The organism is Methylibium rhizosphaerae, assembly GCF_006386545.1.
GTDB lineage: Bacteria > Pseudomonadota > Gammaproteobacteria > Burkholderiales > Burkholderiaceae_C > Pseudorivibacter > Pseudorivibacter rhizosphaerae.
This window is the reverse complement of record NZ_SWAR01000004.1, coordinates 56,971-171,011: the sequence shown is the minus strand read 5'-3', so window position 1 is coordinate 171,011 and position 114,041 is coordinate 56,971. Positions and strand designations below refer to the sequence as shown.

Annotated in this window: 99 protein-coding genes (2 of these 99 only partly in view); 55 read left to right on the top strand and 44 right to left on the bottom strand. The window is 69.1% G+C overall.

The window, feature by feature from the left end:
• Positions 1-370: the 5' portion of a taurine ABC transporter substrate-binding protein gene (gene tauA, locus E8D38_RS04390; protein ID WP_140626520.1), read on the bottom strand. It extends 650 nt beyond the left edge of the window; 370 of the gene's 1,020 nt are visible here — the first part of the coding sequence; it begins with the start codon at positions 368-370; the stop codon falls past the left edge of the window.
• Positions 371-528: 158 nt separating this feature from the next.
• Here tauA and E8D38_RS04385 point away from each other — a divergent pair, with 158 nt between their 5' ends.
• A complete protein-coding gene (locus E8D38_RS04385) occupies positions 529-1,836 on the top strand; it encodes an O-acetylhomoserine aminocarboxypropyltransferase/cysteine synthase family protein (RefSeq protein ID WP_140626519.1) in 1,308 nt (435 codons plus the stop codon).
• Positions 1,837-1,881: 45 nt separating this feature from the next.
• Here E8D38_RS04385 and E8D38_RS04380 read toward each other — a convergent pair whose 3' ends face one another.
• The 3 genes from E8D38_RS04380 to prpR form a co-directional block, all read right to left on the bottom strand.
• On the bottom strand, positions 1,882-2,517 hold the full coding sequence (locus E8D38_RS04380; protein WP_140626518.1) for a response regulator transcription factor: 636 nt from the start codon (positions 2,515-2,517) through the stop codon (positions 1,882-1,884).
• Positions 2,518-2,531: 14 nt separating this feature from the next.
• Positions 2,532-3,452 (bottom strand): S1C family serine protease, encoded by a 921-nt coding sequence (locus E8D38_RS04375; RefSeq protein WP_140626517.1) that lies wholly within the window; start codon positions 3,450-3,452, stop codon positions 2,532-2,534.
• Between the two features lie 159 nt (positions 3,453-3,611).
• Positions 3,612-5,591, bottom strand: a complete 1,980-nt coding sequence (gene prpR / locus E8D38_RS04370; protein ID WP_140626516.1) for a propionate catabolism operon regulatory protein PrpR — start codon at positions 5,589-5,591, stop codon at positions 3,612-3,614.
• Positions 5,592-5,794: 203 nt separating this feature from the next.
• Between prpR and prpB the strand changes: the two genes are divergently transcribed.
• The 5 genes from prpB (at position 5,795) to E8D38_RS04345 (ending at position 12,406) form a co-directional block, all read left to right on the top strand.
• Positions 5,795-6,685, top strand: coding sequence for a methylisocitrate lyase (prpB, locus tag E8D38_RS04365; RefSeq protein ID WP_140626515.1), 891 nt, complete (start codon positions 5,795-5,797; stop codon positions 6,683-6,685).
• Positions 6,686-6,702: 17 nt separating this feature from the next.
• Positions 6,703-7,863, top strand: a complete 1,161-nt coding sequence (gene prpC / locus E8D38_RS04360; RefSeq protein ID WP_140626514.1) for a bifunctional 2-methylcitrate synthase/citrate synthase — start codon at positions 6,703-6,705, stop codon at positions 7,861-7,863.
• 24 nt (positions 7,864-7,887) lie between these two features.
• On the top strand, positions 7,888-10,485 hold the full coding sequence (gene acnD / locus E8D38_RS04355; RefSeq protein ID WP_140626513.1) for a Fe/S-dependent 2-methylisocitrate dehydratase AcnD: 2,598 nt from the start codon (positions 7,888-7,890) through the stop codon (positions 10,483-10,485).
• A gap of 2 nt (positions 10,486-10,487) precedes the next feature.
• Positions 10,488-11,678 carry a 2-methylaconitate cis-trans isomerase PrpF gene (gene prpF / locus E8D38_RS04350; protein ID WP_140626512.1) on the top strand — a complete coding sequence of 397 codons (1,191 nt, stop codon included), beginning with the start codon at positions 10,488-10,490 and terminating at the stop codon, positions 11,676-11,678.
• Between the two features lie 146 nt (positions 11,679-11,824).
• Positions 11,825-12,406: a PEP-CTERM sorting domain-containing protein gene (locus tag E8D38_RS04345; RefSeq protein WP_181178921.1), complete on the top strand. Its 582-nt coding sequence runs from the start codon at positions 11,825-11,827 to the stop codon at positions 12,404-12,406.
• An 80-nt stretch (positions 12,407-12,486) separates the two neighbouring features.
• Here E8D38_RS04345 and E8D38_RS04340 read toward each other — a convergent pair whose 3' ends face one another.
• On the bottom strand, positions 12,487-14,589 hold the full coding sequence (locus tag E8D38_RS04340; RefSeq protein ID WP_181178920.1) for a YncE family protein: 2,103 nt from the start codon (positions 14,587-14,589) through the stop codon (positions 12,487-12,489).
• A gap of 498 nt (positions 14,590-15,087) precedes the next feature.
• Here E8D38_RS04340 and E8D38_RS04330 point away from each other — a divergent pair, with 498 nt between their 5' ends.
• Positions 15,088-16,377 carry an ATP citrate lyase citrate-binding domain-containing protein gene (locus E8D38_RS04330; protein WP_140626508.1) on the top strand — a complete coding sequence of 430 codons (1,290 nt, stop codon included), beginning with the start codon at positions 15,088-15,090 and terminating at the stop codon, positions 16,375-16,377.
• Positions 16,378-16,395: 18 nt separating this feature from the next.
• The gene (locus E8D38_RS04325; RefSeq protein ID WP_140626507.1) at positions 16,396-19,092 is read left to right on the top strand and encodes a CoA-binding protein; all 2,697 of its coding nucleotides are present in this window, start codon (positions 16,396-16,398) and stop codon (positions 19,090-19,092) included.
• A 4-nt stretch (positions 19,093-19,096) separates the two neighbouring features.
• Here the strand turns inward: E8D38_RS04325 and E8D38_RS04320 are convergent, their stop codons facing one another.
• On the bottom strand, positions 19,097-19,336 hold the full coding sequence (locus tag E8D38_RS04320; RefSeq protein ID WP_140626506.1) for a hypothetical protein: 240 nt from the start codon (positions 19,334-19,336) through the stop codon (positions 19,097-19,099).
• Between the two features lie 182 nt (positions 19,337-19,518).
• Between E8D38_RS04320 and E8D38_RS04315 the strand changes: the two genes are divergently transcribed.
• Complete coding sequence (locus E8D38_RS04315; protein WP_140626505.1) at positions 19,519-19,740, top strand: hypothetical protein; 222 nt, start codon at positions 19,519-19,521, stop codon at positions 19,738-19,740.
• A gap of 73 nt (positions 19,741-19,813) precedes the next feature.
• Positions 19,814-20,710 (top strand): SDR family oxidoreductase, encoded by an 897-nt coding sequence (locus E8D38_RS04310; RefSeq protein ID WP_140626504.1) that lies wholly within the window; start codon positions 19,814-19,816, stop codon positions 20,708-20,710.
• A 14-nt stretch (positions 20,711-20,724) separates the two neighbouring features.
• On the opposite strand, the gene E8D38_RS04305 is transcribed toward E8D38_RS04310, so the two are convergent.
• Positions 20,725-21,198 carry a cyanophycin metabolism-associated DUF1854 family protein gene (locus E8D38_RS04305; RefSeq protein WP_140626503.1) on the bottom strand — a complete coding sequence of 158 codons (474 nt, stop codon included), beginning with the start codon at positions 21,196-21,198 and terminating at the stop codon, positions 20,725-20,727.
• Positions 21,195-23,501 carry a cyanophycin metabolism-associated ABC transporter gene (locus E8D38_RS04300; protein ID WP_140626502.1) on the bottom strand — a complete coding sequence of 769 codons (2,307 nt, stop codon included), beginning with the start codon at positions 23,499-23,501 and terminating at the stop codon, positions 21,195-21,197. Before E8D38_RS04300 ends, E8D38_RS04305 begins: the two co-directional genes overlap by 4 nt.
• Positions 23,502-23,641: 140 nt before the next feature.
• Here E8D38_RS04300 and E8D38_RS04295 point away from each other — a divergent pair, with 140 nt between their 5' ends.
• From E8D38_RS04295 to E8D38_RS04275, 5 genes are all read left to right on the top strand, one after another.
• On the top strand, positions 23,642-25,807 hold the full coding sequence (locus E8D38_RS04295; protein WP_140626501.1) for a cyanophycin synthetase: 2,166 nt from the start codon (positions 23,642-23,644) through the stop codon (positions 25,805-25,807).
• A complete protein-coding gene (cphA, locus tag E8D38_RS04290; RefSeq protein WP_140626500.1) occupies positions 25,807-28,407 on the top strand; it encodes a cyanophycin synthetase in 2,601 nt (866 codons plus the stop codon). The genes E8D38_RS04295 and cphA overlap by 1 nt, the downstream gene beginning before the upstream one ends.
• Before the next feature lie 70 nt (positions 28,408-28,477).
• The gene (locus E8D38_RS04285) at positions 28,478-28,708 is read left to right on the top strand and encodes a hypothetical protein (protein ID WP_140626499.1); all 231 of its coding nucleotides are present in this window, start codon (positions 28,478-28,480) and stop codon (positions 28,706-28,708) included.
• Positions 28,709-28,950: 242 nt separating this feature from the next.
• On the top strand, positions 28,951-29,259 hold the full coding sequence (locus E8D38_RS04280; RefSeq protein WP_140626498.1) for a hypothetical protein: 309 nt from the start codon (positions 28,951-28,953) through the stop codon (positions 29,257-29,259).
• A gap of 20 nt (positions 29,260-29,279) precedes the next feature.
• Positions 29,280-30,293 (top strand): ATP-binding protein, encoded by a 1,014-nt coding sequence (locus E8D38_RS04275; RefSeq protein ID WP_219851643.1) that lies wholly within the window; start codon positions 29,280-29,282, stop codon positions 30,291-30,293.
• 316 nt (positions 30,294-30,609) lie between these two features.
• Here the strand turns inward: E8D38_RS04275 and E8D38_RS04270 are convergent, their stop codons facing one another.
• Positions 30,610-31,659: a LacI family DNA-binding transcriptional regulator gene (locus tag E8D38_RS04270; RefSeq protein ID WP_246099353.1), complete on the bottom strand. Its 1,050-nt coding sequence runs from the start codon at positions 31,657-31,659 to the stop codon at positions 30,610-30,612.
• Positions 31,660-32,015: 356 nt separating this feature from the next.
• Here E8D38_RS04270 and E8D38_RS04265 point away from each other — a divergent pair, with 356 nt between their 5' ends.
• From E8D38_RS04265 to E8D38_RS04240, 6 genes are all read left to right on the top strand, one after another.
• Positions 32,016-33,260, top strand: a complete 1,245-nt coding sequence (locus E8D38_RS04265) for an extracellular solute-binding protein (RefSeq protein WP_140626496.1) — start codon at positions 32,016-32,018, stop codon at positions 33,258-33,260.
• Positions 33,261-33,344: 84 nt separating this feature from the next.
• Entirely contained in the window at positions 33,345-34,319 is a 975-nt protein-coding gene (locus E8D38_RS04260) for a carbohydrate ABC transporter permease (protein ID WP_140626495.1), read from the top strand.
• 8 nt (positions 34,320-34,327) lie between these two features.
• Entirely contained in the window at positions 34,328-35,161 is an 834-nt protein-coding gene (locus tag E8D38_RS04255) for a carbohydrate ABC transporter permease (protein ID WP_219851640.1), read from the top strand.
• Positions 35,162-35,195: 34 nt separating this feature from the next.
• Positions 35,196-36,551: a GH1 family beta-glucosidase gene (locus E8D38_RS04250; RefSeq protein WP_140626493.1), complete on the top strand. Its 1,356-nt coding sequence runs from the start codon at positions 35,196-35,198 to the stop codon at positions 36,549-36,551.
• A gap of 1 nt (position 36,552) precedes the next feature.
• Entirely contained in the window at positions 36,553-37,671 is a 1,119-nt protein-coding gene (locus E8D38_RS04245) for an ABC transporter ATP-binding protein (RefSeq protein WP_140626492.1), read from the top strand.
• Between the two features lie 73 nt (positions 37,672-37,744).
• Positions 37,745-38,971 (top strand): carbohydrate porin, encoded by a 1,227-nt coding sequence (locus E8D38_RS04240; RefSeq protein ID WP_140626491.1) that lies wholly within the window; start codon positions 37,745-37,747, stop codon positions 38,969-38,971.
• Positions 38,972-39,091: 120 nt separating this feature from the next.
• Here E8D38_RS04240 and wrbA read toward each other — a convergent pair whose 3' ends face one another.
• Genes wrbA through E8D38_RS04225 form a run of 3 tightly spaced genes read right to left on the bottom strand, consistent with a single transcriptional unit; the run spans position 39,092 to position 40,818 of the window.
• Positions 39,092-39,694 carry an NAD(P)H:quinone oxidoreductase gene (wrbA, locus tag E8D38_RS04235; RefSeq protein WP_140626490.1) on the bottom strand — a complete coding sequence of 201 codons (603 nt, stop codon included), beginning with the start codon at positions 39,692-39,694 and terminating at the stop codon, positions 39,092-39,094.
• Between the two features lie 39 nt (positions 39,695-39,733).
• Positions 39,734-40,231: a DUF421 domain-containing protein gene (locus tag E8D38_RS04230; RefSeq protein WP_140626489.1), complete on the bottom strand. Its 498-nt coding sequence runs from the start codon at positions 40,229-40,231 to the stop codon at positions 39,734-39,736.
• Positions 40,232-40,251: 20 nt separating this feature from the next.
• On the bottom strand, positions 40,252-40,818 hold the full coding sequence (locus E8D38_RS04225) for a hypothetical protein (protein ID WP_140626488.1): 567 nt from the start codon (positions 40,816-40,818) through the stop codon (positions 40,252-40,254).
• Positions 40,819-40,927: 109 nt separating this feature from the next.
• On the opposite strand from E8D38_RS04225, the gene E8D38_RS04220 reads away from it, so the two are divergent.
• From E8D38_RS04220 to E8D38_RS04175, 10 genes are all read left to right on the top strand, one after another.
• Positions 40,928-41,368 carry a response regulator gene (locus E8D38_RS04220; protein WP_140626487.1) on the top strand — a complete coding sequence of 147 codons (441 nt, stop codon included), beginning with the start codon at positions 40,928-40,930 and terminating at the stop codon, positions 41,366-41,368.
• A 140-nt stretch (positions 41,369-41,508) separates the two neighbouring features.
• Entirely contained in the window at positions 41,509-41,706 is a 198-nt protein-coding gene (locus tag E8D38_RS04215; protein WP_140626486.1) for a hypothetical protein, read from the top strand.
• 157 nt (positions 41,707-41,863) lie between these two features.
• A complete protein-coding gene (locus E8D38_RS04210) occupies positions 41,864-43,198 on the top strand; it encodes a glycosyltransferase family 4 protein (RefSeq protein ID WP_425462746.1) in 1,335 nt (444 codons plus the stop codon).
• Positions 43,195-43,932, top strand: a complete 738-nt coding sequence (locus tag E8D38_RS04205) for an SDR family oxidoreductase (protein ID WP_140626485.1) — start codon at positions 43,195-43,197, stop codon at positions 43,930-43,932. Before E8D38_RS04210 ends, E8D38_RS04205 begins: the two co-directional genes overlap by 4 nt.
• Positions 43,929-44,528, top strand: a complete 600-nt coding sequence (locus E8D38_RS04200; protein ID WP_140626484.1) for a D-glycero-alpha-D-manno-heptose-1,7-bisphosphate 7-phosphatase — start codon at positions 43,929-43,931, stop codon at positions 44,526-44,528. Before E8D38_RS04205 ends, E8D38_RS04200 begins: the two co-directional genes overlap by 4 nt.
• On the top strand, positions 44,518-45,747 hold the full coding sequence (locus E8D38_RS04195; RefSeq protein ID WP_140626483.1) for a glycosyltransferase family 9 protein: 1,230 nt from the start codon (positions 44,518-44,520) through the stop codon (positions 45,745-45,747). The genes E8D38_RS04200 and E8D38_RS04195 overlap by 11 nt, the downstream gene beginning before the upstream one ends.
• A complete protein-coding gene (locus E8D38_RS04190; RefSeq protein ID WP_140626482.1) occupies positions 45,744-47,495 on the top strand; it encodes a carbamoyltransferase family protein in 1,752 nt (583 codons plus the stop codon). The genes E8D38_RS04195 and E8D38_RS04190 overlap by 4 nt, the downstream gene beginning before the upstream one ends.
• Positions 47,489-48,469: a glycosyltransferase family 2 protein gene (locus E8D38_RS04185; protein ID WP_140626481.1), complete on the top strand. Its 981-nt coding sequence runs from the start codon at positions 47,489-47,491 to the stop codon at positions 48,467-48,469. Before E8D38_RS04190 ends, E8D38_RS04185 begins: the two co-directional genes overlap by 7 nt.
• Before the next feature lie 6 nt (positions 48,470-48,475).
• Positions 48,476-49,597, top strand: a complete 1,122-nt coding sequence (locus tag E8D38_RS04180) for a glycosyltransferase family 9 protein (RefSeq protein ID WP_246099352.1) — start codon at positions 48,476-48,478, stop codon at positions 49,595-49,597.
• Positions 49,587-50,549 (top strand): glycosyltransferase family 4 protein, encoded by a 963-nt coding sequence (locus E8D38_RS04175; protein WP_140626480.1) that lies wholly within the window; start codon positions 49,587-49,589, stop codon positions 50,547-50,549. The genes E8D38_RS04180 and E8D38_RS04175 overlap by 11 nt, the downstream gene beginning before the upstream one ends.
• 25 nt (positions 50,550-50,574) lie before the next feature.
• On the opposite strand, the gene E8D38_RS04170 is transcribed toward E8D38_RS04175, so the two are convergent.
• Complete coding sequence (locus tag E8D38_RS04170) at positions 50,575-51,375, bottom strand: DUF4142 domain-containing protein (protein WP_181178918.1); 801 nt, start codon at positions 51,373-51,375, stop codon at positions 50,575-50,577.
• Positions 51,376-51,472: 97 nt separating this feature from the next.
• Here E8D38_RS04170 and E8D38_RS04165 point away from each other — a divergent pair, with 97 nt between their 5' ends.
• The 3 genes from E8D38_RS04165 to E8D38_RS04155 are packed head-to-tail and all read left to right on the top strand — an operon-like array spanning position 51,473 to position 54,667.
• Positions 51,473-52,291, top strand: coding sequence for a mechanosensitive ion channel family protein (locus E8D38_RS04165; protein WP_181178917.1), 819 nt, complete (start codon positions 51,473-51,475; stop codon positions 52,289-52,291).
• Between the two features lie 55 nt (positions 52,292-52,346).
• A complete protein-coding gene (locus tag E8D38_RS04160) occupies positions 52,347-53,282 on the top strand; it encodes a UDP-glucuronic acid decarboxylase family protein (protein ID WP_140626478.1) in 936 nt (311 codons plus the stop codon).
• An 11-nt stretch (positions 53,283-53,293) separates the two neighbouring features.
• Entirely contained in the window at positions 53,294-54,667 is a 1,374-nt protein-coding gene (locus E8D38_RS04155; protein ID WP_140626477.1) for a UDP-glucose dehydrogenase family protein, read from the top strand.
• Between the two features lie 72 nt (positions 54,668-54,739).
• On the opposite strand, the gene E8D38_RS28175 is transcribed toward E8D38_RS04155, so the two are convergent.
• Entirely contained in the window at positions 54,740-55,771 is a 1,032-nt protein-coding gene (locus tag E8D38_RS28175; RefSeq protein ID WP_181178916.1) for a hypothetical protein, read from the bottom strand.
• Positions 55,772-55,798: 27 nt separating this feature from the next.
• Here E8D38_RS28175 and E8D38_RS29260 point away from each other — a divergent pair, with 27 nt between their 5' ends.
• Complete coding sequence (locus tag E8D38_RS29260) at positions 55,799-55,924, top strand: hypothetical protein (RefSeq protein ID WP_281286080.1); 126 nt, start codon at positions 55,799-55,801, stop codon at positions 55,922-55,924.
• Here E8D38_RS29260 and E8D38_RS04145 read toward each other — a convergent pair.
• Positions 55,900-56,721 (bottom strand): metal-dependent hydrolase, encoded by an 822-nt coding sequence (locus tag E8D38_RS04145; RefSeq protein ID WP_140626476.1) that lies wholly within the window; start codon positions 56,719-56,721, stop codon positions 55,900-55,902. The genes E8D38_RS29260 and E8D38_RS04145 overlap by 25 nt on opposite strands.
• A 91-nt stretch (positions 56,722-56,812) precedes the next feature.
• On the opposite strand from E8D38_RS04145, the gene E8D38_RS04140 reads away from it, so the two are divergent.
• Entirely contained in the window at positions 56,813-57,427 is a 615-nt protein-coding gene (locus E8D38_RS04140) for a TetR/AcrR family transcriptional regulator (protein WP_181178915.1), read from the top strand.
• On the opposite strand, the gene E8D38_RS04135 is transcribed toward E8D38_RS04140, so the two are convergent.
• Both E8D38_RS04135 and E8D38_RS04130 read right to left on the bottom strand, forming a co-directional pair.
• Positions 57,424-58,683, bottom strand: a complete 1,260-nt coding sequence (locus tag E8D38_RS04135) for a CaiB/BaiF CoA transferase family protein (protein ID WP_140626475.1) — start codon at positions 58,681-58,683, stop codon at positions 57,424-57,426. The two genes, E8D38_RS04140 and E8D38_RS04135, sit on opposite strands and share 4 nt — an antisense overlap.
• Positions 58,680-59,651 (bottom strand): hydroxymethylglutaryl-CoA lyase, encoded by a 972-nt coding sequence (locus E8D38_RS04130; protein ID WP_140626474.1) that lies wholly within the window; start codon positions 59,649-59,651, stop codon positions 58,680-58,682. Before E8D38_RS04130 ends, E8D38_RS04135 begins: the two co-directional genes overlap by 4 nt.
• Positions 59,652-59,755: 104 nt before the next feature.
• Between E8D38_RS04130 and E8D38_RS04125 the strand changes: the two genes are divergently transcribed.
• The 3 genes from E8D38_RS04125 (at position 59,756) to E8D38_RS28775 (ending at position 62,825) form a co-directional block, all read left to right on the top strand.
• Positions 59,756-60,487 carry an IclR family transcriptional regulator gene (locus tag E8D38_RS04125; RefSeq protein ID WP_140626473.1) on the top strand — a complete coding sequence of 244 codons (732 nt, stop codon included), beginning with the start codon at positions 59,756-59,758 and terminating at the stop codon, positions 60,485-60,487.
• Between the two features lie 106 nt (positions 60,488-60,593).
• Positions 60,594-62,627 carry a molybdopterin-dependent oxidoreductase gene (locus tag E8D38_RS04120; RefSeq protein WP_246099351.1) on the top strand — a complete coding sequence of 678 codons (2,034 nt, stop codon included), beginning with the start codon at positions 60,594-60,596 and terminating at the stop codon, positions 62,625-62,627.
• A 12-nt stretch (positions 62,628-62,639) separates the two neighbouring features.
• Positions 62,640-62,825, top strand: coding sequence for a hypothetical protein (locus E8D38_RS28775; protein ID WP_246099350.1), 186 nt, complete (start codon positions 62,640-62,642; stop codon positions 62,823-62,825).
• A 341-nt stretch (positions 62,826-63,166) separates the two neighbouring features.
• Here the strand turns inward: E8D38_RS28775 and E8D38_RS04115 are convergent, their stop codons facing one another.
• From E8D38_RS04115 to E8D38_RS04105, 3 genes are all read right to left on the bottom strand, one after another.
• Positions 63,167-64,777, bottom strand: coding sequence for an alpha-amylase family glycosyl hydrolase (locus E8D38_RS04115; RefSeq protein WP_246099349.1), 1,611 nt, complete (start codon positions 64,775-64,777; stop codon positions 63,167-63,169).
• A 143-nt stretch (positions 64,778-64,920) separates the two neighbouring features.
• On the bottom strand, positions 64,921-66,033 hold the full coding sequence (locus E8D38_RS04110) for a YbdK family carboxylate-amine ligase (RefSeq protein WP_140626471.1): 1,113 nt from the start codon (positions 66,031-66,033) through the stop codon (positions 64,921-64,923).
• A gap of 33 nt (positions 66,034-66,066) precedes the next feature.
• Positions 66,067-67,341 carry a cation:proton antiporter gene (locus E8D38_RS04105; protein WP_246099348.1) on the bottom strand — a complete coding sequence of 425 codons (1,275 nt, stop codon included), beginning with the start codon at positions 67,339-67,341 and terminating at the stop codon, positions 66,067-66,069.
• A 373-nt stretch (positions 67,342-67,714) separates the two neighbouring features.
• Here E8D38_RS04105 and E8D38_RS04100 point away from each other — a divergent pair, with 373 nt between their 5' ends.
• Together E8D38_RS04100 and htpG are read left to right on the top strand one after the other, a co-directional pair.
• Positions 67,715-71,254, top strand: coding sequence for an alpha-1,6-glucosidase domain-containing protein (locus tag E8D38_RS04100; protein WP_246099347.1), 3,540 nt, complete (start codon positions 67,715-67,717; stop codon positions 71,252-71,254).
• Positions 71,255-71,338: 84 nt separating this feature from the next.
• A complete protein-coding gene (gene htpG / locus E8D38_RS04095) occupies positions 71,339-73,207 on the top strand; it encodes a molecular chaperone HtpG (protein WP_140626470.1) in 1,869 nt (622 codons plus the stop codon).
• Here the strand turns inward: htpG and E8D38_RS04090 are convergent.
• From E8D38_RS04090 to E8D38_RS04080, 3 genes are all read right to left on the bottom strand, one after another.
• Positions 73,204-74,235: a serine/threonine protein kinase gene (locus E8D38_RS04090; RefSeq protein ID WP_140626469.1), complete on the bottom strand. Its 1,032-nt coding sequence runs from the start codon at positions 74,233-74,235 to the stop codon at positions 73,204-73,206. The genes htpG and E8D38_RS04090 overlap by 4 nt on opposite strands.
• Before the next feature lie 41 nt (positions 74,236-74,276).
• Complete coding sequence (locus E8D38_RS04085; RefSeq protein WP_140626468.1) at positions 74,277-75,098, bottom strand: DUF2726 domain-containing protein; 822 nt, start codon at positions 75,096-75,098, stop codon at positions 74,277-74,279.
• A 144-nt stretch (positions 75,099-75,242) separates the two neighbouring features.
• On the bottom strand, positions 75,243-75,974 hold the full coding sequence (locus E8D38_RS04080; protein WP_140626467.1) for a GNAT family N-acetyltransferase: 732 nt from the start codon (positions 75,972-75,974) through the stop codon (positions 75,243-75,245).
• A 233-nt stretch (positions 75,975-76,207) separates the two neighbouring features.
• Here E8D38_RS04080 and rplM point away from each other — a divergent pair, with 233 nt between their 5' ends.
• From rplM to erpA, 6 genes are all read left to right on the top strand, one after another.
• Positions 76,208-76,636 (top strand): 50S ribosomal protein L13, encoded by a 429-nt coding sequence (rplM, locus tag E8D38_RS04075; protein ID WP_140626466.1) that lies wholly within the window; start codon positions 76,208-76,210, stop codon positions 76,634-76,636.
• Between the two features lie 9 nt (positions 76,637-76,645).
• Positions 76,646-77,038: a 30S ribosomal protein S9 gene (rpsI, locus tag E8D38_RS04070; protein ID WP_140626465.1), complete on the top strand. Its 393-nt coding sequence runs from the start codon at positions 76,646-76,648 to the stop codon at positions 77,036-77,038.
• 139 nt (positions 77,039-77,177) lie between these two features.
• A complete protein-coding gene (argC, locus tag E8D38_RS04065) occupies positions 77,178-78,215 on the top strand; it encodes an N-acetyl-gamma-glutamyl-phosphate reductase (protein WP_140626464.1) in 1,038 nt (345 codons plus the stop codon).
• A 19-nt stretch (positions 78,216-78,234) separates the two neighbouring features.
• Positions 78,235-78,945: a DUF6776 family protein gene (locus E8D38_RS04060; RefSeq protein ID WP_140626463.1), complete on the top strand. Its 711-nt coding sequence runs from the start codon at positions 78,235-78,237 to the stop codon at positions 78,943-78,945.
• A gap of 81 nt (positions 78,946-79,026) precedes the next feature.
• Entirely contained in the window at positions 79,027-79,428 is a 402-nt protein-coding gene (locus E8D38_RS04055; protein ID WP_140626462.1) for a bactofilin family protein, read from the top strand.
• A 34-nt stretch (positions 79,429-79,462) separates the two neighbouring features.
• Positions 79,463-79,834 carry an iron-sulfur cluster insertion protein ErpA gene (gene erpA, locus E8D38_RS04050; protein ID WP_140626461.1) on the top strand — a complete coding sequence of 124 codons (372 nt, stop codon included), beginning with the start codon at positions 79,463-79,465 and terminating at the stop codon, positions 79,832-79,834.
• Between the two features lie 49 nt (positions 79,835-79,883).
• On the opposite strand, the gene E8D38_RS04045 is transcribed toward erpA, so the two are convergent.
• Positions 79,884-81,008: an anhydro-N-acetylmuramic acid kinase gene (locus E8D38_RS04045; protein WP_140626460.1), complete on the bottom strand. Its 1,125-nt coding sequence runs from the start codon at positions 81,006-81,008 to the stop codon at positions 79,884-79,886.
• A gap of 76 nt (positions 81,009-81,084) precedes the next feature.
• The gene (locus E8D38_RS04040; protein WP_140626459.1) at positions 81,085-82,452 is read right to left on the bottom strand and encodes a M23 family metallopeptidase; all 1,368 of its coding nucleotides are present in this window, start codon (positions 82,450-82,452) and stop codon (positions 81,085-81,087) included.
• Between the two features lie 286 nt (positions 82,453-82,738).
• Here E8D38_RS04040 and tyrS point away from each other — a divergent pair, with 286 nt between their 5' ends.
• From tyrS to dtd, 3 genes are read left to right on the top strand one after another with little or no spacing between them, the layout of a single operon-like run.
• On the top strand, positions 82,739-83,929 hold the full coding sequence (gene tyrS / locus E8D38_RS04035; RefSeq protein WP_484208162.1) for a tyrosine--tRNA ligase: 1,191 nt from the start codon (positions 82,739-82,741) through the stop codon (positions 83,927-83,929).
• Between the two features lie 14 nt (positions 83,930-83,943).
• Positions 83,944-84,861 (top strand): cation diffusion facilitator family transporter, encoded by a 918-nt coding sequence (locus E8D38_RS04030; protein WP_140626457.1) that lies wholly within the window; start codon positions 83,944-83,946, stop codon positions 84,859-84,861.
• Positions 84,861-85,298, top strand: a complete 438-nt coding sequence (gene dtd, locus E8D38_RS04025) for a D-aminoacyl-tRNA deacylase (protein ID WP_140626456.1) — start codon at positions 84,861-84,863, stop codon at positions 85,296-85,298. Before E8D38_RS04030 ends, dtd begins: the two co-directional genes overlap by 1 nt.
• Positions 85,299-85,359: 61 nt before the next feature.
• On the opposite strand, the gene E8D38_RS04020 is transcribed toward dtd, so the two are convergent.
• The 4 genes from E8D38_RS04020 to E8D38_RS04005 form a co-directional block, all read right to left on the bottom strand.
• Entirely contained in the window at positions 85,360-86,334 is a 975-nt protein-coding gene (locus E8D38_RS04020; RefSeq protein WP_140626455.1) for a tripartite tricarboxylate transporter substrate-binding protein, read from the bottom strand.
• Between the two features lie 151 nt (positions 86,335-86,485).
• On the bottom strand, positions 86,486-87,481 hold the full coding sequence (locus E8D38_RS04015; RefSeq protein ID WP_140626454.1) for a hypothetical protein: 996 nt from the start codon (positions 87,479-87,481) through the stop codon (positions 86,486-86,488).
• Positions 87,478-88,008: a (2Fe-2S)-binding protein gene (locus tag E8D38_RS04010; protein ID WP_140626453.1), complete on the bottom strand. Its 531-nt coding sequence runs from the start codon at positions 88,006-88,008 to the stop codon at positions 87,478-87,480. Before E8D38_RS04010 ends, E8D38_RS04015 begins: the two co-directional genes overlap by 4 nt.
• Positions 88,005-90,710: a xanthine dehydrogenase family protein molybdopterin-binding subunit gene (locus E8D38_RS04005; protein ID WP_181178914.1), complete on the bottom strand. Its 2,706-nt coding sequence runs from the start codon at positions 90,708-90,710 to the stop codon at positions 88,005-88,007. Before E8D38_RS04005 ends, E8D38_RS04010 begins: the two co-directional genes overlap by 4 nt.
• Positions 90,711-90,889: 179 nt before the next feature.
• Here E8D38_RS04005 and E8D38_RS04000 point away from each other — a divergent pair, with 179 nt between their 5' ends.
• Complete coding sequence (locus tag E8D38_RS04000) at positions 90,890-92,323, top strand: sensor domain-containing diguanylate cyclase (RefSeq protein WP_140626451.1); 1,434 nt, start codon at positions 90,890-90,892, stop codon at positions 92,321-92,323.
• A 27-nt stretch (positions 92,324-92,350) separates the two neighbouring features.
• On the opposite strand, the gene E8D38_RS03995 is transcribed toward E8D38_RS04000, so the two are convergent.
• From E8D38_RS03995 to E8D38_RS03960, 8 genes are all read right to left on the bottom strand, one after another.
• On the bottom strand, positions 92,351-93,625 hold the full coding sequence (locus tag E8D38_RS03995) for a phenylacetate--CoA ligase family protein (RefSeq protein WP_140626450.1): 1,275 nt from the start codon (positions 93,623-93,625) through the stop codon (positions 92,351-92,353).
• Entirely contained in the window at positions 93,622-93,912 is a 291-nt protein-coding gene (locus E8D38_RS03990; protein WP_140626449.1) for a hypothetical protein, read from the bottom strand. The genes E8D38_RS03995 and E8D38_RS03990 overlap by 4 nt, the downstream gene beginning before the upstream one ends.
• A 24-nt stretch (positions 93,913-93,936) precedes the next feature.
• On the bottom strand, positions 93,937-94,743 hold the full coding sequence (locus E8D38_RS03985; RefSeq protein WP_140626448.1) for an ABC transporter ATP-binding protein: 807 nt from the start codon (positions 94,741-94,743) through the stop codon (positions 93,937-93,939).
• Between the two features lie 95 nt (positions 94,744-94,838).
• Positions 94,839-96,176 (bottom strand): ABC transporter substrate-binding protein, encoded by a 1,338-nt coding sequence (locus E8D38_RS03980; RefSeq protein ID WP_140626447.1) that lies wholly within the window; start codon positions 96,174-96,176, stop codon positions 94,839-94,841.
• Between the two features lie 63 nt (positions 96,177-96,239).
• On the bottom strand, positions 96,240-97,316 hold the full coding sequence (locus E8D38_RS03975) for a branched-chain amino acid ABC transporter permease (RefSeq protein WP_140626446.1): 1,077 nt from the start codon (positions 97,314-97,316) through the stop codon (positions 96,240-96,242).
• 13 nt (positions 97,317-97,329) lie between these two features.
• On the bottom strand, positions 97,330-98,259 hold the full coding sequence (locus E8D38_RS03970) for a branched-chain amino acid ABC transporter permease (protein ID WP_140626445.1): 930 nt from the start codon (positions 98,257-98,259) through the stop codon (positions 97,330-97,332).
• A 20-nt stretch (positions 98,260-98,279) separates the two neighbouring features.
• Complete coding sequence (locus tag E8D38_RS03965) at positions 98,280-99,110, bottom strand: ABC transporter ATP-binding protein (protein ID WP_140626712.1); 831 nt, start codon at positions 99,108-99,110, stop codon at positions 98,280-98,282.
• A 38-nt stretch (positions 99,111-99,148) separates the two neighbouring features.
• A complete protein-coding gene (locus E8D38_RS03960) occupies positions 99,149-101,095 on the bottom strand; it encodes an AMP-dependent synthetase/ligase (protein ID WP_140626444.1) in 1,947 nt (648 codons plus the stop codon).
• 190 nt (positions 101,096-101,285) lie between these two features.
• Between E8D38_RS03960 and E8D38_RS03955 the strand changes: the two genes are divergently transcribed.
• Complete coding sequence (locus E8D38_RS03955; protein ID WP_140626443.1) at positions 101,286-102,041, top strand: Crp/Fnr family transcriptional regulator; 756 nt, start codon at positions 101,286-101,288, stop codon at positions 102,039-102,041.
• 24 nt (positions 102,042-102,065) lie between these two features.
• On the opposite strand, the gene E8D38_RS03950 is transcribed toward E8D38_RS03955, so the two are convergent.
• The 3 genes from E8D38_RS03950 to E8D38_RS03940 all read right to left on the bottom strand — a co-directional run bounded on the left by E8D38_RS03950 (position 102,066) and on the right by E8D38_RS03940 (position 105,705).
• A complete protein-coding gene (locus E8D38_RS03950; protein ID WP_140626442.1) occupies positions 102,066-103,007 on the bottom strand; it encodes a 5'-nucleotidase in 942 nt (313 codons plus the stop codon).
• Positions 103,008-103,030: 23 nt separating this feature from the next.
• The gene (locus E8D38_RS03945; protein ID WP_140626441.1) at positions 103,031-104,593 is read right to left on the bottom strand and encodes a methyl-accepting chemotaxis protein; all 1,563 of its coding nucleotides are present in this window, start codon (positions 104,591-104,593) and stop codon (positions 103,031-103,033) included.
• Positions 104,594-104,703: 110 nt separating this feature from the next.
• Positions 104,704-105,705 (bottom strand): AAA family ATPase, encoded by a 1,002-nt coding sequence (locus tag E8D38_RS03940; RefSeq protein WP_140626440.1) that lies wholly within the window; start codon positions 105,703-105,705, stop codon positions 104,704-104,706.
• Positions 105,706-105,978: 273 nt separating this feature from the next.
• Between E8D38_RS03940 and E8D38_RS03935 the strand changes: the two genes are divergently transcribed.
• From E8D38_RS03935 to E8D38_RS03925, 3 genes are read left to right on the top strand one after another with little or no spacing between them, the layout of a single operon-like run.
• The gene (locus tag E8D38_RS03935) at positions 105,979-106,197 is read left to right on the top strand and encodes a hypothetical protein (protein ID WP_140626439.1); all 219 of its coding nucleotides are present in this window, start codon (positions 105,979-105,981) and stop codon (positions 106,195-106,197) included.
• Positions 106,197-107,009, top strand: a complete 813-nt coding sequence (locus E8D38_RS03930) for a response regulator (protein WP_246099346.1) — start codon at positions 106,197-106,199, stop codon at positions 107,007-107,009. The genes E8D38_RS03935 and E8D38_RS03930 overlap by 1 nt, the downstream gene beginning before the upstream one ends.
• Positions 107,006-109,039, top strand: a complete 2,034-nt coding sequence (locus tag E8D38_RS03925; protein ID WP_140626438.1) for a hybrid sensor histidine kinase/response regulator — start codon at positions 107,006-107,008, stop codon at positions 109,037-109,039. Before E8D38_RS03930 ends, E8D38_RS03925 begins: the two co-directional genes overlap by 4 nt.
• 13 nt (positions 109,040-109,052) lie before the next feature.
• On the opposite strand, the gene E8D38_RS03920 is transcribed toward E8D38_RS03925, so the two are convergent.
• The 4 genes from E8D38_RS03920 to gspD all read right to left on the bottom strand — a co-directional run.
• Positions 109,053-109,496: a globin family protein gene (locus E8D38_RS03920; RefSeq protein ID WP_246099345.1), complete on the bottom strand. Its 444-nt coding sequence runs from the start codon at positions 109,494-109,496 to the stop codon at positions 109,053-109,055.
• Between the two features lie 239 nt (positions 109,497-109,735).
• A complete protein-coding gene (gene gspF / locus E8D38_RS03915; RefSeq protein WP_140626437.1) occupies positions 109,736-110,953 on the bottom strand; it encodes a type II secretion system inner membrane protein GspF in 1,218 nt (405 codons plus the stop codon).
• Positions 110,954-111,039: 86 nt separating this feature from the next.
• Complete coding sequence (gene gspE / locus E8D38_RS03910) at positions 111,040-112,464, bottom strand: type II secretion system ATPase GspE (RefSeq protein ID WP_140626436.1); 1,425 nt, start codon at positions 112,462-112,464, stop codon at positions 111,040-111,042.
• A 20-nt stretch (positions 112,465-112,484) separates the two neighbouring features.
• Positions 112,485-114,041, bottom strand: the 3' portion of a protein-coding gene (gene gspD / locus E8D38_RS03905) for a type II secretion system secretin GspD (protein ID WP_425462745.1). Its footprint extends 675 nt past the window's final position; only the last 1,557 of its 2,232 coding nucleotides appear in the window; the start codon falls outside the window, past its right edge; the stop codon is at positions 112,485-112,487.

Here is a 114,041-nt window from a genome sequence, read left to right as displayed (position 1 = left end):
CGGCCGCCTTCGCGATGTTCGCGCCGTTGCGCACCACCAGCGCCTCGGCACTCCCGATCTGGGCGGCGATGAAGAAGGTCTCGACCGGCAGCTCGCGGCTTGCCGCGGCGGCCAGCGGGCTCGAGCCGACGTAGCCGATCTGGATGTCGCCCGACGCGACTGCCGTGATCACCTCGGCGCCGCTTTCGAACTTGCGCCACTCGATCGCCTTGCCGGTGGCCTTCTCATAGGCGCCGTCGGCCTGCGCGACCTTGGCCGGCTCGACGACGGTCTGGTAGGCGATGCGCACCGTCTCCTGTGCGAACGTGCCGCCGGTCGCGAACGCGCCGAGTGCGAGGGAGAGGGTGGTGATGAACTGCGATCGACGCATGGCCGGCCTCCTGTGGGATGCGAGGGGACGGACGGTATCGGCCAGGCGCGGCGGCGTGAACGATCGAATTCAGATGAACTCATGCCGATCGCGCAGTTCGCGGCGCAGCGCCGGCTGCGTAGCCTTCGCGTCTCCATTTCATTGCTTCGGAGCACACCATGGCGAAAGGCGGCCGCGAAAGCTGGCGATTCGAAACCCTGTCGGTGCACGGCGGCTATTCGCCCGACCCGACCACCAAGGCTGTCGCGGTGCCGATCTACCAGACGGTCGCCTATGCCTTCGACAGCGCCCAGCACGGCGCCGACCTGTTCGACCTGAAGGTGCAGGGCAACATCTACACGCGGATCATGAATCCGACGCAGGGCGTGCTCGAGCAGCGACTGGCCGCACTCGAAGGCGGTGTGGCGGCGCTCGCGCTGGCCTCGGGCCAGGCGGCGGTGACCTATTCGATCCTCACGATCGCCGAGGCGGGCGACAACATCGTTGCCTCGAGCGCGCTGTACGGCGGTACCTACAACCTGTTCGCGCACACGCTGCCGCAGTACGGCATCCAGACACGCTTCGCCGACTACCTCCACCCCGAGAGCTTCGAGGCGCTGATCGACGCGAAGACCAAGGCGGTGTTCGTGGAGTCGCTCGGCAACCCGCAGGGCAACGTGACCGACATCGAGAAGACCGCCGCGATCGCGCACAAGCACGGCGTGCCGCTGATCGTCGACAACACGGTGCCCACGCCCTACCTCAGCCGCCCGTTCGAGCACGGCGCCGACATCGTCGTGCACTCGCTGACCAAGTACCTCGGCGGCCACGGCACCAGCATCGGCGGCGCGATCGTCGACTCGGGCAAGTTCCCCTGGGCCCGGCACAAGGAACGCTTCAAGCGGCTGAACGAACCCGACGTCAGCTACCACGGCGTGGTCTACACCGAGGCGCTCGGCCCTGCGGCCTACATCGGCCGCGCGCGCGTCGTGCCGCTGCGCAACACCGGTGCGGCGCTGTCGCCGTTCAACGCCTTCCTGATCCTGCAGGGCATCGAGACGCTGGCACTGCGTGTTGACCGCATCAGCGACAACGCGCTGAAGCTGGCGCAGCATCTGAAGGGCCACGCCAAGGTCGGCTGGGTCAACTATGCCGCGCTCGAAGACCACCCTGACCATGCGCTGGTCAAGAAATACCTCTCCGGCAAGGCCTCGGGCGTGCTGACCTTCGGGTTGAAGGGCGGCACCGGCGGCGGCCGCGAGCGCGGCGCGCGTTTCCTCGATGCGCTGCAGCTGTTCACGCGGCTGGTCAACATCGGCGACGTGCGCTCGCTCGCGACACACCCGGCCTCGACCACACATCGCCAGCTCTCGCCCGCCGAGCTCGACAAGGCCGGCGTCTCCGAGGACACGGTGCGGTTGTCGATCGGCATCGAGCACATCGACGACCTCATCGCCGACCTGGACCAGGCGCTCGCGGCGGTGTAGGGGAAAGCTCCGCACAGCACTTTGGGCGGCAGCCTGCGATCGAGATCACCCGCCCTCCAGCAACCCCGCCCTCAACGCTTTCGCCACCGCATGCGCCCGCGAGCTCGCATCGAGCTTCGCGATGATCTGCGCCACATGGAACTTCGCGGTGTGGGTCGAGATGTGCAGGGCCTCGGCGATGGCCTTGTTGCCCAGGCCTTGCGCCAGCTGCGCGAGCACTTCGGTTTCGCGGGCGGTGAGCGGTTCGTGAGGTTCGCCGGCTCGCCCGGGTGCTGAAAGCTGCGTCACGCGCAGCGACTGCGTCATCAGCTCGCGCGAGGTGGCCACCAGCCCGGCCGCTGCGGCCTGTGCGGCGGCGGCGATCTGCGCGGCGGGTGCGTGACGCGGCAGCAGCGTCGCACCTTCGGCGAGCCACTGCGCCACCAGCGCCTCGTCGTTGTCGCCCACCAGCAGCACCGCCGGCGGCCAGCCCTCGTGGCCTTCGTGCGCCTGCATGTCGAGGCCGCCGACGTCGAGCACCACCACGTCGATGGCGGTTTCCTGCGAGGCGGCAAACGCCAGCTCGGCTTGCGTGGCCGCTGCGGCGGTGACCTCGAAACCTGCCCGCTGCAGCGCTGCCCGCACGCCGGCGCGCACCAGCGGCGACACGGCGACGACCGCCACGCGCAGCGGAGCCGGCACCGCAGCCTCCGCGGCTAGCAGTGGTGGCGCTTCTCGGTCGGCCATTGGGCCACCGTGAGTGTCAGCTCGGTGGGCACGCCGCCGCGGTGCACCGTGGCCTTCACGGCCTCGCCCACCTTGTCGGCCAGCGCCTGCCGCAGCGCCTGCAGGCTGCTCGCCGGCTGGCCGTCCACCCGCACGAGGATGTCGCCCACCAGCATGCCCGCCGCCTGCGCGGGCCCGCCGGGCACCAGGCCGGTGATGAGCAGGCCGCCTTGCTCTTCGCCCGGCACATCGACCGGCTGGGCGCCGATGCCGAGGAAGGCGCGCGAGACGTGGCCCTTGGTGAGCAGCGCATCCACCACGCGGTTCACCGTGGAAGCCGGCACCACCATGCCGTAGCTGCGCGACAGCGCCGAGGTCGCGATGCCGACCACCGTGCCGAGTGCATCGGCCACCGGCGCGCCCGACAGGCCTTCGTACAGGCCGCCGTCGAGCCGGATCAGGCGGTCGAGCTGCCCGCCGAGCCAGGTCTCCCAGGGACCGGCGCTGCGGTTCACGATGCCGTGGCTGGCCGTCACGTCACCGCCCGACGAGCGGCCCACCGCGATCACCAGGCTGCCGGCCTGCAGCGTTGCGGCATCACCCGCCGTGACCGCAGGCGCGGCCGCTTCGGCGATGCGAAACACCGCCAGGTCGGTCGACGAGTCGATGCCAGCCAGCGTGGCCTCCACCACGGCGCCCTCGGGGCCGATGAACGACAGCGCCGCCGGCGTGCGCCGGAACACGTGGGCCACGGTGACGGCGATGCCGGGCCGCCAGGCCACTGCGGTGGCGAGCGCGCGGCCGTGGCGGCCGGGGATGCAGAAGGTGCTGGCGCCCACCGTGGCGGCCAGCGACGACAGCGCCTCGGAAAAGGCGGCCAGCGGGTTGCCGGAAGCGGTTGCGTTGGTCATGGTCGGACTCCTGGCTGTTCAACGAGATGCCAGCACGGTACGCATCCGCCTGCCCGGGCGAATCCGCCAGGTGGGCAGGTCCGGATCCTGGCCAGTTGGGGAGGCCCGGTTCGGAATGCAAGGCGGGCGCCCCGAAGAAAGAGGCGCGCTGCCGGCGGCTCAGCCGGCGTTCAGCTTGCGCCAGAGGGTCGCGCGGCTGATGCCGAGCTGCCGGCAGGCCTGCGCCCGGTTGCCGTTGCAGGCTTCCAGCACGTCGAGCACGCGCTGCCGCTCGGCTGCCTTGCGGGTGGCCTGCAACGAGGCCGGCGCTCCCACAGGGGCGGCTGCGGCCACGTTGGCCGCCGGCGCGCGTTCGAACACTTCGGGCGCGATGTCGCCCAGCATCTGCAGCAGCGTCTGCGGCGTGTGCGGCGTGTGCGGGGCCGCATGGCTGCCGCTGTACACCACTACCCGTTCGATCAGGTTCTCGAGCTCGCGCACGTTGCCCGGCCATGCGTAGTGCCCGGTGTGCTCGAGCAGCGCCTGCACCAGGGGTGCGGCATGCCGGGTGTCGGCCTGCAGCCGCCGTGCGATCTTGTCGAGCAGCTGCGCGGCCAGCAGCGGCACGTCGTCGCGGCGCTCGCGCAGCGGCGGCAGCGCCAGACGCAGGATGTTGAGCCGGTAGTAGAGGTCGCGCCGGAACGCGCCGCACGCCACCTGCGCCTGCAGGTCGCGGTGCGTGGCTGCGATCACGCGCACGTCCACCGGCGTCGGTTCGGTCGAGCCGATGCGCAGGATCTCGCGCTCCTGCAGCACCCGCAGCAGCCGAGTCTGCAGGGGCACCGGCATCTCGCCCACCTCGTCAAGAAAGAGGGTGCCGGTGTGGGCCGCTTCGAAGAGGCCGGCCTTGCCGCCGCGGCGCGAGCCGGTGAAGGCGCCTTCCTCGTAGCCGAACAGCTCGCTTTCGAGCAGCGCCTCGGGAAAGGCCGCGCAGTTCACCGCCACGAAGGGCTGGCGGCGGCGCCGGCTCGCGTTGTGGATGCCCTGCGCCAGCAGCTCCTTGCCGGTGCCGCTTTCGCCGCTGATGAGCACGGTGGCGTCGCTCGCGGCACTGGCTGCTGCCAGCGCCTTGGTGCGCCGGATGGCGTCCGAGGCGCCGACGATCTGCTCGAGCGTGTAGCGCGTGGGTCCGCCGGCGCCGCCGCGGGGCGTGCGGCTGGCGCGCAGGTTGCGGTCCACCCGGTGGATGGTGACCGGGTCCTGGCAGGTGAGCACCGCGCCGGTCTGGCGGCCCTGCTCGACGATCGGCATGCGGCTGGCCACCAGCGTGCGCAGGCCCAGCTGCTGCACCCGCTCGAGCTCGGCGCGCGCGTCGGCCAGGGTGCCGGCGAGGCTGAGCTCGGGCGCAACCTCCGACAGCCGTCGCCCGAGCAGCGAGCCGGGCGCGGCGCCGAGCAGCTGTTCCATCGCGGGGTTCAGCGTCTCGATGCGCTCCTGCAGGTCCACCGCCACCACGCCGTCCTTCAGTTGCGCCAGGATGGTGTTGAGCCGCTCGCGCTTGGCCTGCTCGATGCGCCCCACGCGCGCGATCTCCACCGCATCGTCCAGCGCTTCGCGCACCGCGTCCTGCGAATAGAGGAACACGCCGGTCATGCCGGCTTCCTCGGCCAGGTCGGCCACCAGGCCGGGCGCCACCACCACCTCGATGTGGAGCGCGCGCAGCTCGCGCACGCAGTCGCGCGCTTCTTCCTCGGTGCGGTAGGCGCGCTGCACGACGCCGAGGCCGAATCGTTCGTTGAACTGCTGCACCTCGGGCGAGGGCTCGCCGTAGGCCACCATCGCAATGCGCGGCGAGATCGCGCGGGCGCGGCCGAGCGCGCGCATCACGTCGTAGCCGCCCACCTTCACCAGCACCACCGGCAGCTCCAGGTGCTGGCGCAGGAAGGCACCGTTGGAGCCGGCGGACACCAGCACGTCGATCGGCTCGACCGCCTGGCGTGCCCGCACCTCCGCGACCGCTTCCTCGAAGCCCTTGTCGAGCACCTCGACCTGCGCCTGGTCGTGAAACGCCGGGGCCAGCTCCAGCAGCAGGCTGCGCAGCCGGTGGAAGCCGACGGCCACGATGCGCGGCTGGCGCTGGGCGGGGAAGGCGGGTTTCATGGTGGTTTCGTCGCGTTTCTCGAGCGAGGCAGCATTGAATCATGAACGTTTCAATATTGGAATCTCACTGCGGGAAAGGTCTCGTGCCAAATCGATGATTTCTGCTTTCAAATCAACGGCTTGCAATCGATCTCCCAGCCGCCGCACGCCGTGGCACGCGCATTGCGCTTCAGGCCCATCCGTTTCACGTCGAAGGACTCCGCATGACCTCCCGTTCCTCGTCTCCCGGCGCCCGCTTCCGCGCCGCGCTGCGTGAAGAGCAGCCGCTGCAAGTCATCGGCGCCATCAACGCCAACCATGCGCTGCTGGCGCAACGCGCGGGCTACCGCTCGATCTACCTGTCGGGCGGCGGCGTGGCGGCCGGGTCGCTGGGCATGCCCGACCTCGGGATCAACAACCTCGACGACGTGCTCACCGACATCCGGCGCATCACCGACGTCTGCGACCTGCCGCTGATGGTGGACATCGACACCGGCTTCGGGCCGAGCGCCTTCAACATCGAACGCACGGTCAAGAGCCTCATCAAGTTCGGCGCGGCGGCCTGCCACATCGAAGACCAGGTGGGTGCCAAGCGCTGCGGCCACCGCCCCGGCAAGGAAATCGTGTCGCAGCAGGAAATGGCCGACCGGGTGAAGGCCGCCGCCGATGCCAGGACCGATGCCGAGTTCTTCCTCATCGCGCGCACCGATGCGATCCAGATGGAAGGCGTCGACGCCGCCATCGAGCGCGCCATCGCCTGCGTGGAGGCGGGGGCCGACGGCATCTTTGCCGAGGCGGCCTACGACCTGCCGACCTATCGCAAGTTCGTCGACGCGGTGAAGGTGCCGGTGCTGGCCAACATCACCGAGTTCGGCAAGACGCCCCTGTTCACGGTGGACGAGCTGAAGGCCGCGGGCGTGGCGATGGTGCTTTACCCTCTGTCGGCCTTCCGTGCGATGAACAAGGCCGCCGAAGCCGTGTACCAGGCGATCCGCCGCGACGGGCACCAGAAGAACGTGATCGAGCTGATGCAGACCCGCGAGGAGCTGTACGACCGCATCGGCTATCACGCCTATGAACAGAAACTGGACGCGCTGTTCGCGGCCAAGAAGTAATCGAGGAGAACACGACCATGAGCGAAACCACCGCCACCGCGACCGCCTTCAAGCCCAAGAAGTCCGTCGCCCTCTCGGGCACCGCGGCCGGCAACACCGCGCTGTGCACCGTGGGCCGCACCGGCAACGACCTGCACTACCGCGGCTACGACATCCTCGACGTGGCCACCGCCTGCGAGTTCGAAGAGATCGCCCACCTGCTGGTGCACGGCAAGCTGCCCAACGCGGCCGAGCTCGCCGGCTACAAGCAAAAGCTCAAGGCGCTGCGCGGCGTGCCGGCGGCGGTGAAGGCCGTGCTCGAGCAGCTGCCGCCCTCGGCCCACCCGATGGACGTGATGCGCACCGCCGTCTCCACGCTCGGCTGCCTGAGCCCCGAGAAGGACGACCACAACCACCCGGGCGCGCGCGACATCGCCGACAAGCTGATGGCCTCGCTCGGCTCGATGCTGCTGTACTGGTACCACTTCAGCCACAACGGCAAGCGCATCGACGTGGAGACCGACGACGACTCCATCGGCGGCCATTTCCTGCACCTGCTGCACGGCACGAAGCCGAGCGAGCTGTGGGTGCGGGCGATGCACACCTCGCTCATCCTCTATGCCGAGCATGAGTTCAACGCCTCCACCTTCACCGGCCGCGTGATCGCCGGCACCGGCTCCGACATGCACTCGGCCATCGCCGGCGCCATCGGCGCGCTGCGCGGCCCCAAGCACGGCGGCGCCAACGAAGTGGCCTTCGAGATCCAGAAGCGCTACGACAACCCCGACGAGGCGGAGGCCGACATCCGGGCGCGGGTCGAGCGCAAGGAGGTGGTCATCGGCTTCGGCCACCCGGTCTACACGGTGAGCGACCCCCGCAACAAGGTCATCAAGGAAGTGGCGCGCGAACTCAGCGCCGACGCGAAGAACATGAAGATGTTCGACATCGCCGAGCGGCTCGAGTCGGTGATGTGGGACATCAAGAAGATGTTCCCCAACCTTGATTGGTTCTCGGCGGTGAGCTATCACATGATGGGCGTGCCCACGGCCATGTTCACGCCGCTGTTCGTCATCTCGCGCACCAGCGGCTGGAGCGCCCACGTGATCGAGCAGCGCATCGACGGCAAGATCATCCGCCCGAGCGCCAACTACACCGGCCCCGAGGACCTGAAGTTCGTGCCGCTGAACGGCCGCAAGTAAGACGCGAAGAGAACAGACCGCACGATGAACACCGCCTACCGCAAGCCCCTGCCCGGCACCGCGCTGGACTACTTCGACGCGCGCGCCGCGGTCGAGGAGATCCGCCCCGGCGCCTGGGACACGCTGCCCTACACCTCGCGGGTGCATGCCGAGAACCTGGTGCGCCGCTGCGAACCCGCCATCCTGCGCGAATGCCTGGTGCAGATCGTCGAAGGACGGCGTGAACGCGACTTCCCGTGGTTCCCGGCGCGCGTGGTCTGCCACGACATCCTCGGGCAGACCGCGCTGGTGGACCTGGCAGGCCTGCGCGATGCGATCGCGCAGCAGGGCGGCGACCCGGCCCAGGTGAACCCGGTGGTGCCGGTGCAGCTGATCGTCGACCACTCGCTCGCGGTGGAGTGCGGCGGGTTCGACCCGGCCGCATTCGAGAAGAACCGCGCGATCGAGGACCGCCGCAACGAAGACCGCTTCCACTTCATCGAGTGGACCAAGCTCGCGTTCAGGAACGTCGACGTGATCCCGGCGGGGAACGGGATCATGCACCAGATCAACCTGGAGCGGATGTCGCCGGTCATCCATGCGCAGGACGGCGTGGCCTTCCCCGACACGCTGGTCGGCACCGACAGCCACACCCCGCACGTCGATGCGCTGGGCGTCATCGCCGTGGGCGTGGGCGGGCTCGAGGCCGAGAACGTGATGCTGGGCCGCGCCTCCTGGATGCGCCTGCCCGAGATCGTGGGCGTGGAGCTGTCGGGCCGGCCGCAGCCGGGCATCACCGCCACCGACGTCGTGCTCGCGCTGACCGAGTTCCTGCGCAAGCAGAAGGTGGTGGGTGCGTACCTCGAATTCCGCGGCGAAGGCGCCGCGGCGCTCACCCTGGGCGACCGGGCCACCATCTCCAACATGGCGCCCGAATACGGCGCCACCGCGGCGATGTTCTTCATCGACCGGCAGACCCTCGACTACCTCCGGCTCACCGGCCGCAGCGACGAGCAGGTGAAGCTGGTCGAGACGTACGCCAGGCACACCGGCCTGTGGGCCGATGCGCTGAAGACCGCACAGTACGAGCGCACGCTGCAGTTCGACCTGTCGAGCGTGGTGCGCAACATGGCGGGCCCGTCGAACCCGCATGCGCGCGTGGCGACCACCGACCTCGCGGCCAGGGGCATCGCCGGCCCGTGGCAGGAAACGCCGGGCCTCATGCCCGACGGCGCGGTCATCATCGCGGCCATCACCAGCTGCACCAACACCAGCAACCCGCGCAACGTGATCGCGGCGGGCCTGCTGGCACGCAATGCCAACCGCCTCGGCCTGCAACGCAAGCCCTGGGTGAAGAGCTCGCTCGCCCCCGGCTCCAAGGCGGTGGCGCTGTACCTCGAAGAGGCCGGCCTCCGGCACGAGCTCGAGAAGCTCGGCTTCGGCATCGTCGCCTTCGCCTGCACCACCTGCAACGGCATGTCGGGCGCGCTCGATCCGAAGATCCAGCAGGAGATCATCGACCGCGACCTGTACGCGACCGCGGTGCTCTCGGGCAACCGCAACTTCGACGGCCGCATCCACCCGTATGCCCGGCAGGCCTTCCTGGCGTCGCCGCCGCTGGTGGTGGCCTACGCGATCGCCGGCACGGTGCGCTTCGACATCGAGAAGGACAGCTTCGGCGTCGACGGGAACGGCAAGCCCATCATGCTGAAAGACCTGTGGCCGACCGACGAGGAGATCGACGCCATCGTCGCCCGGGCCGTGAAGCCGCAGCAGTTCCGCGACGTCTACATCCCGATGTTCGAGCAGCGTGTCGCATCGAACGAGCAGGTGAAGCCGCTGTACGACTGGCGCCCGCGCAGCACCTACATCCGCCGGCCGCCCTACTGGGAGGGCGCGCTGGCGGGCGTTCGCACGCTGCGCGGCATGCGGCCGCTGGCGGTGCTGGGCGACAACATCACGACCGATCACCTGTCGCCGTCGAACGCGATCCTGCCCGACAGCGCCGCCGGCGAATACCTCGCGAAGATGGGCCTGCCGGAGGAGGACTTCAACTCCTACGCCACCCACCGCGGCGACCACCTCACCGCGCAGCGCGCCACCTTCGCCAACCCCACGCTCATGAACGAGATGGCGGTGGTGGACGGCCAGGTGAAGAAGGGCTCGCTCGCGCGCATCGAGCCCGAAGGCCGCGTCACCCGCATGTGGGAAGCGATCGAGACCTATATGCAGCGCAAGCAGCCGCTCATCGTGGTGGCCGGCGCCGACTACGGCCAGGGGTCGTCGCGCGACTGGGCCGCCAAGGGCGTGCGGCTCGCCGGCGTGGAGGCCATCGTGGCCGAAGGCTTCGAGCGCATCCACCGCACCAACCTCATCGGCATGGGCGTGCTGCCGCTCGAATTCAAGCCGGGCGTCAACCGCAAGACGCTGGGCATCGACGGCACCGAGACCTTCGACGTGGTCGGCGAACGCACGCCGCGTGCCACGCTCACGCTGGTGATCCACCGCAGGAGCGGCGAACGCGTCGAAGTGCCGGTGACCTGCCGCCTCGACACCGCCGAGGAAGTGTCCATCTACGAGGCCGGCGGCGTGCTGCAGCGCTTCGCACAGGACTTCCTCGAATCCAACCGGAAGGCAGCTTGAGCATGGCCCGCACCCCGCAGATCGGCATTCCCGCCACCTACATGCGCGGCGGCACCAGCAAGGGCGTGTTCTTCCGCCTGCAGGACCTCCCCGAGGCCGCGCGGCAGCCGGGCAAGGCCCGTGACGCGCTGTTGCTGCGGGTGATCGGCAGCCCCGACCCCTACGGCAAGCAGATCGACGGCATGGGCGGCGCCACGTCGAGCACCAGCAAGGCGGTCATCGTTTCGAAGAGCACGCGGGCCGACCACGACGTGGACTACCTGTTCGGCCAGGTGTCGATCGACAAGCCCTTCGTCGACTGGAGCGGCAATTGCGGCAACCTGTCGTCGGCCGTCGGCCCGTTCGCCATCGGCAGCGGCCTCGTCGACGCGAGCCGCGTGCCGCGCGACGGCGTGGCGGTGGTGCGCATCTGGCAGGCCAACATCGGCAAGACCATCGTCGCGCACGTGCCCATGACCCATGGCGCGGTGCAGGAAACCGGCGACTTCGAGCTCGACGGCGTGACCTTCCCGGCTGCCGAAGTGCAGCTGGAGTTCATGGACCCGGCGGCCGAGGAAGAGGGCGCCGGCGGCTCGATGTTCCCCACCGGCCGCCTCGTCGACCAGCTCGAGGTGCCGGGCGTCGGCACGCTCGACGCCACCATGATCAACGCCGGCATCCCGACCATCTTCGTGAAGGCCGAGGCCATCGGCTACACCGGATGCGAGCTGCAGGACGCGATCAACGGCGATGCGAAGGCGCTGGCGATGTTCGAGACCATCCGGGCCCATGGCGCGGTGCGCATGGGGCTCATCAGGCACGTCGACGAAGCGGCCATGCGGCAGCACACGCCCAAGATCGCTTTCGTCGCCCGGCCCCGCGACTACATCGCCTCCAGCGGCAAGCCGGTGGCGGCAGGCGACGTGGACCTGCTGGTGCGGGCGCTCTCGATGGGCAAGCTGCACCACGCGATGATGGGCACCGCCGCGGTGGCCATCGGCACGGCCGCGGCCATTCCCGGCACGCTGGTCAACCTCGCGGCCGGCGGCGGCGAGCGCCAGGCGGTGCGGTTCGGCCATCCGTCGGGCACCTTGCGCGTGGGTGCGCAGGCGCAACGGGTGGACGGCGAATGGGTGGTCACCAAGGCCGTCATGAGCCGCAGCGCGCGGGTGCTGATGGAAGGGGTCGTGCGCGTGCCCGGCGACGCGTTCTGATCCGGCCGCCGGCCGGTACGTATCGAAAGGTGAAGACTGAGACGAGAGGGTGCAGGACCCCACCGCAGAACGGGAAGAAGGCCTATTGTCCCGGCAGCTCAAGAGCGACGGCGCGCTTGACATCGGCCACTACCCACGGAGGTGCCATGCATTGGCTTACACGTTCTCTCCTGTCTGCGGCGGCGTTGTCGGCACTGGCCGCGCCATCCCAGGCAGCCCTCACGGCCACCGGCCTCAGTTGCAACAACGGCGGGGTGATGACCGCCGGATTCGAGACGGACGCCCTGGCATGTTCCGGCGCCTGGGCAGGCAACGACGTCCAGCAGCGCGACGACTTCCTGTTGCAGGCGCAGATGGACTTCCAGTCGTTCGTCGGCAACGTGCCGTGGGTGCTGGTCGGCAAGAGCGACGACGCCGGCAGCGGCCCGTTCACTTCCAGCCCGAACGGCATTTCCGGCACGCTGACCTTCGACACCGCGATCACCGGCTTCTTCGCGATCTCGCTGATGGGCGCGAACTCGTTCAGCATGTACCTGTTCAACGGCGGCACCGAGGGCATCACCAGCATCGACTATTCGATGCTCGGTGTGTCGGTCAACGGTAACGGCATGACGCAGGAGCTGTCCCACGCGGCGCTCATCACGCCGGTGCCCGAGCCGCAGACCTATGCGCTGCTGGCCGCCGGCCTCGGCATCGTCGGCTGGCTGGGGCGCCGCCGCCGGCCCTAGCAGGCCGCCAGGCTTCGGCAGTCACAAGGCAAGAGGGCCACTCGCATGAGTGGCCCTCTTGCTTGGAACCGGCCGCTGATCTAGGGCTGGATGCTCATCAGCCGGCCATTGCCGATCAGCCTGAGGCCGTCGCTCGACATGCGCATGGAGCCCGAGCCTTCGGCCACCAGCGTCGCGTCCGCCAGGTTCTGCCAACGCTGTTGCAGCGTCCCCGAAGGCGTGTAGACCCGCAGGTCGTAGACGTCGTCGTGAACGAACAGCTTGCCGTAGGCGTCGACCTCGATGTCGGCGAGGGCCATGCCGTTGGTCTGCACGTTGCTCGGCAACCCGAATTCGGCGAGGCCCGCGGTCCAATCCAGGCTGGTGCCGTTGTAGACAGCCTCGCGCACGAACCGGTCCGTGCCGTAGCCCACCCAGACGCGTGAGCCGTCCTCATTGGTGGCGATGTCCTGCAGCGTGCTCTCGTTCACGCCTACGGTTGCAGCAACGGCCCTGCCGTAGACGTTGCCCAGCGAGTTCGCGCGAAGCGCGACGCGTGCGGTGGAGAGGATGCCGCTCAGCCCGGCGTCGGCGGCGTATGCCGTCGTGCCGTCTCGGCTGACGGCCAGCCGCGTGAACTCCCAACCGGGGACGCCGAACAACTCGCCGACCAGTTCTCCGGTGTCTGCCTTGAACAGGGCGACCGCATCTCGCGTGGCGTCGCCGGCGGGCAGGCGGGCATGGGTCATCAGCAGCACGGGCCGGCCATGGACGCGTGCATGGTGGATGCGGCTGCTCTTCAATGCCTCGCCCGACATCTGCAGTTGCGGGAAGCCGTAGCTGCGCACGATGCCCATCGTGTCGAGGTCGATGACCACGACGGTGCCGTTCGCGTAGTTCAGCGCGTAAAGCCGGCTGCCGTCGTCGTTGGTGGCCACGCCGCCCAGTTCAGCGCCAGGAACGGTGAGCGTGGCCGCCCTGGCGCCGGTGTGCACATGGTTGGCAGCGATCGTCGAGCCCGCGGTCGAGTACACCAGGGGGCGGATGGGATCGACCGCGTGCGCCGTCTGCGCGATGGCCGGGATGGGGTTCGACAGCGGCATGCCGAGGCTCGCGGCGGATGCCGCCTGGCTCACGTACAGCCCCACGCGGATGAGCTCCGCGCCGGCTATGGCCGGGTTGTCCGAACTCACGCTGACCGTGGCCTGGTGCAAACCGTCGGGCAAGCCGGCTGGGTTGGCGGTCAGTTGCAGCACCCCGCCGCTCGCACCGGCGGAGCTTGCACTGAGCCAGGTTGCGCTCGAGGCGGCCTTCCACCCGAATGTCGCGCCGCTGGAGTCGCGCACGACCACCCTGCGAGACAGCTGTGCCGAGCCCGGCACCGAAGCGAACGCAACACCATGATCCGACAGGTGCAGGACCGGGGCCGGGTTGTTTGTCTTGACGGTGTAGGTCACCTCGACGGCCTTCGGACTGCCCGGTACGGGTCTTGCGCAAGCGCTGTCGTAGCAGGCGCTGACGGTGATGTTGTCCCGGTAGACGCCCGGCGCCAGATTGCCGGGCTGGCGTGGCGTCACTCGCAACTGTCCGCTCGTGGAGCTGGTCAGGCTGAAGCTGGCGCCCAGCAAACCGTTGTCCGTGACGGTGACGGTGACGATGACCGGCTCGGTGGCCCCGGCAATGGCGCCGGAAAGGCTCTGCGGCGCGACTGACTGACCCTCTTCGCCTTCAAAAGCCATCGAGTTCGTATCGAGGGTGAGACCACCGGTCGACGATGCCGGCGGGGTCACGCAACTCACCGAGACGTTGGTGACGTCGGATGAACCCACCATGCCCATCCCGTTGGAGACGGTGCATGTCTGCGCCGGTGTGGTCGGCTGCGCGGCAATGCCCACCTGGTATCCGGCACCGGATGCCAAGGTCCCGGGAAACACGAAGCTCGTGGTGCCGGCTGCGATCGGCAGGTCCTGCATGCCGTTGCGCAAGATCAGGCCGGAGCCTGCAAGGCCGCTGATGGTGCCGCCGAGTCGGAAGGCGTCAGGCGCCGGGGGCTCGGGTGTCGTGCAGGCCACGGTGACGCTCGTCACATTGGCATTGACGGTGCCGCTGGCGTTTTGAAGGGCGCACACCTGGCCGGCGGGATTGCTCCTGACCGTCACGGCGTAGGTGGACCCGGCGCTCAACGTCTGCGTCGGCGGCGCCATTGAGCTGGAGCACCAACCCCGGTCCCGAGATGCCCGTCGCAGTGCCGCCGATCGAGTAGGCCGCGACCGGGGGGCCTGGAGGTGGGCTGGCGCCTGCGTCGGCACCCCCACCACCCCCACCACCCCCACCACCCCCACCGCAGCCGCTCAACAGCCACAACAGGACACCGGCCAATGCACCCCCACGACGTAGGCGGCCTTGCTGCTTCAGCTTCAAGAGAATCCCCTCCGGGTATGCGCCATCTCGCCGCGAGGCCTCGCAAGCCGTGCGCGGCCCCTGTCGACTGGTGCTTGTAAAGCTTCGTAAGCGCGCGATTCTAAAGGGCGGGTACGACAGCTGAAGGGCGGGTACGACAGCGCGATCCTCCTGCGTGCGGCCCTCACTGCGCGCAGAACGTGATTGCCCCGGCACCACCAGGGTCTGACGGCCAATCGACAGCTTGCATTCCTAGCCTTGCACGGGTTCGCCAGCCAGACCCCAACGCCAGGAGACAACACATGCAGATCACCGGCATGCTGCACGGCGCCCGCTTGCTTCAGTTCGCGGGCTTTCCTGTTCCCGAAGTGCTGGGCCCTGCGGCCAGCGAAGAGGAGATCAAGTCCCTGATCGACCGCCACGGGCAGGTCTTCATCAAGCCGGTGTTCAAGGGCGGTATCGGCAAGAAGGGCAAGGCCGGGCTGCTTGGCCGCGCGAAGGACCTGAAGGCGGCGCTGGCCGAAAAGGAGCGGCTCTACTTCGTGGAGCACGTGGTGGGCCACACCCGTGCCAAGGCCAACGGCGTGACTTTCGAGGCGGGCGTGCCGGCGAAACACGAGGTGTACTTCTCCATCAGCGACTCCACCCACTTCCGCGCGCCCACCATGACGCTCACGCACATGGGCGGCATGGACATCGAGGAAGTCGACAAGCGCCACGTCGCACAGGTGCCGTTCGACCCGCTCACCGGGCTCAAGGCCTTCGTGGTGGCCAATGCGCTGAGCGAGATCGGCGCGCCCAGGGAGATCATCTCGCCGCTGGTGCAGCAGCTGCCCAAGCTGTGGGAGCTGTTCCACAACTTCGGCATGACCACGCTGGAGCTCAACCCGATCCGCCTGCGGGAAGACGCGAAGGGCCGGCTCACGCCGGTGGCCTGCGACTTCAAGGCCGGCTTCGACCGCGACGACCCGCGCTGGCACCGGCTCGACCTGCCGGCCCACCTGTTCGCGGCCGACTACTCCGACTTCGAGCAGGAGATCAACCAGCTGCGCACCCACCAGGGCCAGAGCGACGTGTACGTGATCAACCCGCACGGCACGGTGCTGGCCCCGACCTTCGGCGGCGGCGCCAACTCGCTCGTGACCGAGATGCTGGGCGACGACGCGATCATCAGCTCCGACTTCGGCGGCAACCCGCCGTACGAGAAGATGAAGGCGGTGGCGCGCATCTGCTTCAAGCACTGGCTGCGCCAGGCCAACGTGCTGTTCGTCATCGGCGGCAAGAGCAACAACACCGACATCCACGAAACGCTGCGGGCGATCGCCGATGCCTTGCGCGAGCACTTCAGCAGCCACGGTCCGACGCCGCTGTCGGTGGTGGTGGGCCGCGGCGGGCCCAACCTCGTGCGCGGCATGGCGGCGCTGCGCGACACCTGCGACGCGCTCGGCCTGCCCTATCGCATCTTCGGTTTCGACTCCGACATCAGCGAGGTCATCCAGTACGCCCGCAGGGTCGATGCATGGATGAAGGCCGGCGGCCGCGAACAGATCGCGGCGAAGCTGGGTGTGGCGGCGGCTGCCGTTGCGGCTTGAGCGATGGAGGGACGAACCATGGACCGTCAGAGCGTGGGTGATTTCAAGTACTTCGTCGGCATCAGCTCGCTGTCGCAGGTGGCGTCGCGCGACGACCGCGTGTGCGTGCTCAACATCCTGGGCGGCGAGTCAAGCGACGTCACGCCGGTGAGCCATGCCTATTCGGGCGGCAACGTGGTGTTCGGCACCGCGCCGGGCAAGGGCGGGCAGGTGCTCGAAACGCCGGCAGGCCCCATCCCGGTGTTCAACAACGTGCGCGAAGGGCTGGAGGCCGGGCACCGGTTCAACTGCGGCGTGGTCTACCTGCCGCCCTCGGCCGCGCGCGACGGCGTCGCCGAGCTGATCCGCGTGAACCCGGAGCTGAAGAAGATCTTCATCATCACCGAGAAGATCGCCGTGCACGACGCGCGCGAGATCCGCGCGATGGGCCAGCAGCGCGGCGTCGACATCTTCGGCGCCAACGGCCTGGGCGTGGCCGACGCCTGGAACCAGGTGCGCATCGGCGGCGCGCTCGGTGGCGACAACCCCGGCGACACGCTGCGGCCGGGCTCGGTCGCGATCTTCTCCAACTCCGGCGGCTTCTCCACCACCATCGCGCAGTACCTGCGGCTGGCGGGCTGGGGCACCACCACCGTGATCTCCAGCGGCAAGGACGTCTACATCCACTACGCCGCGCCCGAGTTCGCCTTTGCGCTGGCCAACGACGCACGCAGCAAGGCCGCGGTGCTGTATTGCGAGCCGGGCGGCTACTACGAGCTCGATGCGCAGTTCAGCAAGCCGGTGGTCGCCTGCGTGGTCGGCCGCTGGAAGAGCAAGCTGACCCGCGCGGTCGGCCATGCCGGCGCCATGGCCGGCGGCAGCGACGACGCGCTCGCCAAGGAGCGCTGGTTCATGGACAAGTTCGGCGTCGATGCGATCTTCACCCCCGAGACGCCGGTGTTCTCGGCCAAGGGCGCGCTGGTCACCAACATCGCGCACATCCCGGCCGCGCTGACCGCGGTGATGCGTGCCAACGCCACGCTGCCCGACTTCCCGCCTGAAGGCAGCCTCGCGCTCAAGCCGTGGTTCGGCGCCGACCAGGGCGTGCTGCCGCCCGAGCTCGCGCTGCCGGTGGTGGAGGCCATCGCGCCCTACAACGAGCAGATCGCGCGGGTGAACCGGCAGGTGGGCGCCATTGCGCCCCGCCAGCCGATGAAGGACGCCTCGGGCGCCTCCCTGATGGACGCGGTCACGCAGGTGAGCAGTCTGCATGGCGTGTCGATGCTCGATGCGGCCACGCAGTCGCTGGAAGCCAATGCCTGCCTCGCGCTGCTGCAGCATCCGGGCAGCGCCAACGATCACCGGCTCATGGCCGCCGCGGTGGCCGCGTTCTGCAACCTGCACGGCACCCCGGAGCTGGCCGCGGCGCAGGCCTCGCGCGAAGCCGGCAATGCGCCCAATGCGGTGCTGGCTGCCGCCGCGGCCATCGTCGGCCCGCGCCGGCAGGAGGCTGCGCGCGAGGCGGCGCGCCTGATGATCGACCGCTTCTCGGCGGCCGGCCTGGTCGATGCGGCGGATGCGGGCTTCGATGTCGCACGTGTCGAGATCAGCGGCAGCGAACCGCTGTTCGGCGCCGCGCCCGATGAACGTGCGCTGGCGCTGCTGGCAGCGCTGCGATCGCGCCGGGCCGAGTCGGTGTTCGTGCGCTGGCTCACCAGCCTGCCCGGCCACCCGACGGCCGATGCCGTGCTGGCCGCCGTGACCACGAGCCTGGCCTGGAACCCGCTCATGGCCAAGCGGCTGTCGCGCCTCACGGCGGAAAGCCTGCCGTGGTGGGTGCGGCTGTTCGGCACGCTGATCGGCGCCTCGGCCGACGCGTCGCGGCACGAGCCGCAACGCTTCTGCGGCTTCGAGAATGCCGCGCTGCTGGGCGAAAGCAGCCTGGCCGAGGTCGCCTTTGCTGCGCTGCTCGGCCGGGCTCCGGCCGACGATGACCTGTTCGCCTTCCAGACGCTGGTTGGCCTGTTGCTCACCAACGGCCCAGGCGCCATCTCGGCGCAAGGGGCCAAGGGCGCGGTGTCGGCCGACGGCCCGGAGAGCCCGGAACGCGTGCAGCTCAACAAGGCCCTGATCGGTTTCCTCACGCACACCGGCTACACGCACGGCGGCAACGGCTATGAAGGCATCGCCTTCCTGAACCAGCAATTCGAGGGCAGCGGCCTGGCCGACCCGAGCGACGCCGGCCACGGCGTCGACCTGAAGGCCCTGGCCGCGGGCACCGCCGCCCGATATGCGCAATACAAGGCGCAGCGCAAGACCCTCGGCAGCCTGGACATTGCCAAGATCCCCGGCGTGAACCACCCGGTGTTCAAGGACAAGCCGGTGAACTTCGACCCGCGCGAGGTCTTCATCGCCGAGCTGCTGCAAAGCCGCGGCGAATACAACGTCTTCCATGCCTACTACCGCGAGCTGGTGCAGGCCCTGGCCGAAGCCGGCGTGTCGCGCAACGTCTACTGCGTCAATGTCGACGCGGTGATCGCAGCGCTGCTGCTCAAGATGCTGTGGCGGCCCTTCCAGCGCGGCGACATCGGCGAGCGCGAACTCGAGACGGCCGCGTTCACCATCTTCCTGTACCCGCGCATGCTCGGCTGCGCGGCCGAGGTCGACGACCACATGAACCGCGGCCGCAACATGGACACGCGCACGCCGGCGTCGTTGTGCCGCTTCGTGGCCTGAGGCCTTATCGCCGCCCGGCCGGCGGTGTGCCCCTGAACGAGGCCAGCACACCGCCGGCCACGGCACCGGCCACGGCGCCGAACAGGCTGCCGACCGGCCCCGCCGCAATGCCGCACAGCGCCCCGACGATGGCGCCCAGCATGGCGCCGATCGCCGTGCCCACCGGGTGCACGCCGGCGGACTCAGCGGCCGTGTCGCCCAGTTGCCGGGCCTGGTCTTCCTTGGGTTGTGTGTTGCTTGCCATGGTTTGCTCCTTCGAGTCCGGACCATTGCAGCAGGCCCTGCGGCTCGGGCCTATCGGCCACGCGACCCGAAGGCGGTAGGAGGAGGCGCACAAGCGCTGCTCGCTTCACGAGCGTCCACGCCGGGATGCCGGGTATGTGGTTTGCACCACCATGCAAACCCCGCAGCAGCCAAGGAAGCGCCATGGCCCCCGCGCAGCAGCAACCTCCCCAGACGCGCCCCGCGCCACCCGCACAACCCACGCAACCCGTACTGCCGGTGGACACCACCGGCTCGCACAACCCGGAGCCGGTGGACATCTCCGCCGAGTCGGTGGCGGGCGAAGAAGACCCCGGTGCCGGGCTCGACGCGCCGGATGATCCGCCGGGCATCGAACCATCGGGTGCCGCCGCGCCAAAGGGCTGACCCACGCCCGGACGGCGTGCACGCCGATTGCCGCCCTTCGTGACACCCAACCTACGTTCACGAAGGAGCACGCATGTCTTTCCATTTCAAGCCCATCGACAAGCAGGTCATCGTCATCACCGGTGCCTCCAGCGGCATTGGCCTGGCCACGGCGGAACTCGCCGCCCAGCGCGGCGCCAAGCTGGTGCTGGTGGCACGCAGCGAGCGGACGCTGCAGGAGATCGCCGCGCGCCTGCAGGCGCAAGGGGCGGAAGCGATCGCGGTGCCGGGCGACGTGGCGAGCCGCGAAGCGCTGGAACTGGCCGCCGAGGCGGCGATCCTGCGCTTCGGCCGCATCGACACCTGGGTCAACGACGCCGGCGTGGCCATCTACGGGCGGCTCGAGGAAGTGAGCGACGGCGACAGCCGGCGGCTGTTCGAGACCAACTTCTGGGGCACGGTGTACGGCTCGCTGGTCGCGCTGCGCCACCTGCGGCCCAACGGCGGCGCGCTCATCAACGTGGGCAGCGAGGTGTCCGAGGCGATCATCCCGCTGCAGGGCATGTACACCGCCTCGAAGCATGCGGTGAAGGGCTTCACCGATGCACTGAGGGTCGAGGTCGAGGAGCTCGACGAGGCGCCGGTGTCCATCACGCTGATCCAGCCGACCGCGGTGGACACGCCATACCCCGAACATGCGCGCAATTACATGAGCAGCGAGCCCAAGCTGCCCACGCCGCAGATCGACCCGCAGGACGTCGCCGAGGCGATCCTGAAGGCGGCGACGGAAGGCGGGCGCGATGTGAAGGTGGGCGCGATGGCCACCCTCAACACCGCGATGGCCAAGGTGGCGCCGTCACTGGGCGACAAGATGGCGGCCCGCCAGGCCGGCCGCCAGCAGCGCGACGAGCCGCCGCGGCACCCCGAGGGCACCCTGTACCGGCCGGGCGAAAGCGGTCGCACCCACGGGTCCTCGGGCCTGCGGCACTGAGGACCCGGCGGGCTTCAGAGAAAGCGTTCGAGCAGCCGCTTCGAATGGCGGTCGAGGGCAAAGCGGTCCGGCACCAGGAACTGGATGCCGTGGCTGCTGGCGATCAGCAGCCGCCCGGCTTCGAGCCGGCGGATGTCTTCTTCGCCCTTGAGCACGAACTGCGTGTCGCCGCGGTCGGTTTCCACCACCCAGGTGCTGGGCGTCGCGAAGGTGGACACGCTCCTGATGCGCCTGACCACCGGCACGAACTCGCGGGTGGCGAGTTCTTCCTCGATGAGTGCGCGGGTCGCCGCCGGCAGCATGTCGATGCGGTCGATCCACAGAAGCTCGTGGCCGTCGGCGCCCACCAGCGACAGCCCTTCGTCGGGCGCTGCGATCGGGAAGGCGCGCACCGGCACCACGCCGGCCTGCGGCTCGCCGCCGGGCAGGGTGAGCACGAGGCGGCCGAAGGCGTTGCGCTCCAGCGAGAAGGAAGGGGCCTGGTTCATGAACTGCTCCGCACCGCCGGCACCTGGCTGGCGATCTGCGCCACCTGCACCTGCGTGGGGGTGTCGAGGTCTTCGTCTTCTTCGGCGTCCACGCGCCGCGCCTGCGCTTCATAGAGGCGCCAGTAGGCGCCCTGCCGGGCCATGAGTTCGTCGTGCGGGCCGACCTCGACCACCTGGCCGCGGTCCATCACCACCAGGCGGTCGGCCTTGCGCAGGGTGGACAGGCGGTGCGCGATGGCGATGGTGGTGCGGCCCTGCACGAGGTTGTCGAGCGCCTTCTGGATTTCCTTCTCGGTTTCGGTGTCCACGCTGGACGTCGCCTCGTCGAGGATCAGGATGCGCGGGTCGATCAGCAGCGCGCGGGCGATCGAGATGCGCTGGCGCTCGCCGCCCGACAGCCCCTGGCCGCGTTCGCCCACCAGCGAGTCGTAGCCCTGCGGCAGCCGCAGGATGAACTCGTGCGCATGCGCGGCCCGTGCCGCGGCCACGATCTCCTCGCGCGTGGCGTCCGGCTTGCCGTAGGCGATGTTCTCGGCGATGGTGCCGAAGAACAGGAAGGGCTCCTGCAGCACGAGGCCGATGTGGCGGCGGAAGTCGGACACGCCGAAGCGGCGGATGTCGGTGCCGTCGACCAGGATGGCGCCGTCGGTCACGTCGTAGAAGCGGCAGATCAGGTTGACCAGCGTGCTCTTGCCCGAGCCGCTGTGGCCCACCAGGCCGATCATCTCGCCCGGCTCGATGGTGAGGTCGAGGCCGCGGATCACCGAGCGGGGGCCGTAGCGGAAGCCGATGTTGCGCATCTCGATGCCGCCTTGCAGCGCCCGGATGGGCACCGGCTGCGCCGGCTCCGGCACGTTGGACACATGGTCGAGGATGTCGAAGATGCGCTTGGCGCCGGCCGCGGCCTTCTGCGTCACCGAGACGATGCGGCTCATCGAGTCGAGCCGGCCGTAGAAGCGGCCGATGTAGGCGATGAAGGCCGACAGCACGCCCACCGTGATGTGGCTCTGGCTCACCTGCCAGATGCCGAAGGCCCACACCACCAGCAGACCCACGTCGGTGAGCAGCGACACGGTGGGCGAGAACAGGCTCCAGGTCTTGTTGAGCCGGTCGTTCACCTCGAGGTTGTGCCTGTTGGCTTCGCGGAAGCGTTGCGCTTCGCGGCGCTCCTGCGCGAACGCCTTGACCACCCGCACGCCGGGGATGGTGTCGGCCAGCACGCTGGTCACGTCGCCCCACACCCGGTCGATCTTCTCGAAGCCGGTGCGCAGCTTGTCGCGCACCACGTGGATCATCCAGGCGATGAAGGGCAGCGGCAGCAGCGTCACCAGCGCCAGCCACGGGTTGATCGAGAACAGGATCACCGAGGTCATGCCGATCATCAGCACGTCGGTGGCGAAGTCGAGCGCATGCAGCGACAGGAACACCGAGATGCGGTCGGTTTCCGAGCCGACCCGCGAGATCAGGTCGCCGGTGCGCTTGCTGCCGAAGTAGTCGAGCGACAGCTGCAGCAGGTGCTCGAACGAGGCGGTGCGCAGGTCGGCCGCGATGCGTTCGGACACCAGCGCCAGCAGCCAGGTGCGCCACCAGCTCAAGCCCCAGGCGAACAGCGCCGCACCCAGCAGGCCGCTGAGCAGCACGAGCACGTAGCGGGTCTCGATCTGCTGCCCGTTCTGGAACGGGATCAGCACGTTGTCCATCAGCGGGATGGTGAGATAGGGCGGCACCAGCGTCGCCGCGGTGGAGGCCAGCGTGAGCAGGAAGCCCAGCAGCAGCTGGTGGCGGTAGGGGCGGGCGAAACGCCACAGCCGCAGCAGCACCCAGGTCGAGGGCGGCGCCTGCAGTTCGCGCGCGCAGGCGGGGCATTCGTCGCTGTCGGACGGCAGCGGCGCCTTGCAGGTCGGGCACAGCGCGACCTCGTCGCCGATTGGCGACAGGCCGGTCTTCAATGAATCGATCTGTTGCTCGAACAGCTTGAGCAGCCGCAGCGCCTGCACGTTGGCGCCCAGCGTGTAGTGCCACACGGCCAGGCGGCGGTGTTCATCGTGCAGCTCCAGCGTGCCGACGCCGGCATGGTCGAAGTGGCGCAGCGAATGGCCCGCCGCCAGGGCCCATTCGCGCCGCTGGCCGCTGCCCGCCTCGCGGGAGAGCAGGCGCCGCTGGGTGAGCAGGAGTTCACCGCGGGCGAAGCGCAGCGCCGCGTCGAGGTCAACCTCCAGGCTGGCGAGGACGTTTTCGTCGGGGCCGAGGGGCCACTCGGCGCCGCCTGCACCGGGGGCAGGGGCTGGAAGAAGTTGTTGCATTGTGTGGGTTTGCAGCGGGCAGACTTCAGGCTCGCCGGGGCGCGGATTTTCACCCATGCGCCACCCCGGCGCGACCCCCGACAGGGCGCACAATCTCGGCCTGCCGCAGCATTGCGGGCATTCCCCCAGAAGTCCAGACGATGAGCAAGTTCGAAGACATCAAGCTGCTGCGCGTGAACTACCTGCGCGGCCCCAACATCTGGACCTACCGGTCGGTCCTCGAAACCTGGCTGGACCTCGGCAAGCTCGAGGACTTCCCGTCGAACAAGCTGCCCGGCTGCAACGACCGCCTGGTGGCCATGCTGCCGGCCCTGACGGAACACCATTGCGGCGTCGGCGAGCGCGGCGGCTTCCTGCAGCGGCTGACCGAAGGCACCTGGTGCGGCCACGTGCTGGAGCATGTGGTGATCGAGCTGCTCAACCTGGCCGGCATGCCCACCGGCTTCGGCCAGACGCGCAGCACCTCGCAGCACGGCCTGTACCGCATGGTGTTCCGCGCCCGCGACGAGCAGGTCGCCCGCACCGCGCTCGAACACGGCCACCGGCTGCTCATGGCGGCGATCAACGACGAGCCGTTCGACGTGCCGGCGGCGGTCGAGAAGATCCGCGAGCAGGTGGACGACTCCTACTTCGGCCCCAGCACGGCCGCCATCGTGGCCGCCGCGACCGACCGGCGCATCCCGCACATCCGCCTGAACGACGGCAACCTGGTGCAGTTGGGCCACGGCGCCAGGCAGCGCCGCATCTGGACGGCCGAGACCGACCGCACCAGTGCCATTGCCGAGAACATCGCCTGCGACAAGGACCTCACCAAGACGCTGCTGAAGTCGTGCGGCGTGCCGGTGCCCGAGGGCCAGCTGGTCAAGAGCCCGGCCGAGGCCTGGGAGGCCGCCCAGGACATCGGCCTGCCGGTGGTGGTGAAGCCTTCCGACGGCAACCACGGCCGCGGCGTGGTGCTTGACCTGCGCACCCAGGCCGACGTGGAAGCCGCCTACACGCTGGCCGAGCAGCATGGCAGCGAGGTCATCGTCGAGCAGTACATCCGCGGCGAGGAGCACCGCCTTCTGGTAGTGGGCGGCAAGGTGGTGGCCGCGGCCCGCGGCGAGACCGCCTGGGTCACCGGCGACGGGCGGCTCACGGTGAACGAGCTGATCGACGCCCAGATCAATTCCGACCCGCGCCGCGGCGATAACGAGGACTTCCCGCTGGCGCGGCTGAAGGCGGCCGAGGACGGCGCCATCCTGTCGGACCTGCAGCGGCAGGGGCTCATGCCGGCCTCGGTGCCGGGGGCCGGCCGCAAGGTGCTGATCCAGCGCAACGGCAATGTCGCCATCGACTGCACCGACCACGTGCACCCCGAGGTCGACCACGTCGTGTCGCTGGCCGCCCGCGTGGTGGGCCTGGACATCGCCGGCGTCGACCTGGTGTGCGAAGACATCTCGAAGCCGCTGGCCGCGCAGGGCGGCGCCCTCGTCGAGGTGAACGCCGGGCCGGGCCTGCTCATGCACCTGAAGCCGGCCGAAGGCACGCCCCGCCCGGTGGGCCGCTCTATCGTCGACCACCTGTTCGCCGAGCACGAAACCGGCCGCATCCCCATCGTGGGCGTTGCCGGCTCGCGCGACACCGCCACCATCGCCCGGCTGGTCGCCTGGCTGATCCACCTGTCGGGCCGGCATGTCGGCCTGGCCTGCCGCGAAGGCCTGTGGCTGGGCAGCCGCCGCGTCGAACGCGGTGACTGCGTCAGGTGGGAGGCCGGCCAGCGTGTGCTGATGAACCGCGAGGTCACCGCCGCCGTGTTCGAGAACACGCCCGAGCTGATCCTGCGCGACGGGCTGGCCTACGACCGCTGCCAGGTCGGCATGGTGACCGACATGGACGGCGTGGAAGCGCTGGCGCACTACGACCTGCGCGAGCCCGAACAGATGACCAAGGTGCTGCGCACCCAGATCGACGTGGTGCTGGGTGACGGCGCCGGCGTGCTGAACGCCGCCGATGCCCGCGTGGCCGAGCTGGCCGAGCTGTGCGACGGCGAGGTGGTCTTCTACGCGGCCGAAGACAACGCCGCCGCGGCCGCCGCCATTGCCGAGCACCGCGAGAAGGGCGGCCGCGCGGTGCTGGTGCGCAACGACCGCATCGTGTTCGCCACCGGCCTCACCAAGACGATCGGCCCTTCGGTGTCGGCCGCCTGCAGCCATGCCCGCCTGGGCGCCCATGCGCTGGTCGCGGCCGTGGCGGCCGCCTGGGCCTTCGGCATTTCCCCTGAACTGATCGCCGCCGGCATCGAGACCTATTCCCCGGAAGCCTGATGGAAGTTTCACGCATCAGGGCCCTGCGTGGCCCCAACCTCTGGAGCCGTCACACGGCCATCGAAGCCATCGTCGCCTGCACGCCGGGCGAGCGCTCCCTGGCCGACATGCCAGGGTTCGAGAAGCGCCTGCGCGAGCTGTTCCCGGCGATCGGCGCACTGCGACCCGGCGCGGCCGGCGTGCCGCTGTCGCTGGCCCATGTGCTGGAAGCGGCGACGCTGTCGCTGCAGGCGCAGGCCGGCTGCCCGGTGACCTTCTCGCGCACCACCGCCACGGTCGAAGACGGCATCTACCAGGTGGTCGTCGAATACACCGAGGAACCGGTGGGCCGGCTGGCCTTCGAGTATGCGCAGGCCCTGGTGGCCGCGGCGCAAGGCGGCCCGGCCTTCGACGTGGCCGCGGCGCTCAAGGCCTTGCGCGAGCTCGACGAAGACGTGCGCCTGGGCCCGAGCACCGGCTCCATCGTCACCGCCGCCGCGGCACGCGGCATCCCGTGGCGCCGGCTCACCGAAGGCAGCCTGGTGCAGTTCGGCTGGGGCTCGAAGCAGCGCCGCATCTGGGCCGCAGAGGTGGACAGTACCAGCGCTGTGTCCGAATCGATCGCGCAGGACAAGGACCTCACCAAGAAGCTGCTGCATGCCGCTGGCGTGCCGGTGCCGCTGGGCCGGCCGGTGAAGGACGTCGAGGACGCCTGGGTGGTGGCGCAGGAGATCGGCCTGCCGGTGGTGCTCAAGCCGCAGGACGGCAACCAGGGCAAGGGCGTCACGGTGAACATCGTGACCCGCGAGCAGCTGGAGATCGCCTACCGCGCCGCCGCCGAGATCGGCGAGGTGATGGTCGAGAAATACCTGCCGGGCAGCGACTTCCGGCTGCTGGTGGTGGGCAACCAGCTGGTGGCCGCGGCGCGCCGCGACCCGCCCCTGGTGGTGGGTGACGGCAAGCACACGGTGCGCCAGCTGGTCGACCAGGTGAACGCCGACCCGCGGCGCGGCGACGGGCATGCCACCTCGCTCACCAAGATCCGCTTCGACGACATCGCGATCGCGCGCCTCGACGTGCAGGGCCTGAAGCCCGAGTCGGTGCCCGAGAAAGGCCGCCGCGTCGTGCTGCGCAACAACGCCAACCTGTCCACCGGCGGCACCGCGACCGACGTGACCGACGACGTGCACCCGGAAGTGGCGGCGCGCGCGGTGGCGGCGGCGCAGATGGTCGGGCTCGACATCTGCGGCGTCGACGTGGTGTGCGAGACCGTGCTGCGCCCGCTGGAAGAACAGTCGGGCGGCATCGTCGAGGTGAACGCCGCCCCGGGCCTGCGCATGCACCTTTCGCCGTCGTACGGCAAGGGACGCAACGTGGGCGAGGCCGTCATCAACCACCTGTACGGCCCGCTGCACGGCCATCACGGCCGCGAGCACGACAACGGCCGCATCCCGGTGGTGGCGGTGACCGGCACCAACGGCAAGACGACCACCACCCGGCTGATCGCGCACCTGTTCGCCACCAGCGGCCTGCGCGTGGGCATGACCAACACCGACGGCGTGCACATCAACGGCCGGCAGACCGACAGCGGCGACTGCTCCGGCCCCAGGAGCGCACGCAACGTGCTGATGCATCCGGACGTGGATGCGGCGGTGTTCGAGACGGCGCGCGGCGGCATCCTGCGCGAAGGCCTGGGCTTCGACCGCTGCCAGGTCGCGGTGGTCACCAACCTCGGCAAGGGCGACCACCTGGGCCTCAACTTCATCACCACCGTCGAGGACCTCGCGGTGCTCAAGCGCGTGATCGTGCAGAACGTGGCGCCCAAGGGCTATGCGGTGCTCAACGCGGCCGACCCGATCGTCGCGGCGATGGCCTCCGAATGCCCGGGCAGCGTGATCTACTTCGCCGCCGACCGTTCGCACCCGCTCATGGTGACGCACCGCGCGCAGGGCAAGCGCACCGTGTTCGTCGACGGCGATGCCATCGTCGCGGCCGAAGGCGCGTGGCGCGAGAGCCTGCCGCTGCGCGACATCCCGCTCACCCGCAACGGCGCCATCGGCTTCCAGGTCGAGAACGTCATGGCCGCCGTGGCGGCGGCCTGGGGCGTGGGGCTCGACTGGGACACCGTGCGCCGCGGGCTGGCGAGCTTCGTGAGCGACGCGGCCAGCGTGCCGGGCCGCTTCAACGTGATGGACTACCGCGGCGCCACCGTGATCGCCGACTACGGGCACAACCCCGACGCCATGGTGGCGCTGGTGCAGGCGGTGGAGGCCATGCCGGCGAAGCGCCGCTCGGTGGTCATCAGCGGCGCCGGCGACCGGCGCGACGAAGACATCCGCGAGCAGACGCAGATCCTCGGCCGTGCCTTCGACGACGTGATCCTCTACCAGGACGCCTGCCAGCGCGGGCGCGAGGACGGCGAGGTGATCGCGCTGCTGCGCGAAGGCCTGCAGGGTGCCTCGCGCACCCGCGAAGTGCTCGAGATCCGCGGCGAGTTCATCGCCATCGACACCGCCCTCGAGCGACTGCAGCCGGGCGACCTGTGCCTGGTGCTGGTGGACCAGGTGGAAGAGGCGCTGGCTCACCTGGAGCAGCGCGTGTCGGCCGCGACCGCCGGCTGAGGGTACGCGGCTTGCCGCAACGGGAGGGCTGGGCCAGGCAACGGCCCATGCCCAACCACAGGAGCAAGCCATGCCGAATTCGAACGCACCCTCCGGACCGGGCAAGCCCGTTCGCGAAGCCCGGGCCCGCATCGAGGAACGCGAGAACCTCGACGAAGCGATGGGCCATGCCGAGTCGTACACCGTGCCGCACCGGGCGCGCTCGGCGCCGAATCGCACGCCGCCTCCCATGAACCAGGCGGGGAATGGCCCCGGTAGCGATACCGCGGGCACGAAGCGAGGCGACGATCGCGGGAATTGATGTGTCGCGGCGCGCTGGTGTAGTCGCAGCACCAGCGTTTGCCTCGTGGCAGACGGTATCCTCTCGACGGTCGCTGCCTGGTGTGGCGCGACGCATAAGAGTTTGAGCGCGAGGGAGCGCTCTGAGCCTACCGCCGATAAGTTGTGTCTTACGGGCCCCATCGTCGAGGAGCTTTGGTTGAGCCTACCCGCTGATTCCGACTTGCACGTGCTGCTTGCCCGGTTGGAGGTGTGGATGATCGAGTGACTGGTCGCGCAAAGGCCATTCACGGCGCCAAGGGCTTCGACGTGGATGTGTTCCGTCGCGGTATCTACGAGGGAACATCACCGTCCTTGAGTGCGCAGGTCTCTGTCTTGACGGTGCCAGAAGGCTCAGGCCAGTTGCTCGTAGTGCGGGTTCCGGAAGGTTCACACATGCCCTATGGCACCACTGCGGGATTGTTCAAACAGCGTGAAGGCAAGAACTGCATGCCTTTGGATCCGCAAGTCTTCGCGCGGACGCGCTGGAGTTCTGGGGCGCTGGACTGGAGCGGCCAAGCCGCTGATGCGTAAGCATCGGCGAGCTTGATCGCGTGCAGATAGAGCGTGCGCGCAATTTTCTCCGCTCCAAGGCGGCAACCTCCCCCTTGCTGGATCTGGGGGACGATGAGTTCTTGGCGGGTCTCGAAGCTGTGCGTGACGGCCGAGTTACCCATACTGGGCTGTTGCTGTTCGGACGCAGGGACGTGTTGGCCTCTCGCTGCCCTCAGGCTCAGTTCCACTATGTGTTGCTACGTGACGAAACGACGGTGGCACGCAACGATGTGGACCGCCTGCCACTGCTGGAGATCGTCGAACGCATAGACAACGTGTTTGAGGGCCCGCTCAATCCAGAAGAGGAAGTGCAACTGGGCTTGTTCAAACTGCGTATTCCGCAGTTCCCGATCGAAGCGGTGCGCGAAGGTGTGCTCAATGCATTGACGCACCGCGACTACACAGACCCAGGGGAAGTGTTGATCAAGCATTCGGTGGACGAACTTGTCATCGTGAGTCCCGGTGGCTTCATTGCCGGTATCACCCCGGAGAACATCCTTCGACATGAACCGAGAGCACGCAATCGCACGCTCGCCAATGCGTTTGTGAAGCTGAGGCTGGTGGAGTCCTCCGGCGTTGGTCGCAAGCGTATCTATCGCTCGGTCTTGAGATACGGGAAGCGGCGTCCGATTTACGCCAGCGATGCTCATTCAGTGACGCTGCGGATCTTCAACAGAGGTGCTAACCCGAGACTGGCTCGCATAGTTTCGGAGCTCGATGCCAGGGGTGCCCCAGTGACGCTGGACCACCTGCTGGTGCTCGATGCCTTGTTGCGCACAGACTTCATCGACGTTGCCGCAGCCCATGAAGTGCTGCAGTTGGAGCGCGACGAGGCAAGAGCCGCACTGGAGGTGATGGCTTCCGCAGAATTGGGCCTGCTGGAGCGGCGCGGTCACACGATGACGGCGACGTATCACCTTGCCAAAGGGGGTGGCTACCGCGCTCAAGGGCAAGGCGGCGTACACCCGATCGCGAGGCCTGAATCCCGTGAGATATGCCGAGATGACGCGTGAGTACCTGCGTGACCATGGCTCCATCGGCAACAGGGAGCTACGCGGTTTGCTGGGTCTGGGGGAATCCCCGTCCGCGACAGTCGAAGCTTCGCGCCTGCTGTCGCGCTGGAGTGGCCCGGGAGGGTTTCTCGATATTGAAGGTAGCGGCAAGAACCGGAGGTATCGCTTGCGCGACTTCGGGGTGCAGGATGCTTAGCGACTTGCTTAGCAATTCGCTGGACAACAAAAAAAGGCTTATAGAACAACCACTTGTGTGACTAGCATTTGCTGGTCACCACCGCAGTGGGAACCCGGCTTGCGCTTTCGCAGGGGCGCCCTACAGCCGCCGCGTCGTTTCCCGAACGATGAGTTCCAGCGGCGGCACGTCCACCGGCTCGACCCGCTGGCCCAGCATGTGCAGCAGCGCACGGGCGGCAAACAGGCCGATCTCGTAGATCGGCTGTCGCACCGTGGTGAGCGGCGGCGTCACATAGGCCGAGGCGGGGAGGTCGTCCACACCGACGATGGAGACGTCGTCGGGGACGCGGATGCCGCGGCGGTACAGCGCCATGCGTGCGCCGTAGCTCATCTGGTCGTTGGCAGCGAACACCGCGGTGAACGGCGCGCCGCTGTCGAGCAGCCGGTTCATCGCCAGCAGGCCGCCGCTTTCCAGGAAGTCGCCCTGCGTCACCAGCGCCGGGTCGGGTTTCAGGTTCGCTTCTTCATGGGCGCGGTTGTAGCCGGCCAGCCGGTCCACCGCATCGCCATGGTCGCGCGGGCCCGCGATGTGGGCGATGCGGCGATGGCCCAGCGAAAGCAGGTGGCGGGTGGCCAGGTAGCCGGCTTCGGTCTGGTCGAGCCAGGTGGCCACCAGGTTGTGGTCGTGCCGCAGCTTGCGGCCGGTCACCACGATCGGCTGGTGGCGAGCGAACTCGGCGATCTGCTCGTCGGCCAGGTGGCCGGTCAGGATCACCAGCCCGTCGATGCGGCGCGCCATCAGCAGGCGGATGCGCTGCGCTTCCTCGACGGCATTCCAGTGGCCGCTCACGATGATGGGCGCATAGCCGCTGTCGGCCAGGCCTTCCTCGATGCCGCGCATCGCCCGGGTGAAGAACGGGCTTTCGATGTCCTGCGCCAGGATGCCCACCGTCATGGTGGTGCCCATCTTCAGGCTGCGGGCCGAGAGGTTGGGGCGGAAGTCGAGCCGGCGGATCGCCTCTTCCACCGCGGCGCGTTTGCTGTCGGCCACCCGGGCCGTGCCGTTGAGGATGCGCGACACCGTGCTGGCCGACACGCCGGCCACGCGGGCCACGTCGATCACCGTGGTCGGCCCGGCCGGGGCGACGGGGGCGGGGGCAGGACGGGCTCTGGAGCGGGAGGCTGGCACTTCGGGATTCTCGTCTGGAGGGTCGCAATGGCAGAAATTATGACAACGATTTCAGCCGTGCACCGAGCAATCACCTAGCCGAACCTGCTTTGCGGTTGGCAAGGATTGCCAATTCATGACCAAACCCTCCCCTCGGGATTTTCCCTTAACCCGCGGTTTCAGCGGGGGTACGCCCTTGACGCTCGCTTGCACAGGGGAAGACACTCCGCCCCGTTGACGATGAAATCCTTTTCAAAGGATTTTCCAGGGTGCCGACGAAGGCTGCAGGGCCGCCTGCGGCCTTTTTCAGGTCAATCATGAAAACGATGCCAAAGAACCCAGTGCATCAAAACCCAGTGCATCAAAGGAGACCGGCAATGAGACTGAAGACAACGCTTGCGGCCGCTTCGGCCGTGTGGCTCGCCGCGACCGCTGCCCATGCGCAGACGGTGGTGACGGTGGCGTCCTTTCCCGACCTCGACCGTGCGGTCAAGGCGGCGATCCCGCTGTACAAGAAGGTGAAGCCCAACGTCGAGATCAAGCTCACCAGCCTGGCCTACCCCGACCACCACACCGCGATGACCACCGCGCTGGCCACCGGCGCCAACCTGCCCGACGTGATGGCGGTGGACTTCGACTTCATTGGCAAGTTCGCCGAGTCGGGCGGCCTGGAAGACCTGGGCAAGGCGCCCTACAACGCGCTGCAGCATCGGGCAAAGCTGTCGAAGTTCAGCGTGCCGCAGGGCACCAGCAGCGCCGGCGCGCTGGCCGGCGTTCCCACCGACATCGGGCCGGGCGCGCTGTTCTATCGCAAGGACCTGATCGAAAAAGCCGGCGTCTCGGAGGCCGACCTGACCAGGAGCTGGGAGTCCTACGTCGAGTCCGGCAAGAAGGTGAAGGCCGCCACCGGCGCCTACATGCTCGGCAATGCGGTCGACATCCAGGCGATCTACATCCGCTCGGGGCTCAAGGACGGCGAGGGCATCTACTTCGACGCCAAGGGCAACCCGCTGGTCACCACGCCGCGTTTCGTGAAGGCCTTCGAGCTCGCAAAGTCGGCCCGCGTGGCCGGCATCGACGGCAAGATCAACGCCTGGTCCAACGAATGGAGCGAAGGCTTCAAGCGCGACAAGATCGCCTCCCAGATGATGGGCGCCTGGCTGGCCGGCCACCTGAACAACTGGCTCGCACCCGACCAGAAGGGCAAGTGGCGCTCGGCCCAGCTGCCCGGCGGTGCCTATGCCTCCTGGGGCGGCTCGTTCTATGCCATCCCGAAGAAGGCACAGCAGAAGAAGGAGGCGTGGGACTTCATCCAGTTCCTGACCCTCAACAAGGACATGCAGATCGAGGCCTTCCGCAAGCTCGACGCCTTCCCCGCGCTGCTCGAAGCGCAGAACGACAGCTTCATCAACGAGCCGATCGAATACCTGGGCGGCCAGACCGCGCGCCAGCAGTGGAAGCAGGCGGCCGACCAGATCAAGGCCACCGCGGTCAACAAGCTCGACCCGATCGCGCGCGAGGTGGTCAATGCCGAACTCGAGAAGGTGCTCGAGCAGGGCAAGGACGTGAAGACCGCCCTCGCCGACGCACAGGCGCAGATCGCGCGCCGCGTGCGCCGCTGAAGCCGCCGACCTCGCACTGAAAAGCCCTCCAGGCGAGCCGCCGCACGCGGCTCGCGGGGGCTGCCTACGCCCGAAATTCCTCACATGCAGGCCACCTCGTCATCGCCCCAGGTCCTTGCCGCCGCCGCTGCCGCCCCGCGCGTGCGCCGCCGCTGGCTGCCGCAGCGCTGGGCGCCGTATCTCTTCATCAGCCCGTTCTTCGTGCTGTTCCTGGTGTTCGGCCTGTTCCCGCTGCTGTTCTCGATGGTCCTGTCGTTCCATCGCTGGGACCCGGCGGCAGGCCTCGAGGCGATGCGATGGGTCGGACTCGACAACTACGTCTACTCCCTGCGCGACGACGACTGGTTCCACAAGTCGCTCTACAACACGGTGTGGCTGGCCATCGTGTCGGGCCTGCCGCAGCACCTCGTCGCGCTGCCGCTCGCGTTCTTCTTCCACACCGCGCTCGGCCGCTGGCGCAACACCGTGGTGGGCATCTACTTCCTGCCCTTCATCACGTCGACGGTCGCGATCTCGCTGGTGTTCTCGTCGCTGTTCTCGCGCGACTTCGGCATCGTGAACGTGATGCTCACGTCGATGTCGCAATGGCCGGTGGTCGGCGCGCTCTTCCCCGCCGCACCGGTGGACTGGGCGCAGCCGGGCTACACCAAGTGGATGATCGCCTTCGTGGTGTGGTGGCGCTACGTGGGCTGGAATGCGGTGCTGTACCTGAGCGCCATGCAGACCATCCCGCGCGACCTCTACGAGGCCGCCACCATGGATGGCGCGAAACCGTGGCAGCAGTTCCGCCACATCACGCTGCCGCTGCTCAAGCCCATGGTGTTCTTCGCGGTCACGCTCACCATCATCGGCAACCTGCAGTTGTTCGAGGAGCCGTTCATCCTCACCGGCGGCACCGGCGGCATCGACCAGGCCGGCAAGACAGCGGCGATGCACATGTATGCCACCGCCTTCGTCGACGGCGACTTCGGCACCGCCTCGGCCGTGGCCTGGCTGCTGTTCCTGCTGATCGGCGCCACCACCTGGGCCAACCATCGCCTGCTGGGGCAGAAGTCATGAGCGCGGCAATGAGCAACCCCATGAACCCGCAGCGCGTCCTCTCGCTGGCCGTGCTGGCGGCCGGCGCCGTGCTGATGCTCGCGCCGTTCTACTTCATGTTCGTGTTCGCCACGCACAGCGACCGCGAGATCCTCTCGCTGCCGCCGCCGCTGTGGTTCGGCACGAACTTTCTCGACAACCTGCGCCTGCTGCTCGAGAAGCTGCCGTACTTCTGGCACAACCTGGGCTGGAGCGTCTACGTGGCAGCCGCCTCCACGCTGCTGAACCTGTTCTTCTGTTCGCTGGCGGGCTATGCGTTCGCGATGCACGAGTTCCGCTTCCGCGAGCCGCTGTTCGCGGCGGTCATGGCCACCATGCTGCTGCCAGCCTTCGTGGGCATGATCCCCAGCGCGCTGATCATGAGCTGGCTCGGCTGGATGAACGAGCCGCGCGCGCTCTACGTGCCGGGGGCCTGTGCCGCTCTGGGCATCTTTCTGATGCGCCAGTACATGGCCTCGGCCATTCCGCGCGACCTGATCGATGCCGCGCGCATCGACGGCTGCGGCGAGTTCGGCATCTACTGGCGCGTGGTGCTGCCGCTCATCGGCCCGGCACTCGGCACGCTCGGCCTCGTCACCTTCATCGCTTCCTGGAACAACTTCGTCGGCCCGCTCGTGGTCATCCGCGACATGGAGATGTTCACCGTGCCGCTCGCGCTGCGCTCGCTGCAGGGCTCGGGCCAGGTGCCGTGGGGCGCCATCTGCGCCGGCTCGGCCATCGCCGTGCTGCCCCTGCTCGTGATGTTCGTGTTCGCGTCGCGCCGCCTCATCGAGGGGCTCACCGCCGGCGCGGTGAAGTCCTGACCGTATCAACCTCGTTCGACCAAGGAACCTTCGAGTGACTGCTGCACATCCGTACCCGCCCGGCTTCGTCTGGGGCGTGGCCACCAGCGCCTACCAGATCGAGGGCGCCGCCAACGAGGACGGGCGCGGCCCGTCGATCTGGGACATCTTCTCGCACACGCCCGGCCGCACGGCGAACGGCGACACCGGCGACGTGGCCTGCGACCACTACCACCGCTGGCGCGACGACGTGGAGCTGATCGCCTCGCTCGGCGTCGATGCCTATCGCTTCTCGATCGCATGGCCGCGGGTGCAGCCGCTCGGGCAGGGCGCCTGGAACGAGCAGGGCCTCGCGTTCTACGACCGCCTGGTCGATGCCCTGCTGGCGCGCGGCATCAAGCCGCATGCCACGCTCTATCACTGGGACCTGCCGCAGGCCCTGCAGGACCAGGGCGGCTGGCAGAACCGCGAAACCGCCCAGCGCTTTGCCGACTATGCCGCGCAGGTCGCCCGCCGCCTAGGCGACCGGCTCGGCTCCATTGCCACCCACAACGAACCGTGGTGCACCGCCACGCTGGGCCACCTGGTGGGCAAGTTCGCGCCCGGCATCCAGGACGCGCAGATCGCCGCGCAGGTGTCGCACCACCTGCTGCTGTCCCACGGGCTGGCGCTGCAGGCCATGCGGGCAGTCGGCACGCGGGCGCCGCTGGGCATCGTGCTGAACCAGTCGTCGGTCACCGCGGCCACCGACAGCGAAGCCGACCGCCAGAAGGCCGAGCGCGAGTACGCGCTGTTCGTGCGCTGGTACATGGACCCGATCTTCAAGGGGAGGTATCCCACCGCTCCCGGCGTGTCGGTTTATCCGGCGGTTCATGACAACGATTTCAAGGTCATCGGCCAGAAGCTCGACTTCCTGGGCATCAACTACTACACCCGCATCTGGGCTTCCAGCGAAGGGCTGCCGCCGCCCAAGCCGCACGGCGAGTCCGACATGGGCTGGGAGAACTGGCCGCAGGGCCTGACCGAGCTGCTGGTGGGCCTGAAGCGCCAGTACGGCGAGCTGCCGCCCATCTACGTCACCGAGAACGGCATCGCCTGCGCCGACCGGCTCGAAGGCGGCCGCGTGGCCGACGCGCAGCGCATCGAGTACATGCGCAGCCACCTGGCGGCGCTGCGTGCCGCCATGGCCGAGGGCGTGGACGTGCGGGGCTTCTTCTACTGGAGCCTGCTCGACAACTTCGAGTGGGACTCCGGCTACGACAAGCGCTTCGGCCTCGTGCACGTGGACTACGCCAGCCAGCGCCGCACCCTCAAGGACAGTGCCCACTGGTACCACGGCCACATCGACGCCGCACGCGCGGCCACGCTCAACGCACAGCGTCCGGCGCCGGCGCTGGCAGGAGGCCTCTGACATGGCGGCCTTGAGCCTGCGCGCGGTGCGCAAGAACTACGGCGACGTGCCGGTGGTGCACGGCATCGACCTCGACATCGCCGAAGGCGAGTTCGCGGTGTTCGTGGGCCCGTCGGGCTGCGGCAAGTCCACGCTGCTGCGCATGATCGCCGGCCTCGAGGAGATCACCGGCGGGGAGATCGCCATCGGCGAGCGCGTGGTCAACCAGGTGAGCGCGTCCGAGCGCGGCGTGGCCATGGTGTTCCAGAGCTACGCGCTGTACCCGCACATGACGGTGGCCGAAAACATGGGCTTCGCGCTCAAGCTCGCCGGCCAGTCGAAGGCGGAGGTTGCGAAGGCGGTGGGCCAGGCGGCCGAGATCCTGCAGATCACGCCGCTGCTCGACCGCAAGCCGGCCGCGCTGTCGGGCGGGCAGCGCCAGCGCGTGGCCATCGGCCGCGCCATCGTGCGCAAGCCGCGCGTGTTCCTGTTCGACGAGCCGCTGTCCAACCTCGACGCGGCACTGCGGGTGCAGATGCGCATCGAGCTCGCTCGCCTGCACAAGGAGCTGGGCACGACCATGGTCTACGTCACCCACGACCAGGTCGAGGCGATGACGCTGGGCGACCGCATCGCCGTGTTCAACAAGGGGCGCATCGAGCAGGTGGGTGCGCCGCTGGAGCTCTACAACGCGCCGGCGAACCGCTTCGTGGCGGGCTTCCTCGGCTCGCCGCGCATGAACTTCTTCGACTGCCGCGCCGAGCCGGCCGCCGGCGGCTCCGCGACGCGCCTCGTGTTCGAAGGCGCGGGCCGCATCGAGTGGCCGGGCGCGACCCCTGCGGGCGACCTGCACCTGGGCGTGCGGCCCGAACACCTGCAGGTGGCCGAAGGCGAGGGCGAGACCGGCCTCGCGGCGCAGGTGAGCATGGTCGAGCACCTGGGCGACGCGGTGATCGTGCATGCGCGCCTGGCCGGTTCTGGCGCGCCCTTCGCGATGCGCGTCGCGCCGCAGCAGACCGCGCTGCTCGGGCAGCTGCAGGCCGGAGCCGCGGTGCGCGTGATGCCGCAGCTCGACATGGTCCACCTGTTCGACACGCAAGGCCGCGCGCTGCTCGCCGCGCCGCTGAAGCAGGCCGCCTGACGTGACGCATGAATCCACCCACTGCCGCCGAGGAGGCGGCGTTTTCCCCAAGAGAGACCAAGGAGACATCGCAATGACGAAGACCAAGCTGTTCACTGCGCTCGCGCTGGCGGGGCTGGCCCAGGCGGCCTCTGCCGCGCCGCCCATCGACTTCAGCGGCTACTTCCGCGCCGGCACCGGCGTCAACGCACGCGGCGGCACGCAGGTCTGCTACGGCCTGCCCGGCGCCGACACGAAATGGCGCCTGGGCAACGAGTGCGACTACGTGATCGAACCCAACTTCGCCGCCAAGATCGCCAGCCACGAAGGCTCCGACTGGTACGTGCACTTCATGCCCAGCGTCTACCGCGCCTGGGGCGGCAGCGAGTTCCAGACCTCGCTCTCGCCGGGCGACCAGACCGTGGCCGGCAGCGGCACCACCGAACTGGTCACCCGCTTCGGCCAGGTCTATGCCTACGGCAACAAGATCGCCATGCTGGGCAACGGCAAGGTCTGGGCGGGCCGGCGCTTCTACAACCGCCTGCAGCTGGGCATCAACGACCAGTTCCTCGAGAACAACGACGGCGACGGCGCCGGCATCGAGGACATCGAGCTGGGCGGCACGGCCAAGCTGTCATTCGCGTTCATGATGAACCCGCGCGACCTCGACACGGCCAACAACAACCGCTTCGCGCTGCCGATCCGCGTGACCGGCATTCCCACGCTGCCCAACGGCTCGCTGTCGGTGTATGTCACGCCGTCGGCCCAGCTCGAAAGCCGCAACCAGGTCACCGGCACGGACCCGGCCGACCAGCCCAAGGGCATTGCGGTGGGCCTGTACCAGAGCATCAACGGGACGCTGGGCGGCAGCACGCTGGTGGGCTTCAAGCACGACAAGCAGGGCGAGGTGAAGAACACCCGCCTCGTGGTGCAGCAGACCGGCAAGCTGGGCGCGGGCACCGCCTGGGACCTGATCGGCGAGTACCGCCTCAACACCAACAACGGTGTCGACAGCAAGTGGTACTCGCTGGGCGGCCGCACCGACACCCACATCAGCGGTCCGCTGCGCTTCCTCGTCGAGCTGGGCACCGACCAGGTCAAGACCGACGGCGGCCCCACGCGCAACATGACCAAGCTCACGCTGGCCGGCGCCGTGTCGGCCGGCAACGAAGCCGGTTCGCGCCCGACCATCCGCCTGTTCGTGACCCACGCGGTGTGGAACGAGGCGGCGCGGCAGACGCTCAGCGGGCGCCTGGCCGAGGTGTATGCCGACAAGAAGTCGGGCACGTCCGTGGGCATCCAGGCCGAGTCCTGGTGGTGAGTCTCCGCCCGGGCCGGCGCGAAGCGGCCCGCCCGGGCCGCCTTCACCTCGCGCAGTGGGTTGCCACCGAACGGGGACGTGGGGGCCGGCCCGGCGGCTTTTTCCAGTCGAGACGGGGACCTACCCGAACAGCTTCGCCGCAATCCCCGCCACATGCCGCCCCTGGAACCGGGCCATCCCGAGCTCCTGTTCGCTGGGGTGCCGCTCGCCCTTGCCGCCGGCGATGGTGCTGGCGCCGTACGGGCTGCCACCCTTGATCTCGTCGATGCCCATCTGCGTCTGGTCGCTGTAGGGCAGGCCGACGACGATCATGCCCAGGTGCAGCAGCGTGGGGTGGAAGGTGAGCAGGGTGCTTTCCTGTCCGCCGTGTTGCGTGGCGCTGGAGGTGAACACGCTGCCGACCTTGCCGACCAGTGCGCCGCTTTGCCACAGCGCGCCGGTCTGGTCGAGGAAGTTGCGCATCTGGCCGGTCATGTTGCCGTAGCGGGTGGGCGTGCCGAAGATGATGGCGTGGTAGTCGCCCAGCTCCTGCGGGCTGGCCACCGGCGCCTGCTGGTCGAGCTTGGCGCCTGACTTGCGCAGCACTTCCTCCGGCACCAGCTCGGGCACACGCTTGATCACCACCTCTGTGCCGGCCACTTCACGAGCGCCTTCGGCTTCGGCCTGTGCCATGCGTTCCACGTGGCCGTACATGCTGTAGTAGAGGACGAGGATCTTCGCCATGGGAAGTGCTCCTTGATGCTGGGTTGGGATGGGCCCCGCTCAGCCGACGATCGGGTTGTCTTTCGAACTGCGGTTGCTGGCCGGCGTGAGCCTCACCTCGTCGGTCGGCACGATGGCGATGTGGCCGTCTGGCTCGAGGATGGCCCACTTCACCTGCGTCAGCTCGTCGAGCCCGGACTTGTGCATCTCGCTGAACAGCTCGTCGGTGGTGACACGGTTGCTGTCGAGCGCGTCACGGCGCAGCTCGCCATGGCTCACCAGCACGGTGGGCGCGCCCGAAACCGCCAGCTCCAGCTTCTTGAAGCGGTGTACCAGCACCGAGGTGAGGAAAACCAGCACGAACAGCGTCGACACGCCGATGAGCGCATTGGTGAGCGAATAGTCGTCGCGGGTCAGCGCCTGCGACACGATCTCGGGAATCATCAGCAGCGTCACCAGCTCCAGCGGCGAGAGCTGGCCGAACTCGCGCTTGCCGAGCACGCGCAGGCCCACCAGCACGAACAGGTAGATGACGGCCACGCGCAGCACGGTTTCCATATCGTCGTCCGTCGCCCTTCCTAGGGCAGCACCACGGTGGCCACATCCACCGCCACGTCGCTGCCGGGCTGGGCCACGAGTCTCACGCGGCCGGCATGGCGGCCGTACTTGTCACCCTCCAGCGTGGCCACCACGCGGCGCGCTTCGCCGGGCGGCAGCGCTCCGAGCGGCACCTCGTGGTGCTCGGGCGTCACTTCTTCCACGGCCGGTGTGGTCTCCACCCGGGTGAAGGCTCCCAGGTAGGAGTGATCGATCTGCAAGGTCGTCATGGGCAGCGTGGTGTCGCCCTCGTTCCTCACGGTGATGCCGAGTTCGCGCAGCGTGCGAAAGCGCTGCACCGCCGGGTAGTCCACCTGCAGCGACACACCGCCGGCCGACACGCTGCGGACATGGCCTTGGCGTTCGCCCAGCAGGCCGGTGAGCGCCACCGCCGGCACCAGCGCGAGCAACGGTACGCCCACCGCCTGCACGATGCCGATGTGAACCCGGGTGGGGGTCTGCGGCGGCTCAGGCGGCTGTGCAGCCGCAGGTTTGCGTGAAGGGGCCTTCGTCATCGCGATGCCGGTGGCGTGGGATGTGTGGTTCACCACGGGCAATCGGTGTTCCTCGCGCCGCGCACCGGATTTGCCTGCCCTTCGGTCGCACAGTGAGTGCGACCTTGAATGAACGTACACGTACAACTGCAGGAACGTCGCCATGAACGCTTCGATCACCGTCTCTGAACCGTACCGCGTGCTGGTGGTAGACGACAACGCCGATTCCGCCGACACCCTGGCCAGCGTCCTGAGCCTTGCGCTCTCGTGCGAGGTGTACACCGCTTACGACGGACGCACGGCCGTGGAGCTGGCCAGCGAGCATTACCCAGACGTGGTCATCATGGACATCACCATGCCCGGCATGGACGGCACCGAGACCGTGCAGGTGCTGCGCAAGCTGTTCTCGGGCCACCGGCAGCCGAAGTTCATTGCCGTCACCGGCCTGTCGGCCGGTGACAACGAACGGCGCCTGCTGTCGAGCGGCTTCGATGCCTTTGTGGCCAAGCCGGTGGACATCGACCTCATGCTCGGCCTGCTGGCCGATGCCGCACCTTCCGCTGCTGCGGCCGCTAGCGCGCCTTCAGCTGCACCAGCGTACTGAGCAGCCGGTCGAGCGCGAGCGGCTTCTTCAGGCGCGCATCGAAGCCGGCGGCGAACGCTTCGCGTCCGCCGCGCGGCCCAGATCATCCGCTGTCACACCGGACACGCTTTCTCACTGCGCGCGCTGCACGCACGCTGCAGATGGCCCGGGAAGAAAGCACCGAGCAGGCCTTGTGGTCGGCCATCCGCGCGCTCCACGAGCGGCAGATGCTGTTGCACCAGACCGGTGTGCTGGCGCGCCGTCAAGGCGACGAAGCGGCCGCCGCAGCCTCCAGCACACAAGCCGCGCAGGCCGCCAGCGAGATCATGCTGCTGCGCGGCCTCCTCGAAAGCCGCTGAGGGCGCGCGCCGCGAGCATCGAAGAAGTTGCCGACGCCTTCGCACAAATTGCAGCAGGCGTGCGGCGCTGCAAGGGGTGCTTCAGGGTGCAACGCTTCCCGGGCATGCGCAGGTACATCGCTTGCCGTGGAGGAGCATCGCTTGAAGGCTCCCCACCATGGAAAGAACAAACACTTGCGAACGACCGCTGCGCATCGCGATGATCAGCGAGCACGCGTCACCGCTGGCCCTGCTGGGCGGCGTCGACGCCGGCGGCCAGAACCTCTACGTGGCCCACATGGCCGAATGCCTGGCCCGCGCGGGCCATCGTGTCGACGTGTTCACGCGGCGCGATTCGCGCGACGTGCCCGCCGTGGTGCGAATGAAGCCGCGCCTGCGCGTGCTGCACATCCCCGCCGGCAGGCCGGGCTTCATTCCCAAGGAGCAGCTGCTGCCCTACATGCCGCAGTTCTGCGACGCCTGCGAGCGCATCTGCGGCGAGCGCATGCACTACGACGTGGTGCACGCCAACTTCTTCATGTCCGGCTGGGTGGCGTTGCAGCTCAAGCGGCGGCTCGGGCTGCCCTTCGCCATCACCTTCCATGCGCTCGGGCTGGTGCGGCGTGAGCACCAGCGGCAGGCGGACGGCTTTCCGCTGCAGCGCATCGACATCGAACGGCAGCTCGTGCGCGAGGCGGACTGCGTGGTGGCCGAGTGCCCGCAGGACGAGCTCGACCTGGTGCGCCTGTATGGCGCGCAGCCGCAGCGCCTGGCCATGGTGCCCTGCGGCTATGACCCGGCCGAGTTCCAGCCGATGGACCGGCAGAAGGCGCGTGCTTCGCTCGGGCTGGCGGAGCATGAGTTCGTCCTGTTGCAGCTCGGCCGGCTGGTGCCGCGCAAGGGCATCGACAACGTGATCCGCGCACTGAAGCAGCTGCCTGCACACGTGCCGGCGCGGCTGCTGGTGGTAGGCGGCGAGTCCGACGAGCCCGACGAGACCGTCACGCCGGAGATCGGGCGGCTGCGCGGCATCGCACGAGAGCTCGGCGTGGCCGCGCAGGTGCAGTTCGTCGGCCGGCGCCAGCGCCACGAACTGGGCCGCTACTACGCCGCCTGCGACGTCTTCGTCACCACGCCCTGGTACGAACCCTTCGGCATCACGCCGCTCGAAGCGATGGCCTGTGCCACGCCGGTGGTGGGCTCGGCGGTGGGCGGGATCCAGTACACGGTGCTGCACGGCGTGACCGGGCAGCTCGTGCCGCCGCACGACCCGCAGGCGCTGGCCCGCTGCCTCGCCGAGCTGCACGACAACCCGGCGCTGGCCCGCGCCATGGGGCGCGCCGGCCTCGAGCGGGTGCGGTCCACCTTCACCTGGGAGCGTGTCGCCGAGCAGCTGGCCATGGCCCTGCAGGACGTTTCACTCGCCCACAAGGCCAACCAGGCAGCCCATCGCGCGCTGGTGCTCGAGGCGCCGCCGGCCTCTCATCAAACCACTCGGACGGTGCAGTCATGACTTCAGTTCTCGACAACAAGGTGGTGCTGGTCACTGGTGCCGGCCGCGGACTCGGCGCGGCCATCGCACGCAGGCTGGCCGCCTCGGGTGCGCGGGTGGCCGTGGCCGACCTGCAGCCGCAGCTCGCCGAAGCCTGCGCCCGCAGCATCGACCCGGGCGGCGCGGGCGCCCTGCCGCTGACGCTGGACGTGGCCGACCTGGCCTCGGCACGGTCGGCCGTCGAGGCCGTGTGCGAACGTTTCGGCGGCCTCGACGTGCTGGTCAACAACGCCGGCACCGACGTCACCGCACCGATCGACGAGCTGTCCTTCGAGGCCTGGGACCGGGTGCTCGCCACCAACCTCAAAGGGCCGTTCCTGATGAGCAAGCTCGCGCTCGCGGCGCTGCGTGCGTCCGACGGAGGGCAGGGCGGCCACATCGTCAACATCGCATCCACCGCGGCGCGTCGCACCTGGCCCAACGCCAGCGCCTACCACGCGAGCAAGTGGGGGCTGGTGGGCCTGTCGCATGCGCTGCATGCCGAGCTGCGGCCGCAGGGCGTGCGCGTGTCCACCGTGATCGCCGGCGGCATGCGCACCCCCTTCCTGCTCGACCGCTTCCCCGACCTCGACCCGGCCCGCCTGCAGGACCCGGCCAACGTGGCCGAGGCGGTGCATTTCATGCTGACCATGCCGCGCGAGTCGGTGGTGCCCGAGATGATGGTGCTGCCGCTGCAGGAGACCTCCTGGCCATGACGAGAGCAGCGGTCTTCGTCGACAAGGACGGCACGCTCATCGAGAACGTGCCGTACAACGTGGACCCGGCGTTGCTGGCGTTCACCCGCGGCGCTGTCGAGGCGCTGCAGCGGCTGGCGCGGGCCGGCTATGCGCTCTTTGTCGTGACCAACCAGCCTGGCGTGGCGCTGGGCCTGTTCGACCGGGCGGCGCTCGACCGGCTGCTGCAGGCGCTGCGGACCCTGCTGAACGAACGGGGTGTCGAGCTGGCCGGCCTGTACGCCTGCACGCACCGGCCGGCTTCGCACGGCCTCGCGCCCTGCACCTGCCGCAAACCGGCACCGGGCATGTTGCAGCGCGCTGCCGATGAACACGACATCGACCTCGGCCGCTCGTGGATGGTCGGCGACATCCTCGACGACGTGGAGGCCGGCCGCCGGGCCGGATGCCGCACGGTGATGCTCGACGTGGGCCACGAGACCGAATGGCGGCTTTCCGATCAGCGGCTGCCGCATTTCGGCGTGGCCGACCTCGCCGAGGCGGCCGACGTGATCCTGAGCGAAGACGGCGGCGGGGCGCCCATCCAACCAGTGAAAGCAGTACACGATGAATGCTGAAGCCACTGTCTTCGATGCTGCCGTGAGGCAGCGCTGGCGCGGCGTGCGCAAGGTGCTGGCCGTGCGGCTCGACAACCTGGGCGACGTGCTCATGACCACGCCTGCGCTGACGGCCATGCGCCAGAGCCTGCCGGGCGTGCACCTCACGCTGCTGGCGTCGCCCTCGGGTGCGACGCTTGCGCCTTTCATCGACGACGTGGACGACGTGATCGCCTACGACGCACCGTGGATGAAGGGCGGGGCCGCGCGCAAGCCCGGCACCACGCCCGACGAGGAATGGGCCATCGTGCGCAGGCTGGCTGCGGAGCAGTTCGACGCCGCGGTGATCTTCACCTGCTACACCCAGAGCGCCCTGCCGGCCGCGATGCTGTGCCGGCAGGCCGGCATCGGCCTGCGGCTCGCACACTGCCGCGAGAACCCCTACGGCCTGCTGACCGACTGGGTGCCCGACCCGGAGCCGCAGGCCGGCATCCGCCACGAGGTCGAGCGCCAGCTGGCGCTGGTGGGGGCGGTGGGCCTGTGCACCGACGACGACCGCATGAGCTTCGACTACCGCAGCGAAGACCTGGTGAGCCTGTGCGCCAAGCTCGAGACGCGGGGCGTGACGCCGAAGCGTCCGTGGGTCGTGGTTCATCCGGGCGCCACCGCGCCGTCGCGCCGCTACCCGGCCGGCCAGTTCGGCGCAGCCGCCGACCTGATCGCGAACGACATCAACTGCCATGTGCTGTTCACCGGCACCGCCGACGAGGCAGACCTCGTGCTCGCGGCGCAGGCGCGCATGCAGCGGCCGGGCATCTCGCTGGCGGGACAGCTGTCGCTGGGCGAGCTGGCCGCGCTCATCGCGCACTCGAAGCTGCTGGTGTCCAGCAACAGCGGGCCGGTGCACATCGCCGCCGCGGTGGGCACGCCGGTGGTCGACCTGTACGCCCTCACGAACCCGCAGCACACGCCTTGGCGCGTGCCATCGCGGGTGCTCAACCGCGACGTGCCCTGCCGCAATTGCCTGAAGAGCGTGTGCCCTGAGGGCCACCACAACTGCCTGCGGCTGGTCACGCCAGAGGAGGTGGCGCAGGCGGCACACGAGCTGATCGAGCTGCAGCCCGAGCCGCAGCACTGGGAGCCGGAGCAGGAAGACGAACACGGCGGTGTGCTGCATGAGGGCAACACCGCCAGTGCCGTGTTTGCCATGGCCACCGCGCAAGCGGCGCTCGCATCATGATCACGCTGGGCATCAATGCCGCTTTCCACGACAGCGCGGCCGCGCTGGTGAAGGACGGGCAACTCATTGCAGCGGCCGAGGAAGAACGCTTCACCGGCATCAAGCACGCCAAGCGGCCGCTGCCGTTCACCGCCTGGGAGCTGCCCTTCCATGCCATCGACTACTGCCTGCGCGAGGCCGGCATCCTGCTGGGCGAGGTGGACAACGTGGCCTACAGCTACGACCCGTGGCGCTTCCTGCGCGACCGCAGCGTGGGCTCCACCATCGAGCTGCCGCTGGAGCCTTCTGCCGCGCGGCGCGCCGAAGGCGGCTGGGAAAACCCATGGGACCCGCTGTTCGCCAGCTACATCGTCAATGCACCGAGGCAGCTGGCCGGCGGCGCGCCGCACCACCTGAAGGCTCGCTTCGCCGGGGTGTCGTTTCCGGGGCCGTATCGCTGGAGCTTCGTCGAGCACCACATCTGCCACCAGGCCAGCGCCTTCCTGGCCGCGCCCTTCGAGCATTGCGCGGTGATGACGCTCGACGGCCGCGGCGAGGACGCCACCACCACCTACGGACGCTGGCGCGACGGCCATTACCACCCCCTTGGTGAAGTGCTGATGCCCACGTCGCTGGGGCTGCTGTACGAGCGCATCACCAGCCACCTGGGCTTCCTGCATTCGAGCGACGAATACAAGGTGATGGCGCTGGCTGCGCTGGGGCGTCCTTCGTACCTGGAGAAGTTCCGCCGCCTGGTGAAGGTGAGCCATGCCGGCCGCTACGAGATCGAAGCGTTCGACCCGGTGGAGCTGTTCGGGCCGGCGCGCCATAAGGGCGCAGCGCTCACCCAGGCGCATTTCGACCTCGCGGCCTCGCTGCAGGCGGTGCTCGAGGAAACGGTGCTGCAGCTGGCCGGCTGGCTGCGCGAGGTGAGCGGAGAACGCCACCTCGCAATGGCCGGCGGCGTGGCCCTCAACTGCGTGATGAACTCCAGGCTGCGCGATGCCGGCATCTTCGAGCAGGTGTGGGTCCAGCCGGCCGCCGGCGATGCCGGCACGGCGCTGGGCGCCGCGCTGTGGATCGACATGCAGCACCAGCGTGCCGAGACCGGCCGCCTGCGGCACTGGAACATGCAGCATGCCTACTGGGGGCCGGGCTACGGCGACGACGAGATCGAGGCGCTGCTCAAGTGGTCGAAGCTGCCGTACCGCCGGCTCGACGACGTGGCCGAAGAAACCGCGAAGCTGCTCACGCAGGACCGCATCATCGGCTGGTTCCAGGGCCGCATGGAGTTCGGCCCGCGGGCCCTGGGTGCGCGCTCCATCCTGGCCTCGCCGCTGTCGCCCGACATGCAGGCGCGGCTCAACGAGCTCAAGGACCGCGAGGATTTCCGACCGGTAGCGCCGGTGGTGCCTGAGGACGACCTCGCCGAATGGTTCAGCCCGGCGCAGGCCAACGGCGGCAGCGCACCCTTCATGCTCTTCATCTACGACGTGCCGCCCGACAAGGCGCAGCGCATCCCGGCGGTGTGCCATGCCGACCGCACCGCACGCGTGCAGACGGTGCGGCGCGACACCAACCCGCGCTACTACGACCTGCTCAAGGCCTTCGGCCGCGCCACCGGTGTGCCGGTGCTGGTGAACACCTCGTTCAACGTGCGCGGCGAACCCATCGTCAACTCGCCGCGCGACGCGCTCAACGCGTTCTGGAGCACGCCGCTCGATGCGCTCGTGATCGGCAGCTTCCTGCTGGAGAAGAGCCGATGCTGAAGCTGCAGGTGTCGGTGGTGGTGCCCACCTACAAGCGCCCGGACCTGCTGCGGCGCTGCCTCGAGGCACTGCTGGCGCAGAGCCTGGTGCCCACCGCCTACGAGATCATCGTGGTGGACGACGCCCCCACGCCGGAGACCCGCTACCTTGTCGAAGGCCTGGCCTCCATCACCCGCGGCGTGCCGGCGCTGCACTACCTGACCGCCCCCGACACGCAGGGCCCTGCGGGTGCACGCAACCGCGGCTGGCGTTTCGCGATGGCGCCCATCGTCGCCTTCACCGACGACGACACCGTGCCCGACCGCGACTGGCTGTGGAACGGCCTGCAGGCGATGGCCCGCGACGACCTGGCGGCGGTGTGGGGCCGGGTGGTGGTGCCCCTGCCGGAGGCACCCACCGACCATGAGAAGAACACCAAGGGCCTGGAGCGAGCCGGATTCGTGACGGCCAACTGCCTGGTGCGACGCGATGCGCTCGAAGCCATCCATGGCTTCGACGAGCGCTTCCGCCGCGCCTGGCGCGAAGACACCGACCTGTACTTCCGCCTCACCGAGCTGGTGGGGCCGGTGGCCCAGGCGCCGCAGGCGGTGGTGGTGCACCCGGCGCGCAAGGCACCCTGGGGCGTGAGCCTGTCGCAGCAGGCCAATGCGTATTTCGATGCGCTGCTCTACAAGCTGCATCCGCAGCGCTTCCGCCAGGTGGTGCGGCGCCGCCCGCCCTGGCGCTACTACTTCATCGTGGCCGCCACGCTGGGGGCCGGCGTGGCGGCGCTGGCCGGCGCGGGCATGTGGGCCGCGCTGCTGCTGCTGGCCGCGCTGGCCGGCATCGTCGACTTCGCGCACGAGCGGCTGAAGGGCACCTCCCATGCGCCGGCGCACGTGGCCGAAATGGTGATCACCTCGGCGGCCATTCCGTTCCTTTCGGTCTACTGGCGGCTGGCGGGGTCGATCCGCTTCCGCGTGCTGTACCTGTAGGCGCACGTGCCGGCCGCCGCCTCCCTCCAGCGCGCCGCCACGCCGGGCTTCATGCGCACGGCGGCGCCGGCCCTGGATGCCGGCGAGGTGTCCCGACTGGGCGTCTTTCGTGCGCTGATGCTGGGCGACATGCTGTGTGCCGTGCCGACCCTGCGGGCGCTGCGCGCGGCGTATCCGCAGGCGAGGCTCACGCTCATCGGCCTGCCCTGGGCGCGGGAGCTGGCCCGCCGCCTGCCTGGCGTGGACGACTTCCTGGCCTTTCCCGGCTTCCCCGGCCTGCCCGAGGCGACACCGCAGCTGCAGGCGCTGCCGCAGTTCCTGAAGGACGCGCAGCAGCGACGCTTCGACCTGCTGGTGCAGCTGCATGGCAGCGGCGAGCTGAGCAACCCGATTGCCGCGTGTTGCGGCGCGCGCCACCTGGCCGGTTTCGTGACGCCCGGGCGCTACTGCCCCGAGCCGGCGCTGTTTGCCCCCTGGCCGCAGGCCGGCCACGAGATCGAACGGCTGCAGCAGGTGCTCGATGCGCTGGGCCTGCCGCGCACCGGCAGCGCACTCGAGTTCCCCTTGTGCGATGCCGACCGGACGAGTCTCTCGCAGCGCTGGCCCGACGGGCAGGCGCCGCGGGGCGGCTACGTCTGCCTGCATCCGGGGGCGCAGCTGCGCTCGCGTCGCTGGCCGGCCCGCCGGTTTGCCGCAGTGGCCGACCGGCTGGCGGCCCACGGCTGGGCGGTGGTGCTGACCGGCACCGAGGGCGAGCGCGGCATCGGCGCGGAAGTGCAGGCCGCGATGAGCCACCGCTGCATCGACATGATGGGCCGCACCAACCTGTGGGAGCTGGGCGCGCTCGTCGAGGGCGCTGCCCTGCTGGTGTGCAACGACACCTCGGTGTCGCACATCGCCGCGGCGCTCGGCACGCGCAGCGTGGTGGTGAGCTGCGGCGCCGACGTGTCGCGCTGGGCGCCGCTGGACCGCGACCGCCACCACGTGCTGTGGCACGACCTGCACTGCCGGCCCTGCGCCCACGAAATCTGCCCCACCGCGCACGAATGCGCACGGGCCGTCACACCCGAGCAGGTGGCGCAAGCCGCGCTGCTCCAACTTGCCTGCGGAGTCACCCATGTCCACTAGAAGGTTGCGCGTGCTCACCTGGCATGTGCACGGCAACTACCTGTACTACCTGACCCAGGTGCCGCATGACTTCCACCTCGTGACCGACGCGGCGCGCAGCCCGCACCATGCCGGGCGCAGCGGCACGCTGCCGTGGGGCGGCAACGTCTTCGAGGTGATGGCCGACGCGGTGCGCGACACCGAGTTCGACGTGGTGCTGTACCAGTCGCGCGACGCCTGGGACCGCGAGCGGCACCTGCTGCTGTCGCCCGCGCAGCAGCGGCTGCCGGCGGTCTATCTCGAGCACGACCCGCCGCAGGAGCACCCGACCAACACCCGCCACTGGGTCGACGACCCGAACATGCTGCTGGTGCACGTGACCCCGTTCAACGCGCTGATGTGGGACAGCGGCTGCACGCCGGTGCGGGTGGTGGAGCATGGCGTGCGGCTGCTCGATGCCGGCGCGCGATACACCGGCGAAGTGCTGCAGGGCGTGTCGGTCGTCAACAACCTCGACCGCCGCGGCCGCCGCCTCGGGCTCGACGTGTACGAGCAGGTGGTGCAGCGCGTGCCCATCGCGCTGGTGGGCATGGGCGCCGAACGGCTGCGCCATCTGGGCGGGCAGGGCGAGGTGGCCAACCACGAGCTGCCGTCGTTCATGGCGAAGCACCGCTTCTTCTTCAACCCGATCCGCTACACCAGCCTGGGCCTCGCGATCGTCGAAGCCATGATGGTGGGCCTGCCCATCGTGGGCCTGGCCACCACCGAACTCGCGAGCGTCATCCGCAACGGCGAGTCGGGCTATGTGGACACGCGCATCGAGCCGCTGGTCGAGTCGATGCAGCGCTTGCTGCGCGACCCTGGCGAGGCCCAGCACCTCGGACGCGGCGCGCGCGCCCTGGCGCAGGAGCGCTACAACATCGACCGGTTCGTGGCCGACTGGCTGACCGTGTTCAAGACGGTGGCGCAGTAGCAGGGCGCAACGGCGCCGGAGCGCCTCAGCGGCTGGCCGCACCGTTGGCCGGCGTTGCCGACACCGGCAGCTTCTGCGCGGCAGCCAGGTGCGCCTTCAGCGTGGGCAGTGTGCGTTCGGCGAATGCCTTGATCTCCGGATCGCGCGCTTCCTTGGCCGCCCGCTCGAACATCGAGATGTCGTCCTTGTGGTCGGCAATGCCCACCGTTTCGACGAACTGGCGGTCGAACTGCGGGCCCTGCGCCATGGAGAGCCGCTCCAGCGTCGGCCTCTTGCCGGCCGGAACCTCCGCGGGTACGGTCAGGCCCTTCTTGGCCGCCAGCACCTTGAGCTGGTCGTTCGCCGCGGTGTGGTGCTGCACCAGCATGTCGGCGAACGCTCGCACCTGCACGTCGGTGGCCTTCTGCAGCGCGGTGCGGGCAATGGTGACCTCGTAGACGCCGGCGGCGGCCGCCGAGGTGACGAAGTTCTGGTCGGCAAGGCCGAGCGTGCTGGCCGGCGGCGTGCTGGTGCCCGACGATCCGAGCGTGCCCTGCTGCGATGCACCGGCATTCGCCTGCGAAGCATCCGCACTCGCCTGAGACTGGCCGGTGAGCCCGCCTCCGATGCCCGAGCCGGTGGCCGTGGACGAAGGATCCAGCGCCTCGGCCTTGCCGTGTGCCTGCTCGGACCCTTGCGGGTTGTCGCTGGTGGTGGGCGGGTTGGGCGCCACGGCCCTCTCTTCAGGGCGGTCGCCGAACGACCAGAGGCCGGTGGCCAGCGCGGTCACGATGACCGCGGCGCCCACGGCCAGCCCGGTGGTGATGTGTTCTCGTCGCAAACGCATGGCGTCTTCCTTCCTGCTTCGACTGCACCCCTTTCGTCCGGCACAACACGTGCCCGTATTGCTGATTCCCACACCCTGCGCAGCAAGAAGGCCCCCGATGGATTGGCAGTTCCTACGCGACGAATTACAGAGGTTCGACATCCACTTGTTCACCCTCGGCGGCGCCAGCTTCACGCTGTGGTCGTTCGTGAAGCTGGTGATCGCGCTGATCGTGCTGTTCTACATGGCCGCCTGGCTCAACCGCTGGGCGGTGAGGAAGGTGCTGCAGCATGCGAACGTCGATGCCGGGCTGCGGCAGTCCATCGGCTCGATGGTCCATTACCTCGTGCTGATCATCGGCATCGCGTTGATCCTGCAGAACGCGGGCATCAAGCTCACCGCCTTCGCGGTGGTGGCCGGCGCGGTGAGCGTGGGCATCGGCTTCGGCCTGCAGAACATCATCAGCAACTTCATCAGCGGGCTGATCGTGATGTTCGAGCGGCCCATCAAGGTGGGCGACCGCATCGAGGTGGCCGGCGTCGAGGGCACCGTCCACGAGATCGGCGCGCGCCGCACGACCATCATCACCAACGACAGCATCGCGATCCTGGTGCCCAACCAGAAGTTCATCACCGACAACGTGGTGAACCTGGTCTACATGGACTACCAGATCCGCCTGCGCGTGCCGGTGCACGTGGCCGGCGGCAGCGACATCGCGCTGGTGCGCCGGCTGCTGCTCGAAGCGGCGCATGAGCACCCCGACGTGGTGAAGCAGCCGGAGCCCGCGGTGCTGCTGCTGTCGCTCGGCGGCGCGGCCATGAACTTCGAACTGACGGTGTGGTTCAGCGCCGAGAACCGCTTGCGGCAGGAAGTGCTGAGCGAACTGAACTTCGCGGTGGGCGAGAAGCTGCGCGCGCACGAGGTCAAGAACGCATGAGGCCGGCGCAGGGAACGCCGCTTGCTGTTGGAGGACGTCAACAAGAGGAGACTCCATGCCGACGAAACGGGTGCTCGTCACGGGCGGGGCCGGCTTTCTGGGCAGCCACCTATGCGATCGCCTGCTGGCGGCGGGCCATGACGTGCTGGCCGTCGACAACTTCTCCACCGGCTCGCAGGCGAACCTCGGCCACCTGCTGCGCAAGCCGCATTTCCACCTGCGGCAGCACGACGTCGTGCAGCCGCTCGACGAGGACGTCGACGGCATCTTCAACCTGGCCTGCCCGGCCAGCCCGCTGCACTACCAGCGCGACCCGGTGCACACCACGCTCACCAGCGTGCTGGGCGTGCACCACCTGCTCGAACTCGCCGAGCGCCGCGGCGCACGCCTGTTCCAGGCATCCACCAGCGAGGTCTACGGCGACCCGCAGGTCACGCCGCAAAGCGAGAACTACCGCGGCAACGTGAATCCGCTGGGCCCGCGCGCCTGCTACGACGAAGGCAAGCGCTGCGCCGAGACGCTGTGTTTCGCCTACCACCTGCAGCGCGGGGTGGCAGTGCGCATCGCGCGCATCTTCAACACCTACGGCCCGCGCCTGGCGCCCGGCGACGGCCGGGTGGTGAGCAACTTCATCTGCCAGGCGCTGCGCGGTGAAGACATCACCGTCTACGGCAGCGGCGAGCAGACGCGCAGCTTCTGCTATGTCGACGACCTGATCGAAGGCGTGCTGCTGCTGATGGATGCCGACATCGAAGGCCCGCTCAACCTCGGCAACCCGGACTGCCGGCCGGTGCTCGAGCTGGCGGAGCTGGTGCTGAGGCTCACCGGCAGCCGCTCGCGCATCGTGTTCCAGGCCCTGCCGGCCGACGATCCGAAGATGCGCTGCCCCGACATCCGACATGCGACCCGCCAGCTCGGCTGGGCGCCGAAGGTCCGTCTCGAGGACGGCCTGCGAGAAACCATCGACTACTTCCGCCACCTCCTTCATTGATCGGGTTGTCCATGCAAGTTGCCGTACTGGGGCTGGGTTATGTGGGGTTGTCCACCGCGGCCTGCCTGGCCGAGCTGGGCCACAGCGTCACCGGCTACGACATCGACCCGCAGCGGGTGCGGCTGCTGATGCAGGACGAGGTGCCGTTCTACGAGCCGGAGATCGACGCGTTGATTGCGGTGCACCAGGCGCGCGGCCAGCTCGGCTTCACGGTGGACCTGTCGCTCGCGCTGCAGGGCTGCGACGTGGTGATGCTCGCGGTGGGCACGCCGCAGGGCCACAACGGCGATGCCGAGCTGGGTGCGGTGAAGAACGCGGTGCATGCGATCGGCCAGCAGCTGCAGCAGCCGGCCGTGGTGGCGGTGAAGTCCACCGTGCCGGTGGGCACCTGCGAGCGGCTGGAGGCCGCGCTGCAGGAACAGCTGCGCAAGCGCGGCATCGCCGGGCGGGTGCCGGTGGTGAGCAATCCGGAGTTCCTGCGCGAGGGCCGCGCGGTGGAGGACTTCCTCGACCCTGACCGCATCATCGTCGGCGTGTCGCATCGCGCCGATGCCGAGCTGATGCATGCGCTGTATGCGCCGCTGGTGGAGCGCGGCCACCCGCTGCTGGTGATGGACACGCGCAGCGCCGAGCTCACCAAGTACACCGCCAACGTCATGCTGGCCGCCCGCATCAGCCTCATCAACGAGGTGGCGTCGCTGGCCGAGCTGATGGGCGCCGACGTGGAGCAGGTGGCCAAGGGCGTGGGGCTCGACCGCCGCATCGGCCCGCACTTCCTGCATGCGGGCATCGGCTACGGCGGTTCATGTTTCCCGAAGGACGTGAAGGCCATGATCCGCATGGCCGCCGACCTGGGCCTGCCCGCACGGCTGCTGCAGGCGGTGGACCAGGTCAACGAGCGGCAGCGCCGCTGCCTGTTCGAGAAGATCAGCCACTTCTACGGCGGGCCGGAGGGCCTGCGCGGCAAGCGCATCGCGGTGTGGGGCCTGGCCTTCAAACCGGGCACCGACGACCTGCGCGAGGCGCCGAGCCTGGTGCTGCTGCGCCAGCTCATCGGCGCGGGTGCCGAGGTGCGCGCCTACGACCCGGTGGCCGCGCCGAAGGCCGCGGCCCTGCTGGGCCACAGCAGCGCCGTCGCCTGGTGTGCCAGTGCCGACGCCGCACTCTCGCAGGCCGACGCGCTGGCCATCTGCACCGAGTGGCCGGAGTTCGGCGAGGTGGACGCCTCGAAGGTGGCGCAGCAGCTGACCGACCAGGTGGTGTTCGACGGCCGCAACATGGTCGATGCGCTGCACTGGTCGCGCCACGGCCTGCGGGTGATCCAGATCGGCCGGCCGGATGGCGCGCTGCAGCCGGCGGTGGAAGTGGTGGGCGGCGTGGGCTGAAGCCTGCGCCTCGACCGGGAAGGAAAAAGGGCGCCGCGAGGCGCCCTTCTTGCTGGCTGCTTCGCTTGAGCTTCAGCTGGACTTGCGGCCGGTCGACGAGGAAGACGTCGACGACGAACCCGTCCCCGAGGTGCCGCTGCTGCCGCCGCCGATGCTGGTGGACGACTTGCCGGTGTCGGAGTCGCTGCCGCTGTAGGAGCCGGAGCTGCCTGCGCCGCTCGTGCTCCCCGCAGCACCCAGGCTGCCCGCGCCGCTGCTGCTGCCTTGCTGGCCGCTCATGCCGGCGCCGCCGCCGCGCTGCTGGCGCTGGTTGCGCCACTGGTCGAACTCGTCGGAGAACTTCTTGTAGCGCTCCTGGCGCCATTCGTTGTAGTCGTTGTCGAGCGTGCGCATCTGCTCGCTGCGCCATTGGTGGTAGTCGGGGTCGAAATGCTGGTGGCGACCGCCTTCGTGCTCGCGGCCCCACTGCGATTCGCGCCCGCCGCGCTGCTGCTCTTCCCAGCCGCCTTGCTGGCCGCCGCCATAACCGCCGCCTCTCGGGCCGCCATAGCCGCTGTAGCCGCCCTGGCTGCCGCCATAGGCTTCGCGGCCGCTGCCGCCGAAGCTGCCCTGGCTGCTGCCATAGCCGCTCTGCGTGCTGCCGTAGCCGCCCTGGCTCGCGCCGTAACGACCCTGCTGACCGCCATAGCCACCCTGTTCGCCGCCGTAGCCGCCATAGCCGCCCTGGCTGCCGCCGAAGCCGCCGCCCTGGCCGCCGTAGCCACCTTGGCTGCCGCCATAGCCGCCCTCGGAACGCCCTTCACGGGCGGGATCGAGAAACTCGCGACGGCCGGTGTAGTAGTCGCCGCTGTAGCCGGAGCCGCCCTGCTGGGAGCCGCCGCCGCCCCAGTCGCGGTCGTCGCTGCCCCAGCCGCCGGCGCGCCAGTCTTCCGGTCCGCCGTAGCCGCGCGCGTACTCCTGCTCGCGGCCGCCGCCCTGTCCGTAGCGCTCCTGTTCCTGGCGGCCCTGCCACCGGTCGCCGCGCTGGCCCTCCATGCCGTAGCGGCGTTCGTCGTCCTGGCTGCCGCCGCGGCGGCCGTTTCCATAGTTGCTGTACGGGTTCATGGTCTGTCCTTTCTATCGCCTCAGTGTGTGTTCTGGCGCTTTCTGAACGCGCGCCAGCGCAACTGGAACGGCAAGCTGCATTCCTGCGGGCTGCAGCAAAAGACATGGAAGGAAGACCCGTCGAGCAACTACCGCTGGCTCACCACCGTGTAGAGATCTCCGTGGGCCGCGAGCCAATGCGCAGCCCGCGTGCTGTGCTGCTGGCTCGGGTGGAAGTGGCGCGCGAAGTAGGCGCGCCAGGGGCCGAAACACTGACGGGCCAGCCCGCTGCGGCCGAAGAAGAACGATGCGGCGCCGCGCCATGTGCTCCACCTGAACAGCGCGCCGTCGCGCCACAGGTTGTTCACCGTCTGGCGCATGAGGTCGAAGGTGAAGAAGAAGGTCACCGCGAGCATCCATCGCACGCGCCAGGCATGGTTGCCGCCCAGTGCCAGGTACAGGTCGAACGCGGTGCTCTTGTGTTCGGATTCCTCGGCCGAATGCCACAGCCACATGGCGGCCAGGCGCGGCTGCACGCCGGCCAGCCGGGCATGCTGGGCGAGCATCCATTCGGCAAAGATGGCGGTGAAGTGCTCGTTGGCCGCGGTGATGGCCAGCGCATGCCGCGGGTCGGTGCCTTGCAGCCTTGCGACCCGGCGCGCCGCGCGCGGCCCCCAGGCATTGACGAAGCCCTGCCGGTCGAGCTGTTCGTTGAACAGGCCGTGGATGCGCCGGTGGGTCGCCTCCTGGCCGACGAAACCCTGCACTTCATCCTGGAAGCGCGGCTGCTGTTCGGGCGGCAAGGCCTTGAAGCCGTTGCGTACCGAGTCGATGAAGAACTGTTCGCCCACCGGGAAGCTCATCGACAGCGCGTTGAACAAGGCCGTCTGGAAGGCATCACCCGCGAACCAGCGGCGCGGGAACGCTTCGGACAGGTCGATCAGCAGCCGGCGCACGACAAGGTCGGTCACGGTTATCTCCTTGGTACCGCACGGTACCGATGGGCGCCAATGTGCCGCGGGCTCTGTGGTACTGTCAAGTACCAATGAGAGCCAGCTGGTCATGAGCAAGCCCACCGAAGCGCAGGAGCCCCTGCCCGAACACCGCCAGCGCCTGCTGGAGGCGATGTCGCACGCCGTGGCCGGCAAGGGCTATGCGGACACCACGATCAACGACATCGCCGCGCTCGCGCGGGTGTCCAAGCGCACCTTCTACGAACACTTCGGCGGCAAGGCGCAATGCCTCATCGCGCTGTACGAAGCTGCCAGCCACCAGGCCATCAAGGTGCTGAGGCAGTCGCTCGACCCGCGGCAGGACTGGCACGGCCAGGTGGAGCAGACGCTGCGGGCCTATTTCGAAACGCTGGCCAGCAACCCGGTGCTGCTGCGCACGCTGTTCATCGAGATCCTCGGCCTGGGCACCGAAGGGCTGGCCGCACGGCGCCGGGTGAACCGGGCGCTGGCCGATCTCATCGTCGAGGTGGTGTATGCCGGCCAGCCGAAGCGCGTGCGGTCGGACCCGCTGGTGGCCGACATGGCCATGGGCATCGTGGGCGGCATCAACGAACTGGTGCTGCAGGCCATCGAGGCAGATCGGGTGGACCGGCTGGCCGAACTCACCGCGCCGGCCAGCCGGCTGGTGCGGGCGGTGACGAAGGTGCTGGAGGAGTTGTCCTAGGCAGCTGCGAGCCGCGGGTCGGAACCCCAATTCGCCACCACCCCGGCACGCCGCAGATCCGACGCTTCTTCCGCCCCATAGCCCAGCTCTTTCAGCAGCTCATCGGTGTGCTGCCCCAGCGCGGGCGGGGGTGAGCGCACCGGCAGCCGCTGCCCGTCCAGTGCCAGCGGCAACAGCGGTGTGCGGGTGTCGAATGCCTGGCCCGCGCCGGTGGCATCGGCCGGCACCGACACAGGTGCCAGGCCACCGGTTGCGATGAGGTGGGGATCGTCGAACAGGTCCTGCGGCCTGGTGATCGGTGCATAGGGCAAGCCCTGCGCTTCGAAGACCTGCGAGATCTCGGACGCGCTGCGCAGGGCCAGGCGCTCGCGCAGCAGCGGCAGCAGGCTGTCGCGCGCCTGCACCCGCTGGTTGTTGGTGGCCAGGCGCGCGTCGGCCTTGAGATCGTTCCAGCCGAAGGCGTCGCAGAACAGTGCCCACTGGGTGTCGGACACCACCGCCAGGAAGATCTGCTCGCCGTCCCTCACGGTGAACACGTCGTAGATGCCCCAGGCCGAGATGCGGCTGGGCATTGGCGCGGCGGCCTTGCCGGTCACCGCGAACTGCATCATGTGCTGGGCCACCAGGAAGACGTTGTTCTCGAACAGCGCGCTCTGTACTTCCTGGCCGCGGCCAGTGCGCTCGCGCTGTGCCAGCGCCGCCATCGCGCCGATGGCGCCGAACATGCCGCCCATGATGTCGTTGACCGACGTGCCGGCGCGCAGCGGCCGGCCTTCGGGACCGGTCATGTAGGCCAGGCCGCCCATCATCTGCACCACCTCGTCGAGGGCCGTGCGGTGTTCGTAGGGCCCGGGCAGGAAGCCCTTGTGCGAGACGTAGACGAGACGCTCGTTCAGCTTCGACAGCGACGGGTAGTCGAGGCCGAGCCGGGCCATCGTGCCGCTCTTGAAGTTTTCGCTGAAGACGTCGGCGCGGGCGGCCAGCTTCAGCACGATTTCGCGGCCGCGCGGGTCCTTCGTGTCGACCGCGAGGCTCTTCTTGTTGCGGTTGAACATCGGGAAGAAGCCGGCGCCGGAGCCGAGCAGCCGGCGGGTGTTGTCGCCGGTGAGCGGCTCGACCTTGATGACCTCGGCACCCAGGTCGGCGAGGATCATGCCGCAGGTGGGGCCCATCACCATGTGGGTGAATTCGACCACCCGGGTGCCGGCATAGGGCAGGGTGCCGGTGCCGGTATCGCTGTCGTTGACGAGATTCATGTGCAGGCGGCTCCGGCCGTCTCGCGGGGCGTGCGGCCGTCGGCATACACGAAGCCCCTGGGCAGGCCTGCGTCCGGCAGGTGGCCGTAAAGCGGCTCGCCGGGCAGTGCCTCGGCGAGGATGCGCCGCGCGTCGAGCAGGCGTTCCAGGTCGACGCCGGTGTCGTGGCCCATCGCCTCGAGCAGGTAGACCAGGTCCTCGGTGACGATGTTGCCGGTGGCGCCGGGCGCATACGGGCAGCCGCCCAGGCCGCCCTGGCTGGCATCGAAGGTGGTCACGCCGGCGTCGAGCGCGGCCACCACGTTGGCCAGGCCCTGGCCACGGGTGTTGTGGAAGTGCGCGCCGCCGGCCTGCGCACCGAGCTCGGCCTGCAGCCGCCTGAACAGGCGCCCCACCTGGGTCGGTTGTGCGCAGCCGCTGGTGTCGGACAGGCCCACCTCGTCGACGCCGAGTTCGGCCATGGTGGCGGCCATGCGCAGCGTCTCGTCGTCGCTCACGCTGCCCGAGATGGTGCAGCCGAAGGCGACCGACAGGCCGGCTTCGATCTCGACGTGCCGGTAGCGTTCGTTGCGCAGGGCCACCACCTGGCGCACTTCTTCGATCATCTGCGCATGCGTCTTGCGGACGTTGGCCAGCGAATGCGCTTCGGTCACCGACACCGGCAGCGTGATCTTGTGGACGCCGGCCTCGAAGGCGGAAGCAGCGCCGCGCAGGTTGGGCACCAGCGCCGCCACCCGCAGGCCGGCAATCGACAGCGCGTGTGCCACCACCTCGGCGGCGTCGGCCATCTGCGGCAGCAGCCGCGGCGGCACGAAGGAGCAGACCTCGATTTCCTGCAGGCCGGCTGCGGCCAGGGCGCTGATCCAGGCCTTTTTTTCCGCGGTGGGCATGGTGAGCGAAATGCTCTGCAGGCCGTCGCGCGGGCCGACTTCACTGACCAGCAGGCGGGGCGGGGTGGCGGTTGACATGAGGTTGACGTTGCCAGATGGTTCTATAAGATGGAATAGTGTTCTAAAAAAGTATGGGTGGCGCCGCCGGGTGTGTCAAGCCGGAGGCCGGCCGCCTTTTGCCCATGCCGAGAAAAGCTGCCCAACCTTCCGTCGCCGACCAGCAGGCCGCCCCCGGCGGGGCGGCGGCCGTGGACCGTGCGCTGTCGCTGCTGGCGGCATTCCGCCCCGGCGCGGCGGTGCTGTCGCTTGCCGAGCTGGCCGAGCGCACCCGGCTCTACAAGAGCACGGTGCTGCGCCTGCTCGCGTCGCTCGAACACGCCGGCCTGGTGCAGCGCTCGGCCGACGGGCGCTATGCGCTGGGGCCCGAGGTGGCGCGGCTGCACGGCGTCTACGCCTCCGCGTTTTCGCTCGAGGCGGTGGTGATGCCGGTGCTGCGCGACCTGGTGGCCCGCACCCGCGAGAGCGCCGCCTTCCATGTGCGCCAGGGCGAGCATCGGTTGTGCCTGTACCGGGTCGATTCGCCGCAGCCGGTGCGCGACCACACCAGGCCGGGCGACCTGCTGCCGCTGGACCGCGGCGCCGGCGGGCGCGTGCTGATGGCGTTTGCCGGTGCGCGCGGCGCGCGTTACGCACAGATCCGCCGCGACCAGGTGGCGGTGCTGCAGGGCGATCGCCTGCCCGAGCTGGCCGGCGTGTCGGCCCCGGTGTTCGGCGCCGGCGGCGAGCTGCTGGGGGCGGTGACGCTCACCATGCCCGCGCCGCGCCTCGATGCCGGCTTTGCCGGGCCGGTGAAGCTGGCCGCGCGGCGCATCACGGCGGCGCTGGGTGGGGAATACCCCGAGCCGGCGACCTGAGGCCTGTCGCGCCGGTGATAGCTGCCGGCCATGACCCCACACATCATTGCCTTCGCACGGCCGGCCGATCATGCTGGCACCTTCCCACGCTCGAAAGAGGCCAGCCATGACCCAGCCAGCCGCGAACGCAACCACCGTCCACCGCATCTGCCCACTGTGCGAGGCCTGCTGCGGGCTGGAACTGAAGGTGGCCGAAGGCCGCGTGATCTCCATCCGCGGCCACGAGGAAGACGTGTTCAGCGCCGGCTACATCTGCCCCAAGGGCGTGGCACTGAAGGACCTGCACGAAGACCCCGACCGCCTGCGCACGCCGCTGGTCAGGCGCGACGGCCGGCTGGTCGAGGCCACCTGGGACGAGGCGTTCGCCGAGATCGAGCGCCGGCTGATGCCGCTGATCGAGCAGCACGGCCGCGACGCGCTGGGCCTCGTGCTCGGCAACCCGAGCGTGCACAAGATGGGCATCTCGGTCTACCTGCCTCGGCTCATCCGCGCGGCGGGCACCCGCAACTACTTCTCGGCCTCCACGCTCGACCAGATGCCCAAGCAGCTGTCCTCCGGGCTGATGTTCGGCCACTGGCTGAGCGTGGCGGTGCCCGACATCGAGCGCTGCGACTTCCTGCTGATGCTGGGCGCGAACCCGGCGGTGAGCAACGGCAGCATGTGGACGGTGCCCGACTTCCGCGGCAAGGCCAAGGCGCTGCGTGCACGCGGCGGCCAGCTGGTGGTGGTGGACCCGCGACGCACCGAGACGGCAGAGCTGGCCAGCCGGCACCTGTTCATCCGGCCCGGCGGTGACGTGTACCTGCTGCTGGGCATGGTGCACACGCTGTTCGACGAAGGGCTGGTGAACCTCAAGCACCTCGCGCCGCACGTGGCCGGGCTCGAGGCCGTGGCCGAGGCGACCACCGGCCATGCGCCCGAACGCATGGCGCCGCGCTGCGGCATCGAGGCCGCCACCATCCGCCAGCTCGCGCGCGACCTGGCGCGGGCGGAGCGGGCAGCGGTGTACGGCCGCATCGGCACCTGCACCCAGAGCTTCGGCACGCTGGCGAGCTGGCTGATCGACGTGCTCAACGTGCTGACCGGCCACCTCGACGCGCCCGGCGGTGCGATGTTCCCCAAGGCCGCGGCCTTCCAGCAGAACTCGGTCGGACGGCCCGGCAGCGGGCGCGGCATCGTGGTGGGGCGGCACAGGAGCCGCGTGAGCGGTGCGCCCGAGGTCTTCGGCGAACTGCCGGCGGGGTGCATGGCCGAAGAGATCGAAACGCCCGGTGAAGGCCGCATGCGCGCGCTGCTCACGGTGGCGGCCAATCCGGTGCTGTCGGCACCCAACGGCCGGCGGCTGGCGGCGGCGCTGGAGCAGCTGGACTTCATGGTGTGCGTGGACATCTACCTCAACGAAACCACGCGCCATGCCGACGTGATCCTGCCCGGCCTGTCGCCGTTCGAGGAGTCCCACTACGACGCGGCCTTCCCGCAGCTTTCGCACCGCAACCATGCGCGCTACAGCGCGCCGGTCTTCGAAGCGCCGCCCGGGCGGCCGGCCGAATGGGAGATCCTGCTCAGGCTCACCGGCATCCTGCAGGGCCGCGGGGCGCAGGTCGACGTGCCCTGGCTCGACGACGAGCTGCTGAAGGCCGAGCTGGCCAGGACTGCCGGCGCGCATGCCGACGCGGTGATGGCGGCGGTGTCGCGCTACAAGGGCCCCGAGCGCCTGCTCGAGGCCGCGCTGCGTGCCGGGCCCTATGGCGACCAGTTCGGCGCCAGACCCGACGGGCTCACGCTGGCGAAGGTGAAGGCGGCGCCCGGCGGCATCGACCTGGGTGCGATGCAGCCGCGCATTCCCGAAGTGCTGCGCACGCCCTCGGGCAAGGTCGAGCTGGCGCCCGCGCTGGTGATGGCGGACCTGCCGCGTGTCGAGGCCGAGCTGGCGCAGCCGGCGCCCGAGCTGGTGGTCATCGGCCGCCGCCAGGTGCGCTGCAACAACAGCTGGCTGCACAACCTGCCCACGCTGGCGAAGGGGCCGTTCCGCTGCACGGCCCTCGTGCACCCGGCCGATGCGCAGAGGCGGGGCCTGCAGGACGGCGCGCCGGCCCGCATCACCGGCGTCAACGGCCAGTCGGTGGACGCGATCGTCTAGCTGAGCGACGCGATGATGCCCGGCGTGGTGAGCCTGCCGCACGGCTGGGGACACGACGTGCCCGGCACGGTGATGCATGTCGCGTCCGAGCGGCCGGGCGTCAACCTCAATGCCCTGCTGAGCGAGAACGCGCGCGATCCGCTCTCGGGGAACGCGGTGCTGAGCGGGGTGGCCGTCGAGCTGGCGCCGCTGCATTGAGCCGCGGCTTCAACACCCGGAAATGAGGGGGAAAGCTCCCTCGTTTTGGTGATTCACGGGCGGCGTCAGGCCGCCAGAATGGAGTCCGTCGTCACCACTCGTGCAGGGTTCGCAAGACCGGGCGGACGAGACGGTGGCGAACGTGATGGGTCGCGCCCCGGGCCCTTCGGCATCTCGCAAGAGCTGTCACAACAGGGGCGCCAATTCGACGGCGGCAGCACCTTCACCAGCAACGGTGCTGCCGTTCCAGCTCCCCGGTTTCGTGGACACCGCCGGACGCAGGCGCTACCGACAAGCGCCGCCAATCCGGTGGTGGCTCACACCTTCTTCCTTCCCAGACATCACTGCACCCGGAACACGGCCACCGCTTGTGCGCCGAGGTTCACGGCGGCGTTGCCGCCGGCGTCGGCCGACACCATGGTGCCGGCGCCCGAGGCGGGCCACAGCTGCGTGAGCGTCGCATGGGCCGGCAGGCTGGCGAGCGCGGCGGTCGCGGACTGCGCGCCGTAGTTGAAGGCGACCACCGTGCGTTCGTTGCCCAGGCTGCGCTGGAAGCTCATCACGCTGCCGGCTGCGGCCGCGAATTCGTAGCGGCCGCGGGCCAGCGACGGCGTGGCATTGCGCAGGGCGATCAGGCTTCTGTAGAAGTTGAGCAGCGAGTTCGCGTCGGCCTGCTGGGCGGCCACGTTGTGGGTGGCCATGTTGGCCGAGGGCGCGCGAAACGGTGTGCCCGAGGTGAAGCCGCTCGCCTGGGCGGTCCAGCTCATCGGCGTGCGCAGCTTGTGGTCGCCGGAAAGGCCGGCGCCGCCCGCCATGCCGATTTCCTCGCCGTAGTAGATGAACGGCGTGCCGGGCTGCAGCAGGTAGGTGGCCGCGGCCAGCCGGTATTGCGCCGCGTTGCCGCCCAGCTGGTCGTGAAGCCGCTCGCCTGCAAAGCTGTCGTGGTTCGACACCATGGTGGCGATCGAGCCGGGCGCGGTCTTGAAGTAGTCGGCCACCAGCTTCACCGCGCTCGGTGCACCCTTGGCCGCGTTGACGATGTCGTGGTTGTGCCCGAAGGCGAAGGCGCTGCCGCAGCCTGCAGCCGGGTCGGCGAAGCCGAGCGACGCATTCGGCGCCTCGCAGACCATGTAGCGCTGCGCATAGCCGTCGAGCAGGCGCCGCACGCCGCTCATGATGGTGTGGTTCTCGGGCTGCGAGTCCCAGGCCTGCGGGCCGTTCTCGACCAGGTGGCCCACCGCGTCGAAGCGGAAGCCGTCCACGCCACGGTTGAGCCAGAAGCGCATCGAGTCGTGATGCCAGGACAGCACCGCCGGGTTGCGCAGGTTGAAGTCGGGCATCTGGTCCCAGAAGGCGGCGAAGTAGGCGCCGTTGCCGGTGGCGTACCACGGGTCCTTGCCGTAGATGTTCCAGCCGCCGGGCTTGGTGGCCTGCCAGACGAACCAGGGGCGGAAGGCGTTGTCTGCGGCGGCTTTCGAATTGACGAAGGCGGGATGCTGGGCGGCGCTGTGGTTGATGACGTAATCGAGGATCACGCCGATGCCGCGGGCATGCGCCTCGCGCAGCAGTTCGTCGAAGTCGGCGAGCGTGCCGTACTGCGGCTCGATGTCGCGGTAGTCGGTGACCGCGTAGCCGTGGTCGCGGTCCTGGCTCTTCGTGATGGGCATGAGCCAGATGCCGCTGATGCCCAGCGCCTTCAGGTAGTCGAGGCTCTGCGTCACGCCCTTGAGGTCGCCGATGCCGTCGCCGTTGCTGTCCTTGTAGCCGCGGACATAGATCTCCATGAACACGCCGGTGTGCCACTCGGCCGGCAGGGTGCTGCCCGGGTCGCTGGCGCTCACGGTGCTGGTGTCCACGGAGGGCAGGTCGGTGCCGCCGCCGGCGCTGGAGCCGCCGCCTCCGCAGGACGCGACGGCCAGGGCCAGCAAGGGCAGGAGCTTACGGGTGGGCATGCACATTTCCTGTGGGTCTGGATGACCGGCGGAAATGTAGTTTGCCTACTTTGCTTTGCGCAACAGCTTGGCGTGCAAGAGCGATGGTTACTATCGGGAACCGAGGGAAAGTCCTGAGATGGGTATGTAGTCCGGCTCCTCGGTCAGCCCATCCACCGCATCGCCGCCTGCTCAACGGTGGCCGACAGCGCGCGATGCTCGCGCCGCTGCTGGCGCAGCCAGCCGGCGTCGTTGCTGGCGAACAGCGAGTCGCGGATCAGGTTCATCGCATCCAGGGCCCGGAGGTCGAGCGCATGGCCGTCGATGCGCGCGAGCGTGCGCAGGATGTCGTCACGCAGCTTCTGGCGCGTCTTGGTCTTGGGGTCGACGATCTCGCCGTCGAGCCCGAAGCGGCAGGCCTGGAACCGGTTGAAGGTGTAGACGAGGTAGTCGTCCTCGGTGGGCTCGAAGGGCTGCTCCTCGCGCAGGTGGCGGCAGATGGTCTGCAGGTAGCAGGCCAGAGCCGCGGCCTTTTCCACCGTGAGCGGCGTGTCGCACACCCGCAGCTCGATGGTTCCGTACTCCGGCTTTGGCCGGATGTCCCAGTAGAAGTCCTTCATCGACTGCACGACGCCGGTGGCCGTCATCTTGTCGAAGAAGACGTTGAACTCGTCCCAGCTGCGGGTGAACGGCGCGCGGCCCGACAGCGGGAAAGCGAACACCGAATTCAGCCGCGCCGAGTCGAAGCCGGTGTCCTGCCCCTGCACGAAGGGCGAGGAGGCCGACAGCGCGATGAAGTGCGGCACGTAGCGCGACAGCGCATGCAGCAGCCACAGCGCGTCGTCGCCGTTGGGGCAGCCGATGTGCACGTGCTGGCCGAACACGGTGAACTGCTTGGCCAGGTATCCGTACAGCTCGCTGATGTAGCGGAAGCGCTCGGTCGGGAAGATCTGCTGCTCGCTCCAGTGCTGGAAGGCGTGCGTGCCGCCGCCGGCGATGGCGATGTTGAGCTTGCGGGCCGCGCGGGCGAGCTGGTCGCGCATGTCGCGCAGCTCGGCCACCAGCGGCGCATGTTCGCGCTGGATGGAGGTGCCGATCTCGATCATGCTGCGCGTGATCTCGGGCTTGATGTCCCAGGCGCCGGTGTGCCTGGCGGTTTCGCGCAGCAGGTCCTCGGCCTGCGGCACGAGGTCGAAATCATGGGTGCTGACGAGCTGCAGCTCGAGCTCGACGCCCATGGTCAGCGCTTCTGAGGTGGCGAAGTCTTGCAGCGGCATGTGTGCTCCTGAAGTGGCCGGCGGGCGGCGGGCTCAGCCCTTGGTTTCCCGGGCGATGGTGCTCAGGCCGAGCTGCGTCCACCAGGGGCCGCTCAGCTGCATCAGCGTGGTGGCGATCAGCAGCGACTGCAGCATCGCGGCGTCAGGCGCCGGCGTTTCGCCCGGCCAGCCGAAGGTGGTGGCGGCCAGCAGCACCGCCACGTTGGTCATGGGTTGCAGCGCCAGCGTCAGCGCGGCCGCCTGGTGCCAGCCCAGGCCGCTGGGGCGCGCCAGTGCGAAGACGGCCGCCGCCTTGCCGAGCAGGCGTGCCAGCAGGATGGCGAGCACCCACGGCCACAGCCGCACCAGGTCGTCGAGCGTGGACAGCACGCCGATCGACAGGAACAGCAGCACCGTGAGGGCCGCGCCGGCGCTGCCGAGCTGGGGCTCGACGGTGAGGTGGTGGCTCATGCGCGCGCGTGCCACCACGCCGGCCAGCAGCAGGGCCAGCAGCGGCGACAGCATCCATTGCGCGGCCAGCATGGCGGCCAGCACCACCAGCGCGATCTGCAGCACGGCAAGGCTGGTGGTGCTGCGCGGCACCCAGCGCGCGAGGTAGGTGAGCGCGATGCCGGCCGCCGCCCCGAGCAGGAAGGAGCCGGCCAGCACGTAGACGGCATTCACCAAAGCGGGCTGCCAGTCCACCCCGGGGGCGGCCGCATCGGCCGACACGACGACGCGCCAGGCCTTCAGTGCCAGCACCGCCAGCACGCTGTTGAGCGCGGCCATCATCAGCACCCGCTCGGTGACCTGGCCGCGCGGCTGTGCCTCGTGGATCACCGTCATCGTGATGACCGGCGAGGTGGACATGGCCACGGCCCCTGCCAGCACCGCCGAATAGGCGGGGGCGCCCAGCAGCATCAGGGCCCAGGTCACCGCGAGGCCGGCGAACGCCGCCTCGCAGATGCAGCTGAGGGTGAGCCACGGGTTGTCGATCAGCCAGCGCGGGCGGATGCGGCTGCCCAGCTCGAACACCAGCATGCCCACGGCCAGGTCGATCAGCGGCTTCCATGGGTCGAGGTCGGTGCGGTCGAGGAGGCGCATGGCCAGCGGGCTGGCCAGGGCGCCCACCAGCATCTGGCCCACGGCGCGCGGCAGCCGGGTGAGCCGGTGCACCAGCTCACCCGCCACCAGCGCCACGATCATCAGCAGCGCCAGCCCCAGCACCGGATCGGCACTGCGCAGACCTTCGAGCGTGTACAGCGGGGCGGACGATGCCGCCGAGGCGACGTAGGACAGCAGGGTCTGGCTATGGAATGAAACGCTCATGCATCGGCGGGCCCGTGTGCCGGGCTTCTGGTTGGGTGGGAGAGGTCGCCAACTCTAGATGGGATGGAGCGTGGCGACGAGGGCGGCGGCTTGTGACTGTTTGTGCCGGCGCGTGACCGAAGGTCAACGCAGGATAGGGGCCTCCCCGGAGGTGGCTCGTCGGCATCGGCGTCGGGCGCTTGTAGGACTGCAGGAAGGTGCCGGCGCTCCGCGGATGTAGCAGCGGCGGCGGCAAAGTAGTTTCATTACCGTAGTTCGCCGTGAGGCCGCTGAAACTACAGCAAGAACATGCCTCAACCTAGGGAACGCCCTGTGATGTGTGTGTAGTTTGACTCCATACGATGCGGCGAAAGCTGGCCAAAGAGGAGTCAAGGTGAACAGTTCGATCGTCGTTTCATGGGCCAGGGCGTTTGCTTCGGCATGCGCTCTGGCAGGTGTGGCGCTGGTGTCCGCTTGCGGTGGCGGCGACGGTAGTTCGGCTCCGGCCCCGAACCCGCTGGACGTGGGCAACAGCACCGAATTCGCCACCGTGCTGGCGGCCGTGCCGGCCGCCTCGTCGCCGGGCGGCGGCGGTGGCGCGACCTCGCTGACCATCCACTACCGCCGGCTCGATGGCAACACCGCCGGCTGGCAGGTGCACAGCTGGGGCGCCGGCAAGGACCCCGGCTGGAACGTCGGCTGGAACCCGAGCGGCAGCGATGCCTTCGGCGCCATCTACGAGGTGCCGCTGCAGGCCGCCACGGGCGAGGTGGGCTACCTCTTCCACAACGGCGACACCAAGGACCACGGCGGCGCCGACCAGCGCCATGTGCTGGTGGCCGGCAGGAACGAGATCTGGCGCATCGAGGGCGATGCGACCACCTACCTCACGAATCCCATCTCGGCCGGTGCGCCGGACATCCGGGCGGTGCGGGTGCACTACAAGCGCTACGACGCGGCCTATGCGAACTGGGGCGTGCACATCTGGGACGGCAGCGGCATCGACGTCGCCGGCCTCAAGGCCGGCGTGACCATCGGCGTGTGGAATGCGCCGGTGGCCTTCACTGACTTCAACAACCCGAGCACGGGCGCCGGCGAGGTGGTGTTCGAGATCCCGGTGCTCAACCCGAAGGACGATCCGGCCAACCGCAAGGCGCTCGAATTCATCATCCACGGCATGGCGCCGAACGAGAACGACAAGGACGGCCGCGACGACAACATCAAGGTCGACTATGCCGCGCTGAGTGCGGTGGCCGGCCAGGTGGGCGACGTGTGGCTGGTGCAGGGCGATGCGACGGTCTACACCTCGGCGCCCGACACGCGTGCGGTGTCGACGACCGATGCGAAGGCCTACTGGCTCGACAAGCGGCTCATCAAGTGGCCGCGTGTGGACGGCTCGGGCGTCTTCAAGCTCTATCACTCGGCCCGGGGCCAGATCGCCGCCGCCAAGGATGCGGCCGTGAGCGGCGCAGACGGCTCGGTCACGCTGGACGTCTTCAGCGGCAGCGTGCCTGGTGCGGCGGCCGAGCGCTTCAGGTATGTGGAGGCGGGCGTCGTGCTGACGGTGAAGGACGCCGACGTGGCGCAACTGGGCAGCCTGCACAAGTCGCAGCTGCTGCTGGTGCAGGAAGACGCCGCCGGCAAGGTGCGCAACGCCACCACCGCCCAGGTGGCGGGTGCCCTGGACGACCTGTATGCCGCAGCCACCGCGGTGAACGACCTCGGCGTGTCGATCGCCGGCGGCTCCACGCGCTTCAAGCTGTGGGCCCCCACCGCCCAGAAGGTCACCGTCTACACCTATGACTCGGGCACCGGCCCTGCGGTGACCTACGACGAGATGGCCTTCGATGCGGCCACCGGCGTGTGGAGCGCCGCGCGCAGCGGCGACCTGTCGGGCAAGTACTACCGCTTCGCCGTCGAGGTGTTCGTGCGGGGTGTCGGCCTCGTGCGCAACTTCGTGACCGACCCGTACTCGGTGAGCCTCACCACCGACTCCCGGCGCAGCTTCATCGCCGACCTGTCGGCGGCGAACCTGAAGCCCGCGGGCTGGGACAACACGCCGGTGCCTGCCACGGTGGCGTCGCAGGTCGACATGACCATCTACGAGCTGCACGTGCGCGACTTCTCGATCAACGACGCGTCGGTGCCGGCGGCCCATCGCGGCAAGTACCTGGCCTTCACCGAGGGCTCGTCCAACGGCATGAAGCACCTGAAGGCGCTGGCCCAGTCCGGCCTGACCGATGTGCACCTGCTGCCGGTGTTCGACATCGCCACCGTGCCGGAGTCGGGCTGCGTGACGCCCAGCGTGACCGGCGGCCCGGCCGACGAGACGCAGCAGGCGGCCATCGGCGCGGTGCGCGATGCGGACTGCTTCAACTGGGGCTACGACCCCTACCACTACACCGCGCCCGAAGGCAGCTATGCCACCGATGCGGCCGACGGCGCGAAGCGCATCGTCGAGTTCCGCCAGATGGTGATGGCGCTGCACGCCGCCGGCCTGCGGGTGGGCATGGACGTGGTCTACAACCACACCAGCGCCTCCGGCCAGACCGAGAAGTCGGTGCTCGATCGCATCGTGCCGGGCTACTACCACCGCCTGAACGCGATGGGCGCGGTGGAGAAGTCGACCTGCTGCGACAACACCGCCACCGAGAACGCGATGATGGGCAAGCTCATGATCGACTCGGCGCTCACCTGGGCCACGCAGTACAAGGTCGACAGCTTCCGGTTCGACCTCATGGCGCACCAGCCGCGGGCGGTGATGGAAGACATGAAGGCGAAGCTCACCGCCGCGGCCGGACGCGAGGTGCAGCTCATCGGCGAGGGCTGGAACTTCGGCGAGGTGGCCGACGGCGCGCGCTTCGTGCAGGCCTCGCAGCTGTCGCTCAACGGCTCGGGCATCGGCACCTTCAGCGACCGGGCGCGCGACCACATCCGCGGCGGCGGCCCGTTCGACGGCGGCACCAGTCTGGTGAGCAACCAGGGCTTCATCAACGGCCTGTTCTACGACGACAACGGCAGCGGCGCGAACCGCAGCCGCACCGACCTGATGTGGGCGGCCGACATGGTGAAGGTGGGGCTGGCCGGGTCCATTCGCGACTACCCGCTCGTCACCCACTGGGATGCGACCCGGCAGCTGCAGCAGCTCGACTACGGCGGCCAGCCGGCCGGCTACGTGACGCAGCCGGGCGAGGTGGTCAACTACGTGGAGAACCACGACAACCAGACGCTGTTCGACATCAACGTCTACAAGCTGCCCATGACCACCAGCACCGCCGACCGTGCGCGGGTGCAGATGCTGGGGGCCGCGCTCAACGTGTTCAGCCAGGGCGTGAGCTACTTCCACGCCGGCATCGACACGCTGCGCTCGAAGAGCCTGGACCGCAACAGCTACAACTCGGGCGACTGGTTCAACCGTATCGACTGGACCTACGGCGACAACTACTTCGGCACCGGCGCGCCGCCGGCCGGGGACAACGGCGACAACTACCCGGTGATCAAGCCGCTGCTGGCCAACGGCGGCATCAAGCCGGCGGCCGCCGACATCGCCCTGGCCCGCGACATGTTCCGCGACCTGCTGAAGATCCGTTCGAGCACGACACTGCTGCGCCTGCGCACGGCCGACGACATCAAGGCCCGGCTCCGGTTCCACAACACCGGCTCGACGCAGAACCCGGTGGTGATCGTGGGCCACCTCGACGGCAACGGCTACGCCGGGGCCGGCTTCAAGGAGCTGATGTATTTCGTCAACGTCGACAAGACCGCGCAGCAGGTGACCATCGACGCGGAAAAGGGCAAGGCCTATGTGCTGCACCCGGTGCAGGACTCGGCATCGGCGGCCGACACACGCGTGAAGACGAGCGCGGCCTACGAGCCGGCCACCGGCCGCTTCACGCTGCCGGCCCGCTCGGCCGTCGTCTATGTGGTGAATTGAGGTGCACTGCCTTGAAAGGGTCAGAATCGCCCCCAATCTCCCGCGCGCCGGGCCGCTGGAGGCCATCTCAACCCTTAGACGACCATGGAAAAACAGAAGCTTTCGTTCCAGGCCGAGGTCAAGCAGCTGCTGCACCTCGTGACCCACTCGCTGTATTCGAACAAGGAGATCTTCCTGCGCGAGCTGATCTCCAACGCGTCGGACGCCTGCGACAAGCTGCGTTTCGAAGCGCTGAACGACAACGCGCTGTTCGAGGATGCGCCCAACCTCGAGGTGCGCATCTCGTTCGACAAGGCCGCCAAGACCATCACGATCAGCGACAACGGCATCGGCATGTCGGCCCAGGAGGCGATCGAGCACCTGGGCACCATCGCCAAGAGCGGCACGCGCGAGTTCATGGGCAAGCTTTCCGGCGAGCAGGCCAGGGACGCCCAGCTGATCGGCCAGTTCGGCGTGGGCTTCTACAGCGGCTACATCGTGGCCGACCGCATCACCGTCGAATCGCGCCGGGCCGGCCTGACGCCGGAAGAGGGCGTGCGCTGGGTGAGCGAGGGCACCGGCGATTTCGAGGTCGAGACCATCCACCGTGACAAGCGGGGCACCGACGTGACCCTGCACCTGCGCGACGACGCCGAGGAATTCCTGAGCGGCTGGAAGATCAAGTCCATCGTTGGCAAGTATTCCGACCACATTTCGCTGCCGATCCTGATGCGCAAGGAGGAGTGGGACCAGGAAAAGCAGGAGCAGGTGACGAAGGACGAGTGGGAGACCATCAACAAGGCGGCCGCCCTGTGGACGCGCAGCAAGGCCGACATCACCGACGCCGAGTACCAGGCCTTCTACCAGCAGCTGTCCTACGACAGCACGCCGCCCCTGGCCTACACCCACAACCGGGTCGAAGGCCGCAGCGAATACACCCAGCTGCTCTACATCCCGGCCAAGGCGCCCTATGACCTGTGGAACCGCGACAAGCGCGGCGGCGTGAAGCTGTACGTCAAGCGCGTGTTCATCATGGACGACGCCGAGGCGCTGATGCCGACCTATCTGCGCTTCATCAAGGGCGTGATCGACAGCGCCGACCTGCCGCTCAACGTGAGCCGAGAGCTGCTGCAGGAAAGCCGTGACGTGAAGGCCATCCGCGAAGGTTCGACCAAGCGGGTGCTGTCGATGCTGGAAGACATCGCGGAGAACCAGAAGGACAAGTACTCAGAGTTCTGGCGCGAGTTCGGCGCGGTGCTGAAGGAAGGCATGGGCGAGGACTTCGCCAACCGGGAACGGCTGGCCAAGCTGCTGCGGTTTTCGTCCACGCATGCCGACGAGGGCGTGTCGCTGGCCGACTATGCGAGCCGCATGAAGGAAGGCCAGGAGGCCGTCTACGTGATCACCGCCGACACGCTGGCCGCCGCCAAGAGCAGCCCGCAGCTCGAGATCTTCCGCAAGAAGGGCATCGAGGTGCTGCTGCTGACCGACCGGGTGGACGAGTGGCTCCTCTCGCACTTGTACGAGTTCGAGGGCAAGCCGCTGCAGAGCGTGGCCAAGGGCGCGGTGGACCTCGGCAAGCTGCAGGACGAAGAAGAGAAGAAGCAGGCCGAGGCGGCAGCCGAAAGCTTCAAGCCGGTGCTCGAGCGCCTGAAGACGGCGCTGGCCGGCAAGGCCAAGGACGTGCGCGTGACCACGCGGCTGGTCGATTCGCCGGCCTGCCTGGTGGTGGAAGAGGGCGACATGAGCGGCCATCTGGCCCGCCTGCTCAAGCAGGCCGGCCAGGAGGCCCCGAACGCGAAGCCCATCCTCGAGGTGAACCCCGAGCATGCGCTGGTGAAGAAGCTGGACGGCAGCGAGCGCTTCGAAGATCTGGCGAACATCCTGTTCGACCAGGCGCTGCTGGCCGAGGGCGGGCACCTGGAAGACCCGGCGGCCTACGTACGGCGCGTCAACACCCTGCTGGCGGGCTAGCCGGTCGGCTGGTCTTCCATTGCCTCGAGCTGCTGGCGCAGCCGGGTGGTCTGCTCGGCCCAGTAGGCCGAGCTGCCGAACCAGGGAAAGGCGGCGGGGAACGCCGGGTCGCTCCAGCGCCGCGCCAGCCAGCCGCTGTAGTGGATGAGCCGCACCGTGCGCAGCGGCTCGATCAGCGACAGCTCGCGTTCGTCGAAGTCGCAGAAGGTGGTGTAGCCCTCGAGGAGGCAGGCCAGCGCACGGCCGCTCACCGAGCGCTCGCCGGGCAGCAGCATCCACAGGTCCTGCACGGCGGGGCCGGTGCAGGCATCGTCGAGATCGACGAAGTGCGGGCCGGCATCGGGCGTCCACAGCAGGTTGCCCACGTGCACGTCGCCATGCAGGCGCTGCTGGCGCAGGCCGGGCACCGCGTCGAAGTGCCGGGCGATGGCAGCCATGGCCTGCTCGGCGGTGCGCTGCCATGCGGGCAGCGCGTCGGGCGGGATCATTTCGCTGGCCAGCAGCCAGTCGAACGCGGCTCGCGCGGGGGCGACCCCGTCCCAGCGCGGGCGATGTTCGAAGGAGCGCTGCCGCGCCACGGCATGCAGCCGGCCGATGAAGCGTCCGACCCAGGTGAGCACCTCGTCGTCGTCCAGTTCCGGGGCTCGGCCGCCGCAGCGCGGGCTGGCCGCCCAGCGCATCTCGCCCTGGCGGGCCAGCGTGGGCGGGTCGCCCAGAAGCAGAGGGCCGCTCGTGTCGGTGCGCTCGAGGACGAGCGGTGCCACCACGGGGACTTCCGCCGCGGCCAGTTCGAGCGCGAAGGCATGTTCCTCGAGGATCTGCGCATCGCTCCAGCGCTGCGGTCGGTAGAACTTGGCCACGATGATGCGGCCGTCCTCGAGGTGCACCTGCACCACCCGGTTCTCATAGGAATTGAGCTGCAGCAGGCGGCCATCGCCACGCAGCCCGACGCTGTCGAGCGCGTCGAGCACCGCATCGGGTGTCAGCTGGGCAAAGGGCAGAGCGCCTGGGGCAGTGTCGTTTTGCATCCACGCATCGTACGTGGTGCGGGCAGGCGCCCGGGCCGGTATCAGGGGCTGCCGCCGTGGGCCGCGGCCAGCGAGTCGATCACCACGCCGCCGATCTGCAGGTCGCGCTCATGCGGCTGGGCCGCCGCCGCGGAGGCTCTTGCTGGCGCGGGCCGGCGCTCGGCTTCCGGGGCCAGCGCCGGTGGCACGCTGTGGAAGTCGCTCTGCATGAAGTTGGTGTCGATGCGGCTGTCCGGCATGAAGAACGAGTCCTGCGCGAACGAAGAGTCCTGCCAAAGCGCAGAGCGCTCCGCGCGGCGGGCGCGCACCGTGTGGGCGAGCGTGGTGCGAGCCTCGCTGATGGTGTAGCCGGCCGCCGGCGGCGCGGGCCGGGCCGCTGCGCCTTGGTGCGGCACCAGCAGCTGCAGCTCCGCCATCGACGGCAGCTGGTTGGCGTGGCACTTCAAGTGCCGCACGCGGCAGGCATTCAGCACGTTCTGCTTGATCAGCGCGGCGCGGCGGGAGCTGGGGCGCTCGGTTTCGAGGTCCACCGCCGCCAGCACGCGGCCGTTGGCGCTGCACACGACGAAGCTCACATGGATGGAGCCCAGCAGGTCGTACCAGTAGCGCACCTTCTGGGCATCGAGCGGCTGGCAGAAACGCACCAGCGGCAGCTTGGCCAGGATGATGTGGTGCGGCAGCGCCTCACGCAGCTGGCGGTAGACCGCGCGCTCGTCGGCAGTGAACAGGGGCCGGGCGGTGAGGGACCATTCGGCGGGCAGCGGCGCCGGGCTGCGCGAGCGCTTGCGCCACCAGGCGGCCAGTGCCAGCAGCAGGCAAGACGCCAGCACGGCGCCAAGAATCCACGCGTTGCCCTGTGTCATACCAATTGCGAGGGGCGGCCAACAGGGCGCCGGCGGCACCCCTCAGGTCAGAGTCGAAGCTGAAACGATCCTATAGACCGCCCCTTGGGGCAGGTATCCCCGAGGTGGGTGGCAGGTCTGGGCGGATCGCAGGGCGGCGTGCGCTCACTCCAGGCCGGCGCGAGATTTGGCGCCGATGGCGGCCTTCACTTCAGCCACCGCATCGAGCAAGGCGTCGAAACGGCGGGCATGGACCTTGAGCCGGTAGTTCATCTCCGCTGCGTGCTCTTCGATCACCTCGCTCATCTGGGTGGCCAGGGTGTCTTCGGGCAGCTTCAGGAAGGCCTGTGACTCGGTGCCGTCGCGCTCGACCTTCGCCCCGGCCTTGCGGGCGATCTTGAGCATGGCGGTGTTTTCGCTCAGCGCATGGATGAACAGCGTGTCGATGTCGCGGTTGCGCGCATGCATCACGGCATGGTCGAACAGCCGGGCCCCGTACCCCTTGCCTCGCGCCGAACTCGCCACCGAGACGCCGAACTCCGCCATGGCCGGGTGGTTGGGCAGTGGCGGCTCCTGCGTATAGGCCAGGTGGGCCATCGCGATGAGCTGGAGCCGGCGGTTGAAGATGCCGAACACCTCGTCGCGTTCGAAGTTCAGCGTGTCGGCATATTTGCGGACCTGCTCGTCGCTGGCGGGATAACCGAAGCGCAGGTAGCGGTCATGCGGCTCGAGAGCCAGGAGATGGTCGGCGATGCGCGGGCGGTGGCGAGGCGCCAGCGAACGGATCGGCACCCACTGGAACAACGCAGCCAGACGCGATGGGACGTCCCGGTTGTCAGCCGGCGAGCCGCCAGGGGTGGCGCCTGCCTTCTGGTGCTGGTCCTTGGGCGGTTGCATGGGGGTGGGTGTAAGGGTTTCTACTTAGTATAGGGGCCGAGGGGCATGCCGCAAGGTGGATTTCCGGTGGGGCGGTTGGCCAAGTCATTGATTTTCGGTATCATGCTCGGCTTTCCTCGACTCGGCTCACGGGGAAAGACCGCCTTCGGGCGGTTCGAGCCTGCCTAAGAGGCCTCGCTTGCAAGAAGAGGCACCGACCGCCGGCCAGAGCCAAACCTCCATTCGAGTACTTCATGAAAACCTTCAGCGCAAAACCCGCTGATGTGAAGCACGAGTGGTTTGTGATTGACGCGACCGACAAGGTTCTCGGCAGGGTTGCCAGCGAAGTGGCCCTCCGTCTGCGTGGCAAGCACAAAGCCATCTACACGCCTCACATCGATACCGGCGATTTCATCGTCATCGTCAACGCCGACAAGATCCGCGTGACGGGCAACAAGGCCGAGCAGAAGGTGTACTACCGCCACTCGGGCTTCCCCGGCGGCATCTATGGCACCAAGTTCAAGGACATGCAGGCCAAGCATCCCGGCCGCGCTCTGGAGAAGGCCGTCAAGGGCATGCTCCCGAAGGGTCCCCTGGGCTACGCGATGATCAAGAAGCTGAAGGTGTATGCCGGCGCTTCGCACCCCCACACCGCCCAGCAGCCGAAGGCGCTGGAAATCTAAGGAGTCGCGATGATCGGCAATTGGAATTACGGCACCGGCCGCCGCAAGTCGTCGGTGGCGCGTGTGTTCATCAAGAAGGGCACGGGCCAGATCACGGTCAACGGCAAGCCGGTGGAGCAATACTTCGGCCGCCAGACCTCGATCATGATCGTCAAGCAGCCGCTGCTGCTCACGAACAACGCCGAGGCCTTCGACATCAAGGTCAACGTGCACGGCGGCGGCGAATCCGGCCAGGCCGGTGCGGTGCGCCATGGCGTGACCCGCGCGCTGATCGACTACGACGCAGCGCTCAAGCCCGAACTGAGCCGCGCCGGCTTCGTGACGCGTGACGCGCGCGAAGTGGAGCGCAAGAAGGTCGGTCTGCACGGCGCTCGCCGTCGCAAGCAGTTCAGCAAGCGCTGATCGAGCTGTACCGACACCGCTGCATTTCGTTGCATACGCAGCGGACTGCAGCCCTCAAGAGGCCACCTCACGGTGGCCTTTTCATTTGCGCTCCCTACAATCAGTTTTCTCTTTTTCCGTACAAGGTCAGAGGCACGTCATGATCAAGGTGGGCATCGTCGGTGGTACCGGCTACACCGGTGTCGAGTTGCTGCGACTGCTGTCGCAGCATCCGGAAGTGCAGCTGCAGGCCATCACCTCCCGAAAGGAGGCCGGACTCCCGGTGGCCGACATGTACCCGAGCCTGCGTGGCCACGTTGACCTCGCCTTCGTGACGCCGGACGACGCCAAGCTGAGCGAGTGCGACGTCGTCTTCTTCGCCACGCCGCACGGCGTGGCCATGGCCCAGGCTCGTGAGCTGCTGGCCGCCGGCGTGAAGATCATCGATCTCGCCGCCGACTTCCGCCTCAAGGACGTGGCCGAGTTCGAGCGCTGGTACGGCATGCCGCACAGCTGCCCCGACCTGCTGGCCGAAGCCGTCTACGGCCTGCCTGAGCTGAACCGTGAAGCGGTCCGCAAGGCGCGCATCATCGGCAACCCCGGGTGCTACCCCACCTCGGTGCAACTGGGTTTCGCGCCGCTGCTCAAGCACAGGCTGATGGACGCGAGCCACCTGATCGCCAACTGTGCCTCCGGCGTGTCCGGTGCCGGACGCAAGGCCGAGGTCCACACGCTCCTGGCCGAGGCCAGCGACAACTTCAAGGCCTATGGCGTCAAGGGCCATCGCCACGGCCCCGAGATCAACCAGCAGTTGCGCGCGATCGCAGGCGACGCCAAGGTGAACTGCATCTTCATGCCGCACCTGCTGCCCATCATCCGCGGCATCCATTCCACGCTGTGGGGGCGCCTCAATGCCGATGGCCAGTCGGCCGACCTCCAGGCTCTGTTCGAGGACTTCTACAAGGGCGAACGGTTCGTCGACGTGCTGCCGGCCGGGTCGGCGCCCGAAACCCGCAGCGTGCGGGCCAGCAACACCGTCCGCATCGCGGTGCACAAGCCGCAGCCGGACACCGTGATGGTGCTGGTGGTCGAGGACAACCTAACCAAGGGCGCCTCCGGCCAAGCGGTGCAATGCATGAACCTGATGTGCGGGCTACCCGAGCACCTGGGGCTGACCCAGGTGCCGGTGCTGCCGTGAGCCGCGGCGCCGCTGCTGCATGCGCTGGAAGCTGATACGCCGCCGCCTGTCGATCAGTGCCCCGCGCATGATCGTGCGCAGCCACCTGCCGTGGCCGCTGCGCTGGGCTGCATTTGCACTGATGCTGGGTTTTTCGGCGGCGCTGGCCTTGTGGGCCTTCGAATTCGGCAAGGACATTGCCGGCCTGGACCGGGGCTCGAGGGCGGAGGTGACGCGGCTCGCGCAGGAGGTGGAGCAGCTGCGCAGCGAACGCGACCATGCGCAGTCGATCGCCAACACCGCCGACAGCCTCTTGAAGGCCGAGCGGGTCGCGCAGGAGAGGCTCGCCGCTCAGGTTCGCACGCTCGAAGCCGACAACATGGCATTGCGGGCGGACCTCGGATTCTTCGAACGGTTGTTACCGGCGGGTGCGACCGGAGAGGTCACGGTACGAGGCTTGCAAGCCCAGCCGTCACAGGCGGGCCAGATGCGTTACCAACTGCTGGTGATGCAGCAAGGCAAGTCGGTGCCGGAATTCAATGGCCGCTATGAGCTGGTGCTCAGTGGCCAGCTGGAGGGCCGGTCGTGGACCTTCCCCATGCCGGGAGGCGCACGATCGCTGAAGTTCCGGCAGTACCAGCGTGTCGAAGGCGTGGTCGACTACCCCGCCGACGCCGTGGTCAAGCAGGTGCAGGTGAAGGTGCTGGACGGCGGCGGCAGCGTGCGGGCGACGCAGGTGCTGCGGCTGTAGCAGTACCCCGGAGTGACATTTATTGCGCGTGGTGCAGATTGCCGTCAGAGCAGTCGTGCCGCCAATCGTTGGAGATTCATCATGTTCGGTATCAAGAAGCAACCGCCGATTCACACGCTCGTCGGTGAGGGCACCGTCATCAAGGGCGAGCTGCTCTTCTCGGCGGGGCTGCGGATCGACGGCGAAGTGGTAGGCGACGTGACCGCCAGCGGCGAGCGCAGCATCCTCGTCATCAGCGAAAAAGCCAGGGTGTGCGGCAAGGTCAAGGCCGGCCATGTCATCATCAACGGCACCGTGCAGGGCCCGGTCGAAGCCACGGAGCTGCTGGAGCTGCAGCCCAAGGCGAGGATCCAGGGCGATGTCCGGTACGAGGCGCTCGAAATGCACCAGGGCGCCACCATCGAAGGCGGATTGCACCCGCTTCATCCCTTGAAGGCCGAAGAGCAACCCGCAGTTATCAAACTGGCGTCCAATAACGCTTGATCTTCCTCGTTGAGACGCCCCAGGAGCAGTCCCCATGAACGCAGTCGCAGAACATCCCGTTGCCAATGACATCCCCCCGCCGCCGCTGGTCTTCACTGATAGCGCCGCGAGCAAGGTGAAGGAGCTGGTCGACGAGGAAGGCAACCCCGACCTGAAGCTGCGCGTGTTCGTCCAGGGCGGCGGCTGCTCGGGCTTTCAGTACGGCTTCACCTTCGATGAAATCGTCAACGACGACGACACGCAGATGGAAAAGAACGGCGTGACGCTGCTGATCGACGCGATGAGCCTGCAGTACCTCGCCGGCGCCGAGATCGACTACAAGGACGACCTCGAAGGCGCGCAATTCGTGATCAAGAACCCGAACGCCACCACGACCTGCGGCTGCGGGTCCAGCTTCTCGGTCTGAACGGTCCGCCGTCTCGCTGAAAAGCCGCCTTCGGGCGGCTTTTGTGTTTTCAGGCCGGGTAGAGCGCGCCCAGGACCCGCGGTCCGCGGGCCCCCGTTGCTCGTGGCAGGTTGCCCGCCAGGCGCCGAACGTGGGCGCGGGCCAGCCAGGCGAAGGCCGCTGCCTCCACCTGCAAGGGCGGCAGCCCGCGGGCGTCGGACGGGACGACGCTCACGCCGGGCAACTGGTGGCCCAGGCGGCGCATCAGTTCGCCGTTCAAGGCGCCGCCGCCGCAGACGACCAGTTCCCGCGCCGCCGCGGCATGGCGGCGCACGTCATCGGCGCAGCAGCGTGCGGTCAGCTCGCACAAGGTGGCCTGCACGTCGGCCGGGGCTACCGGCGGCTGCGATTGCAGCAGGGCTGTCAGCCACGGCGGGTTGAAGCGGTCTCGTCCGGTGCTCTTCGGCGGCAACAGCGCTAAGTACGGGTCGCGCAGGGCCGCGTCCAGCAGCGCCTGCACCGGGCGGCCTGATGCGGCCCAGGTGCCGTTGGCGTCGTAGGGCTGGCCCAGGTGCTGCGCGCACCAGTGGTCCATCAGCGCATTGCCCGGCCCGCAATCGAAACCCCAGGCATCGCCGCCGGCCGGCAGCACCGTCAGGTTGCTGATGCCGCCGACGTTGAGTACGGCCACCGTTTCGGTTGCACGCCCGAACTGGGCCTGGTGGAACGCCGGCACCAGCGGTGCGCCCTGGCCGCCGGCGGCGACATCGCGGCTGCGGAAGTCGGCCACCACGTCGAGGCCGCTCAGCTCGGCCAGTAGTGCCGGCGCATTGAGCTGCAGCGTGTAGCCGATGCCATCGAACTCGCCCGGCCGGTGACGCACCGTCTGCCCGTGTGCGCCGATGGCGACCACCTTTCGGCCGCCGCTGTGCGCCAGCAGCTCTCGCACGACGTCGGCATAAACCTTCGCCAGCCGGTTGGCGGCGAGGGCCGCCCGGTGCAGCTCGCCGCCGCTGGCCGCCGCCTCGCCGGGCGTGTTGAGCGCCAGCAGCTCCTGGCGGAAGTCGCCGTCGAAGGCGCGGTACGCATGGGCCACCACGGTGAGGGCGCCGTGCGGGTCGAAGCCCGCCAGCACGCCGTCGGCGCCGTCCAGCGAGGTGCCGGACATCAGGCCGATGTAGAGCTCTTGATCCATCGCGCGATGCTAGTCGGTCCCGGTCGCAAAAAAGCCCGCCGAGGCGGGCTTTGGTGAAGCTTGACGGGCGGCCGGCTCACTCGATGCGGGCCGATGCGACGGCGGGAGCGGCCGTCAGCTGGGCACGGGCCGCGGCGGCCGTTTCGGTGAAACGCGCGCGGGCGCCGGCAGAAATGGTCACGGCTTCGGAGCTGCGTGCGATGGTCATCGGGTCGACCTGCTTGCCGCCCACCTTGAACTCGAAGTGCAGGTGCGGGCCGGTGGCCCAGCCGGTGGCGCCCACCAGGCCCACCGTGTCGCTCTGGCTCACACGCTGGCCCTTGCGGACGTTGATGCGCGACAGGTGGGCATACAGCGTCTGCCGGTTGCCCGGGTGCTGCACCACCACCACGTTGCCGTAGCCGTTCTGCACGCCGGCGAAGTCGACCACGCCGTCGCCCACGGACCGCACCGGCGTGCCGGTTGGGGCGCCGTAGTCCACGCCCAGGTGTGCCCGCCAGGTCTTGTGGATCGGATGCAGGCGCATCGCGAAGCCCGAGGTCACGCGGGAGAAGGCCATCGGCGACGCGAGGAAGAAGCGCTGCTTGCTGCGGCCGTCGAGGCCGAAATAGCCGCCCTTGCTGCCCGGTTCCTGGAACCACACCGCATCGAAGCTCTTGCCGCCGTTCACGAACTGGGCTGCCAGCACTCGGCCGGCCGCCTGGTTCCAGGTGATCGGCTCGCCGTCGGCGGTGAGCGCCTCGTAGAGCACGCTGAAGGTGTCGCCGCGGCGCAGCTCCCGGCGGAAGTCGATGTCGGCCGAGAACAACTCGGCCATCTGCACCGTCACCGAGTCGGGGATGCGCGACTCGTCGGCGGCTGCGAACAGCGAGCTCAGGATGGTGCCCGAGCCGAGTCGAACTTCGGCCTGCAGCGGCATCTGCTCGGCCTTGGCATGCAGGCCGGCGGCGTCGCGGCCGACGGTGAGGCGCGTGAAATGGGTGTTGAACTGGCTGGCGTCGGCCGCCGGAGAGCGGGCGACCAGCTCGGCCAGCCGGCCGTTCTCGGTTTGCACCTGCACCATCTTGCCCGCGCGGCCTTCGAGCAGGCGGCGGGCGGTGACATCGGTGCGCAGGAAGGCGGCCGCTTCCGGGTCGTCCACGCCCAGACGGCGCAACAGGCTGTCGGCCGTGTCGCTGCTGCGGGTGAGGTCGGTGCGGTAGAGCTCCAGCTCGTGCAGCTCGAGCGCCTCGAGCTGCTCGGATAGGTCAGCCGGAGTGACGCTTTCGGTCACCAGGCGCCGCGGAAGGTCGGCGGCGTCCGGCGCCATGGGCGCCACGCCGAAGGCGGTGACCGCCGTGCCGAGCAGCGCCGTCACGACGGCGGCTGTCAATCGGCGCGGATGGCGTTTCAGCAGGTCTTCGGCGCGCGAAACGCTACGCGCCACGAAATTCAAAGGATTCACCCAACGATTCCCACAAGAAGTGTTGTGGGCGCTGGCCGTCCGCGATTGCTGCGGTCCCTCAGGGCGCGCCCCTGTTTATGCATGCTCCGCCGGGTGTCTGCGTGGCCGTTGGCCACTAGAATCCCAGCCTCTTCGCATTGGCCGCGGAGTATAGCCAGCCGCCTGCCGATGCCTCGCCTGTAATAACCCGTGCCAGGCCCCAATGACGCCTTCTTCTCAGCCCCTTCCCGCGGCCAACAGTACCGAATCGGCAGCATCTGCTTCCAAGTACCCGATCACAGACCAAGTGAGGGAGGCGCTGGCGATCAGCCTGCGGAACTGCGACGAACTGTTACCCCAGGAAGACTGGCTGAACAAGCTTGCGCGCTCTTATGCAACCGGCGTGCCATTGCGCATCAAGCTGGGCCTCGACCCGACCGCGCCCGACATCCACATCGGCCACACCGTGGTGCTCAACAAGATGCGCCAGCTCCAGGACCTGGGCCATACGGTGATATTCCTCATCGGCGACTTCACGTCGATGATCGGCGACCCTTCCGGCCGCAACACGACCCGCCCGCCGCTGACGCGCGAGCAGATCGAGGCGAATGCCGAGACCTACCGCGCCCAGGCCTACAAGGTGCTCGACCCGGCGAAGACCGAGCTTCGCTACAACTCCGAATGGAGCGACGCACTGGGCGCACGCGGCATGATCCAGCTCGCCTCGCGCTACACGGTGGCTCGCATGCTCGAGCGCAACGACTTCCACGACCGCTTCAAGGGCGGCGTGCCGATCTCGGTCCACGAGTTCCTCTATCCGCTGATGCAAGGCTACGACTCGGTGGCCCTCAACAGCGACCTCGAGCTCGGCGGCACCGACCAGAAGTTCAACCTCCTGATGGGCCGGCACCTGCAGGCCGAATACGGCCAGGAGCCGCAGTGCATCCTGACCATGCCGCTGCTCGAAGGGCTCGACGGCGTCGAGAAGATGTCCAAGTCCAAGGGCAACTACATCGGCATCACCGAAGAGCCGAACACCATGTTCGCCAAGCTGCTGTCGATCAGCGACTCGCTGATGTGGCGCTATTTCGACCTGCTGAGCTTCCGCTCGCCCGCCGAGGTCGCCAGGCTGAAGGCAGAGGTGGAGGGCGGCCGCAACCCGAAGGACGCCAAGGTGCTGCTGGCCAAGGAAATCACCGCCCGCTTCCACACCGCGCAGGCGGCCGACGCGGCCGAGGCCGACTTCAACAACCGAGCCAAGGGCGGCATCCCGGACGACATCCCCGAGGTGTCGCTCAGCGGCGCGCCGCTGGGCATCGGCGCCCTGCTCAAGCAGGCCGGGCTCGTGCCGTCCACCAGCGAAGGCTTGCGCATGGTCGACCAGGGCGGCGTCAAGATCGACGGCGCCACCGTGAGCGACAAGGCGCTCAAGGTCGGCGCGGGCACGATGGTGGTCCAGGTCGGCAAGCGCAAGTTCGCGCGCGTCACGCTCGCCTAGGAAACGCGCCCGGGATGCAGGCCCACGGCTACCTGAAGCTTTCGGTCGCCGTCGCGCTGGCGACCATCGGCCTCAAGACGCTCGCCTGGTGGATCACCGGTTCGGTCGGCCTGCTGTCCGACGCGATGGAGTCGTTCGTCAACCTGGCGGCGGCGCTGTTCGCGTTGTGGATGGTCACCGTGGCGGCTCGCCCGGCCGACGAAAGCCATCCGTTCGGCCATGCCAAGGCGGAGTACTTCTCGAGCGGGCTCGAAGGCCTGCTGATCTTCATCGCGTCGCTCGCCATCATCTGGACCGCCGTGCCGCGGCTGATGGATCCGCAGCCGCTGGAGCAGCTCGGCGCGGGGACGGCGCTGTCGGTGGCGAGCTCGGTGCTCAACGGCGTGCTGGCCGTGCTCATGCGACGCGCGGCCGTGCGGCTGCGCTCGATCGCGCTCGAGGCCGACGCCCGCCACCTGATGACCGACGTGTACACCTCGATCGGCGTGGTGGCCGGCGTGCTGCTGGTGCCTCTCACCGGCTGGCTGTGGCTGGACCCGCTGCTGGCCATCGGCGTGGCACTCAACATCACCCGCGAGGGAGCGTCGCTGCTGCGCCGCTCGGCCGACGGGTTGATGGACCATGCCCTCGGGCCCGAGCAGCAGCAGACCATCGAGGCGACCTTGCAGCGCTATCGCCAGCAGCGCGCCGACGCGGCTGGCTTGCGGGTCGACGACGTGAAGACGCGCCGCGCCGCGCAGCAGCGCTTTTGCGAGCTGCACCTGCACGTGCCGGCCGCCTGGAGCGTGGGCCGGGCCATGAAGGAGCGCGAGGAACTCGCCCGCGCGCTGATCGACGCCATGCCCGGCCTGCGCGTGACCATCGAACTCGTGCCGCTGGACATGGAGCCGCTCGCCGAAGAGCCCGGCCCGACTCACCTGGAGACACCCTGATGCTGGCCCTGGTGCAGCGCGTGGCGCAGGCGCGCGTGGAAATCGCAGGTCGCGTGCACGGCAGCATCGGCCGGGGGCTGCTCGTGCTGGTGTGCGCCGAAGCGGGCGACGACGATGCCCGTGCCGCCCGGCTGGTCGCCAAGCTGTTGAAGCTGCGCATCTTCAGCGACGCAGCCGGCAAGATGAACCTCAGCGTGCAGGACGTCGCCGGCGGCCTGCTGATCGTTTCGCAGTTCACGCTCGCGGCCGACACTTCCGGCGGCAACCGGCCCAGCTTCACCAATGCCGCGCCGCCGGCCGAAGGGCGCCGCCTGTACGAGCGGGTGGTGGCGCTGGCGCGCGAGCAGCATGTGGTGGTCGAGACCGGCGAGTTCGGCGCCGACATGCAGGTGCACCTGGTCAACGACGGGCCGGTCACCATTCCGATCAAGGTCTGATCTCGCGCTCCAAAAGAAAAAGCCACCCGGCAGGGTGGCTTCTCGTGTCGCCGCAGATCGATCAGTCGGCGTACTGGCCGGCGGCCTTGATCACCGGCGACCACTTGTTGATCTCGGCATCGACCCACTTCTTGTGGTCGGCCGGATTGGTACGCGCATCGGTCACGACCACCGCGCCCAGCGCCTCTTCACGCTTCAGGAAGTCGGCATCTTTCAGCGCGACCTTCAGCGCGGCGTTCACCTTGTCGAGCACGGCCTTGGGCGTGCCCTTCGGTGCATACAGGCCGTGCCAGATGCTGACGTTGAAGCCCTTCATCCCGGACTCGTCCAGCGTGGGCAGCTTCGACAGCGCAGGCGTGGTCAGCCGCTTGGGCGTGGTCACCGCGAAGGCCTTCACCTTGCCGGCTTCGATCTGCGACGTGGTGTTGGTGGTCTGGTCGCACATGATGTCGACCTGGCCGCCGATGAGGTCGGTCATCGCCGGTGCGGTGCCCTTGTACGGCACGGTGGTCATGTCGACCTTCAGCGTGCTCTGATACAGCAGGCCGCACAGGTGCGAGGCAGCGCCCAGGCCGGCGTTGGCCAGGTTGATCTTGCCCTTGTTGGCGTCGATCCACTTCAGCAGCTCGGCGTAGTTGTTGGCCGGCAGCGTGGGGCGGCCGATCAGCGTCATCGGCACTTCGTTGATGAGGCCGAGGTACTCGAAGTCTTCGAGCGTCTTGTACTGCAGCGTGCGATACAGCGACGGCGAGGTCGCCATGCCGATGTGATGCAGCAGCAGCGTGTAGCCGTCCGGCGCGGCCTTGGCCACCTTGGTGGCGCCCAGCGTGCCGCCGGCGCCGCCGACGTTCTCGATCACGATGGTGGCACCCAGCGGCTTGCGCAGGGCTTCGGCCAGGTCGCGGGCCACCTTGTCGGTGGGGCCGCCGGCGGTGAACGGCACGACGATGGTCACCGGCTTGTCACCGGGATAGTTCTGCGCCATGGCGCCCGTCACGGCAAGGGCGGCCACTGCGGCCAGCATCAGGCGTTTCATGTCGGATCTCCTGTTGTCACGGATTTGGGGCCCCATCCCTTCACAGCATGGCCCCGGAAGCCCGAATGCTAGGCGTGCGCCCCCGCAAAGCCATCGCGGGAACTACGTAACCAGCCGCTGGGGTTTGTGCCGACATCCACACCGCGCGGTGTTACCTGCGCGATCCAGGCTCCCGGGGCGCATAGCGTTCGACCAGGCAGCCGGGCGCCTGCGGGTTCTGGCAGCAGGCCGCCAGCTGCTTCACGCTGTCGGCATAGGCGGTGTTCCACTGCGCGTGGCTGTGCAGCGCGCCGGGTGGCATCCAGTGCGATTGCGGGAATTTCGTGCCCCATTCGTCGAGGCCGGGGCTGCGCAGGGCGCCGGTCGCTTCGTACATGGCCACCTGGCAGCTGTTCATGTTGCCGATGCGATGGCAGGTGGTGCAGGTGTTGCCGCGGGTGCTGACGCCGAACGGCTGGGGCCAGCGGCGAAAGGCCTCGCCGACGTCGTTCTTGTAGGGCCCGAACGGGTCGCCCGGCAGCGCGCCGGTCTGGGCGATGAAGGGGCTGTACATGAACGGGCCGCTGTCGTGGCAGCGCACGCACATCGCGTCGGCCACCTGCTTCGGCGCGTTCCAGAAGTGCTGCGCGGCCGGGTAGCCGGGCAGCGGTCTGGCCAGGTGCGGCGGCGGCACGCGGCGCCCGTCCACCCCGCGGTCGGCGCGCAGCGGCAGCGGCGCGCTGGCCTGGAACCAGCAGGTGCTGCCGGTGCGCACGTTGTGCGCCACGATGTCGATCTCGTCGTACAGGTGGGTGCCGGCCGGGCGGATGATCTTCTGCCGGCAGAAGGCGCTGATCTGTGCACGGTCGTCGTCGCGCAGCACCAGTGCGCGCGAGTTGGGCACGCACTGGCCGTCGGTCTTCTCGTCGCCTTCGGGACGCAGCAGCGAAGGACGGTCGCAGCTCATGCCGCTGGTGTAGCGCTCGGGCGTGCGCCCGCCGTCCACGGTGATGGGCACGAGCACGCCGGCGGCGCAGTCGAAGGGCGGGATGGGCGCCACCTGGATGGCGCAGGCCCGGCCGTATTCGACCAGCGACTGCGCCTGCAGCCCGCCCGAAGCGGCCAGCAGCGGCAGGGCCGCGCCCAGCAGGATGAACAGGCGTTTCATCGGACCAGCCCCTCCTGCGACAGCACCACCGAGCGGATGGCGGCGTAATAGCGCTCGTAGCCGGTGCAGCGGCACACATGCGCGCCGCAGGCGTCGGCGATCGCGGCATCGAGCCGCTCGCGCGCCACCGGCGCTGCCTGCAGCCGTTGCAGCAGCATCGTGGCGGCCATCAGGAAGCCCGGCGTGCAGTAGCCGCACTGGAAGGCGAAGTGGTCGAGGAAGGCCTGCTGCAGGCGCGACAGCTGCCCCGCCTCGGCCAGCCCCTCGACGGTGGTGACATCCTGCCCGTCGAGCAGCGCGGCCGGCGTCGAGCAGGCCAGCAGCGGCTGGGGCAGGGCGCCGGGCTGCTGCGCCACCGCCACCGTGCAGGCACGGCAGACACCGATGCCGCAGCACAACTTGGTGCCGGTGAGCCCGAGGTCTTCCTGGAGCAGGTCGATGAGCGCGAGGTCGGCGGGCACCTCGCGCCGGACCGGCCGGCCGTTGATGCGGATCGTCACCGCGACCCGCTTGTCGTCGTCCGTCATTTCAGGGCCTCCCGGACCTCTTGCGCGGTGATGGGCAACGAACGGAAACGGTGCCCGGTGGCGAAGGCGACCGCATTGGCGATCGCCGGGGCGATGGGGCACAGCACCGCTTCCGCAATGCCCTTGCCGGTGGTTTCGCGGCTGGGCAGCACCGCCAGGCGCATGCGCCCGAGCGGTACGTCGCCCGCGAGGGCCACGTGGTAACGGTCGAGGTTCCACCGGCCGTTGCCGCCGCCGGCGTCCAGCAGCGGGATGTCCTCGAGCAGCGCATAGCCGATGCCCATGGCGACGCCGCCCTGCGACTGGCCTTCCAGCAGGTCGGGCTGCAGCACCCGGCCGGCGTCGAGGAAGGACTGCACCTCCACTACCTTCACCGTGCCTTCGCGCGGATCGATCTCCACCGCCGCCAGCGCGCCCGAAGGTGCGTAGAGGCTGCGACCGTAGAGGTTGGCACCCGGGGGCGGTGGCTGCGTGCGGGTGCGGTCGTGGCGTTGCCAACTGCTGCTGCCGGCCGGCCGCGTGGACAGCCCGTCGATGGGCAGGGTGCCCTCCCAGCTGCCGACCCGGTAGTCGGCGCTCACCCAGCGCGCCTGGTACACCGCGTGCGTCATGGCCGCGGCGGGCAGGGCGCTCTCGTAGACCTGCGCGGCCAGGGCCGACAGCGGCAGCGGCGCCAGGCCGGGGGCGGCCAGCCGGGTGTCGCGCCAATGGGTGCGGCCGCGCAGCGCGGCCGCGTCCATGCCCCACAGTCGCGCGGCGGCGGGCAGCAGCGCGGTCTCGAACAGCACGCGGGTCGCCTGCTCGGCCACGTGCGCCTGGTGAAAGGCGGTGAGGCAGGCGCTCGAAGACATCGAGAACGACGCTGTCCAGCGCGGGTTGTCCCAGGCCGGCCCCTGGATGCCGGGGTCGAAGCCGAGCGGCTGCACGAAGTAGGCCGCTTCGCCCATGCCCACCGACGCGGCATTGCTGCCGGCGAAGCCGGCGGTGCACAAGGCCAGCGTGGTGGCCGAGCCGTTGCCCATGTCGACGCAGTTGCTGCGCACCATGAGCCGGCCGTCGGCGGCGATCTGCACCTCGGCCATCACGCCGTCGGTGCCGGTGCCGTAGGCCTGGTTGGCCAGCGCGAAGCCCACGCCATAGAGCCGGCCGCTGCCGCGCCGGCGTCGGGCCTTCTCGCGCGACCGGTCGCGCCACAGCGAGTGCGCACGCGCGCGGCGGCAGATCTCCGCCAGCTTCATCTCCTGCGACAACGGCGCGCCGGTCACCGTGTGCTGGCCCTGGTGCAGCACGTTGCGCTCGCGCAGCGAGATCGCGTCGACCCGCAGAGCCTGCGCCACTTCGTCGACCAGGCATTCGAGCGCAAAGCTGGCCTGCGGCCCGCCGAAGCCGCGCATCGAGCCGGCCACCACGCCGGTGGTGGGCCGGGCCACCGCGTCGACGGCGGCCTTGCGGATGTCGTAGCCGCCGGCGCCGCAATAGCCGGCCAGCTCCGCGACCCACTGGCTGTAGTTGTTGTTGCCGCCGGCACGCAGCTCGAGCCGGCTCTCGAGCGCCACGAAGCGGCCGGCGGCATCGACCGCGAGGTGTTGCCGCACGCTGGAGTCGAGCTGCTTGAGCCCCGACTGGAATTGCTCGTAGCGGTCCTGGGCGATGCGCACCGGCCCGTCGGCATAGGCGGCGGCCAGGGCCAGCAGCGGCGGAAAGGCCGACACGTCGCGCCCGCCGAAGCCGCCGCCCGGGTAGCAGGAGTTCAGCACCACGGTGCTCACCTTGAAGGGGCAGCCCGTGGCGGCAAAGAGACCGAGCGTGGTGCCCAGGTCGCCGTTGGTGGCCTGGGTGCCGAGCACGAGGTTCATCGTGCCGGTGCCGGAGCGGTCGAACCAGGCGAGGCCGGCCTCGGGCTCCATGAACATCGGGTCGAGCACCTGCGTCGAATACTCGCCGCCGAAGCTGCGCACGCCCGGCCGGCTGAACTCGGCGGCGATGCGCTCTCGCCACTGGCGTGCCTGCTCGTCCACCTTGGTGGGCGGCTGCGCATGGGGGTTGCTGTAGCCGTCCTTCACCTGCGAGAACTGCTCGCCCGCCGCGTCCGCGAACCGGGTCAGGTAGGTGGTGGGCGGGTAGGGCGCCGGCATCGGCGGCGCGGGCACGTCGGCGCCGTACACCACCACCTGCGGGTTGAACTGCAGCAGCCGCTTGGCCCGCCGCCAGCTGTCGAAGTCCTTGAACAGCAGGATGGCCACCGGCTGCCCCAGGTAGGTGGCACGCTGGCCGGCGGTGGCCAGCAGGCCGGCCGGCCAGCCGGCGGGCGGGGTGGCGGCGCTCGGCGCGGTGATGTCGTCGGCCTGCAGGTCGGCCTGCAGGACCACCCGCTGAGGCTGCAGCGGCGGCGGCAGCATCGACAGGTCGATGCTGCTGAAGCTGCGGTCCACCCGGTCGGCGCGCAGGATCATCGCCATGCGCTCCTGCACCGGCCAGCCGGGCATGTCGCGCGAGCGGAAGTCGCGTGCGTAGATCTTCTGGCCGGTGACCTTGGGAACGCCCTCGATGCGATAGCGCGCCCGGCCGGGCGGGCCGCTCCAGCCGCCGGCCGCACTGTCGGGCGGGGCGGCCAGCGCCAGCCGGTTGAACACCACCGTCAGACCGGCAGCGCCGATCGAGCCGATGAACTCGCGCCTGGACAGCTCGAACGTGCTTGCCACGGACGACCCTCCCCTTTGCTTGTGTTGTGACCTGCCGCACGCATGAACGCACATGCAGGTGGGCGAGGAGCCTAGCAGCGGGCCAACGCCACATCAAGCGGCAAACCGTGCAAGGCAGCACGCTGTCGTCCGCGGGCTATCCGCGAGAATTCCGCGAAGAACCACAGGGGAAGGCAGCGATGGTCGACCTGTATGCCGACATGTTCGAGCTGGCGCCGGTATCGCTATGGCTGGAAGACTACAGCGGGCTGAAGGTGCTGTTCGACCGTTGGCGTGCCGAGGGCGTGGTCGACCTGCGCGCGCATTTGTGCGCCCACCCCGAGCGCATTGCCGAGTGCACCCGCAACCTCAAGGTGCTGCGCGTCAACCAGCGCACCCTGGCCCTGTACGGCGCCCGCGACCTGCAGCACCTGTCCGACAACCTGCACCGCGTGCTGCGCGACGACATGCTGAGCGCCTATGTCGAGGAGCTCGGCCAGCTGTGGGACGGCCGGCTGCGGCTTTCCACGCAAACGGTGAACTACACGCTGTCGGGCGAGCGGCTGGTGATGCTGTTCAACGCCAGCATCCTGCCCGGCCACGAAGAGCGCTGGGACCGCGTGCTGGTCGCGCTCGAAGACGTGAGCGACCGGGTGCGTGCCGAGCAGCATGCGCGCAGCCTGTTCGAGCACTCGCCGGTTTCGCTGTGGGCGATGGACTTCAGCGGCGTGTTCCAGCTCATCGAGGACGCGCGGCTGGCGCATGGCGCAGGCGCCGACCCGCGGACGGTGATGGCCATGCAGCCGGGCTTCGCCGTGCGCTGCATGAAGGCGGTGCGGGTGGTCGACGTGAACCGCCGTACGCTCGCGATGTTCGGGGCCGAAGACAAGGCCTCGCTGCTCGGCCGGCTGGGCAGCGTGTTCCGCGACGAGATGCGCTCGGTCTTCGGCGAGCTGCTGGTGGACCTTTGGCAAGGCCGGCTGCGCCACCAGCGCGAGGCGCTGGTGCATGCGCTCGACGACCGGGCGATGCATGTGTACCTGCAGTTCTCGGTGCTGCCCGGCCACGAGCAGCACTGGGACCAGACGCTTGTCTCGCTCATCGACATCACCGCCCGCAAGCGCGCCGAGGCCGACCTTGCCTACTTCAGCACCCACGACTCGCTGACCGGCCTGTGCAACCGCGCCTTCTTCAGCGGTGAGATCCAGCGTCTCGAGCAGCAATGCGTGTGGCCGGTGACGGTGCTGGTGATGGACCTGGACGGCCTGAAGTCGGCCAACGACAGCCATGGCCATGCCGCCGGCGACGAGCTGCTGCGCCGCGCGGGCGGCGTGATCGGCGCCTTCGTGCAGGGCCCGTTCACCGCTGCGCGCACCGGCGGCGACGAGTTCGCGCTGCTCATGCCCGGCAGCAGCGAACACGAAGGCATGGTGCTGGCCCGGCGCCTGCGCGACGCGCTGGCCGAGCACAACCTCGAACACACGCGGCGCCCGCTGTCGTTCTCGATCGGCGTGGCGGCCAGCCGCGAAGGCGAGCGGCTCGAGACGGTGATCCACCGGGCCGATGCCCGCATGTACGCCGACAAGCGCGAGATGTACGCGACCCGGGGCATCGACCGGCGGGCTTCCGAGTAGCCTGCGTCGGCCGGCCGCGCGGACCGCTCACCGGTACGACCGCACGTCCTCGATCACCTTGCCGTCGTTGGGCAGGCTGCCCGGCGCCACCAGCTCCACCTCGGCGCGCAGCTTGGTGACGTCGCGCAGGCTCTCGGCCAGGCGCGCTGCCAGGCCCTCGGGAGCACCGGCCACCTCGACCCGCAGCAGCATCTGGTCGTTGGCCATCTCGCCGCTCACCACCAGGCGGGCGCGGCGCACCTCGGGGTGCCGCTTGACGGCCGCATCCACCTGGCCCGGGTGCACGAACATGCCGCGCACCTTGGTGGTCTGGTCGGCGCGTCCCATCCAGCCCTTGATGCGCGGCGCGGTGCGGCCGGTCGGGCAGGTGCCCGCCAGCATGGCCGACAGGTCGCCGGTGCCGAAGCGGATCAGCGGGTAGTCGGGGTTGAGCGTGGTCACCACCACCTCGCCGACCTCGCCGTCGGGCACCGGGTCGCCGGTGCCCGGGCGCACGATCTCCACGATGACCTGCTCGTCGAGCACCAGCCCTTCGCGGGCGGCGGTTTCATAGGCGATGAGGCCCAGGTCGGCGGTGCCGTAGCACTGGAAGCCGTCGACGCCGCGTTCGCGGAACACCTCGCGCAGGCTCGGCGGAAACGCCTCGCCGCTGCACAGCGCCTTCTTGAGAGACGGCAGCGCGAGCCCCTGCTCGCTGGCCTTTTCGAGGGTGATCTTGAGGAAGCTGGGCGTGCCGATGTAGCCGTGCGGCTTGAGTTCGGTCATCGCCTGCAGCTGCAGCTCGGTATTGCCCACGCCGCCGGGGAACACGGTGCAGCCGATCGCATGCGCGCCGGTTTCCATCATCGAGCCGGCCGGCGTGAGGTGGTAGCTGAAGCTGTTGTGCACCAGGTCGCCTGCGCGAAAGCCGGCGGCATAGAGCGCACGCGCCATGCGCCAGTAGTCCGCGGCGGCGCCCTCGGGTTCGTACACCGGGCCGGGCGACTGGTAGACCCGCCGGGCGCCGCCGGGCCGCTGCAGCCCGCGCCAGCCCACGGCCGAGAAGCCGCCGAAGACGTCGGTGCCGCGTTGCGCCTGCTGGCGCTCGAGCAGCTCATGCTTTCGCGTGACCGGCAGCTTCGCCAGCGCGGCGCGCGAGCTCGTGCCGCGCGCATCCACGCCCTGCAGGATCTCGCCGAAGGCGGCCGTGCCGGCCTGCGCATGGGCCACCTGGGCCGGCAGCGCGGCCATGAGCGCGGCCTCGCGCTCGGCCGGGTCGCGCGTTTCGAGCGCGTCGTAGTACGGGGCGTGAGGGGTGGTCATTCGTCGCCGCTCCATTGCTCGAGGCGCTTCTTCATGTCGGCGGTGAACTGCCGCACGTCGGCGCTGTTCTTCAGCACGCGGGCCTCCCACTCGGGGCTGCGGGCCGGGCGCCGGGCGATGCGGGCGCGGATCGCCGCGCCGTCGACCGCCAGCTCGACGACCGGCTGGCCCTTCAGCTCGAAGCCGGCGCCGCGCTCGGCCAGCGCGCGCAGGTCGCGCAGCGAGCGCTTGAGCTGCACCAGCGCCTCGTCGGGCTTGAAAGGGGGTGGGGCGAAGAAGTCGTCCATGGTGTTCTCCCTGGGTGCGCGGGTTCAGGCCAGCCAGCGCTTCCTGCGCTTGTAGCTCTTCACGTCGCGGAAGCTCTTGCGGTCGCCTCCGCCCATGCCGAGGTAGAACTCCTTCACGTCCTCGTTCTCGCGCAGCGCCTTGGCCTCGCCGTCCATCACGACCCGGCCGTTCTCGAGGATGTAGCCGTAGTCGGCATAGCGCAGCGCGATGCTGGTGTTCTGCTCGGCCAGCAGGAAGGTGACCTTCTCGCGGGTGTTCAGGTCCTTCACGATCTCGAACACCTCCTCGACGATCTGCGGCGCCAGGCCCATCGACGGTTCGTCGAGCAGCACCATCTTCGGGTTGGCCATCAGCGCGCGGCCGATGGCGCACATCTGCTGCTCGCCGCCCGAGGTGTAGGCCGCCTGCGAAGCGCGGCGCGTCTTCAGCCGCGGGAAGTAGGTGTAGACCTTCTCCAGCGTCTGCGCCACCGCGGCCTTGCCGTCGCGGCGGGTGTAGGCGCCGGTCATCAGGTTCTCCTCGATGGTGAGGTGGGCGAAGCAGTGCCGCCCCTCCATCACCTGGATGACGCCGCGGTCCACCATGTCCGCGGTCGAGAGCTTCTCGATGCGCTCGCCGCGCAGCTCGATGCTGCCCTTGGTGACCTCGCCGCGTTCGCCCGCGAGCAGGTTGCTCACCGCCCGCAGCGTGGTGGTCTTGCCCGCGCCGTTGCCACCCAGGAGCGCCACGATGCGGCCCTCGGGCACCTGCAGCGACACGCCCTTGAGCACGAGGATCACGTGGTTGTAGATGACCTCGATGCCGTTGACGTTGAGCAGAACGTTGGACATACAAACTCGCTGGATTCAAGTACGGGCCGCGGATCCGGCGTCGCCGGTCTGCCGGCGCGGACCCTCGAGGGGGCGCGCCGGCGCTGCGGGGTGGGCTATGTCTGGCAGTCCTCGGGTGTGCGGCGCGAGAGCTTCTTCTCCGCCGCGTACCTGTCGGCCGTCGCCTTGACCATCGGCTTGATGATCTGCTCGTCGGCCTGCAGCCAGTCGGAGGTGAAGTTCCACTTCGCGCCGTCCCAGGTGTGCACCCGGGCCCAGTTGGCGCCCAGGTGATCGGCGCAACTGGTGCTCACCGGGCGCATCACGCCGGCGAAGCCCAGGGCGTCGAGCTTCTTCTGGTCGAGCGCCAGGTTCTCCAGGCCCCAGCGCACCTGCTCGCCGGTCATGACCTTGCCCTTGCCGAAACGCTCCTGCGCGCGCCGCACGCCCTCCACACCCAGCATCGCGGAGATGGCGCCGCGCATGTAGAGCACCGAGCCGACCTCTTCCTTGGGGCCGGTGCCCTGGCCCTTGCCGTGCAGCAGGGCCAGCACGTCCTGCGCGAACCTGGAGTTCGGCTCAGCGCCGTGCTGCATGGTCACGGCGTTGTAGCCCTTGGCGCCGTCGCCCACGTCGCGCACGTCAGGCTCGGCACCCGCCCACCACACGCCGTACATCTTCTCGCGCGGATAGCCGGTGGCCTGGGCCTCCTTGATGGCGGTGGAGTTCATCACGCCCCAGCCCCACAGCAGCACGTAGTCAGGCCGGCTCTGGCGCACCTGGAGCCAGGTGGACTTCTGCTCCACGCCCGGGGCGGTGACCGGCAGCAGCTGCAGCTCGAAGCCGTGCAGCTTGGCGCGTTCCTGCAGCAGCGGGATCGGCTCTTTGCCGTAGGGGCTGTCGTGGTAGACCAGCGCGATCTTCTTGCCCGACAGCTTGCCGAGGCCGCCTTCCTTCTTGCCGATCTGCTGCACCAGCGCATCCGCGGCCACCCAATAGGTGCCGATGAGCGGGAAGTTCCACTTGAACACGCCGCCGTCCTGGCTTTCGCTGCGGCCGTAGCCGGCGGTGATGAGCGGGATCTTGTCGCCCGGGGCCTTTTCGGTGAGTGCGAAGGTGGCGCCGGTGGACAGCGGCTGGAACAGCGAGGCGCCGCCGTTCTTGCCCTTCAGGCGCTCATAGCATTCGACGCTCTTGCCGGTGTCATAGCCGGTCTCGCATTCCTCGAAGACGATCTTCACGCCGTTGATGCCGCCCTTGGCATTGACCAGCTTGAGGTAGTCGACGTAGCCGTTGGCCCAGGGCACGCCGTTGGGTGCATACGGGCCGGTGCGGTAGGACAGCACGGGGAAGAACTGTTCCTTCGCCTGGGCCAGCGCGCCCGTCGTGCCGAGCGTGCCGCCTGCGAAGGCGGCCACGGTGGCGGCCGCCAGGGCGAGTGACTTGAGTTTCATTTGCCTGTCTCCTTCTTCGGGGGTTTTCGAATGCACTCTTCGGTGCGGGTCATCAACACGGAATCAATGCGGGAACGGCCAGAGGCGCAGCTTCTCCTTGCCGATCGACCACAGCCGCGCCAGGCCGTGCGGCTCGACGATCAGGAAGAACACGATCAGCGCACCGAAGATCATGAGCACCGCATGGCTCACCGTGGCGGTGTCGAAGTTGAGGCCCACCATCGCGCCGAGCGCGGGCAGGGCCTGGTCCAGGAAGATCGGCAGGATGACGATGAAGGCGGCGCCGAAGAAGCTGCCCATGATCGAACCCAGCCCGCCGATGATGACCATGAACAGCAGCTGGAACGATCGGTCGATCGAGAACGCCGCCGGCTCCCAGGAGCCCAGGTAGACGAAGCCCCACAGCGCACCGGCCACGCCCACGATGAAGGAGCTCACCGCGAATGCGGTCAGCTTGGCGTACACCGGCCGGATGCCGATGACGGCGGCGGCCACGTCCATGTCGCGCATGGCCATCCATTCGCGGCCGATGGCGCTGCGCACCAGGTTCTTGGCCAGCAGCGCGAACACCGCCACGAAGACCAGGCAGAACAGGTACTTGGCCACCGGGCTTTCGATCGGGATGCCGGCCACCTGCAGGTTGGACACGTTGACCGAGCCCGACGGCGAGTCGTTGGTGAACCACTTGATGCGCAGGAAGGCCCAGTCCACGAAGAACTGCGCGGCCAGGGTGGCCACCGCGAGGTACAGCCCCTTGATGCGCAGCGACGGGATGCCGAACAGCACGCCCACGCCGGTGGCGCACAGGCCGCCCAGCAGCAGCGAGGCGATGAGCGGCATGCCCTCGATGCGGATCTGGAAGTTGTAGGCCGCATAGGCGCCCACCGCCATGAAGGCTCCGGTGCCCAGCGAGATCTGCCCGCAGTAGCCCACCAGGATGTTGAGGCCCAGCGCGGCGAGCGAAAGGATCAGGAACGGGATCAGGATGGCGCGGAACGCGTACTCGGGCGCCGACAGCGGCACCACGACGAAGGCGATGATGAGCAGGCCGAGGATGGCGATGCGGTCCTGCAGGATCGGGAAGATCTGCTGGTCGGCGCGGTAGCTGGTCTTGAACTGGCCGTTTTCGCGGTAGAGCATGCTGTTCTCCCTCTCACACCCGGTCGATGATCTTTTCGCCGAACAGCCCTTGGGGCCTCACGAGCAGGAACAGCAATGCCAGCACGTAGGCGAACCAGATCTCGATGCCGCCGCCCAGCATGGGGCCGATGTAGATCTCGGAGAGCTTCTCGCCCACGCCGATGATCAGGCCGCCGATGATGGCGCCGGGCACCGAGGTCAGGCCGCCGAGGATCACCACCGGCAGCGCCTTCAGTGCCACCAGCGACAGCGAGAACTGCACGCCCAGCTTGCTGCCCCAGATGATGCCGGCCACCAGCGCCACGAAACCCGCCACGCTCCACACGATGACCCAGATGCGGTTGAGCGGGATGCCGATGGACTGCGCCGCCTGGTGATCGTCGGCCACCGCACGCAGCGCGCGGCCGGTGGCGGTCTTCTGGAAGAACAGCGTGAGCACCAGCACCAGGGCCGCGGCGATCAGCGCGGCGTAGAGGTCTTCCTTGCTGATGAGGATGCCGCCCTGGAACACGTTCTCGGCCAGGATCACCGGGTCCTTGGGCATGCCGACGTCGATCTTGTAGATGTTGGAGCCGAACAGGGTCTGGCCGAAGCCGTCGAGGAAGTAGGTGATGCCCAGCGTGGCCATCAGCAGCGTGATGCCCTCCTGGTTGACCAGCTTCGACAGGCACAGCCGCTCGATCAGCCAGGCCACCACCACCATCACCACCATCGCGAGCACGAAGGCGGCCACGTTGGCGAACAGCCTGCTCTCGATGCCGGTCCAGCCGGGCAGCCACTCGGCGAAGCGCGCCATCGCCAGTGCGGCGAACAGCACCATCGCACCCTGCGCGAAGTTGAAGACGCCGCTGGCCTTGAAGATCAGCACGAAGCCGAGCGCGATCAGCGAATACAGCATGCCCGCCATCAGGCCGCCGATGAGAGTTTCGAGGAAGAAGCCCATTTCGTTGCGTCCTTCGCCCTTCAGTGGCTCGTGCCCAGGTAGGCCTTGATGACCTCCGGATTGCTGCGCACCTCGTCCGGGGTGCCGTCGCCGATCTTCCTGCCGTAGTCGAGCACCACCACCCGGTCGGAGATGTCCATCACCACGCCCATGTCGTGCTCGATCAGCACGATGGTGGTGCCGAACTCGTCGTTCACGTCGAGGATGAAGCGGCACATGTCCTGCTTTTCCTCGACGTTCATGCCGGCCATCGGCTCGTCGAGCAGCAGCACCTGCGGCTGCATCGCCAGCGCGCGGCCGAGGTCGACCCGCTTCTGCAGGCCGTAGGGCAGCCGGCCCACCGGCGTCTTGCGGTGGGCCTGGATCTCCAGGAAGTCGATGATGCGTTCGACGAACTCGCGCTGCGCGATCTCCTCGCGCTCGGCCGGGCCCAGGCGCAGGGCCTGCCAGAACAGGTTGCGCTTCATGTGCAGGTTGCGCCCGGTCATGATGTTGTCGAGCACGCTCATGCCCTTGAACAGCGCCAGGTTCTGGAAGGTGCGGGCCACGCCCATCTCGGCCACCTGGCGCGAGTTCATGTGCTTGAACGTCCGGCCGCGGAAGGTGATGGAACCCTGCTGCGGCGTGTACACGCCGTTGATGCAGTTGAGCATGGAGCTCTTGCCGGCGCCGTTGGGGCCGATGATGGCGCGGATCTCGTGCTCGCGGACGTTGAAGCTGATGTCGGTGAGCGCCTTGACCCCGCCGAACGACAGCGAGATGTTCTGCACGTCGAGGATCACGTCGCCGGCGCGGCGTACGGCGCTGGGGCGCGAGTCGTTGGCCGCGTCCACCGCCTCGTGCAGCGGCATGTCGGCCCCGGCGGAGCGCAGTGCGGTGGTGGCGGCCATCATGCAGCCCTCCTCACGGCGGGATGGGTGGGCGCATCGGCGATGCGCAGCTCGGCCGACACCATGCCGGTGCGGCCGTCCTCGAACTTCACCTGGGTCTCGATGTATTGCGAGGCCTTGCCGCCGTACAGCGCGTCCACCAGCACCGCGTACTTCTCGCCGATGTAGCCGCGGCGGACCTTGCGGGTGCGGGTGAGCTCGCCGTCGTCGGCATCGAGTTCCTTGTGCAGCACCAGGAAGCGGCTCACCTGGCTGCCCGCGAGCCGTTCGTCGGCGGCGAGGTCGGCGTTGACCTTGGCCACGCAGTCGCGCACCAGCTCGTAGACCTCGGGCTTGCCGGCCAGGTCGGTATAGCCGGCATAGGGCAGGTTGCGCTTCTCGGCCCAGTTGCCCACCGCCTCGAAGTCGATGTTGATGAAGGCGCACACCTTCTCGCGCTGGTCGCCGAAGGCCACCGCCTCCTTGATGTACGGGAAGAACTTCAGCTTGTTCTCGACGTACTTGGGCGCGAACATCGCGCCGTCGTTGCCGCCGCCGCGGATGCGGCCCACGTCCTTGGCGCGATCGATGATCTTCAGGTGGCCCGAGGCATCGAGGAAGCCGGCATCGCCGCTGCGGTACCAGCCTTCGGCCGTCTTGACGTCGGCCGTGGCCTGCGGGTTCTTGTAGTACTCCTTGAGCAGGCCGCCCGAGCGGATCAGCACCTCGCCGCTGTCGTCCACCCTGATCTCCACCCCCTCGATCGGCACGCCCACCGTGTCGGCCTTCACTTCATGGTCGGGCTGCAGGCAGACGAACACCGCGGTCTCGGTGGAGCCGTACAGCTGCTTCAGGTTGATGCCGATGGCGCGGTAGAAGGTGAAGAGGTCCGGGCCGATCGCTTCGCCGGCGGTGTAGGCCACGCGCACCCGCGACAGGCCCAGCGTGTTGCGCAGCGGGCCATAGATGAGCACGTTGCCCAGCGCGTAGAGCAGGTTGTCGAGCGCGCCCACCGGCTTGCGGTCCATGCGCGCCGGGCCCACCCGCCGGGCCACGTCCATGAAGCGGTTGAACAGCCAGCGCTTGGGGGCGCCGGCGTCTTCCATGCGGATCATCACGCTGGTGAGCAGGCCCTCGAAGATGCGCGGCGGCGCGAAGTAGTAGGTCGGGCCGATCTCCTTGAGGTCGATGCTCACCGTGCTCGACGACTCCGGGCAGTTGACGACATAGCCGCACACCAGCCACTGCGCATACGAGAAGCAGTTCTGGCCGATCCAGGCGGGCGGCAGGTAGGCCAGCACCTCCTCGGCGGCGCTCAGCTTGTCGAAGCGGGTTCCGGCCTGCGCGCGGTCGAGCAGGCTGGCATGGGTGTGCACCACGCCCTTGGGGTTGCCGGTGGTGCCCGAGGTGAAGAACATCGCAGCCACGTCGCCCGGCATGGCCTTGGCCACTTCCTGCAGGTAGAACTGCGGGTGCTGCGCCTCATGCCGCCGGCCGTCGTCGACCAGGGCGTCGATCGACGCCAGCCCGGGCTCCTTGTAGTTGCGCAGGCCGCGCGGATCATCGAACCAGATGTGCGCGAGTCCGGGGCAGTCGCCACGCACCTCGAGCAGCTTGTCCACCTGCTCCTGGTCTTCGACGATCGCGTAGGCGACCTCGGCGTTGTTGAGCGGGAACACGAACTCGGCGGCCACCGCGTCCTGGTACAGCGGCACCGGGATGGCGCCCAGCGACTGCGCGGCCAGCATGCCGGCATACAGCCTGGGCCGGTTCTCGCCCACCACCACCAGGTGCTGCCCGCGCTGCAGGCCGGCGGCCGCCAGGCCGCAGGCCATGTGGCGCACCAGCTCGGCCAGCGCGCCCCAGGTAAAGGTCTGCCAGATGCCGAACTCCTTCTCGCGCAGTGCGGGCGCGTCGGGGCGCTGTGCTGCATGCCGCAGCAGCAATCGTGGGAAGGTCGCTTCCACCACGTCTCCTTTGGCTGTGTGCTTCGCCGGCAGCAGGTCGGTGCCTGTGCTTGTTGTTGGTCCACAGCTTAGAGAGATGTTTGACGCCCGGTTGTCGTTGTGCCGACAATCCTAGGGACACCCCGAGGGGGGCTTTCCCGGGGCGCGACTGTCATTGCAGCGTCATTCGGCCCGCGAGCGTTCGAACCGCATGCCCGTCATCGACTCCACCGCCAACGTCCTTCGCGTGCCGCCGCTGCGGCAGCGCGCCCGTCCGGCCACCGACGCGGAGCTCGCCATGGTGCCGTGGCTCGCGGTGCTCGAAGGCGAGGGCCGCGAGCGGGTCGTCAACGAGCTGCAGGTGGCCGACGCCGAGGTCGGCGAGATCGTCTGCAAGATCGGCCGGCAGGCCAACTTCTGGTTCGGCGTGGTCGACGGCCTGCTCAAGATGAGCAACGACAGCACCGACGGCGCCAGCGTCACCTTCGCCGGCCTGCCGCCGGGCGGCTGGTTCGGCGAGGGCACGCTGCTCAAGCGCGAGGCCTACCGCTACAACGTGCTGGCGCTGCGCAAGAGCGTGGTGGCGGGCCTGCCGATCGACACCTTCCACTGGCTGCTGGAGACCAGCATCCCGTTCAACCGCTTCGTGCTCAACCAGCTCAACGAACGGCTGGGCCAGTTCATCGCGGCGCGCGAGATCGACCGCATGAACGACCCGGACTCGCGGGTGGCCCGCAGCCTGGCGGCGCTGTTCCATCCGACGCTGTATCCGGGCGTGGGCCAGATGCTGCGCATCACCCAGCAGGAGCTGGCCTACCTGGTGGGCCTGTCGCGCCAGCGGGTGAACGAGGCGCTGCATGTGCTGCAGCAGGGCGGGCTCATCCGCATCGAATACGGCGGGTTGCGGGTGCTCGACCTGGAGGGCTTGCGCCGCAAGGTGGTGTCGGCCAGGGAAGCGCGGCGATGATCCAGCCGGCCGCGCAGCCGGCGGCTACCTGACCGGGGCCGCGGTCGCGGCGGCCGCCGCGGCGTCGAGCAGGTTGGTCACGCCCGCGGCCACATGCCCGGCCGGCACATGGTTGGCCGCGTGCTCCACGTGGCGGGTCTGGTCGTCGAAGAAGAAGTCCGGCTCGAACTCGCGCAGGAACTCACCCTTGGGCAGGCCGCCCAGGAACATCGCCTCGTCGACCTCGATGTGCCAGTCCATCAGCGTGCGGATGGCGCGCTCATGCGCCGGCGCGCTGCGGGCGGTGACCAGCGCGGTGCGGATGTGCATGCGCTCGGTGCCGGCCTGCTGCAGCTTCTGCAGCGCCTCGAGCAGCGGCTTGAACGGGCCGGCGGCCAGCGGCTTGGCGGCGAGGTCGGCCTCGTTGCGCTGGAAGGCGTCGAGCCCGCCGCTCTGGAAGATGCGCTCGGACTCGTCGGAGAACAGCACCGCGTCGCCGTCGAAGGCGATGCGCACTTCGTTCGGATGCTCGGCCGATGCACGCGCCGCGTTGGGCGCCACCCGCGCGGCCGGCACGCCGGCTTCGAGCGCCGAGCGCACGTCGGCTTCGTTGGCCGACAGGAACAGGTTGGCGTGCAGCGGCTTCAGGTAGCGGTAGGGCGACGCGCCGCGGGTGAACACGCCGCGCTGGATCGGCAGGCCGAAATGCTGCGCCGAGCGGAACACCCGCATGCCCGACACCGGGTCGTTGCGCGACAGGATCACCACCTCGACCCGCGGCGGCTGGTCGGGCGTGTTGAAGGCCAGCAGCTTGCGAACCAGCGAGAAGGCGACGCCCGGGCGTGCCGGCTGGTCGAGCCGGTCGAGCTGCAGCTGCATGTAGGCGCGGTCGTCGGCCGACTCGAAGAGGAGGTTCTCCTCCTCGAAGTCGAACAGGGCGCGTGACGAGATGGCGACGACCAGCTGGCCGTCCAGGGTGGCGGGCATGCGCCGAATGATAGATGCCTGGCTCAGGCGGCCTGCAGGCCGCCCAGGCGGAACGCCCGCACCGACTCGACCAGCCGGCCGGCCTGCTCCTTCAGGCTTTCGGACGCGGCGGCGCTTTCTTCCACCAGCGAGGCGTTCTGCTGGGTCACCTGGTCGAGCTGCGACACCGCCTGGTTGACCTGCTCGATGCCCTGTGTCTGCTCGGCCGCCGTGCTGCTGATCTGGGTGATGAGCTCGCTCACCTGCCGCACCTGCGACACGATGCCCTGCATCGCACGGCCGGCCTCGCTCACCTGCACGCTGCCGGCCTCGACCTTCTCGACGCTGGTGCCGATGAGGCCCTTGATCTCGCGCGCTGCTTCTGCGCTGCGCCGGGCAAGGTTGCGTACCTCCGATGCCACCACCGCGAAGCCGCGGCCCTGCTCGCCGGCGCGCGCCGCCTCCACCGCGGCATTGAGCGCCAGGATGTTGGTCTGGAAGGCGATGTTGTCGATCACGCCGATGATGTCGCCGATGCGGCGGCTGGCGGCGGTGATCTCCTCCATCGTGCCGACGACCCGGCTCACCGCTTCGCCGCCCTGCGCGACCGCTTCGCTGGCCTGCACCGCCATGCGGCTGGCTGCGTGGGCCGCCTGTGCGCTTTGCGCCACCGTGCTGGCCAGCTGCTCCATCGAGGCGGCGGTCTGCTGCAGGTTGGCCGCCTGTTCCTCGGTGCGCTGCGACAGGTCGGTGGTGCCGCTGGCGATCTGCGTCGAGCCGGTGGCGATGTTCTCGCTGCCGTCGCGCACCTGCGCCACCACCCGGGCCAGGCTCGCATTCATGGCCTGCAGCGCCTGCATCAGCCGGCCGGTCTCGTCGCGCGAAGTGACCTCGATGCACGAGCCCAGGTCGCCGGCGGCCACGGTTTCGGCCACCTTGACCGCCGCCTCCAGCGGGCGGGTGATGCTGCGCGACAACCACCATGCGGCGGCGGTGCCGAGCGCCAGCAGGGCCGCGCCGATCGCCCACAGCATGGTGCTGGTGCGCTCCACGCTGGCCTGCGCGGCGGCACCCGCCTCCATGGCCACCTTGTTCTGCAGCGACACGAGTGCGGCCACATGCACCTGCAGCGCGTCGATGGCCGGCAGCGTTTCCTGCTGCAGCAGGTGCTCGGCGTCGTCGCGGTGGCCCGCGGCCAGCAACTGGTCCACCCGGGTGAAGGACGCTACGTAGGCGCGTCGCTTGATCTTCAGCTCGGCCAGCACCGCCTTGGCGTCTTCACGGTGCACCAGGCGGTCGAGCGTGGCGAGAGCCTCGTCGATGATCTTCTTGTTGTGGCTGATGCGCTCCCGCACGCTGGCGGCATGCGCCGCGTCACGCACGAAGAAGAGTTCCATGGTGCGCCGGGCATTCGCACGCGTCGTGGTGTCGATGGTGGCGGCGGCGCCGGCCTTCGCCCATTCTTCGCCGACGATGAGGCCGATGGTGTCGCCCAGTTGCGCCATGCGCGTCACGGACAGGCCCAAGGCGACCGCCAGCAGCACCAGCAGCAGGCCGAAGCCCAGGCCCAGGCGCGGGCCGATGTTGAGGTTCCGGATCACGGACATTCGGGTTCTCCCTGAAGGATGTCCGCAACATCGGCGCAGGCCAGGCGTCCTTGACCCCTCCTTGGGGGGATTCTTGACATGGCTCAAGCGCCATGTCGAAACGCAGCGCCTTACTGCACGAAACCGATCGGCGAGCGCTTGCCGCCGGGGGCCGGCAGGTCCTGCACCATCACGGTGTCACGCCCCGCGAGCTTGGCATTGCCGAAGGCCGCCACCCAGGCGCGGCGCATTTCGCGCGGCGCCAGGTCGGCCAGGCGGTCGAGCACCGCCGCCTCGGGTTCGGGCGCGAAGCGGCTGCCCCAGTCGTGGTCGGCGCGAATGCTGCGGTACAGCTTGGCGGCGATGCGACGGGCCGCATCGGCATCGGGCATCTGCACTTCGTAGACGTTCACCCGGTTGAGGATGGGGTCGGGGATCGCGCGCGCGTCGTTGGCCGTGGCCACCCAGATCACCTGGCTCGCGTCGATCGGCACCTCGGCGAATTCGTCGATGAAGGCACCGGCGGTGTCGTGCTCGAGCAGGCTGTACAGCGAGCCGAGCGGGTCGTAGGTCTGTTCGCCGCTCGTCTTGTCGATCTCGTCGACCACCATCACCGGGTTGGCATATTGCCCGTCGACCAGTGTCTCGAACACCTTGCCCGGACGCGCGCCCTTCCATTGGCTCGAAGCGCCCGACAGCACCCAGCCGGCGGTGAGCGAGCTCATGGAAACGAAACCCATGCCGGTGCCCAGCAGCTGCGCGATCTCGCGCGCGAAGTGCGTCTTGCCCACGCCGGGCGGGCCCAGCAGCAGCATCGGAGTGATCTCCAGCGCGTCGCGGCTGTCCTGGCACAGCGCGAGCTGCCGCTTCACGTCGTCGAGCACCTCGTGGAAGTTGGGCAGCTCGTCGTACAGATGCTCCATGGCCGGCAGCCCGGAGGGCTTGACCTGGAAGCGCTCGGGCCCCTTCTCGAGCATGCGCTCGTAGGTGGCGCGCAGGTTCTCGTGTTCCTTGTTGGGCAGCTTCTCGAGCCGGCGCTCGACGTCGCCCACGCGGAAGACGCTGCGCATCAGCGCGATCGGTATGCTGCCGCCGGCACGCTGCACGGGAACAAGATCGGTCGTGGTGCTCATCCTGAACCTCCGAAAAACACCCAGCCAGACGTCATGGCCCATTGAAGCAAAGTCCTCGGTGCCTGAGCACCAGAACAAGAGGACCTTTTGCCGGTTTTAGTGTGCAACCGGCGTGCCACGGTTCAATGGCAGCCGAGGCGCCCGAGTGCTAGCGGCCGTGGGCGGCCGGTCCGCAAACAATTGAAACGAAAACCGCCGCGGCGGGAAACCTCGGTGATACGGCCGGCGCGCACCATGCCGGCTACTTCCACACCAGACACCGAGGCCGCTGCCATGAACCTGCTCGACGCCCGCTCCTCCTCCACGTCCTCGTTGCTGCAGCGCGCCGCCGGCAAGGACCTCGTGCTCGCGGTGCTGCGCGCGGCCTGGCGAGGTGACGCCGCGGCTGCGCGGCGGTCGCTGCCGGCCGAGGCGATGCCGGCCTGGGACGACACCCGCCCGGTGGTCTTCCGCAGCGAGGCCTTTGCCGAAGACCTGCTGGAGCTGGCCTGATGCTGCCGGCGCCCGTGCCGCTCGGGCACATGCCGGCCAGACGCTGGCATGATCGGGCGCTTGTCGGGCTCGACGAGGGGGGCGCCATGGTGGGACAGGCCAGCTTGCTGGTGGTGGACGACGAACCCGAGCTGCGGGCGCTGCTCGCCGAATACTTCGGAGCGCAGGGCTTTGCGGTGCACACGGCCGAAAGCGCCGAGCAGGCCCGCGAGTGCGTGGCCCGCGGCGTGCCGTCCGTGGCGGTGCTCGACATCAACATGCCCGGTGAAAACGGGTTGTCGCTGGCGCGCTGGCTGCGCGAGCGCCACCCGGCGATGGGCCTGCTGATGCTCACCACCGCCGGCGACTCGGTCGACCGCGTGGTCGGCCTGGAGGTCGGCGCCGACGACTACCTGCCCAAGCCTTTCGAGCTGCGCGAGCTGCTGGCGCGGGTGCGCGCGGTGCTGCGCCGGCTGTCGGTGGCGGCCGCCGGCACCGCAGTGGCCGCCGCGCCGGCCGACACCGCCCGGCGCGTGGCCTTCGGCGCCTGCGCGCTCGACCTCGAGCAGCGCCGCCTGCTCGGCCCCGACGGGCTGGACATCGCCATCACCGCGGCCGAATTCGACCTGCTGGCGCTGTTCGCCCAGCACCCGAACCGCCCGCTCAACCGCGACCAGATCATGGAGCAGGCGCACAACCGCGGCTGGGACGTGTTCGACCGCTCGATCGACCTGCGGGTGATGCGGCTGCGCCGCAAGATCGAACGCAACCCCGACAAGCCCGAAGTGCTGAAGACGGTGCGCGGCGTGGGCTACGTGTTCGTGCCGCAATGAGCGGGCCCGCGCCAGGCATCCCGTCCTTCCTGCATCCGGTGGCGCCGGGCGTGGGCGACACCACCGAGCTGCCCGCGCCCGACCTGGGCATGCTCAAGGCGGTGCTCGACAGCGTGCCCGGCCGCGTGGTGGCGGTGAACACCGCCTTCCGCTACGTCTATGTCAACCATGAGTTCCTGAGCTTCATGGGCCTGGAGGCCGGCCAGGTGCTCGGCCGCACGGTGGCGGAGGTGGTGGGCGAGGAGGCCTTCGCGCTGTACCGCCCGGTGATCGACCGCATCATGGCCGGCGAGTCGATGCGCTGGGAGGGCTGGCGCGACTACCCGGCGCGGGGCCGCCGCTACGTGCAGGAAACGGTGCGGCCGTACGCGGCGCCCGGCCAGCCGGTGAGCGCCGTCCTGGCCTTCAACCGCGACCTCACCGAGCTGAAGCACCATGAGCTGGAACTGCAGGCGCGGCTCGCGCAGCTGCAGGCCACCGAGCAGCTCAAGTCTTCCATCGTCGACCATGCGCTGGTCGCGCTCATCTCCACCGACGCGACCGGCCGCGTCGTCGAGTTCAACCCGGCGGCCGAAACGATGTTCGGCCGCGCCCGCGAGGCGGTGATCGGGCAGCTGGTGTCCGACCTCATCATCCCCGAGCGGTTTCGCGCCGCGCACATCGCCGGCATGGGGCGCATCGGCGCGGGTGGCCAGTCGCACGTGCTGGGCAGGCGCATGGAGATCGAGGCGCTGCGGGCCGACGGCACCGAGTTCCCGGTGGAGATGGTGCTGTGGCGCACTCAGGTGGAAGGGCAGGACCATTTCACCGCGTCGCTGAGCGACCTCACCGACCGCCGCCAGGCCGCGCGCGAAATCGAGCGCCAGCGCGAGGCCCTGCGGCAGAGCGAGAAGCTCACCGCCATGGGCAGCCTGCTCGCCGGCGTGGCCCACGAGCTGAACAACCCGCTGGCCATCGTGATGGGGCGCGCCAGCCTGCTGGAATCGAAGTGCCGCGACCCGGTGCTGCAGGCCGACGCGGCCAGCATCCGCGAGGCGGCCGAACGCTGCGGGCGCATCGTGCGCACCTTCCTGTCGATGGCGCGGCAGAAGCCCGGCGCCCGCGCGCCGGTGCAGGTCAACGACATGGTGCGCGGCGCGGTGGACCTGCTGCAGTACAACCTGCGCACCAGCGGCATCGTGGTGGACCTGCGGCTGGCCGAAGGCCTGCCCGAGGTGGTGGCCGATGCCGACCAGGTCGGCCAGGTGGTGCTCAACCTGCTGGTCAATGCGCAGCAGGCCCTGGCGACCTGCGGACCGCCGCGCGTGCTGAGGGTGGAGACTGGCGTGGAGGCCACGCGGCCGAACCGCACGCCGCGGGTGTGGCTGCGGGTGGCCGACAACGGCCCGGGTGTCGCGCCGGAGCACCGGCCGCGCATCTTCGATCCGTTCTACACGACCAAGCCCGAAGGCGCCGGCACGGGGCTCGGCCTCGCGGTGTCGCGTTCGGTCGCGCGCGAGCACGGCGGCGAGCTGGCGCTCGAGGAGCGCAGCCCGTTCGACACCGGTGCGAGCTTCCGGCTCAGCATTCCGGTGGCGGCGACCGAGGCGCTGGCGCCCGAGCCGCCCCCGCTGCTGGCGCTCGACACCGACATGGCGGTGTGGCGGGTGCTGGTGGTGGACGACGAGCCGCAGCTGTGCGAGCTGATCCGCGAGGTGCTCGAGACCCAGCAGATCGAGGTGGCCACCGCCGAGTCCGGCGAGGTGGCGCTGGAGCTCCTGCAGGAGGCGCGTTTCGATGCGGTGGTGTGCGACCTGCGCATGCCGGGCATGGACGGCCCGGGCCTGTGGCGCCTGTGCTGCGAGCGGCATCCGGCGCTGGCGCGGCGCTTCGTGTTCGTCACCGGCGACACCCTGTCCACCGGCGCGCGCGAATTCCTCCAGGAGACCGGCTGCGCCTGCCTCGAGAAGCCGTTCGCACCGTCCGAGTTGCTGCAGCAGGTGTTCGCCTGTCTGGAGGCGCCGGCACCGGCGCCCCTGCCGCTGGCCTGAACCAAGCGCGCCTTCAGGCGGCCGCGGCCATCTGCTCCTGCTCCTGCTGCGGCACGGCCGCCTGCATGGTGCGGCTGACCATCGTGTACATCGCGACCCAGGCGGCCCGCGTGGGCATGTCGAAGGCCGGGCCCAGCCCCTGCTCGAGCGTGGCGATCAGCGCGCCGCCCACCGTGTCGTAGTGCTGCGGCTTCACGCCATAGGCGTCGTGCCGGCGGCCGAGGTTGCGAAGCACCGGCACCAGGTGCTCCGGCTGGTCCAGCGTGCGCACCGCGGCCGCGATCATGCGCATCAGCGCCTCGCCCTGCGCCGCCATGTCGCCGCGGAACATCGCCCGCAGCGACGGATCGGCCGCGAAGAGCTTGTCATAGAAGATCGCCGCCGCCTGCGGCGCGATCGGCGCCACGCGGGCAAAGCTCTGCTGCACCAGCGCGATCTGCTCGGGAGTCATCATCATCGGAACCTTCCTTCATTCGCTTCATTGGGAAGCCTCAGTGTGGAAGGCGAACGTATCGACGAGATGTCGCCCAGCGTTTCGATTGTTGAGAGCCCTTCGCGCCACCCCCGCCACAACACCGCTACAAGCCGCAGCAGCGACCAAAAGAAGCAGCGAGGGAGTAGACGCCGCGGATCCGGCTCCGCCGGTCCGCCAGCGTCGCCCCCTTGAGGGGGCGGCCGAAGGCCGTAGGGGGTGGGCTACTTCACCCAGGTATTGAGCTGGATGATCGGCAGCAGCACCGCCAGCACGATCAGCATCACCACCATGCCCATCACCACGATCAGCAGCGGCTCCAGGATGGTGGCCAGCGCCATGGCGCGGCGCTGCACTTCGGCGCCCAGCTGCACCGCGGCGCGCTGCAGCATGACCGGCAGCTGGCCGGTCTGTTCGCCCAGCCGCGCGAACATGGCGAGCAGGCCGGGGAAGCGCTTCTTGCCGGCGAGTGCCGAGGCCAGCGGCGCGCCTTCGCGCACCTGCACCAGCGCATCCATGGCGTCGGCGCGCATCGCGCGGTTCGACAGCGTCTCGGCGCCGGCCTGCAGCGCCTTCAGGATGGGCACGCCGGCGCCGGCCAGCATGGCCAGCGTGCCGGCAAAACGGGCGGCGTTGTAGCCGCGCGAGAGCCGGCCGATCAGCGGCAGCGTGAGCCAGAAGGCGTCGAAGCGCTCGCGGAAGGCTTCGTTGCGGCGTGCATAGAGCAGCGAACCCACGCCGCCGGCAATGGCCAGCAGCATGAACCAGCCCCAGCTGCGCACGAAGCCGCTGATGGCCAGCATGGCGCTGGTGAGGAAGGGCAGGGCGCGCTTGGAGCCGGCGAAGACGCTGGCCACCTGCGGCACCACATAGGTGACCAGGAACACGACGATCACCACGGCCACGATGGACACGATGGCCGGGTACAGCGCCGCGCCGATGAGCTTGGCCTTCAGCGCCTGGCGTTCTTCCAGGTCGTCGGCCAGCTTGTCGAGCACCGTGCCGAGCTGGCCGCTCTGTTCGCCGGCAGCCACCACCGCGCGGTACACCTCGTCGAACTCGCGCGGTGCGCTCGCCAGCGCGCGCGCGAACGGGGCGCCGGCGTTGACCTCGGCGCGCATGTGCGCGAGCAGCTCGCGCTGCTTGGGATCCTCGGCCTCGTCGGCCAGGGCGGTGAGTGCACGTTCGAGCGGCAGGCCCGAGCCCACCAAGCCGGCGAGCTGCCGCGTCCAGATGGCCAGCGCCGTGGCGCTGAACGCCCGGCCGCGGCCGAAGGAGAACTGCCCGGTGTTGGCCGCTTCCGAGGCCACCTGGGTGACTTCGAGCGGCACCAGCGCCTGTGCCCTCAGTTGCGCGCGGGCGGCCTTGGCGTTGTCGGCCTCCAGCAGGCCCTTGGTGGCACGGCCGGCGGCGTCGACGGCTTCGAAGCGGTAGGCAGGCATCTTCTTGGGTAGTGACTGGTGACTCGTGACTGGTGACCAGTGACTGGTGGGCTGTTCACAAGTCACCACTCACAAGTCACTGATCACTATTCGCGTGTGACTCGCATGAGTTCCTCGAGCGAGGTGATGCCGGTCTTCACCAGCCGCTCGCCGTCTTCGCGCATGGTCTTCATGCCGGCCTGCTCGGCCGCGACGAACAGGCGCGACTCGGCGGCCCGGCTGTGGATCAGGTTCTGGATCTGGTCGTCCACCACCATCAGTTCGTAGACGCCGCAGCGGCCCTTGTAGCCGGTGTTGGCGCATTCGGGGCAGCCCACCGGATGCCAGCGTCCTTGCGCGTCCTGCTTCTTGCACACCGGGCACAGCTTGCGCACCAGGCGCTGGGCCAGCACGCCCAGCAGCGAGGAGCTGAGCAGGAAGGGCTCGATGCCCATGTCGGTGAGGCGGGTCACGGCCGACGGCGCGTCGTTCGTGTGCAGCGTGGCCAGCACCAGGTGGCCGGTGAGCGAGGCCTGGATGGCGATCTGCGCGGTTTCGAGGTCGCGGATCTCGCCGATCATGATGACGTCGGGGTCCTGGCGCAGGATGGCGCGCAGGGACTTGGCGAAGGTCAGCTCGATCTTGGCGTTGACCTGCGTCTGGCCGATGCCGGGCAGCTCGTATTCGACCGGATCTTCCACCGTGAGCACGTTGGTGGTGGAGGTGTCCACCGTGCCCAGCGCGGCGTACAGCGTGGTGGTCTTGCCGGAACCGGTGGGGCCGGTCACGAGCACGATGCCGTGCGGCTGTGCCACCAGCTTGTTGAAGCGGGTGAGGGTCTCGCCGCTCATGCCCAGCGACTCGAGCGAGAACTTGCTGGAATCGCCCTTGTCGAGCAGGCGCAGCACCGCGCGTTCGCCGTGGGCCGAGGGCAGCGTGGAGACCCGCACGTCGATCGCGCGGCCGCCGATGCGCAGCGAGATGCGGCCGTCCTGCGGCAGGCGCTTTTCAGCGATGTCGAGCTCGGCCATGATCTTCAGGCGCGAGATCAGCGCGGCGTGCAGCGCCTTGTTGGGCTGCACCACCTCGCGCAGCGTGCCGTCCACCCGGAAGCGCACCGACGAGCTTCTTTCGTAGGCCTCGATGTGGATGTCGGAGGCACCGTCCTTCGCGGCCTGCGTGAGCAGCGCGTTGAGCATGCGGATGATCGGCGCGTCGTTGGCGGCCTCGAGCAGGTCTTCGACCGCCGGCAGGTCCTGCATCAGGCGCGACAGGTCGACTGCGCTCTCGACTTCGCCCACCACCGCGGCGGCGCTCGACTCGCCGCCCGCATAGGCCGCGGCGATGCGATTGGCCAGCGTGGAGGTGGCTTCTCGCTCGATGCTGTCGACCGCGTACAGGCGCAGCACCTCGGACAGGGCCGAGGGCGACACGCCGGTGTCGGCCCACAGGGTGAGGTGCTCGCCGTCGTCTTCGAGCAGCAGCGTGTGCGCCTTGGCGAAGGCGTAGGGCAGGGGGTGGCGGGCGCCCATGGCGTGTCCTCCTGCGAAGGTCAGCGCAGCGGCGCGGAGGCCGACGGCGCGATGGGCGGCGGCGGCTCCTGCTTCGCTGCGGGCTGTGCAGGCGCGGGGGTTTGCAGCGGCGGCAGCACGGGAGCCTCGTTGATGGGCAGCAGGAGTCGATGCTCGGGCTGGTTGGCCTGCTGCTGCGCGCGGATCACGTCATAGCGGTCGAGCGTGAGCTTGTTGGCCGCAGCCTGGTCGCGCATCACGACCGGCCGCAGGAACACCATGAGGTTGCGCCGTTCCTTGGTGCGGCTTTCGCTGCGGAACAGCGCGCCCAGCACCGGGATGTCGCCCAGCAGCGGCACCTTGGAGCGGACATCGCGCAAAGAGTCTTCGATCAGGCCGCCCAGCACGATGATCTGGCCGTCGTCGACTACCACGTTCGACTCGATGGAACGCTTGCTGGTCGAGGGGCCGGCATTGCTGGTGCCGGGGGCTACCTGGTCTTCGACCTGTGACGACTCCTGGAAGATCTGCATGCGCACTGTGCCGCTTTCGCCGATCTGGGGCTTGATGCGAAGGGTGATGCCCACGTCCTGCCGCTCGATGGTCTGGAACGGGCTGGTGGTGCCTGTGCCGGTGCTGGTGAACTGGCCGGTCACGAAAGGCACGTTTCGGCCCACCACGATCTTGGCCTCTTCGTTGTCGAGCGTGATGAGGTTCGGCGTGGACTGGATGTTGATGTTGGATTGGCTCTGAAGCAGCCGCATCAGGGCTGCCAGCCCGTACGTGCCGCCGAAGTCCTTGATCAGCCCGATGTTCAGGCCGTTGCCGAGCAAGCTCGACGGCGTGGTGCCCGTGCTGCCGCTGCTTGCGCCGGAAATCAGCTGACCCGTGATGTTGAGCAGGTTGCCGGCGCCGCCGAAGTTGGTGCCGCCGACCAGTCCGTACTTGTCACCTTCCCGGCCCAGCAGGCCTTGCCACTGGATGCCGATCTCGGCCGCGTTGTTGCCGGTCACCTCGACGATCAGGCTTTCGATGTAGACCTGCGCCCGGCGCGAATCGAGCTGGTCGATCACGGCGCGCAGCTGGCGGTACACCGGCTCGGTGGCCGTGATGATGAGCGAGTTGCTGGCCGGGTCGGCCTGGATGAAGCCGCCGGTGGACGGCTGCCCCGACTGCTGCACGGGCGCGGTGGCCTGCGGCGACGCCGCGCCGCCGGCCTGCTGCTGCTGGCCGGTGTTGCCCAGCGTCGTGCCGGGCTGCTGCCCGCCGCGGCCGAGCGCCGTGTTGCTGCCGAGCGACCCGCCGCCGGTGTCGCTGCCGCTGCCGCCGCCGGAGCCGCCGCCGAACGACGCGCGCAGCACCTGCGCCAGCTTCACCGCGTCGGCGTTCTTGAGGTACACGACGTGGATGTTGCTGCCGGCGATGCCGCCCTGGCCGGGCCGGTCGAGCTTCTCGACCACCGACTTCACCAGCGACAGGCGCGCCTGGTTGGGCGAGCGCACCAGCAGCGAATTGGTGCGCGGATCGGCCAGCACGGTGAGCGCACCGCCGCCGGGGGCGCCCTGGATGGCCGGTGCGCCCGAGGTGTCGGCCAGGCG

Bases quoted from the DNA above. Each gene is read 5' to 3' on its own strand.
- E8D38_RS04105 (WP_246099348.1), bottom strand. From the start codon at position 67,341: ATGAGCGTTTCATTCCATAGCCAGACCCTGCTGTCCTACGTCGCCTCG.
- E8D38_RS04345 (WP_181178921.1), top strand. From the start codon at position 11,825: ATGCATTGGCTTACACGTTCTCTCCTGTCTGCGGCGGCGTTGTCGGCA.
- E8D38_RS03920 (WP_246099345.1), bottom strand. From the start codon at position 109,496: ATGATGATGACTCCCGAGCAGATCGCGCTGGTGCAGCAGAGCTTTGCC.
- E8D38_RS04330 (WP_140626508.1), top strand. From the start codon at position 15,088: ATGCAGATCACCGGCATGCTGCACGGCGCCCGCTTGCTTCAGTTCGCG.
- E8D38_RS03930 (WP_246099346.1), top strand. From the start codon at position 106,197: ATGCTGCCGGCGCCCGTGCCGCTCGGGCACATGCCGGCCAGACGCTGG.
- E8D38_RS04300 (WP_140626502.1), bottom strand. From the start codon at position 23,501: ATGCAACAACTTCTTCCAGCCCCTGCCCCCGGTGCAGGCGGCGCCGAG.
- dtd (WP_140626456.1), top strand. From the start codon at position 84,861: ATGCTGGCCCTGGTGCAGCGCGTGGCGCAGGCGCGCGTGGAAATCGCA.
- argC (WP_140626464.1), top strand. From the start codon at position 77,178: ATGATCAAGGTGGGCATCGTCGGTGGTACCGGCTACACCGGTGTCGAG.
- E8D38_RS04260 (WP_140626495.1), top strand. From the start codon at position 33,345: ATGCAGGCCACCTCGTCATCGCCCCAGGTCCTTGCCGCCGCCGCTGCC.
- E8D38_RS03935 (WP_140626439.1), top strand. From the start codon at position 105,979: ATGAACCTGCTCGACGCCCGCTCCTCCTCCACGTCCTCGTTGCTGCAG.
- E8D38_RS04080 (WP_140626467.1), bottom strand. From the start codon at position 75,974: ATGCAACCGCCCAAGGACCAGCACCAGAAGGCAGGCGCCACCCCTGGC.
- E8D38_RS04375 (WP_140626517.1), bottom strand. From the start codon at position 3,452: ATGACCAACGCAACCGCTTCCGGCAACCCGCTGGCCGCCTTTTCCGAG.
- E8D38_RS04085 (WP_140626468.1), bottom strand. From the start codon at position 75,098: ATGACACAGGGCAACGCGTGGATTCTTGGCGCCGTGCTGGCGTCTTGC.
- E8D38_RS04045 (WP_140626460.1), bottom strand. From the start codon at position 81,008: ATGGATCAAGAGCTCTACATCGGCCTGATGTCCGGCACCTCGCTGGAC.
- E8D38_RS04125 (WP_140626473.1), top strand. From the start codon at position 59,756: ATGCCGAGAAAAGCTGCCCAACCTTCCGTCGCCGACCAGCAGGCCGCC.
- E8D38_RS28775 (WP_246099350.1), top strand. From the start codon at position 62,640: ATGATGCCCGGCGTGGTGAGCCTGCCGCACGGCTGGGGACACGACGTG.
- E8D38_RS03985 (WP_140626448.1), bottom strand. From the start codon at position 94,743: ATGTCCAACGTTCTGCTCAACGTCAACGGCATCGAGGTCATCTACAAC.
- E8D38_RS04190 (WP_140626482.1), top strand. From the start codon at position 45,744: ATGATCACGCTGGGCATCAATGCCGCTTTCCACGACAGCGCGGCCGCG.
- E8D38_RS04160 (WP_140626478.1), top strand. From the start codon at position 52,347: ATGCCGACGAAACGGGTGCTCGTCACGGGCGGGGCCGGCTTTCTGGGC.
- E8D38_RS04090 (WP_140626469.1), bottom strand. From the start codon at position 74,235: ATGCAAAACGACACTGCCCCAGGCGCTCTGCCCTTTGCCCAGCTGACA.
- E8D38_RS04315 (WP_140626505.1), top strand. From the start codon at position 19,519: ATGGCCCCCGCGCAGCAGCAACCTCCCCAGACGCGCCCCGCGCCACCC.
- E8D38_RS04010 (WP_140626453.1), bottom strand. From the start codon at position 88,008: ATGACGGACGACGACAAGCGGGTCGCGGTGACGATCCGCATCAACGGC.
- prpF (WP_140626512.1), top strand. From the start codon at position 10,488: ATGGCCCGCACCCCGCAGATCGGCATTCCCGCCACCTACATGCGCGGC.
- E8D38_RS04230 (WP_140626489.1), bottom strand. From the start codon at position 40,231: ATGGAAACCGTGCTGCGCGTGGCCGTCATCTACCTGTTCGTGCTGGTG.
- E8D38_RS04060 (WP_140626463.1), top strand. From the start codon at position 78,235: ATGCGCTGGAAGCTGATACGCCGCCGCCTGTCGATCAGTGCCCCGCGC.
- E8D38_RS04220 (WP_140626487.1), top strand. From the start codon at position 40,928: ATGAACGCTTCGATCACCGTCTCTGAACCGTACCGCGTGCTGGTGGTA.
- wrbA (WP_140626490.1), bottom strand. From the start codon at position 39,694: ATGGCGAAGATCCTCGTCCTCTACTACAGCATGTACGGCCACGTGGAA.
- E8D38_RS04255 (WP_219851640.1), top strand. From the start codon at position 34,328: ATGAGCAACCCCATGAACCCGCAGCGCGTCCTCTCGCTGGCCGTGCTG.
- acnD (WP_140626513.1), top strand. From the start codon at position 7,888: ATGAACACCGCCTACCGCAAGCCCCTGCCCGGCACCGCGCTGGACTAC.
- E8D38_RS04165 (WP_181178917.1), top strand. From the start codon at position 51,473: ATGGATTGGCAGTTCCTACGCGACGAATTACAGAGGTTCGACATCCAC.
- E8D38_RS04205 (WP_140626485.1), top strand. From the start codon at position 43,195: ATGACTTCAGTTCTCGACAACAAGGTGGTGCTGGTCACTGGTGCCGGC.
- E8D38_RS03945 (WP_140626441.1), bottom strand. From the start codon at position 104,593: ATGTCCGTGATCCGGAACCTCAACATCGGCCCGCGCCTGGGCCTGGGC.
- E8D38_RS04285 (WP_140626499.1), top strand. From the start codon at position 28,478: ATGCCGAATTCGAACGCACCCTCCGGACCGGGCAAGCCCGTTCGCGAA.
- E8D38_RS04185 (WP_140626481.1), top strand. From the start codon at position 47,489: ATGCTGAAGCTGCAGGTGTCGGTGGTGGTGCCCACCTACAAGCGCCCG.
- E8D38_RS04310 (WP_140626504.1), top strand. From the start codon at position 19,814: ATGTCTTTCCATTTCAAGCCCATCGACAAGCAGGTCATCGTCATCACC.
- rpsI (WP_140626465.1), top strand. From the start codon at position 76,646: ATGATCGGCAATTGGAATTACGGCACCGGCCGCCGCAAGTCGTCGGTG.
- E8D38_RS04305 (WP_140626503.1), bottom strand. From the start codon at position 21,198: ATGAACCAGGCCCCTTCCTTCTCGCTGGAGCGCAACGCCTTCGGCCGC.
- E8D38_RS04110 (WP_140626471.1), bottom strand. From the start codon at position 66,033: ATGCCGCTGCAAGACTTCGCCACCTCAGAAGCGCTGACCATGGGCGTC.
- E8D38_RS04120 (WP_246099351.1), top strand. From the start codon at position 60,594: ATGACCCAGCCAGCCGCGAACGCAACCACCGTCCACCGCATCTGCCCA.
- erpA (WP_140626461.1), top strand. From the start codon at position 79,463: ATGAACGCAGTCGCAGAACATCCCGTTGCCAATGACATCCCCCCGCCG.
- E8D38_RS04130 (WP_140626474.1), bottom strand. From the start codon at position 59,651: ATGTCAACCGCCACCCCGCCCCGCCTGCTGGTCAGTGAAGTCGGCCCG.
- E8D38_RS04245 (WP_140626492.1), top strand. From the start codon at position 36,553: ATGGCGGCCTTGAGCCTGCGCGCGGTGCGCAAGAACTACGGCGACGTG.
- E8D38_RS04195 (WP_140626483.1), top strand. From the start codon at position 44,518: ATGAATGCTGAAGCCACTGTCTTCGATGCTGCCGTGAGGCAGCGCTGG.
- E8D38_RS04175 (WP_140626480.1), top strand. From the start codon at position 49,587: ATGTCCACTAGAAGGTTGCGCGTGCTCACCTGGCATGTGCACGGCAAC.
- E8D38_RS04210 (WP_425462746.1), top strand. From the start codon at position 41,864: ATGGAAAGAACAAACACTTGCGAACGACCGCTGCGCATCGCGATGATC.
- E8D38_RS04115 (WP_246099349.1), bottom strand. From the start codon at position 64,777: ATGCCCACCCGTAAGCTCCTGCCCTTGCTGGCCCTGGCCGTCGCGTCC.
- E8D38_RS04385 (WP_140626519.1), top strand. From the start codon at position 529: ATGGCGAAAGGCGGCCGCGAAAGCTGGCGATTCGAAACCCTGTCGGTG.
- E8D38_RS03925 (WP_140626438.1), top strand. From the start codon at position 107,006: ATGAGCGGGCCCGCGCCAGGCATCCCGTCCTTCCTGCATCCGGTGGCG.
- E8D38_RS04000 (WP_140626451.1), top strand. From the start codon at position 90,890: ATGGTCGACCTGTATGCCGACATGTTCGAGCTGGCGCCGGTATCGCTA.
- prpB (WP_140626515.1), top strand. From the start codon at position 5,795: ATGACCTCCCGTTCCTCGTCTCCCGGCGCCCGCTTCCGCGCCGCGCTG.
- rplM (WP_140626466.1), top strand. From the start codon at position 76,208: ATGAAAACCTTCAGCGCAAAACCCGCTGATGTGAAGCACGAGTGGTTT.
- E8D38_RS03955 (WP_140626443.1), top strand. From the start codon at position 101,286: ATGCCCGTCATCGACTCCACCGCCAACGTCCTTCGCGTGCCGCCGCTG.
- gspF (WP_140626437.1), bottom strand. From the start codon at position 110,953: ATGCCTGCCTACCGCTTCGAAGCCGTCGACGCCGCCGGCCGTGCCACC.
- htpG (WP_140626470.1), top strand. From the start codon at position 71,339: ATGGAAAAACAGAAGCTTTCGTTCCAGGCCGAGGTCAAGCAGCTGCTG.
- E8D38_RS04015 (WP_140626454.1), bottom strand. From the start codon at position 87,481: ATGAAACGCCTGTTCATCCTGCTGGGCGCGGCCCTGCCGCTGCTGGCC.
- E8D38_RS03990 (WP_140626449.1), bottom strand. From the start codon at position 93,912: ATGGACGACTTCTTCGCCCCACCCCCTTTCAAGCCCGACGAGGCGCTG.
- E8D38_RS04055 (WP_140626462.1), top strand. From the start codon at position 79,027: ATGTTCGGTATCAAGAAGCAACCGCCGATTCACACGCTCGTCGGTGAG.
- E8D38_RS04155 (WP_140626477.1), top strand. From the start codon at position 53,294: ATGCAAGTTGCCGTACTGGGGCTGGGTTATGTGGGGTTGTCCACCGCG.
- E8D38_RS04320 (WP_140626506.1), bottom strand. From the start codon at position 19,336: ATGGCAAGCAACACACAACCCAAGGAAGACCAGGCCCGGCAACTGGGC.
- E8D38_RS04200 (WP_140626484.1), top strand. From the start codon at position 43,929: ATGACGAGAGCAGCGGTCTTCGTCGACAAGGACGGCACGCTCATCGAG.
- E8D38_RS04265 (WP_140626496.1), top strand. From the start codon at position 32,016: ATGAGACTGAAGACAACGCTTGCGGCCGCTTCGGCCGTGTGGCTCGCC.
- E8D38_RS04325 (WP_140626507.1), top strand. From the start codon at position 16,396: ATGGACCGTCAGAGCGTGGGTGATTTCAAGTACTTCGTCGGCATCAGC.
- E8D38_RS04240 (WP_140626491.1), top strand. From the start codon at position 37,745: ATGACGAAGACCAAGCTGTTCACTGCGCTCGCGCTGGCGGGGCTGGCC.
- E8D38_RS03995 (WP_140626450.1), bottom strand. From the start codon at position 93,625: ATGACCACCCCTCACGCCCCGTACTACGACGCGCTCGAAACGCGCGAC.
- E8D38_RS04020 (WP_140626455.1), bottom strand. From the start codon at position 86,334: ATGAAACGCCTGATGCTGGCCGCAGTGGCCGCCCTTGCCGTGACGGGC.
- E8D38_RS04170 (WP_181178918.1), bottom strand. From the start codon at position 51,375: ATGCGTTTGCGACGAGAACACATCACCACCGGGCTGGCCGTGGGCGCC.
- E8D38_RS04135 (WP_140626475.1), bottom strand. From the start codon at position 58,683: ATGAATCTCGTCAACGACAGCGATACCGGCACCGGCACCCTGCCCTAT.
- E8D38_RS03940 (WP_140626440.1), bottom strand. From the start codon at position 105,705: ATGAGCACCACGACCGATCTTGTTCCCGTGCAGCGTGCCGGCGGCAGC.
- E8D38_RS03970 (WP_140626445.1), bottom strand. From the start codon at position 98,259: ATGGGCTTCTTCCTCGAAACTCTCATCGGCGGCCTGATGGCGGGCATG.
- E8D38_RS28175 (WP_181178916.1), bottom strand. From the start codon at position 55,771: ATGAACCCGTACAGCAACTATGGAAACGGCCGCCGCGGCGGCAGCCAG.
- E8D38_RS04295 (WP_140626501.1), top strand. From the start codon at position 23,642: ATGAGCAAGTTCGAAGACATCAAGCTGCTGCGCGTGAACTACCTGCGC.
- prpC (WP_140626514.1), top strand. From the start codon at position 6,703: ATGAGCGAAACCACCGCCACCGCGACCGCCTTCAAGCCCAAGAAGTCC.
- E8D38_RS03950 (WP_140626442.1), bottom strand. From the start codon at position 103,007: ATGCCCGCCACCCTGGACGGCCAGCTGGTCGTCGCCATCTCGTCACGC.
- E8D38_RS04215 (WP_140626486.1), top strand. From the start codon at position 41,509: ATGGCCCGGGAAGAAAGCACCGAGCAGGCCTTGTGGTCGGCCATCCGC.
- prpR (WP_140626516.1), bottom strand. From the start codon at position 5,591: ATGAAACCCGCCTTCCCCGCCCAGCGCCAGCCGCGCATCGTGGCCGTC.
- E8D38_RS04030 (WP_140626457.1), top strand. From the start codon at position 83,944: ATGCAGGCCCACGGCTACCTGAAGCTTTCGGTCGCCGTCGCGCTGGCG.
- E8D38_RS03965 (WP_140626712.1), bottom strand. From the start codon at position 99,110: ATGCCGCTGCACGAGGCGGTGGACGCGGCCAACGACTCGCGCCCCAGC.
- E8D38_RS04140 (WP_181178915.1), top strand. From the start codon at position 56,813: ATGAGCAAGCCCACCGAAGCGCAGGAGCCCCTGCCCGAACACCGCCAG.
- E8D38_RS03975 (WP_140626446.1), bottom strand. From the start codon at position 97,316: ATGCTCTACCGCGAAAACGGCCAGTTCAAGACCAGCTACCGCGCCGAC.
- E8D38_RS03980 (WP_140626447.1), bottom strand. From the start codon at position 96,176: ATGAAACTCAAGTCACTCGCCCTGGCGGCCGCCACCGTGGCCGCCTTC.
- cphA (WP_140626500.1), top strand. From the start codon at position 25,807: ATGGAAGTTTCACGCATCAGGGCCCTGCGTGGCCCCAACCTCTGGAGC.
- gspE (WP_140626436.1), bottom strand. From the start codon at position 112,464: ATGGGCGCCCGCCACCCCCTGCCCTACGCCTTCGCCAAGGCGCACACG.
- E8D38_RS04340 (WP_181178920.1), bottom strand. From the start codon at position 14,589: ATGGCGCCGCCGACGCAGACGTTGAGCGCCGGGTCCACCTACGCCGTG.